Annotated in this window: 95 protein-coding genes and 9 pseudogenes (1 of these 104 running past the window's edge); 51 read left to right on the top strand and 53 right to left on the bottom strand. The window is 72.5% G+C overall.

Annotated features, from left to right (window positions below):
• The 6 genes from ACIGYR_RS06535 to ACIGYR_RS06510 all read left to right on the top strand — a co-directional run.
• Nucleotides 1-1,067, top strand: the 3' portion of a protein-coding gene (locus tag ACIGYR_RS06535) for a polyprenyl synthetase family protein (RefSeq protein WP_399601889.1). Its footprint begins 262 nt before the window's first position; only the last 1,067 of its 1,329 coding nucleotides appear in the window; the start codon falls outside the window, past its left edge; its stop codon occupies nucleotides 1,065-1,067.
• Nucleotides 1,064-2,605, top strand: a complete 1,542-nt coding sequence (gene crtI, locus ACIGYR_RS06530) for a phytoene desaturase family protein (RefSeq protein ID WP_399601886.1) — start codon at nucleotides 1,064-1,066, stop codon at nucleotides 2,603-2,605. The genes ACIGYR_RS06535 and crtI overlap by 4 nt, the downstream gene beginning before the upstream one ends.
• Nucleotides 2,602-3,627: a phytoene/squalene synthase family protein gene (locus ACIGYR_RS06525; RefSeq protein ID WP_399601884.1), complete on the top strand. Its 1,026-nt coding sequence runs from the start codon at nucleotides 2,602-2,604 to the stop codon at nucleotides 3,625-3,627. Before crtI ends, ACIGYR_RS06525 begins: the two co-directional genes overlap by 4 nt.
• Nucleotides 3,624-4,637, top strand: coding sequence for a DUF5914 domain-containing protein (locus ACIGYR_RS06520; RefSeq protein WP_399601881.1), 1,014 nt, complete (start codon nucleotides 3,624-3,626; stop codon nucleotides 4,635-4,637). The genes ACIGYR_RS06525 and ACIGYR_RS06520 overlap by 4 nt, the downstream gene beginning before the upstream one ends.
• 245 nt (nucleotides 4,638-4,882) lie before the next feature.
• A complete protein-coding gene (locus ACIGYR_RS06515; RefSeq protein ID WP_399601878.1) occupies nucleotides 4,883-5,755 on the top strand; it encodes a hypothetical protein in 873 nt (290 codons plus the stop codon).
• 53 nt (nucleotides 5,756-5,808) lie between these two features.
• Nucleotides 5,809-6,438, top strand: coding sequence for a hypothetical protein (locus tag ACIGYR_RS06510; protein ID WP_399601876.1), 630 nt, complete (start codon nucleotides 5,809-5,811; stop codon nucleotides 6,436-6,438).
• On the opposite strand, the gene ykgO is transcribed toward ACIGYR_RS06510, so the two are convergent.
• The 3 genes from ykgO to rpmG are packed head-to-tail and all read right to left on the bottom strand — an operon-like array spanning nucleotide 6,419 to nucleotide 7,047.
• A complete protein-coding gene (ykgO, locus tag ACIGYR_RS06505; protein ID WP_391837185.1) occupies nucleotides 6,419-6,541 on the bottom strand; it encodes a type B 50S ribosomal protein L36 in 123 nt (40 codons plus the stop codon). The two genes, ACIGYR_RS06510 and ykgO, sit on opposite strands and share 20 nt — an antisense overlap.
• A gap of 33 nt (nucleotides 6,542-6,574) precedes the next feature.
• Nucleotides 6,575-6,835: a type B 50S ribosomal protein L31 gene (locus ACIGYR_RS06500; protein WP_399601872.1), complete on the bottom strand. Its 261-nt coding sequence runs from the start codon at nucleotides 6,833-6,835 to the stop codon at nucleotides 6,575-6,577.
• Nucleotides 6,836-6,882: 47 nt separating this feature from the next.
• Nucleotides 6,883-7,047, bottom strand: coding sequence for a 50S ribosomal protein L33 (gene rpmG / locus ACIGYR_RS06495; RefSeq protein WP_399601869.1), 165 nt, complete (start codon nucleotides 7,045-7,047; stop codon nucleotides 6,883-6,885).
• 435 nt (nucleotides 7,048-7,482) lie between these two features.
• Here rpmG and ACIGYR_RS06490 point away from each other — a divergent pair, with 435 nt between their 5' ends.
• Both ACIGYR_RS06490 and ACIGYR_RS06485 read left to right on the top strand, forming a co-directional pair.
• Nucleotides 7,483-7,842 carry an STAS domain-containing protein gene (locus ACIGYR_RS06490; protein ID WP_399601866.1) on the top strand — a complete coding sequence of 120 codons (360 nt, stop codon included), beginning with the start codon at nucleotides 7,483-7,485 and terminating at the stop codon, nucleotides 7,840-7,842.
• Between the two features lie 68 nt (nucleotides 7,843-7,910).
• Nucleotides 7,911-8,171, top strand: a complete 261-nt coding sequence (locus tag ACIGYR_RS06485) for a GlsB/YeaQ/YmgE family stress response membrane protein (protein WP_391837191.1) — start codon at nucleotides 7,911-7,913, stop codon at nucleotides 8,169-8,171.
• 119 nt (nucleotides 8,172-8,290) lie between these two features.
• On the opposite strand, the gene ACIGYR_RS06480 is transcribed toward ACIGYR_RS06485, so the two are convergent.
• Together ACIGYR_RS06480 and ACIGYR_RS06475 are read right to left on the bottom strand one after the other, a co-directional pair.
• The gene (locus tag ACIGYR_RS06480; protein WP_399602352.1) at nucleotides 8,291-8,773 is read right to left on the bottom strand and encodes an ATP-binding protein; all 483 of its coding nucleotides are present in this window, start codon (nucleotides 8,771-8,773) and stop codon (nucleotides 8,291-8,293) included.
• 450 nt (nucleotides 8,774-9,223) lie between these two features.
• Complete coding sequence (locus tag ACIGYR_RS06475; RefSeq protein WP_391838235.1) at nucleotides 9,224-9,658, bottom strand: MarR family transcriptional regulator; 435 nt, start codon at nucleotides 9,656-9,658, stop codon at nucleotides 9,224-9,226.
• A gap of 183 nt (nucleotides 9,659-9,841) precedes the next feature.
• Here ACIGYR_RS06475 and ACIGYR_RS06470 point away from each other — a divergent pair, with 183 nt between their 5' ends.
• A complete protein-coding gene (locus ACIGYR_RS06470) occupies nucleotides 9,842-11,002 on the top strand; it encodes a PP2C family protein-serine/threonine phosphatase (RefSeq protein ID WP_399601863.1) in 1,161 nt (386 codons plus the stop codon).
• 44 nt (nucleotides 11,003-11,046) lie between these two features.
• Here the strand turns inward: ACIGYR_RS06470 and ACIGYR_RS06465 are convergent, their stop codons facing one another.
• On the bottom strand, nucleotides 11,047-11,541 hold the full coding sequence (locus tag ACIGYR_RS06465; protein ID WP_399601860.1) for a MarR family winged helix-turn-helix transcriptional regulator: 495 nt from the start codon (nucleotides 11,539-11,541) through the stop codon (nucleotides 11,047-11,049).
• A 165-nt stretch (nucleotides 11,542-11,706) separates the two neighbouring features.
• Here ACIGYR_RS06465 and ACIGYR_RS06460 point away from each other — a divergent pair, with 165 nt between their 5' ends.
• On the top strand, nucleotides 11,707-11,880 hold the full coding sequence (locus ACIGYR_RS06460; protein WP_399601858.1) for a hypothetical protein: 174 nt from the start codon (nucleotides 11,707-11,709) through the stop codon (nucleotides 11,878-11,880).
• A 100-nt stretch (nucleotides 11,881-11,980) separates the two neighbouring features.
• On the opposite strand, the gene ACIGYR_RS06455 is transcribed toward ACIGYR_RS06460, so the two are convergent.
• On the bottom strand, nucleotides 11,981-12,580 hold the full coding sequence (locus tag ACIGYR_RS06455; protein WP_399601856.1) for a transglycosylase SLT domain-containing protein: 600 nt from the start codon (nucleotides 12,578-12,580) through the stop codon (nucleotides 11,981-11,983).
• A gap of 372 nt (nucleotides 12,581-12,952) precedes the next feature.
• On the bottom strand, nucleotides 12,953-15,010 hold the full coding sequence (locus tag ACIGYR_RS06450) for an NAD-binding lipoprotein (RefSeq protein WP_399601854.1): 2,058 nt from the start codon (nucleotides 15,008-15,010) through the stop codon (nucleotides 12,953-12,955).
• Between the two features lie 295 nt (nucleotides 15,011-15,305).
• Here ACIGYR_RS06450 and ACIGYR_RS06445 point away from each other — a divergent pair, with 295 nt between their 5' ends.
• The 5 genes from ACIGYR_RS06445 to ACIGYR_RS06425 all read left to right on the top strand — a co-directional run bounded on the left by ACIGYR_RS06445 (nucleotide 15,306) and on the right by ACIGYR_RS06425 (nucleotide 19,977).
• The gene (locus ACIGYR_RS06445; protein ID WP_399601851.1) at nucleotides 15,306-15,560 is read left to right on the top strand and encodes a hypothetical protein; all 255 of its coding nucleotides are present in this window, start codon (nucleotides 15,306-15,308) and stop codon (nucleotides 15,558-15,560) included.
• A 103-nt stretch (nucleotides 15,561-15,663) separates the two neighbouring features.
• Nucleotides 15,664-15,939 carry a hypothetical protein gene (locus tag ACIGYR_RS06440; protein WP_391837205.1) on the top strand — a complete coding sequence of 92 codons (276 nt, stop codon included), beginning with the start codon at nucleotides 15,664-15,666 and terminating at the stop codon, nucleotides 15,937-15,939.
• The gene (locus tag ACIGYR_RS06435) at nucleotides 15,939-16,472 is read left to right on the top strand and encodes a hypothetical protein (protein WP_399601847.1); all 534 of its coding nucleotides are present in this window, start codon (nucleotides 15,939-15,941) and stop codon (nucleotides 16,470-16,472) included. Before ACIGYR_RS06440 ends, ACIGYR_RS06435 begins: the two co-directional genes overlap by 1 nt.
• A 273-nt stretch (nucleotides 16,473-16,745) precedes the next feature.
• Nucleotides 16,746-16,946: a DUF6229 family protein gene (locus ACIGYR_RS06430; protein WP_391837208.1), complete on the top strand. Its 201-nt coding sequence runs from the start codon at nucleotides 16,746-16,748 to the stop codon at nucleotides 16,944-16,946.
• A 196-nt stretch (nucleotides 16,947-17,142) separates the two neighbouring features.
• Nucleotides 17,143-19,977: a type 2 lanthipeptide synthetase LanM family protein gene (locus ACIGYR_RS06425; protein ID WP_399601845.1), complete on the top strand. Its 2,835-nt coding sequence runs from the start codon at nucleotides 17,143-17,145 to the stop codon at nucleotides 19,975-19,977.
• Nucleotides 19,978-20,012: 35 nt separating this feature from the next.
• On the opposite strand, the gene ACIGYR_RS06420 is transcribed toward ACIGYR_RS06425, so the two are convergent.
• Nucleotides 20,013-21,815: a protein kinase gene (locus ACIGYR_RS06420; RefSeq protein ID WP_399601842.1), complete on the bottom strand. Its 1,803-nt coding sequence runs from the start codon at nucleotides 21,813-21,815 to the stop codon at nucleotides 20,013-20,015.
• 236 nt (nucleotides 21,816-22,051) lie between these two features.
• Here ACIGYR_RS06420 and ACIGYR_RS06415 point away from each other — a divergent pair, with 236 nt between their 5' ends.
• On the top strand, nucleotides 22,052-25,804 hold the full coding sequence (locus ACIGYR_RS06415; protein ID WP_399601839.1) for a family 78 glycoside hydrolase catalytic domain: 3,753 nt from the start codon (nucleotides 22,052-22,054) through the stop codon (nucleotides 25,802-25,804).
• Nucleotides 25,805-26,008: 204 nt separating this feature from the next.
• Here the strand turns inward: ACIGYR_RS06415 and ACIGYR_RS06410 are convergent, their stop codons facing one another.
• Nucleotides 26,009-27,625 carry an FAD-binding oxidoreductase gene (locus ACIGYR_RS06410; RefSeq protein WP_399601836.1) on the bottom strand — a complete coding sequence of 539 codons (1,617 nt, stop codon included), beginning with the start codon at nucleotides 27,623-27,625 and terminating at the stop codon, nucleotides 26,009-26,011.
• A gap of 72 nt (nucleotides 27,626-27,697) precedes the next feature.
• Between ACIGYR_RS06410 and ACIGYR_RS06405 the strand changes: the two genes are divergently transcribed.
• From ACIGYR_RS06405 to ACIGYR_RS06395, 3 genes are all read left to right on the top strand, one after another.
• Nucleotides 27,698-28,294, top strand: coding sequence for a TetR/AcrR family transcriptional regulator (locus tag ACIGYR_RS06405; protein ID WP_399601833.1), 597 nt, complete (start codon nucleotides 27,698-27,700; stop codon nucleotides 28,292-28,294).
• A gap of 144 nt (nucleotides 28,295-28,438) precedes the next feature.
• Nucleotides 28,439-29,254 (top strand): class I SAM-dependent methyltransferase, encoded by an 816-nt coding sequence (locus ACIGYR_RS06400; RefSeq protein ID WP_399601830.1) that lies wholly within the window; start codon nucleotides 28,439-28,441, stop codon nucleotides 29,252-29,254.
• A 79-nt stretch (nucleotides 29,255-29,333) separates the two neighbouring features.
• The gene (locus tag ACIGYR_RS06395) at nucleotides 29,334-31,322 is read left to right on the top strand and encodes a glycoside hydrolase (RefSeq protein WP_399601829.1); all 1,989 of its coding nucleotides are present in this window, start codon (nucleotides 29,334-29,336) and stop codon (nucleotides 31,320-31,322) included.
• Here ACIGYR_RS06395 and ACIGYR_RS06390 read toward each other — a convergent pair.
• Together ACIGYR_RS06390 and ACIGYR_RS06385 are read right to left on the bottom strand one after the other, a co-directional pair.
• Nucleotides 31,279-32,301: a LysR family transcriptional regulator gene (locus ACIGYR_RS06390; RefSeq protein WP_399601827.1), complete on the bottom strand. Its 1,023-nt coding sequence runs from the start codon at nucleotides 32,299-32,301 to the stop codon at nucleotides 31,279-31,281. The genes ACIGYR_RS06395 and ACIGYR_RS06390 overlap by 44 nt on opposite strands.
• Before the next feature lie 120 nt (nucleotides 32,302-32,421).
• Nucleotides 32,422-32,871: a hypothetical protein gene (locus ACIGYR_RS06385; RefSeq protein ID WP_391837224.1), complete on the bottom strand. Its 450-nt coding sequence runs from the start codon at nucleotides 32,869-32,871 to the stop codon at nucleotides 32,422-32,424.
• A 148-nt stretch (nucleotides 32,872-33,019) separates the two neighbouring features.
• On the opposite strand from ACIGYR_RS06385, the gene ACIGYR_RS06380 reads away from it, so the two are divergent.
• Nucleotides 33,020-35,737, top strand: coding sequence for an NB-ARC domain-containing protein (locus tag ACIGYR_RS06380; RefSeq protein ID WP_399601823.1), 2,718 nt, complete (start codon nucleotides 33,020-33,022; stop codon nucleotides 35,735-35,737).
• Between the two features lie 198 nt (nucleotides 35,738-35,935).
• On the opposite strand, the gene ACIGYR_RS06375 is transcribed toward ACIGYR_RS06380, so the two are convergent.
• Nucleotides 35,936-36,739, bottom strand: coding sequence for an SDR family NAD(P)-dependent oxidoreductase (locus ACIGYR_RS06375; protein ID WP_399601821.1), 804 nt, complete (start codon nucleotides 36,737-36,739; stop codon nucleotides 35,936-35,938).
• A 145-nt stretch (nucleotides 36,740-36,884) separates the two neighbouring features.
• The gene (locus tag ACIGYR_RS06370; RefSeq protein WP_399601819.1) at nucleotides 36,885-37,556 is read right to left on the bottom strand and encodes a PepSY domain-containing protein; all 672 of its coding nucleotides are present in this window, start codon (nucleotides 37,554-37,556) and stop codon (nucleotides 36,885-36,887) included.
• A 433-nt stretch (nucleotides 37,557-37,989) separates the two neighbouring features.
• Between ACIGYR_RS06370 and ACIGYR_RS06365 the strand changes: the two are divergent.
• Nucleotides 37,990-39,506: pseudogene (locus ACIGYR_RS06365) on the top strand (MFS transporter).
• A 1,055-nt stretch (nucleotides 39,507-40,561) separates the two neighbouring features.
• Here the strand turns inward: ACIGYR_RS06365 and ACIGYR_RS06360 are convergent.
• The 6 genes and pseudogenes from ACIGYR_RS06360 to ACIGYR_RS06335 all read right to left on the bottom strand — a co-directional run.
• A pseudogene (locus ACIGYR_RS06360) lies at nucleotides 40,562-41,107 on the bottom strand (IS5 family transposase); the annotation flags it as partial.
• Nucleotides 41,108-41,213: 106 nt separating this feature from the next.
• The gene (locus ACIGYR_RS06355) at nucleotides 41,214-41,669 is read right to left on the bottom strand and encodes a MarR family transcriptional regulator (RefSeq protein ID WP_399601817.1); all 456 of its coding nucleotides are present in this window, start codon (nucleotides 41,667-41,669) and stop codon (nucleotides 41,214-41,216) included.
• Entirely contained in the window at nucleotides 41,666-42,160 is a 495-nt protein-coding gene (locus ACIGYR_RS06350; protein WP_399601814.1) for a MarR family winged helix-turn-helix transcriptional regulator, read from the bottom strand. The genes ACIGYR_RS06355 and ACIGYR_RS06350 overlap by 4 nt, the downstream gene beginning before the upstream one ends.
• Before the next feature lie 127 nt (nucleotides 42,161-42,287).
• Nucleotides 42,288-42,578 (bottom strand): annotated as a pseudogene (locus ACIGYR_RS06345) (Tn3 family transposase); the annotation flags it as partial.
• Nucleotides 42,579-42,710: 132 nt separating this feature from the next.
• Nucleotides 42,711-43,196 carry a hypothetical protein gene (locus ACIGYR_RS06340; protein ID WP_399601811.1) on the bottom strand — a complete coding sequence of 162 codons (486 nt, stop codon included), beginning with the start codon at nucleotides 43,194-43,196 and terminating at the stop codon, nucleotides 42,711-42,713.
• A 22-nt stretch (nucleotides 43,197-43,218) separates the two neighbouring features.
• On the bottom strand, nucleotides 43,219-43,584 hold the full coding sequence (locus ACIGYR_RS06335) for a hypothetical protein (RefSeq protein WP_399602373.1): 366 nt from the start codon (nucleotides 43,582-43,584) through the stop codon (nucleotides 43,219-43,221).
• Nucleotides 43,585-43,874: 290 nt separating this feature from the next.
• Here ACIGYR_RS06335 and ACIGYR_RS06330 point away from each other — a divergent pair, with 290 nt between their 5' ends.
• Together ACIGYR_RS06330 and ACIGYR_RS06325 are read left to right on the top strand one after the other, a co-directional pair.
• On the top strand, nucleotides 43,875-44,090 hold the full coding sequence (locus tag ACIGYR_RS06330) for a hypothetical protein (RefSeq protein ID WP_391837247.1): 216 nt from the start codon (nucleotides 43,875-43,877) through the stop codon (nucleotides 44,088-44,090).
• A 33-nt stretch (nucleotides 44,091-44,123) separates the two neighbouring features.
• Complete coding sequence (locus ACIGYR_RS06325; RefSeq protein WP_399601808.1) at nucleotides 44,124-44,549, top strand: pyridoxamine 5'-phosphate oxidase family protein; 426 nt, start codon at nucleotides 44,124-44,126, stop codon at nucleotides 44,547-44,549.
• 32 nt (nucleotides 44,550-44,581) lie between these two features.
• Here the strand turns inward: ACIGYR_RS06325 and ACIGYR_RS06320 are convergent.
• Nucleotides 44,582-44,677, bottom strand: a pseudogene (locus tag ACIGYR_RS06320) (glycosyltransferase); the annotation flags it as partial.
• Between the two features lie 63 nt (nucleotides 44,678-44,740).
• On the opposite strand from ACIGYR_RS06320, the gene ACIGYR_RS06315 reads away from it, so the two are divergent.
• From ACIGYR_RS06315 to ACIGYR_RS06305, 3 genes are all read left to right on the top strand, one after another.
• Complete coding sequence (locus ACIGYR_RS06315) at nucleotides 44,741-45,460, top strand: response regulator transcription factor (protein WP_399601806.1); 720 nt, start codon at nucleotides 44,741-44,743, stop codon at nucleotides 45,458-45,460.
• A 64-nt stretch (nucleotides 45,461-45,524) separates the two neighbouring features.
• Nucleotides 45,525-46,853, top strand: coding sequence for an ATP-binding protein (locus ACIGYR_RS06310; protein ID WP_399601803.1), 1,329 nt, complete (start codon nucleotides 45,525-45,527; stop codon nucleotides 46,851-46,853).
• Nucleotides 46,850-47,212, top strand: a complete 363-nt coding sequence (locus tag ACIGYR_RS06305) for a hypothetical protein (protein WP_399602370.1) — start codon at nucleotides 46,850-46,852, stop codon at nucleotides 47,210-47,212. The genes ACIGYR_RS06310 and ACIGYR_RS06305 overlap by 4 nt, the downstream gene beginning before the upstream one ends.
• Nucleotides 47,213-47,259: 47 nt before the next feature.
• Here the strand turns inward: ACIGYR_RS06305 and ACIGYR_RS06300 are convergent.
• Nucleotides 47,260-47,445: pseudogene (locus tag ACIGYR_RS06300) on the bottom strand (carbonyl reductase); the annotation flags it as partial.
• 135 nt (nucleotides 47,446-47,580) lie between these two features.
• Entirely contained in the window at nucleotides 47,581-49,491 is a 1,911-nt protein-coding gene (gene htpG / locus ACIGYR_RS06295) for a molecular chaperone HtpG (protein ID WP_399601800.1), read from the bottom strand.
• Between the two features lie 258 nt (nucleotides 49,492-49,749).
• Between htpG and ACIGYR_RS06290 the strand changes: the two genes are divergently transcribed.
• Nucleotides 49,750-50,226: an SRPBCC family protein gene (locus ACIGYR_RS06290; RefSeq protein WP_391837259.1), complete on the top strand. Its 477-nt coding sequence runs from the start codon at nucleotides 49,750-49,752 to the stop codon at nucleotides 50,224-50,226.
• Between the two features lie 267 nt (nucleotides 50,227-50,493).
• On the opposite strand, the gene ACIGYR_RS06285 is transcribed toward ACIGYR_RS06290, so the two are convergent.
• The gene (locus ACIGYR_RS06285) at nucleotides 50,494-51,717 is read right to left on the bottom strand and encodes an alginate lyase family protein (RefSeq protein ID WP_399601796.1); all 1,224 of its coding nucleotides are present in this window, start codon (nucleotides 51,715-51,717) and stop codon (nucleotides 50,494-50,496) included.
• Nucleotides 51,718-52,061: 344 nt separating this feature from the next.
• On the opposite strand from ACIGYR_RS06285, the gene ACIGYR_RS06280 reads away from it, so the two are divergent.
• Nucleotides 52,062-54,029 carry a glycoside hydrolase family 5 protein gene (locus tag ACIGYR_RS06280; protein WP_399601795.1) on the top strand — a complete coding sequence of 656 codons (1,968 nt, stop codon included), beginning with the start codon at nucleotides 52,062-52,064 and terminating at the stop codon, nucleotides 54,027-54,029.
• A gap of 64 nt (nucleotides 54,030-54,093) precedes the next feature.
• On the opposite strand, the gene ACIGYR_RS06275 is transcribed toward ACIGYR_RS06280, so the two are convergent.
• From ACIGYR_RS06275 to ACIGYR_RS06260, 4 genes and pseudogenes are all read right to left on the bottom strand, one after another.
• On the bottom strand, nucleotides 54,094-55,239 hold the full coding sequence (locus tag ACIGYR_RS06275) for a MalY/PatB family protein (RefSeq protein ID WP_399602349.1): 1,146 nt from the start codon (nucleotides 55,237-55,239) through the stop codon (nucleotides 54,094-54,096).
• Nucleotides 55,240-55,532: 293 nt separating this feature from the next.
• Nucleotides 55,533-56,459, bottom strand: a pseudogene (locus tag ACIGYR_RS06270) (MFS transporter); the annotation flags it as partial.
• A 4-nt stretch (nucleotides 56,460-56,463) separates the two neighbouring features.
• A pseudogene (locus tag ACIGYR_RS06265) lies at nucleotides 56,464-57,072 on the bottom strand (pyridoxal-phosphate dependent enzyme); the annotation flags it as partial.
• 111 nt (nucleotides 57,073-57,183) lie between these two features.
• The gene (locus ACIGYR_RS06260) at nucleotides 57,184-57,615 is read right to left on the bottom strand and encodes a hypothetical protein (RefSeq protein WP_399601793.1); all 432 of its coding nucleotides are present in this window, start codon (nucleotides 57,613-57,615) and stop codon (nucleotides 57,184-57,186) included.
• A gap of 351 nt (nucleotides 57,616-57,966) precedes the next feature.
• On the opposite strand from ACIGYR_RS06260, the gene ACIGYR_RS06255 reads away from it, so the two are divergent.
• Genes ACIGYR_RS06255 through ACIGYR_RS06245 form a run of 3 tightly spaced genes read left to right on the top strand, consistent with a single transcriptional unit; the run spans nucleotide 57,967 to nucleotide 59,469 of the window.
• Nucleotides 57,967-58,209: a hypothetical protein gene (locus ACIGYR_RS06255; protein ID WP_399601790.1), complete on the top strand. Its 243-nt coding sequence runs from the start codon at nucleotides 57,967-57,969 to the stop codon at nucleotides 58,207-58,209.
• Nucleotides 58,210-58,243: 34 nt separating this feature from the next.
• Nucleotides 58,244-58,771, top strand: coding sequence for an RNA polymerase sigma factor (locus ACIGYR_RS06250; RefSeq protein WP_399601788.1), 528 nt, complete (start codon nucleotides 58,244-58,246; stop codon nucleotides 58,769-58,771).
• Nucleotides 58,768-59,469 (top strand): hypothetical protein, encoded by a 702-nt coding sequence (locus ACIGYR_RS06245; protein ID WP_399601785.1) that lies wholly within the window; start codon nucleotides 58,768-58,770, stop codon nucleotides 59,467-59,469. Before ACIGYR_RS06250 ends, ACIGYR_RS06245 begins: the two co-directional genes overlap by 4 nt.
• Before the next feature lie 212 nt (nucleotides 59,470-59,681).
• Here the strand turns inward: ACIGYR_RS06245 and ACIGYR_RS06240 are convergent, their stop codons facing one another.
• The 6 genes from ACIGYR_RS06240 to ACIGYR_RS06215 all read right to left on the bottom strand — a co-directional run bounded on the left by ACIGYR_RS06240 (nucleotide 59,682) and on the right by ACIGYR_RS06215 (nucleotide 64,001).
• Nucleotides 59,682-60,401, bottom strand: coding sequence for an alpha/beta fold hydrolase (locus ACIGYR_RS06240; RefSeq protein ID WP_399601782.1), 720 nt, complete (start codon nucleotides 60,399-60,401; stop codon nucleotides 59,682-59,684).
• Between the two features lie 20 nt (nucleotides 60,402-60,421).
• Nucleotides 60,422-61,393: an alpha/beta hydrolase gene (locus tag ACIGYR_RS06235; RefSeq protein WP_399601781.1), complete on the bottom strand. Its 972-nt coding sequence runs from the start codon at nucleotides 61,391-61,393 to the stop codon at nucleotides 60,422-60,424.
• 383 nt (nucleotides 61,394-61,776) lie between these two features.
• Nucleotides 61,777-62,115 (bottom strand): GNAT family N-acetyltransferase, encoded by a 339-nt coding sequence (locus tag ACIGYR_RS06230; RefSeq protein WP_399601779.1) that lies wholly within the window; start codon nucleotides 62,113-62,115, stop codon nucleotides 61,777-61,779.
• Between the two features lie 22 nt (nucleotides 62,116-62,137).
• Nucleotides 62,138-63,127 (bottom strand): pirin family protein, encoded by a 990-nt coding sequence (locus ACIGYR_RS06225; protein WP_399601776.1) that lies wholly within the window; start codon nucleotides 63,125-63,127, stop codon nucleotides 62,138-62,140.
• Between the two features lie 372 nt (nucleotides 63,128-63,499).
• Nucleotides 63,500-63,757 (bottom strand): hypothetical protein, encoded by a 258-nt coding sequence (locus ACIGYR_RS06220; protein WP_399602346.1) that lies wholly within the window; start codon nucleotides 63,755-63,757, stop codon nucleotides 63,500-63,502.
• Nucleotides 63,744-64,001, bottom strand: a complete 258-nt coding sequence (locus ACIGYR_RS06215) for a DUF6400 family protein (RefSeq protein WP_399601774.1) — start codon at nucleotides 63,999-64,001, stop codon at nucleotides 63,744-63,746. Before ACIGYR_RS06215 ends, ACIGYR_RS06220 begins: the two co-directional genes overlap by 14 nt.
• 409 nt (nucleotides 64,002-64,410) lie before the next feature.
• On the opposite strand from ACIGYR_RS06215, the gene ACIGYR_RS06210 reads away from it, so the two are divergent.
• From ACIGYR_RS06210 to ACIGYR_RS06195, 4 genes are all read left to right on the top strand, one after another.
• Nucleotides 64,411-65,640, top strand: a complete 1,230-nt coding sequence (locus ACIGYR_RS06210; protein ID WP_399601772.1) for a helix-turn-helix domain-containing protein — start codon at nucleotides 64,411-64,413, stop codon at nucleotides 65,638-65,640.
• Nucleotides 65,641-65,677: 37 nt separating this feature from the next.
• A complete protein-coding gene (locus ACIGYR_RS06205) occupies nucleotides 65,678-68,482 on the top strand; it encodes a helix-turn-helix transcriptional regulator (protein WP_399601771.1) in 2,805 nt (934 codons plus the stop codon).
• Nucleotides 68,479-68,904 (top strand): alpha/beta fold hydrolase, encoded by a 426-nt coding sequence (locus ACIGYR_RS06200; protein ID WP_399601768.1) that lies wholly within the window; start codon nucleotides 68,479-68,481, stop codon nucleotides 68,902-68,904. Before ACIGYR_RS06205 ends, ACIGYR_RS06200 begins: the two co-directional genes overlap by 4 nt.
• A 122-nt stretch (nucleotides 68,905-69,026) precedes the next feature.
• Nucleotides 69,027-70,277, top strand: a complete 1,251-nt coding sequence (locus ACIGYR_RS06195; protein WP_399601765.1) for an ABC transporter substrate-binding protein — start codon at nucleotides 69,027-69,029, stop codon at nucleotides 70,275-70,277.
• Between the two features lie 265 nt (nucleotides 70,278-70,542).
• On the opposite strand, the gene ACIGYR_RS06190 is transcribed toward ACIGYR_RS06195, so the two are convergent.
• Complete coding sequence (locus ACIGYR_RS06190) at nucleotides 70,543-71,412, bottom strand: MBL fold metallo-hydrolase (RefSeq protein WP_391837289.1); 870 nt, start codon at nucleotides 71,410-71,412, stop codon at nucleotides 70,543-70,545.
• Between the two features lie 371 nt (nucleotides 71,413-71,783).
• Here ACIGYR_RS06190 and ACIGYR_RS06185 point away from each other — a divergent pair, with 371 nt between their 5' ends.
• On the top strand, nucleotides 71,784-72,356 hold the full coding sequence (locus ACIGYR_RS06185) for a dihydrofolate reductase family protein (protein WP_399601761.1): 573 nt from the start codon (nucleotides 71,784-71,786) through the stop codon (nucleotides 72,354-72,356).
• A gap of 105 nt (nucleotides 72,357-72,461) precedes the next feature.
• Here the strand turns inward: ACIGYR_RS06185 and ACIGYR_RS06180 are convergent, their stop codons facing one another.
• The 3 genes from ACIGYR_RS06180 to ACIGYR_RS06170 all read right to left on the bottom strand — a co-directional run bounded on the left by ACIGYR_RS06180 (nucleotide 72,462) and on the right by ACIGYR_RS06170 (nucleotide 76,270).
• Entirely contained in the window at nucleotides 72,462-73,895 is a 1,434-nt protein-coding gene (locus ACIGYR_RS06180; RefSeq protein WP_399601758.1) for an MFS transporter, read from the bottom strand.
• Nucleotides 73,896-74,011: 116 nt separating this feature from the next.
• Nucleotides 74,012-74,734 (bottom strand): FAD binding domain-containing protein, encoded by a 723-nt coding sequence (locus ACIGYR_RS06175; protein ID WP_399601756.1) that lies wholly within the window; start codon nucleotides 74,732-74,734, stop codon nucleotides 74,012-74,014.
• Nucleotides 74,735-75,049: 315 nt separating this feature from the next.
• The gene (locus tag ACIGYR_RS06170; protein ID WP_399601753.1) at nucleotides 75,050-76,270 is read right to left on the bottom strand and encodes a serine hydrolase domain-containing protein; all 1,221 of its coding nucleotides are present in this window, start codon (nucleotides 76,268-76,270) and stop codon (nucleotides 75,050-75,052) included.
• 125 nt (nucleotides 76,271-76,395) lie between these two features.
• On the opposite strand from ACIGYR_RS06170, the pseudogene ACIGYR_RS06165 reads away from it, so the two are divergent.
• Nucleotides 76,396-76,698: pseudogene (locus ACIGYR_RS06165) on the top strand (3-beta hydroxysteroid dehydrogenase); the annotation flags it as partial.
• Between the two features lie 104 nt (nucleotides 76,699-76,802).
• Here ACIGYR_RS06165 and ACIGYR_RS06160 read toward each other — a convergent pair.
• On the bottom strand, nucleotides 76,803-78,995 hold the full coding sequence (locus tag ACIGYR_RS06160) for an MMPL family transporter (RefSeq protein ID WP_399601750.1): 2,193 nt from the start codon (nucleotides 78,993-78,995) through the stop codon (nucleotides 76,803-76,805).
• A gap of 297 nt (nucleotides 78,996-79,292) precedes the next feature.
• Nucleotides 79,293-79,955, bottom strand: coding sequence for a ScbR family autoregulator-binding transcription factor (locus tag ACIGYR_RS06155; protein ID WP_399601747.1), 663 nt, complete (start codon nucleotides 79,953-79,955; stop codon nucleotides 79,293-79,295).
• A 239-nt stretch (nucleotides 79,956-80,194) separates the two neighbouring features.
• On the opposite strand from ACIGYR_RS06155, the pseudogene ACIGYR_RS06150 reads away from it, so the two are divergent.
• Nucleotides 80,195-80,542, top strand: a pseudogene (locus tag ACIGYR_RS06150) (MFS transporter); the annotation flags it as partial.
• Between the two features lie 362 nt (nucleotides 80,543-80,904).
• Entirely contained in the window at nucleotides 80,905-81,684 is a 780-nt protein-coding gene (locus ACIGYR_RS06145; protein ID WP_399601744.1) for a DUF1206 domain-containing protein, read from the top strand.
• Nucleotides 81,685-81,935: 251 nt separating this feature from the next.
• Here ACIGYR_RS06145 and ACIGYR_RS06140 read toward each other — a convergent pair whose 3' ends face one another.
• Nucleotides 81,936-83,648 (bottom strand): LCP family protein, encoded by a 1,713-nt coding sequence (locus tag ACIGYR_RS06140; protein ID WP_399601741.1) that lies wholly within the window; start codon nucleotides 83,646-83,648, stop codon nucleotides 81,936-81,938.
• 249 nt (nucleotides 83,649-83,897) lie between these two features.
• Entirely contained in the window at nucleotides 83,898-84,917 is a 1,020-nt protein-coding gene (locus tag ACIGYR_RS06135; RefSeq protein ID WP_399601738.1) for an urea transporter, read from the bottom strand.
• Between the two features lie 321 nt (nucleotides 84,918-85,238).
• Between ACIGYR_RS06135 and ACIGYR_RS06130 the strand changes: the two genes are divergently transcribed.
• A complete protein-coding gene (locus tag ACIGYR_RS06130; protein WP_399601735.1) occupies nucleotides 85,239-85,625 on the top strand; it encodes an STAS domain-containing protein in 387 nt (128 codons plus the stop codon).
• A gap of 288 nt (nucleotides 85,626-85,913) precedes the next feature.
• A complete protein-coding gene (locus tag ACIGYR_RS06125; protein WP_391837311.1) occupies nucleotides 85,914-86,390 on the top strand; it encodes a GreA/GreB family elongation factor in 477 nt (158 codons plus the stop codon).
• A gap of 183 nt (nucleotides 86,391-86,573) precedes the next feature.
• Here ACIGYR_RS06125 and ACIGYR_RS06120 read toward each other — a convergent pair whose 3' ends face one another.
• The 4 genes from ACIGYR_RS06120 to ACIGYR_RS06105 form a co-directional block, all read right to left on the bottom strand.
• Complete coding sequence (locus ACIGYR_RS06120) at nucleotides 86,574-89,144, bottom strand: ATP-dependent Clp protease ATP-binding subunit (RefSeq protein WP_399601732.1); 2,571 nt, start codon at nucleotides 89,142-89,144, stop codon at nucleotides 86,574-86,576.
• 178 nt (nucleotides 89,145-89,322) lie between these two features.
• Nucleotides 89,323-90,285, bottom strand: coding sequence for a Dyp-type peroxidase (locus ACIGYR_RS06115; protein ID WP_399602343.1), 963 nt, complete (start codon nucleotides 90,283-90,285; stop codon nucleotides 89,323-89,325).
• 310 nt (nucleotides 90,286-90,595) lie between these two features.
• Nucleotides 90,596-91,477, bottom strand: a complete 882-nt coding sequence (locus ACIGYR_RS06110) for a diacylglycerol kinase family protein (RefSeq protein ID WP_391837315.1) — start codon at nucleotides 91,475-91,477, stop codon at nucleotides 90,596-90,598.
• Between the two features lie 37 nt (nucleotides 91,478-91,514).
• On the bottom strand, nucleotides 91,515-93,107 hold the full coding sequence (locus tag ACIGYR_RS06105) for an FAD-binding oxidoreductase (RefSeq protein ID WP_399601729.1): 1,593 nt from the start codon (nucleotides 93,105-93,107) through the stop codon (nucleotides 91,515-91,517).
• A 106-nt stretch (nucleotides 93,108-93,213) separates the two neighbouring features.
• On the opposite strand from ACIGYR_RS06105, the gene ACIGYR_RS06100 reads away from it, so the two are divergent.
• Together ACIGYR_RS06100 and ACIGYR_RS06095 are read left to right on the top strand one after the other, a co-directional pair.
• Nucleotides 93,214-93,813 carry a TetR/AcrR family transcriptional regulator gene (locus ACIGYR_RS06100; protein ID WP_391837319.1) on the top strand — a complete coding sequence of 200 codons (600 nt, stop codon included), beginning with the start codon at nucleotides 93,214-93,216 and terminating at the stop codon, nucleotides 93,811-93,813.
• A complete protein-coding gene (locus ACIGYR_RS06095) occupies nucleotides 93,810-95,393 on the top strand; it encodes a glycerol-3-phosphate dehydrogenase/oxidase (protein WP_399601726.1) in 1,584 nt (527 codons plus the stop codon). The genes ACIGYR_RS06100 and ACIGYR_RS06095 overlap by 4 nt, the downstream gene beginning before the upstream one ends.
• A gap of 320 nt (nucleotides 95,394-95,713) precedes the next feature.
• On the opposite strand, the gene ACIGYR_RS06090 is transcribed toward ACIGYR_RS06095, so the two are convergent.
• On the bottom strand, nucleotides 95,714-97,165 hold the full coding sequence (locus tag ACIGYR_RS06090; protein ID WP_399601724.1) for a WGR domain-containing protein: 1,452 nt from the start codon (nucleotides 97,163-97,165) through the stop codon (nucleotides 95,714-95,716).
• 104 nt (nucleotides 97,166-97,269) lie between these two features.
• The gene (locus ACIGYR_RS06085; protein ID WP_391837324.1) at nucleotides 97,270-97,920 is read right to left on the bottom strand and encodes a TetR family transcriptional regulator; all 651 of its coding nucleotides are present in this window, start codon (nucleotides 97,918-97,920) and stop codon (nucleotides 97,270-97,272) included.
• 157 nt (nucleotides 97,921-98,077) lie between these two features.
• Between ACIGYR_RS06085 and ACIGYR_RS06080 the strand changes: the two genes are divergently transcribed.
• Nucleotides 98,078-98,863, top strand: a complete 786-nt coding sequence (locus ACIGYR_RS06080; protein ID WP_399601721.1) for an SDR family NAD(P)-dependent oxidoreductase — start codon at nucleotides 98,078-98,080, stop codon at nucleotides 98,861-98,863.
• Nucleotides 98,864-98,984: 121 nt separating this feature from the next.
• On the opposite strand, the gene ACIGYR_RS06075 is transcribed toward ACIGYR_RS06080, so the two are convergent.
• Nucleotides 98,985-99,689 carry an SDR family oxidoreductase gene (locus tag ACIGYR_RS06075; protein ID WP_391837327.1) on the bottom strand — a complete coding sequence of 235 codons (705 nt, stop codon included), beginning with the start codon at nucleotides 99,687-99,689 and terminating at the stop codon, nucleotides 98,985-98,987.
• Between the two features lie 798 nt (nucleotides 99,690-100,487).
• On the opposite strand from ACIGYR_RS06075, the gene ACIGYR_RS06070 reads away from it, so the two are divergent.
• From ACIGYR_RS06070 to ACIGYR_RS06055, 4 genes are all read left to right on the top strand, one after another.
• Nucleotides 100,488-101,285, top strand: coding sequence for an SAM-dependent methyltransferase (locus ACIGYR_RS06070; RefSeq protein WP_399601719.1), 798 nt, complete (start codon nucleotides 100,488-100,490; stop codon nucleotides 101,283-101,285).
• 180 nt (nucleotides 101,286-101,465) lie between these two features.
• Nucleotides 101,466-102,881 (top strand): uracil-xanthine permease family protein, encoded by a 1,416-nt coding sequence (locus tag ACIGYR_RS06065; RefSeq protein ID WP_399601716.1) that lies wholly within the window; start codon nucleotides 101,466-101,468, stop codon nucleotides 102,879-102,881.
• A gap of 53 nt (nucleotides 102,882-102,934) precedes the next feature.
• Nucleotides 102,935-104,788 (top strand): amidohydrolase family protein, encoded by a 1,854-nt coding sequence (locus tag ACIGYR_RS06060; protein WP_399601713.1) that lies wholly within the window; start codon nucleotides 102,935-102,937, stop codon nucleotides 104,786-104,788.
• Nucleotides 104,785-105,495 (top strand): sulfite exporter TauE/SafE family protein, encoded by a 711-nt coding sequence (locus ACIGYR_RS06055; RefSeq protein WP_399601710.1) that lies wholly within the window; start codon nucleotides 104,785-104,787, stop codon nucleotides 105,493-105,495. Before ACIGYR_RS06060 ends, ACIGYR_RS06055 begins: the two co-directional genes overlap by 4 nt.
• Before the next feature lie 137 nt (nucleotides 105,496-105,632).
• Here the strand turns inward: ACIGYR_RS06055 and ACIGYR_RS06050 are convergent, their stop codons facing one another.
• A complete protein-coding gene (locus tag ACIGYR_RS06050; RefSeq protein WP_399601708.1) occupies nucleotides 105,633-106,727 on the bottom strand; it encodes a LacI family DNA-binding transcriptional regulator in 1,095 nt (364 codons plus the stop codon).
• A gap of 542 nt (nucleotides 106,728-107,269) precedes the next feature.
• On the opposite strand from ACIGYR_RS06050, the gene ACIGYR_RS06045 reads away from it, so the two are divergent.
• A complete protein-coding gene (locus tag ACIGYR_RS06045; RefSeq protein WP_399601705.1) occupies nucleotides 107,270-108,748 on the top strand; it encodes a glutamate--cysteine ligase in 1,479 nt (492 codons plus the stop codon).
• On the opposite strand, the gene ACIGYR_RS06040 is transcribed toward ACIGYR_RS06045, so the two are convergent.
• Nucleotides 108,703-110,223, bottom strand: a complete 1,521-nt coding sequence (locus tag ACIGYR_RS06040; protein ID WP_399601703.1) for a S41 family peptidase — start codon at nucleotides 110,221-110,223, stop codon at nucleotides 108,703-108,705. The genes ACIGYR_RS06045 and ACIGYR_RS06040 overlap by 46 nt on opposite strands.
• 130 nt (nucleotides 110,224-110,353) lie before the next feature.
• On the bottom strand, nucleotides 110,354-110,734 hold the full coding sequence (locus ACIGYR_RS06035; protein WP_399601700.1) for a winged helix-turn-helix transcriptional regulator: 381 nt from the start codon (nucleotides 110,732-110,734) through the stop codon (nucleotides 110,354-110,356).
• A 146-nt stretch (nucleotides 110,735-110,880) separates the two neighbouring features.
• Here ACIGYR_RS06035 and ACIGYR_RS06030 point away from each other — a divergent pair, with 146 nt between their 5' ends.
• Both ACIGYR_RS06030 and ACIGYR_RS06025 read left to right on the top strand, forming a co-directional pair.
• Nucleotides 110,881-111,531 carry an FMN-dependent NADH-azoreductase gene (locus ACIGYR_RS06030; protein WP_399601697.1) on the top strand — a complete coding sequence of 217 codons (651 nt, stop codon included), beginning with the start codon at nucleotides 110,881-110,883 and terminating at the stop codon, nucleotides 111,529-111,531.
• 304 nt (nucleotides 111,532-111,835) lie between these two features.
• Nucleotides 111,836-112,117, top strand: coding sequence for a hypothetical protein (locus ACIGYR_RS06025; protein WP_391838241.1), 282 nt, complete (start codon nucleotides 111,836-111,838; stop codon nucleotides 112,115-112,117).
• Between the two features lie 45 nt (nucleotides 112,118-112,162).
• Here the strand turns inward: ACIGYR_RS06025 and ACIGYR_RS06020 are convergent, their stop codons facing one another.
• The gene (locus tag ACIGYR_RS06020) at nucleotides 112,163-112,399 is read right to left on the bottom strand and encodes a hypothetical protein (RefSeq protein WP_399601695.1); all 237 of its coding nucleotides are present in this window, start codon (nucleotides 112,397-112,399) and stop codon (nucleotides 112,163-112,165) included.
• Between the last annotated feature and the right edge of the window lie 201 nt (nucleotides 112,400-112,600).

Genomic DNA, 112,600 nt, shown 5'->3' with positions numbered 1-112,600 from the left:
CCGGGCCGGTCGCGCGGTTCACCCGGGCGGGCGGCAAACGCATCCGCTCACAGCTGCTGTGGTGGGCGTTGCGCGCCTGCGGCGGCCCCGACGAGCCGCCGGTCGCATCCGCCCTGCGGATCGGCGCCGCGCTCGAACTGCTGCAGACCTGCGCCCTCGTGCACGACGACGTGATGGACGGTTCGGCACTGCGACGTGGTCGCCCCGCGCTGCACGCCGATCTGCGTGCCCGTTACGCCGACTCGGCCACCCCCGAGCGGGTCGGCCGGTTCGCCGAGGCGGGCGGGCTCCTGGCCGGCGATCTGGCGCTCGCCTGGTCGGACGACATGGTGGCCGAGACGCCTCTCGCCTTCCCGGCGGAGGCCGTCGTGCGGCGCCTGTGGAGCGACCTGCGCACGGAGATGGTGGCCGGTCAGTACCTGGACGTGCAGGGCCAGATCACCGGGTCGTACTCGCTGCCCCGGGCGCTGCGAGCGGCCTGTCTCAAGAGCGGCAGGTACTCCGTCGAGCGGCCCCTGGCGCTGGGCGCGGCCCTGGCGGGTGCCGCCGAGGCCACGGCGCGCGCGTTGTCGTCCGCCGGCCTCGCCATCGGCACGGCCTTCCAGCTGCGTGACGACCTGGACGACGTCTTCGCCCCGTCCGGGCGGACCGGCAAGCCTTCCGGCGGTGACATCCGCGAGGGCAAGCCGACCTGTCTCGTCGCCCTCGCGCACGTCCGGGCCGAGGCCAAGGGCGACCGCCTCGCCCTGGCCGTCCTGCGCCGTTCGCTCGGCGACGCCCGGCTCACCGAGGCGGGTCTCGACCGGGTCCGGTCCGTGCTGACCAGGACGGGGGCCCGTGCCGCGGTCGAGAACAGGATCGGCCGGCTGGTGGCCCAGGGACTGCGCAGTCTCGACGGTGTCGTGCCCGAGCACGGGGCCGGAGACCGGCTCCGCCGGCTGCTCGCCTCCGCCGCCGACGGGGCCGCGTCCGACGGCGGCGGACCCCTCTCCGAGGAGGCCGGGGAACCGGACCCGGCCGCGTCCGGCTCCGTGGCCTCCTCGGGGGCGCAGGAGCCCGGCCGATGAGGCGCACGCTGCCCGGCCGCACCGACCACGTCGTGGTCGTGGGGGCCGGCCTCGCCGGGCTGTCGGCCGCCCTGCACCTGCTGGGCGCCGGACGCCGCGTCACCGTGGTCGAGCGGGACGTGGGACCCGGCGGACGGGCCGGTCGCCTCGACGTGGGTGGCTACCGGATCGACACCGGCCCCACCGTGCTGACCATGCCCGACATCGCCGACGAGGCATTCGCGGCGGTCGGCGACAGCCTGCGCGGACGGGTCGGACTGACCGCGCTGCGGCCGGCCTACCGGGCGCGCTTCGCGGACGGCAGCGCGCTCGACGTGCACACCGACGCCGAGGCGATGGCGGCGGAGGTGGAGCGGTTCGCCGGGCCCGGCGAGGCGGCCGGATACCTGCGGTTGCGCGACTGGCTGGAGAAGCTCCACCGGGCTCAGATGCGGCGCTTCATCGACACCAACTTCGACTCCCCGCTGAATCTGCTGAACACCGACCTGGCCCGGCTGGCCGTGCTCGGGGGCTTCGGCCGGCTGGACGCGCGCATCGGACGGTTCCTCAGGGACGACCGGCTGCGCCGGGTCTTCACCTTCCAGTCGCTGTACGCGGGTGTGCCGCCCGCCCGCGCCCTGGCCGCGTACGCCGTCATCGCCTACATGGACACCGTCGCCGGCGTGTACTTCCCCCGCGGTGGCATGCACGCGCTGCCTCGGGCCATGGCGGACGCGGCCGCCGACGCGGGCGCAGACCTGCGGTACGGGCAGCAGGTGACCCGTCTGGAACGCTCGGGCAGCCGCGTCACCGCCGTCGTCACGGACCGGGACCGCATCCCGTGCGACGCCGTGGTGCTCACTCCGGACCTCCCCGTCGCCTACCGGCTCCTCGGCCGCCGGCCCCGTCGTCCGCTGCGCTTGCGGCACGCACCGTCCGCCGTGGTGCTGCACGCGGGAACGAACCGCACCTGGCCGCAGCTGGCGCACCACACCATCAGCTTCGGCGCGGCCTGGCACAGCACGTTCACCGAACTGACGCGGTCCGGGCGGTTGATGAGCGATCCCTCCCTGCTCATCACCCGGCCCACGGCCACCGACCCCGGGCTGGCTCCGCCGGGCCGCCATCTGCACTACGTCCTCGCGCCCTGCCCCAACACCGACATCGGTCCGGACGCCACCGCATGGCGCGAACTCGGCCCCCGCTACCGGCAGACACTGCTCGACGAGCTGGAGCGCCGCGGGCTCGACGGCTTCGAGGCCGCCGTCGAAGAGGAGTGCCTCGTCACCCCGGCCGCCTGGCAGGCCCAGGGCCACGCCGCGGGGACGCCCTTCTCGGCCGCCCACACCTTCGGCCAGACCGGACCGTTCCGGCCGCGCAATCTGGTGCGGGGCACCGAGAACGCCGTCCTCGCCGGCTGCGGCACCACACCGGGCGTCGGCGTGCCGACCGTACTGCTGTCCGGCAAGCTCGCCGCCGCGCGGATCACCGGTCTGCCGGGTCCCGCACCGGCCCGGTCGCACACCTCGCCGGCCCCCGAGAAGGAGACCACCGCATGACGGACCGTGAACTGGAGGCGGCGGGGGTCCGCGACCCGGCGCTGCGCGCGGCGTACCGCCACTGCCGCGCCCTGAACGCGCGGCACGGCAAGACGTACTTCCTCGCCACGCGGCTGCTGCCGATCGAGCGCCGGCCCGCCGTGCACGCTCTGTACGGCTTCGCACGCTGGGCCGACGACATCGTCGACGACGCTCCTGGCGCGGGCCCGGACACCGCGCGGCGCGCCACCGTCCTGGCGGCACTTCGGCGGTGCCTGGACCAGGGATTGCGGGAGGGAGCCAGCCGGGAGCCGGTGGTCCTGGCGCTCGCCGACACCGCACGCCGGTACGGCATCGAGCACGCGCTGTTCAGTGACTTCATGGCCGCGATGCGCGCGGACCTGACCGTGACCGACTACGCCACCTATGCCGACCTGCGCGGCTACATGCACGGCTCGGCCGCGGTGATCGGACTCCAGATGCTGCCCGTACTGGGCACGGTCGCGCCGCGGGAGGAGGCCGCGCCGTACGCGGCGGCGCTGGGCGTCGCCTTCCAGCTCAGCAACTTCCTCCGGGACGTGGGCGAGGATCTGGACCGCGGACGCGTCTATCTGCCCGCGGATCTGCTGGCGGCCCACGGGGTCGACCGGGATCTGCTGCGGTGGAGCCGGGACACCGGCCGGCACGAGCCGCGCATCACCGCCGCGCTGCGCGAGTTCGAGGCGCTGACGCGCGGTGTCTACCGGCAGGCGGCGCCCGGCCTCGGCATGCTGCACCCGGTGTCCCGCCCCTGCATCCGTACCGCGTTCGTGCTGTACGGCGGCATCCTGGACGCGGTCGCGCGGGACGGTTACTCGGTGCTGCACCGCCGCGCGGTGGTGCGGCGCCGGCGCCGGGCGGCGGTGGCCGCCGACGGTGCGGTGCGGGCGGTGACCGCGCGGCTCCGCGCGCGGCATCCCTCCCGGCGCCTCGCCGTGCCGCGTCCTCTGCCCGCTCCGGCGCACGGCACGGTGTGCGCACCGCCCGCGAAGGAGGCCGTGTGAGCCCCGTCCCGGCCGAGCGCCGCCGCCTTCCGCTCTCGCTGCGCAGGCGCCCGGTGCCGTGGGAGCGCCAGCGGCCCACGTGGCCCGACGCCAGACCCGCGGTGATCGCACAGGCGCTGAAGCGGGCCCAGGGCCGCCCGTCGGGCAACTGGTACGTCGTCGGCGCCTCGTCCGGCCTGCGCGACGACCGCCCGCTCGCCCGGACCGTGGCGGGGCAGGAGGTGGTCGTCTGGCGCGGCGCCGACGGCCGGCCGGTGGGCGGTCCCGGCATCTGCCCTCATCTCGGTGCTCCGTTGCAGGACAGTCCCGTGCGCCGCGGCACCCTGGTGTGCCACTGGCACGGCCTCGCCCTGGACGGCACACCGTGCGCGGGCTGGGCTCCGCTGCCGGTGCACGACGACGGCGTCCTGCTGTGGGTGCGGCTGGACGAGGTGGGCGGTGAGGCGCCGCTGGCCGGGCCGGTCGTCGCGCGGCGGCCGGAGCGGGCGCGGGCGCTGACGGCCGTTCACGTCGGCGCGGGGATGTGTGAGGTGGAGGACATCATGGCCAATCGCCTGGACCCGTGGCACGGTGCGTGGTTCCACCCGTACTCGTTCGTCGACCTCAGGGTGGTCGGATCGCCCGACGGCTCCGGAAGCGACCGGGACGACGCCTTCACCGTCGATGTCTCCTTCAAGGTGGCGGGGCGTCTGGTCGTTCCCGTCCGCGCCGTGTTCACCGCCCCCGAACCGCGCACGGTGGTCATGCACATCACGGAAGGGGAGGGAGCGGGTTCCGTCGTCGAGACCCACGCCACGCCTCTCGGGCCGGACGAGCTGGGCCGGCCGCGCACCGCGGTGATCGAAGCGGTGATGGCCGCCTCCGACCGGCCGGGCTTCGCCGTCGCCCGCCGGGCGGCACCGCTGCTGCGTCCGCTCGTGCGGAGCGCCGCGGGACGCCTGTGGCGGGACGATCTCGCCTATGCCGAACGGCGTTGGCGGCTTCGCTCCACGGGCCGGTTCCCCGGCTGACGAGACCGCCTCCGGGCTCCCACGAGCCCGAAGGTCTCCGTGGGCCGGACTCCCCCCCGCCGGCCGACACGGTCCCGAACATCTCCGTGGGCCGGACTCCCTCGCCGGGCGACACGGTCCCGAACGTCTCCACGGGACGGACTCCACCCCCCATTCCACGAACCGGCGGTGACGGGCACCGGCATCACTCGTTTGACCTACGGAACGATCAGCCATCTTGTCCCGTCACCCGTAAGAGCCACATGATGCCGAAGCGTCGGACGCCGGTCGCCGACCACCACTCCCGTCCGATCGATGCCGAGCACGCGGAGGCCGCACTCCTGGAGCACTACGTCCGGCTGTCGGGGCTCGCCCACGCCGGCCGGGCGGGCGTCATGAACGGCGGCGAACCGGAGGACCGCCCGCCGGGCCCCGTGCCGTCGCCGGCGCCGGACCCCTGCCTGCCGCATGTCCGCCCCACGGATCTGCTGCGTGTCCGCCCCACGGACCTGCTGCGCCGCGGGCACCGGCTGCGGGCCGTGGCGGCGGTCCTGGCACTGGCCGCCGCCACGGGCGCGGCCCTTCTGACGCTCCCGTCCGACGCCGGACGCCGCGGCGCGGCCCCGCGCCCGGCGGCCGGAGCCGGGGCGCAGCATGTGGGACAGGCCGCCGCCGACGCGTGGACGCACACCGCGCGCCTCGATTTCGCCGTCTGGCCGGCACGTGGCCGGCGCACCGGTGACACGGCTCTGCTCGCCCGTGCGCTGCGGGCCTGGACCGACCCGGCGGGGCGGGGCCGCCGCTCGGTGGAGCCGGGAGACACCGTCGGCGGGCCCGGGACCCGGCTGCTGTTCGCGGACGACGTGGACGGCCGCGCAGTGGTCCTCCTGCAGGACGGGATCCACACGGTGCGGTACAGCGAGCCCCCGCACGGCGGCAAGGCGGAGCTGGCCGTCGCCCTCACCCAGGACGCGGACGTGACGACCGCCGCCGTCGTCGTGTCGCGTTCCCCCCGGTCCGTGCGGCTGCTGCTGGCCCGTGGATCGCCACCGCGGCCGTCCGTGACCTGCGGGCGCCCTCCGTCGGCACGCATGCGGTCACGCGTGACCGCAACGGCGTCACCGAGCCGGTCGCGGTGACAGCGGCCGGCTCGGTGACAGCGGCCGACGGGCCGTGCCGCGGCGTGCCGGTCGTGCAGTTGCGTTCCTCGCCCCGGATCGCCGAGGAGCACGCCTTCCTCCTCGCCGACCTGGGCGGACTGGTGCCGGCCCATCTGACGTACATGCCCGCCCCGCGGCCGGGGACCCTGCCGCGACCGCCGCGGGAGGCGACGGGCGAGGCGGGGCTGCGCGGCTGGGCGGCCTCCGCCTGTCGCCTGGCCGGGCTGCACGGGCAGGGCGTACGCAGCGTCGACCACTGGGTGTTCGCCACGCAGCCGCTGCCCGAGCGGTCCGGACATGCCACCTGGGTCTGTGCCCGTGCTGACACCTGGCGCGGCACGGGCGACGTGGAGTACCTCTTCCTCGCCCCGGGCGGCACACCCGCGCGTGTGGTGAGCCGTGGCCGCGACACGGCGCAGTGCAGCCGTTTCGGCCAGCACGTGCTGGCGCACACCGAGTGGCGTGCTCCCTCGGGAACCATGTACCTGCTGGTCGCGGGCAGCCGCGCCGTGACGCGTCTGGACGTGACCGCACCGGTCCGGAGCACCGCCGACGGCCGGTGGCTGGCGGTCAGGGCGCCCGGCGGCCGGCCCGTCGAGGTGACGGGACGGCTGCCCGACGGGACGAGGATCGGCTCTCCGCTCAGCCCTGACGGGCCTTGAAGCGGGGTTCCTTCCTGTTGATCACGTAGGTCACCCCTCGTCGGCGCACCACCTGGGCGCCGGGGCGGCCCTTGAGTGCGCGCAGGGACTTACGCACCTTCATGTCTGTCTCCTTGCCTCCGGGGTCCCGGCCTGCTCAGCTGTGGGCGGACGCGGTCCGGCCGTAGCGCCGTTCGAAGCGCTCGACGCGGCCCTCGGTGTCCAGCACGCGGGAGGTGCCGGTGTGGAACGGGTGACTCGCCGAGGAGATCTCGACGTCGATCACCGGGTAGGTGGCGCCGTCCTCCCACTCGATCGTCCGGTCCGAGCCGGCGGTGGAGCGGGTCAGGAACGCGACGCCCGCGGCACGGTCGCGGAAGACGACCGGGCGGGAAACGGGATGGATGCCGGGCCTCATGGGGTTGTCCTTCCTGTCGGCTGTCCTGGGAAACGGCGCGGTCGCGGTCAGCGCTCCTCGCGGAAGAGGACGTGCTGCCCGGCCACCGGGTCGTACTTGCGCAGGACCAGCCGGTCGGGGTCGTTGAGTCGGTTCTTGCGCGTCACGTAGGTGACGCCCGTCCCGGCCGTCGACTTCAGCCGGACGACGGGACGCACGGTGCTGCGTGCCATGGGGCTCTCCTTTCCCGTGGACCGACACCACCTTATTGATCAGTGCATGTCAGTCACATGGGCCACAACGCCTCCGGCACCCACGGCATTCCCGGCCCGGCATCCCCCTTTCGTGGCATGACCACCCGGTTGCCCGGCAGCCACCGGGCGGGCGGCAGGCCCTTCGGACCGGACGGCCGCTACGCGCCTCCTACCTCGGAGCGGCATCCTCGACCGCTTCGGCCGGCCGGGCCGGGACAAGGACGCCACCGGTGCGAACGCCATCCGGCCTGTGGCCAAAACCGTCCGGCACGTGGTGGCCGCGGCGTGCGCATGGCCTGGCGTCAGGAATACTTGTCCGGAGGCAACTTATGGCCCGGACGGGGTAGGAGAACCGCGCAGGGCGAGGCGGCGCCGCGCCGCGCGGCCATGGACCGAGGGCACGAGGACGACGCAATGCAGTGGGAAAGCAGGGCTACCGTGAAGGTGACCTGCCATGACCGAGTTTTCGAGATCACCGTGCGCGGCGAGGTCGACTACGAGGAGAACGACCTGCTGCAGGCCGCCTGGGCCGAGGTGGAGGAGGCCGCGCTTCCCGTGACGGTGGTGGACCTCTCCCAGGTGACGTTCGCCGACAGCGGACTGCTCAACGCCCTCCTGGACGCCTGGCGCCGCCACCGGGCCGCCGGCCGCGAACTGATCCTGCTCGGCCCCTTCCACCCGACGGTCGAGCGGCTCTTCTCCCTCACCGGCACCCTGGAGCACTTCACCGTCACCCACTCCAGAGCCCGGGCCATGCGCGCGGACGACACCTGAGGCGTACGACGGGGAAGTGAGGGCATCCGCGAGATGCACGAACGTTCGGTGAAAGGAAAGGTGAGGTCGTGTCGTTCCTCTGGGCCATCATCGCGGGACTCGTCATCGGCCTGTTGGCCAAGCTCGTCATCCCCGGACGTCAGCCCATACCTCTGTGGCTGACGATCCTTCTCGGCATTCTCGGCGGCCTCGCGGGCAACGGGCTCGCCAGCGCCTTCGGCGTACGGGACACCGGAGGCATCGACTGGATCCGCCACGTCTTCCAGATCGGCGTGGCGGCGGTCCTGATCGCCCTCGTCAGCCCGATGTGGGCCCGGCGGCACGCCTGACCCCGCGTGATCCCGTGTAACCGGTCCCCTCGGCGTGAGCCGGGGGGACCGAACCATGCACGGCGGACGCTCCAGGGCACCGCGGTGGCGCCGGCTGCCCGCGACGAGTCGCGCCCCGGCTAGCCGAGGTGGTGGCCCGCGATGGACCCGTCCGGGTCGTCGGCCAGGGCGATGCGCGCGGTGATGCGCTTGCCCACCGGTTCCCTGCGCACCTCGAAGCCCTGGACGACCGCCATCACGATCTCCAGTCCGTGCTGCCCGACGCGGCCCGGATCGGCGGCCCGTGCCACCGGTAGCTCCGGATCGCTGTCCCACACGGCAACCTCGACCAGACCACCCACGACCCGCAGCTCCATCAGCACCGGACCCGGCGCGTACTTGCGGGCGTTGGTGACCAGCTCGCTGACGACCAGCCGGGTCAGATCCATCGCCCGCGCCGACACCGGCAGCCCGTACTCCCGCTGGACTCGGGCGAGGAAGCCGGCCGCATGGTGCCGGGCTTCGGCGATGCACGGGCCCTGTCCGTCGAGTGGAACGATCTCCTGGATCGGCTCCGTGCCGGTCACACCCTCACCGCCAGATCCTGACGTCACCGGCTCCATTCGCGTGCCCCCGTTCATGTGCCCACGCTTACCCGCCGACGGGCGACACATGCCCTCTGCCGCTCAGGTGTTTCCAGGTCCCGTCAGCGTGGCGGGCCCCCGACTCGGCGCGGCCGGCCCCTCCGGGGTCAGGCCGATGCCGGATTCCACCGGGCCGCGCACGGCCGGTGAACACGCCCGAACGCCACGCACACGGCACCGTCACAAACAGTGTTCGCGGTCGAGGGGTACCCGAGGTCCGCGGGGCAGCCACAATCTCGGGGTGTTGGAAGGCCAGAGGCAACAAACCGGCAGGCAGTTGCCGTTTGACAACTACAGTCGTGAGACAACAAAGTAACCGTCGGACAGACATGGGGAAGGACTTGTGATGTTCCGGTGTACGCAGTCCGCTGCGTGTTCCGGCCACTCGCGCCGAAGGGTGCCGACGGGCCGGGCGCCGCGCTCTGCGCATCAGGCCGTACGGCTGCCGGAACTCTCGGTGTCGTCGTGTATCTGCGTGGCCGCGGCGGCGCAGAACGCCTCCAGGCCCTCCAGCAACGCGGCCCGTTTGGTGGCCGGCATCAGCGTCAGGACTTCCTGCAGTTCCCTCTCCCTGCGCGCCCGCAGGTCGTCGAGGAAGGCACGCCCCCGGCCGCTCAGGTACAGCCGCACCTCGCGCCGGTCCGTGGGGCCGACCACGCGGTCGACGAATCCGGCGGCCTGCAGCCGGTCGCACAGCCGGCTGGTGGACGGCGGGGTGGAGGCGAGGGAGTCGGCGAGGGTGCGCAGGTTGATGCCCTCGTGGTGCTCGAGGATGAGCAGCACGCGCAGCTGGGACGCGGACGCGGGCGCGGTGGAGGCGCGGCCCCAGAGCACTTCCAGTAGCTCACCGGCCGTAGAGGTCACACGGGCGACCTCGTCGGGCTGTGGCAGGTGTCGGAAGGCAGTCACAGTCACACTCTCGCAGGCTCTGGGACGGTTGCCAGCCTACTAGGGACGCGAGCCGATGACAGATGTCCTGCACGACCGGCGCGGACCGATCGAGCGCCGCCATGCGAGATCCGACAAAGGATTGGTGTTTCTTCCATCGTGAACAGATTCGTGACCGCCGAACGCGCCCTGCGCACGGCGGCACCGCACGAGTTGCCCGATGCCGTTCGACGCGTGCTCGCCGAGCACTACGCGGCCCGGTCCGCCGAGCTGTTCATGGCCGACTACGGCCTGACCGTACTGCAGCCGGTCTCAGCACTGCCGCACTCACCCCAGCCGCTGCCGGTCCACGGCAGCACCGCCGGCCGTGCCTTCGGCGCACAGGAGCCGTTCGTCGAGCCGGAGCGGGACGGACTGGTCCGCGTGCATCTGCCCGTCAGCGTGCGCGGCGACCGGCTCGGTGTGCTGTCGGTGACCCTGCCGGAGGAGGAGACCGCCCGGGACGGGCTGACGGAGCTCGCCGAGATCGCCGAGGTGCTCGGCCACGAGGTGGTCGTCGCCGAGCGCGACACCGACCTGTATGTCCAGGCGCGCCGCAAGGATCGGCTCACCCTGGCCGCCGAGATGCAGTGGCAGCTGCTGCCCGGCTGCTCGTGCACCCGCCCGGAATACGAACTGGGCGCCCAGCTCGAACCCGCCTACGCGATCTTCGGTGACAACTTCGACTGGTCCTCGACCGGGGACCACCTGATGCTGTACGTCACCAACGGGATGGGCGAGGGTATAGAAGCCGCCCTGCTGACCAATCTGGCGATCAACGCCCTGCGCAACGCCCGCCGGGCGGGCCTTGCTCTCGCGGACCAGGCGGCCCTGGCCGATCAGGCGGTCTACGCCCATTACCGGGGCGACTGCTATCTCTCCGTGCTGATGTTCGACTTCGACCTGGCCACGGGCCGCGTGCGGGCGGTGGACGCCGGGTCCCCGCAGATGCTGCGGCTGCGCGGCGGGACGGTGGAGCGGATCGCCTTCGACGCCCAGCTGCCGCTCGGCATGTTCGAGGAGACCGACTACGTGGTCCAGGAGTTCCGGGTGGAGCCGGGCGACAGGCTGGTCTTCGTCAGCGACGGTGTGTACGCCGTCGCCGACCCGAAGGGCGAGGCGTACGGTGACTCCGCGCTCGCCCGGGCGATCCAGTCGACCCGGCTGCTGCCTGCCGCCGGGGTTCCGCGCGCCATCCTGCGGGAACTGTCGGGGCACCGCGGCCGGCCCGTCCCCGACGACGACGCCTTGGTGGTGTGCCTGGACTGGCACGGACGCTGACGCGGTCACCGCCCGGCGGCACAGGCGGCCGGGCGCCGGCCACGTCACTGCGCGTCGGGGCCCGGCGGCCCTTCGTCCAGCGCGACCAGGAAGGCCAGCAGGCCCTGGCTCAACGCGGCACGGTCCGCCGGTTTCATCCCCTCCAGCACCACCGCGAGCGCCAGCGACCTGCGCCTGGCCACGTCCCCGAGGACGCGCCGCGCGTGCCTCGTGAGGTTCAACTGCACCTCGCGCCGCTTGTGCGGGTGCAGCACACGCTCCAGGAGACCGGCCGCCTCCAGCCGGTCACACAGCCGACTCGCCGTGGGCAGCCCGATGTCCAGCCGCTCCGCCAAGGCGGTGAGGTTCAGGCCCGGCGCCGCCTCCAGCGTTCGCAGCGCCCGCAACTGATGCAGCGACAGCCGCAGCGTCGCGTCCTGTGCCGCCAACGACCAAAGAGTCGCCAGACTCTCCACGGCGTCGGTGATCTCCAGTGCGGCGGCCCGCGCGCTCTCACCCACACTCGCCCGGTCGTCACCGGGGCCGCCGAGATGGGTCACGAAAACATCACTTTCAGTCAGCCCCGGGCCGCAATGACGCCCCTCTCACTGCCGCTGGTACCCGATCGGCTCCGTCGCAAGCCCGACTCGCGGCCTCAACCGTCAGCCGCCGAGGCGAAAGGCCGGGCTTGCGCGTCCGGGAGGAGTATGTGATCAGATCTACCGATGCGTACCCCCCACATACCGACGCATCAAGCCGTCCAGTCCGACGCGCCTACCCCGAAACCGGTTCCCCCCACCCCCAGCGCGTACGACGAACTGGCCTCACCGGCGGACGATCCGCTGGAGGACTTCCTCACCGAGGACAGCTCACCGGGCCCGCGAGTCTGCGGCGCGTGACGGTAGGGGAGGACGGCATCCACGCCGACGTCCGTGGCGCCGGCCTGCTCCTGGGACGCTGAGGACGCCGTACCGCCGCTCCGGGGCGCCCTGACCGTACTCATCCATCGACGACGCGGTGGCGGCCGTCGGCCGCCGCCAGTGCCTCGGCCGCCCGGTGCCGGTTGGCACGCAGACGACGGAGGTAGGACCGGGCCATGGGGCCCGGGGGAACGCCCCGGGCGAAGGCCCGCATGTTGCGCTCGCCCGCGTTGTAGCCCAGGGCGAGGAGTTCGTCCCGGGTGCAGCGGCGCGTGTGCCGCGTCGGCAGACCGCGGTCGAGGTCCTTCAGGTGCAGGGCCGCCGCGTGGATGGCCAGCGTCGGGTCGTCGCGCAGCTCCTCCCACCGGTATGCCAGGCCGTGCGCACGTCGTACCCGCTCGAACGTCGCCCGGTGCATGTTGGCGACGCCGAAGGACGCCTCCGGCTTCCACCACTGCCACAGCCGCTCCAGCAGCGGATGGTGCGGCTTGTACGCCTCGTTGTGCAGGACGGACATCAACAGCACCGGTGACACGCCCGCCTCCTCGGCGCTGCGCACCACGGAGGCGGCGTAGTCGGCCGGATCGTAGGCGCCCGGCCGCAGCGGCGGGGTCGGGGCGCTGCCGCGGCCGACCGGTGCCGGTCCCTGTTCCCTCGTCACGGTCGCTTCCTCGGTCATGCTCCGCCCGCTCTCCCCGGTGATGTGCCGGCGGCGCGGTGAACTCACCCGCGCCCGCCTCCGTGAGCTGCTCGTGCCCGCACGCGGAAGCGTCAATCCGCCGTCCTGGCCCGGACCCCCGGCTTCCCACCCGCCCCGGGCGCGTCGCCCGCTCCCGCGCCCACGTCCACGATGTCTGCCCGCCCGTGCCCCCTCTCGCGAGCGCGTCACCACGGCCGCACCGGTCCGCTCGGACGCCGGCGCCTGGGTGTCCGCCCACAAGCGCGCACAGACCGCCCTGCCCCACCCGGGCAGGGCACCGTCCCTGGCGCCGCCCGCCGGCCGCCGGGCCGTCCGTCCCGGACCGTCGGACGGACGGCCCGGCCACGCGTCTCACTGTCCTTCCGGGGGGTCTCCGGCGGGGGTGTCGCTCGTCTCCGTCTGCCGTCGCATCCGGGGCAGTTCCTGCCGCGCGTCGGCTCCCCCACCGTGCTCCCCCGGGGGCGCCGACACGACCACGATCTCGTCCTCGGCCGCCCACACGCGTCGTTCGGACTTGCCGGGGCACAGCCGGACGCCGTCGTCGCCGCGCCCGGCGTGCGAGGCGTACGCGGTCTGCGCGGTCTGCGCGGTCTGCGCGGTCTGCGCGGTCTGCGCGGTCTGCGCGGTCTGCGCGGTCTGCGCGGTCTGCGTGGTGTACGGGGTTTGCGAGGCGTGCGCGCGATAGCCGATCGCGCATTCGCCGCGCCGTAGCGCGGCGGCCACCACCGTCGCGAAGGATGCCGCCCGGCCGGGCAGCACGTACTGCCCGGCCGGGCGAAGGCCAAGGGCGCCGCCCCGGGTGGCGAACAGCTCCTCGAACACGGGCGCGAGCGCGGGGTTCTGAGAGAGCTGGGCCATCAGCAAGGCGGTCAGTTCCCCTCGGACGACCGCGTCGGCGGCCCTGCCCAGCGGGGCCAGGGCCCGGCTGCGGTGATCGCACAGCTCGGCCACGACCGGCAGGGCACGCCCCGACTCCTCCTCCTGTGACCGCAGGATCAGCAGGGTGAGCAGGGTCCGGTCGTCGGGCCGCCGCACACCGGTCCCGCAGTCCGGTCCCAGCACGATGACGCTGTCGTAGCCGACCGCGTCGAAGGTGCGCAGGGTCTCGGGGCGGGCGAGGTCCCCGACGTGACAGGTGATGTCGAGTCGTCCGGAGTCCTCGGGGCGTTCGGGCGGTGTCCGTACCGCACCGTCGTCCGGCTCGGTGACCACGTCGAGGACGGAGCCCGGGCGGGCGGTCCGGCGCAAGAGGTCCACGATCAGCGGTGCCCGGCGGTTCCAGCCCAGCAACAGCACGCGTGAGGGGCCCTCGGCGCCGGGCCCCGGCGGGGCGAAGGCGGTCGCGTCGACGAGTTCACCGCGGCCGGCCGGCGATTCGGCCGTGTCGTCGTGGGCCACGACGACCAGTCGGTCTCCGGCCCCGAGCACGGTCCCCCGACCGGGGGTGAGCAGGGCATGGCCGTCGGCGCGCAGCACACCCACCACACATGCGGACTCGAAGCGCAACGCGATCTCGCCGAAGGACAGCCCCGCCGCATCCCGGGCCTCGAAGATGTGGAACTCGGCCCCGGCGACGTCTAGGAGGTCCCGCAGGACGGCCGAGAGCCCCGGGCGGCGTGCCGACTGCACGAGCAGTCGCGCCGTCGTCAGGTCCGTCTCCAGCACCACGCCCCGTGAGCCGGCCGCCAGGCGCGCCGCGGGCAGATAGCGGCGGTCCCGCACGGCGGCCACCACAGGCGGTCCGGTTCCCGTACCGACCAGGGGCCGCAGTGCCAGCAGGGTCCGGACCACCTCCAGGTCGGCGTCGGGTCCCTCGGCCGGCAGCACGAGTACCGAACCCGCCGAACCCGGCGCGACCAGGGCCAGGGCCGCGGGGTCCGTCAGCGATCCCGTTCGGCAGACCAGCCGGTTCCGCAGCTCACCCAGCGTGGCGGCGAACGCCTCCTCCATCTCGGGCGTGTCCCGCTCGGCGAGCACCGCCACGACCCCGCGTCCCCGGCCGGCCCGCGCCGCGGCCAGCTCGGCGACGACCGTGAAGATCTGCTCCGACCAGCCGAGCACCACCGCGTGCCCGCGCTCCAGCACGGTGGAACGGCCCCGCCGCAGCTCCGCCAGCCGATCACCGAGGCCCGTGGTGATCACCCCCACCAGGGTCGACACGCACAGCAGGGCGATCAGGCCGAGCAGCACGGAGAGCAGCATCCGCGGCGGTGCGCCGGTCGCGACGCCCAGGCGCAGGGTCTCCGCACTGGTGCGCCACACCGCCGTGAGCCGGCCGGACAGCGAGCGCGGCGCGTGCGGGTCCATCCACACGAGCAGGGCACTGACCGGCACGACGATCATGAGACAGCCCAGGGCCAGCCAGCTCAGCAGCGTCCCCGTACTGCGGGCCAGCCGTCTGTCGAACACGTAGCGCGCCCGGTCCCCTAACGAAGTCTGCCGCCGTCCCACCCCATCAGCCCCCTGACGTCCGCTCACGGTCTTCCGTGTCCCAGCGTGTTGTCCGGTCGCTCCCGACACGCCGTGCCACCGGGGTATTCATCCGTTCGGGAGGGCCCGGCGCGACCGTCGGCGCGGGGAGCGCGCGCCCGCGATGCCGGGCATTCGTTCCCCCGCGGGCCCGAGGCGCCACGAGCAGGTGCGGTGGAATCGCCGGACGCGGGTACCGGCAGGGCGATGTGACAGGGCTCCGGGGAGGGTGACGATGGGTTCGGTAAGCCAGTTGCGACGGCTGAGGGCGGTGTACGTCTGCGGTGTGGTGGCCTGGACATGCTGTCTGCTGCTGGGCCTGATACGGGGTGACGGCTCGGCCCGGCAGACGGTGGTGCTGCTGGGCCTGCTCGCCGTCTTCCTCGTCCTGCTGCTGTGGTCGACCTGGTGCCTCTGGGAGGCCGGAGCGCGCCCCTGCGCCGACCGGGCGGCGGAGGGAGGGGTGGGCGCGGGCGTCGACGGGGTCTAGCGGACCGCGCGAACCGACGGGGCCCTTCCGGCCGGGCGGCGGCGTGCACGCAACCGCGGGGGGGTATCCGCATTTCTCAGCCAGCGGTGAAAGGAGAAGACTCGTGCACCCACGGAAAGACGCGCCCGCCCCGGAGATCGGACCGCTCGCCCCCGGCACCGGACAACGCGACCAGTTACGCAGTCGCGTCTCGGACATCGCGTGGACCTGCCTGTGCGTGGTGCTGGCGGTCTGGGCGGTGCTGGAGTCCGTCGGCTCCGCGCTCGGTTCCGCGCGATGGGCCTACGGCGGTGTGGCCTGGGTCCTGCTGGCCGCGGCACTCGGGGTGCGGGTGGCGGCCGCCCGCCGCCGGGCGCGGTCCGTCCCCGGGGGCCGGTGATGCGGGGCCTGCGGCTCCTCCTCGCCCGGCATCTGTGGTTGCAGCTGGTCCTCTCCGTTCTCGTCGCCAGTGCCCTCATCATGCTGCTGTTCCCGGGGCGTTCCGTCCTGTCCGTTCTGGTGCGCACCGCGGTCATGTCCGTGGGAGCGGTCGCCGTGGTGCTCAACCGGCGGCGCAACGAGAAACGGGCCGCCGGCGGCTCGACGGACGATGTCGTGGCGCTGGACGACAAGTTGCGGCGCAGTGAGGTTCCTTCGGCCCCGGAGGAACGCAGGGCCATGGGCGACCTCGTGGCACAGCGCCTCCACCGTATGCGCCACCGGGTGGCGGCCCTGGTCGGCCTCGCGGTGCTCTTCACCGCCGTCACCGTGCTGATGGTGCTGACCGGCACGGTTCGTCAGGCCATCGGCTTCGCGGTGCTCACCGTCGTCTTCATCGGCTGGAACATCCACCGCAGCAATCTCCAGCACCGACGCCTGTGCGCCATGGAGGGCGCGTTGCGCGGCCGGAGCCCCGCGCCCGCACCCCGGTAGCGACGACACGTGGCTGCCCGTTCCACCCGGGCAGCCACGTCTTCGACGTGTGCTCAGCGAGCCGTCCCCGCACCACCTCTTCGCCGTCGCGGGAGGTGTTCACCTGGACCGCACTCTTCTGAGACACGTGAGGGGATGTCCGTGCCGCCGCGTCCGCCGAGCGGTCGGACTTCCGTGCGGCTGTGGCCAGATTAGCCATCTGACAGGTCGTCGAACGCCGCGATACTCGGGCTGGGCGATTCGCCCTCCCCTTCACCACTTCGGAGGCCACCGATGTCTCAGACCAGTGTGCACACCGCCGCAGTGCTCGAAGCCTGGCTGTCGGGCGCGGAGAGCGCGTACGGCCAGCTCAACCCTGCCGGGCCGCTGTACGTCGGCGGGGCCGCCGCCGAGGCCGCGCTCACCGATCCGAGCGACTCCCTGTACGGCTTCTGCTCCAGCCCGAGCGGGTCGCGCGGCAGCTGGTGCTGCTGACCTCTCGCCCGCCCACCGGTGACGGCGCGCGTCCGCCGCACCGGTAGCTCGTCCCGCGGGGAACCGCGCGCCTTGCCCATCCCGTCCGCTCCGCGCACCGGAGCGGCCGCACCGGGCTGTTCGCGCTGTTCCCCGCGTTGTCTTCGCTACGCGCCGGAACAGGCGCGTACCACGTCTGGAGCAGGGAGGGTGGAAGGTGAGCGAGTCGGCACCGGACAGAGCAGAGCAGGCGGAATGGTTCGCCGGGCCCGTACGCGGCATCGCCCGGCCGTGGCGCGAGGGCCTGGCCCGGCGTCTCGCGGCCGTGCACGCCCTGGACCGGGCGGAGCGGGACGTACTGCTGGAGGCGGGCCACACCGCACTGCTCAACTCGCTGCACGCCAAGCTCACCCGTCTGTTCCTCATGGAGCTGCACGCGTTCCGTATGGCGCAGGGCGTCGATCCTCGAGCCGGGTCCGGTGCGGCAGAAGCGGACACGGGCGTGTGGGCCGCGTTCATCGAACAGGCCGGTGCGGAGGGGTACCTCGACAAGCTGGCCGGCCGCTACCCCGCTGTCGGCCCGCGGATCAGCAGGGTGGCACGGATGTCCGTCGCGGCCACGGCCGGATTCGCCGAGCGGCTCGCCGCCGACCGTGCGTCGCTGGCGCCGTTGCTCGGTGGCGGGTCCCCGGGCCGGATCCGTGCCGTGACGTTCGGGGCGGGTGACAGTCATCAGGGCGGTCTGACCGTCACCCGGGTCGACCTCGCCGGCGGTACAGTCATGTACAAGCCACGTCCGTCCGAGGCGGACGTCGCTCTCGGCGGACTGCTGGAGGAACTGTTCGCGGATCTCCCCGGGGCCCCGGCACCGCACGAACGGATCCGGGTGCCATGTACGCTTCCGCGCGAAGGCTACGGCTGGGCCGAGTTCGTCCGCCACCGCTACTGCGCCGATGACACGGAACTCGCCGTCTTCTACCGGAACATGGGGCACTGGCTGGCCGTCCTCCGGTTCACCGGCGGCACCGACATGCACGCCGAGAACATGATCGCGGACGGCCCGGTACCGGTGATCGTGGACGCCGAGACGCTCTTCGACGCCCCCGCGCCCTTCCCGCCCAGCGGCCGGGGTGACGCGGTGGACGTGGCGGCAGCGGCCATCCGGCGCACAGTGCTGCGCACCGGTCTGCTGCCCGTGCGCGGCACCGGATTCGCGCTGGGCGGCGTGGACATCTCCGGTGTGGGGGCGCTGCCCGGCCAGCAGCCACTGATCCCCAACCCGGTGGTCGCGGACGGCGGCACCGCGGCGGCCCGCTTCCAGGTGGACATGGTGGCGATGCCGACCGCGGGCAACCACCCCAGCCCCGCGCCCGTGCTGAGCGCCTACTGGGACCGGATCCTGGCCGGCTTCCGCGAGATGACCGCGCACCTGCGCCGGCCCGCCGTGGACCCCGTCCGGTTGCTCCGTCGTTTCGAGGGGACCCGGGCCCGGCGGATCCTGCGGCCGACCCAGGCGTACGTCGACATCGGCCGGATGCTGTGGCACCCGGCGTCGCTGCACGACGAGGACGCGGCCGTGGAGCGGGCCCGGGACATACTGCGGCGCAATGCGCAGGTGCTGCCGGGCGCGCCGACGGACCGGGAGGCCATCGACGGCGAGATCGCCGGCCTGCTGGTGGGTGACGTGCCGATGTCGGGCTTCACGGTGGACCTGACGGCCGTACGGCGGACGGCCGAGGACTGGCACACCGCCGACTTCGCGCTGGAGGAGTCGGTGATCCAGGACGCCCTGGTGGGCGCGTACCTGAACGAGCGTTCGCTGCCCGCGCGGGTACGGACCGCCGCCGTGGAGCCGCACGCCCGTGACCGGGAGCGGCGCCGGCGGCGGCTGGCCGCGCGGATGGTGCGCCGGCTGTGCGACGGGGCGGTACGCGGCGCGGACGGCACGGTCACCTGGATCAGCCCGGTGTTCACGCCGGCGGGCTGGTCCATCAGGGTGCTGCCCGCCGACCTGTACACGGGGCAGGGCGGGGTGGCCCTGGTGCTCGCGGAGTACCTCCGCGAGGTCCGGGCCGGCCGGGCGGACGAGGTGGCAGGTGCCGCCGAGACCTTCGACGGCGCGCTGCGCGTGCTGATCAGCACCGAGGAGCGGACGCCCACCCCCTCCGCGGGGGCGTTCAGCGGCGCCGCGTCGCAGGTGTGGACGTGGCTGGCGCTGCACCGGGTGCTCGGGGAGGAGTGGCCGCTCGACCGGGCCGCCGGACGGGCCGCGCTGCTCGAAGGGCGCCTCGTCGACGACGACGTCGAGGTGGACCTTCTCAACGGCGCGGCCGGTGGCATCGTCCCGCTGCTCGGCCTTGCCGCGGCGACCGGACGCGACCGCTGGCTGGCCGCCGCCGCGCACATCGGCCGCCGGCTGGCCCAGCGGGTCACCGTCGACGCACAGGGGGCCCGCTGGACGACCCGCCTCAACCCGGAAGGAATCGGCGGCTTCGCGCACGGCGCCACCGGCATCGGCTGGGCGCTGGCCCGGCTGGCGCTGAGCGAGGCGGGTTCGACGGCGGACCGGCGTGCCTGGCACCGCCTCGCCGAACGGGCCTTCGCTTTCCAGGAGTCCCTGTGGCAGCCCGGCCAGGGCAACTGGCTCGACGTCCGCGTCGGCGCCGAGGAGGACTTCTTCACCAGCTGGTGCCACGGCAGCGCCGGCATCGGTATCGGCATGCTCGACCTCCATCGCCGCGCGGGCGATCCCGCCCACCTCGACATCGCTCACCGGGCCGCCCGCGCCTGCGCCGCGGAGGGGTTCGGCTGGAGCCACACGCTGTGCCACGGCGACCTCGGCCTCTGGCAGTTCCTCACGACGCTGGGGTTCGGTGACCCGGACGGCCTCGACGGCGAGATCCTCACCGGTCTGGAACAACGCGGTCCGGTCGGCGGTCTGGCCCGCGAGGCGTTCTCTCCCAGCCTGATGTCGGGGCTCTCGGGAGTCGTGCACAGCCTTCTGCGCATGCACCGGGAGGCGTCCCTGCCCGATCCCCTGCTCCTCGACTGACCGGCCCCGGCCGGCGGCGCCCCCGGGCGGGCCCCTCAGTCGTCGACGGGCACGACCCTCAGCACCTTCCCCTGGGGATCCGCCTGGAGGTAGCCGCTCTGCTGGTAGGCGTTGGACAGGTACACGGACATCCCGGCGGGAGTACCGAAGTCCTTGTCCGGCAGGTTCAGGAGCAGGTAGCGCGAGGTCGCCCTGCCGACGTTCAGCTTCTTCCCGGCCTCGCGCAGCAGGACCGGCACGGCGTCCCAGTCGAACCCGTCGAGGGTGACGGGCGTGGAACCACTGGTCAGCGCACCGCTGATGATCCCCTTCGTCACGCCCTGCCCGGGGCGGTAGGTGTAGGTGTCGTACCGGGTGTCGCTGCCCTTCACCATCAACTCGGCGTCGACGTACTGCGGATACACCGTGAGGTCTCCGAAACGGTCGCGGCCGGTCTCCTTCGTGAGCGCCGCGACGGCGGTGCGGATGCCGGCCGGGGTCAGCAGGTCCGTCTCGTCCGCCTCCGCCTTCCCGGCGGGCGAGGCGGACTTCCCGGCCGGCGAGGCGGAGACCGGGGCCGGTGCGCCCGATCGGGCCGTCCCGGTGGAGGCATCCGCGGAATGCGACGGTCCGGACGCATCGGTGTCCTGGGTGCCCCCGTCCGGCCGCAGCGTCCATATGAGGGTGCCGGCCAGCGCCACTCCCGCGACCGGCAGGCTCACCAGCGTCCGGCGCCGGCGGGGGCTGCGGCGTACGGCCACGGTCGTGCCCGGTGGACGCACGTCCTCGGGTCCCGGTGCGACCGTGTGCGCGGGGTGGGCGTCGTACCGCTCCGCGGGCATCGCCGGTGCCGGACCGAAGCCCTGCGTCACCGGCCCCGAGCCCGGGGCCGGCACGGCGGGCGCCGCCGTGCGGTCGCCGACGACCGGTCCGAAGGCCGTCGTCGTCCGGTTGCCGGCCGCCGGCACCGCGGGGGGTGGCGGCAACGGGCAGGAGGTGGGTGTCCCGGCCGCGCGGGCCGCGGCTTCCAGCATCCGCTCCAGCTCCGGGGCGTCGGGCCGGGCCTCGGGATCGCGGACGAGGACGCGCAGCAGCACCTCCGTCAGCGCGCCGGCCCGGGCCGGTGGCGGGATGTCGTCGCTCAGGACGGCGGCGAGCGTCGCCAGCGTGGTGCCCCGGCGCAGTGGGTGACGGCCCTCCACCGCCGTGTACAGCATCATCCCCAGCGACCACAGGTCCGAGGCCGGGCCGCCGTCGTGGCCGGAGACGCGTTCCGGAGCCATGTAGTCGGGCGTGCCGATCACCGAGCCGGTGGCGGTGAGGGCGGTCGACTCCCGCACCGCCGCGATGCCGAAGTCGGTGAGCACCGGACGGCCGTCGGGACGCAGCAGGACGTTGGCCGGCTTCACGTCGCGGTGCTGGATGCCGGCCTCGTGCGCCGCCCGCAGTGCGGCGAGCACCTCGCGCCCGGTCAGCGCCGCCTCCCGGGGGTCCATCGGCCCGCGGGCGAGGCGGTCGGCCAGGGAGCCGCCGGTGACGAGCTCCATGACGAGCCAGGGGTAGGTTCCCGGGCCGCCGTCCACGATGTGATGGATGGTCACCACGTTGGGGTGGTCGACCCGGGCCAGGGCACGCGCCTCCCGCAGGACCCGCTCCCGCAGCATGCGCGCGGCCTCCGGGTCGTACTCGGCGAGGCCCGGGTCGGGCGGCCGGACCTCCTTGACGGCCACGCTCCGGTGCAGCACCAGATCCCGGGCCAGCCAGACCGTGCCCATGCCGCCGCCCCCGAGCCGTCTCTCCAGCTGGAACCGCCCGTCGACAACCCGTCTGCCGCTGGTGTCGCTGCCCGCTTCGCTCATGCGCGGGAGCTTAGTTGCCGCCTCGGACAGCGGACGCACGGGCTTCCCGGCCGCACGGGCCCGGCGGTCGTGGCCCGGCCGGACCGGCGGTGAAGGGGGCGTCCCGATCCCTTGACTGCCCCCGGCAACTCTCGTACGTTGCGACCGCATTATCCGATTGAATCGTTTCAATACGCTTCCTCCGTCGCCCAGCCGAGCCGTCCCGCTTCACCCGACCCGTGTGAAGGAGTTCTCCGTTGGCCCGTCAGACCCCTCCCCCCGCCCCCGGCTCGCCCACCCCCCACGACCGTCCCGCGGTCAGCCGGCGCCACTTCCTCGGCACGGGCTCGGCCCTCACCGCGGGCGCCCTCACCGCCGGAGTCACGGGCACGCTCACCGGCCGCGCCCAGGCGGCCGCCGGCACCCTCCGAGCGGATCCCGTCAGCCTGTCCCCGGCCCGCTGGATCTGGTACCCGGAAGGGGATCCGGCCGCTGACGCACCCGTGGGACACCGCTACTTCCGCACGACGTTCACCGCCGCCGAAGGCGACGTGTCCGACGCTCAGCTCGTCGTCACCGGCGACGACACGGTCGACGTGTGGCTCAACGGGGAGTTCCTGGCGGCCTCCCCCAGAGTGGCGCACTCCTGGCGCAACGCCCTGTACGTGGACCTGCGGCCCGCTGTGCGGCCGGGCACCAACACCATCGCGCTGGCGTGCCGCAACCAGGGCGGACCGGCCGGCGTCATCGGACGGGTGCGCGTCCTGACCTCCGGCGGCACCACCGATGTCGTCACCGACGCCCGCTGGTCGGCGGGCAGAGAGGTACCCGAAGGCTGGGAGCAGCCCGACTCCGGCGACGGCGGCTGGCCGGCCGCCCGGGACCTCGGCGCCTACGGGAGCGCTCCCTGGTACACCGCGGTCGCCGCTCCCGACCTCGCGACGGCGTCGCCGCTGAGCGTGGCCGCCTGCACCGTGGAGCACCGTGCCGACCCGCTGGGCGTCGACGCCGCACGGCCCCGGTTCGGCTGGAAGCTGGACTCGACGGCACCGCAGCAGCGGCAGGGCGGCTACCAGATCCAGGTCTCGTCCACCGCCGAGGGCACCGGCGACCTGTGGGACAGCGGCCGTGTCCCCTCCGGCCGGCAGCTCGACATCCCCTACGCGGGCCAGGGCCTGGCGAGCCTGACCCGTTACTTCTGGCGCGTACGCGTGTGGGACGCCCAAGGCCGCGTGGGCTCCTGGAGTGCGCCCCGGTGGTTCGAGACCGGACTGCTGTCGGGGACGGACGAGTGGCGGGCCGCGTTCATCGGCCGGGCCCCGGGGCCGGACCTGTCGGGGGCCGGATGGATCTGGTACCCCGAGGGCGATCCCGCGGGTGGCCGGCCCGCCGAGACCCGTTACTTCCGGCGCACCTTCACGCTGACCGGCGCGCCGGCCGCCGCGACCCTGGTCGTCACGGGGGACGACACCGCGGACGTCTGGGTCAACGGAGCCCTGGTGAGCGCCTCGCCGCGGGCCACCGACTCGTGGAAGAGCGCCGCGGCGGTGGATGTCACCGCCCACCTCACCAGCGGCGCCAACACGGTGGCCATCGCGAGCCGGAACACCAGCCAGTCCCCCGCCGGGGTCATCGCCAGGCTCACGGTGCCGGGCGGCCCGACCCTGGTCACCGACGCGACGTGGAAGTCGTACCAGGACGCGCCCAGCGGCTGGCAGCGTTCCGGATTCGACGACGGGGCCTGGCCGGCCGCGCGCGTGGTCGCGTCGTACGGCGGTGGCCCGTGGGGCTCCGGCGTGCACGTCGTCAGGCCCGCGCCGCTGCTGCGCAAGAGCTTCACCGTGCGCGGCCCGGTGGCCTCGGCCAGGCTGCTGACGACCGCGCTCGGCCTCCACGAGACCCGGCTCAACGGCGCGAAGGTCGGCGACCAGGTGCTGGCTCCGGGCTGGACCGATTACACCAAACGCCTTCAGTACCAGGTCTTCGACGTCACCACCCGGATCCGGCAGGGCACGAACGCCCTCGGCGCCTGGCTGGGCAACGGCTGGTACTCGGGCAGCCTGGGCTTCGCCGGCAGCCAGCGGTACGGCACACAGCCGTGGTACGCCGCGCAGCTGCTCATCACCTTCGCCGACGGCACCACCCAGCAGGTGCGGACCGACGGCAGCTGGAGAACCAGCACCGGCGCGATCACGGCGGACGACCTGTACAACGGCGAGAGCTACGACGCGCGGCTGCACATCGCCGGCTGGGACGCCGCCGACTTCGACGACAACGACTGGCCGGCCGTGGCGGTCCGGGACGGGGCCGTCCCCCGCATGGTCGCCCAGGTCGACGACGGAGTGACCGTCCAGCAGGAGTTCCACCCGGTGAAGATCACCCAGCCCAAACCGGGGGTGTGGATCCTCGACCTCGGGCAGAACTTCACCGGCTGGAACCGCGTGGCGCTTCGCGGCGGGGAAGGCACCACGGTGACCGTCCGCCACGGGGAGGTACTCAACCCCGACGGCACCCTCTACACCGCCAATCTGCGCGCCGCCCAGGCCACGGACCGGTTCACCCTCGCCGGCACCGGGGACATCGAGACGTACGAGCCACGTTTCACGGTCCACGGCTACCGGTACGCCGAACTCACCGGTCTGCCGGACGGCTTCACCCCCGACGAGGACACCGTCACCGGTCGCGCGGTGTGGACCGGCGCCGCGCGGCCGGGCACCTTCCGGACCTCCGACTCGCTGATCAACCAGCTCCAGCACAACATCGTGTGGGGCGAACGCGGCAACATGCTCTCCATCCCGACCGACTGCCCCCAGCGGGACGAGCGCCTGGGCTGGACCGGGGACATCGCCGCCTTCTGCGCGACGTCCACCTTCAACCTGGACACCCACGCCTTCCTCGCCAAGTTCACCGACGACCTGACGGACGCCCAGCAGGCCGACGGCGCCTTCACCGATGTCGCTCCCACGGTGATCAGCGGTGCCGGCACGGCGGGCTGGGGCGACGCGGGAACGATCATCCCGTACACGCTGTGGCAGCGATTCGGCGACCTCGGCGTCGTCGACCGGCACTTCCCGGCGATGGCGAAGTGGGTGGACTATCTGCGCGCCACCGCCGGCAGTGACCTGTTACGCGACCGGCAGACCTTCGGCGACTGGCTCAACGTCAACGACAACACGGCACAGGACCTCATCTGCACGGCCTACTTCGCCTGGTCGGCGCGGCTGGTCGCCCGCATGGCCGCGGCCACGGACCGGCCGGCCGAAGCCGTGTCGTACGGGCGCCTAGCCGACCGGGTGGCCGCGGCCTTCACCACGCGATTCGTCGCGGGCGACGGCACCGTGCGCGGCAACACCCAGACCGGTTACGTCCTGGCCCTGGCGTTCGGGCTGCTCCCGGCGTCCCTGGTGCAGCCGGCCGCGGACAAGCTGGCCGCCGAAGTCGCCGCGGCCGACGGGCACCTCAGCGTGGGCTTCCTCGGCGTCGAGAACCTGCTGCCCGTGCTGGCCGAGCACGGCCATGCCGACACCGCGTACCGCGTGCTGCTGCAACGCGGCTTCCCCGGCTGGGGGTACATGATCGCGCACGGTGCCACGACGATCTGGGAGCGCTGGGACGGCATACGCGCCGACGGCTCGTTCAACGACCCGGGCATGAACTCGTTCAACCACTACGGTCTCGGCTCGGTCGGCGACTTCCTCTACCGCCACGTCGGCGGACTCGGCCCGGCGCGCCCCGGGTACGCGGCCCTGCGCATAGCGCCCCGGCCCGGCGGTGGGCTGACCTCCGCCGAGAGCACCTACGACACGCCGTACGGCGGCGCGGCGAGCAGCTGGTCCGTCGCCGGGACGCAGCTGACGCTGCGTGTGACGGTGCCCGTCAACACCGTCGCCACGGTCACGGTCCCCACCTCACGGCCGCAGTCGGTCGCGGCCCCCGCACAGGCCGTGCCGGCGGGTGCGGCGAGCTACCACCTGCCCGCGGGCAGCCACACCTTCACCGCACCGGTCTGACCTGGCCCGGCCGAGCGGCGCGTCCGCGGCGTCTCCGCTGCCCACGACGCGCCGACAACCGCTGCGGCGGTGCCGCCTGCACCGTGAGCCAGGCCGCGTGGTCGGGCGCCGGCCGGCCGTCGTCGAGGGGGCCGCTCGACAGCAGGACCGAGGTGTGGGCGGGCAGCCGGTATGCGCCGAGAAGGGGACCGAGGAAGCCAGCCGTCAGGACGCCGGCAGGAGAACACCGGGATTGAGGATGCCGGCCGGGTCCAGGGCCTTCTTGGCGGCCGACAGCGCGGCGGCGAAGGGGCCGGGACGCTGTCGGTCGTACCAGGGACGGTGGTCGCGGCCGACCGCGTGATGGTGGGTGATCGTGCCCCCGGACGTCTCGATCGCCTCCGACACGGCGGCCTTGATGTGGTCCCACTGCGCCACCATGCTGCCCCAGCGGCCGGGTGCGTAGACGCCGAAGTACGGCGCGGGCCCGTCCGGGTAGACGTGGGTGAACCGGCAGGTGACCACCCCTGTCCCGGTGGTCTCGCGGATGGCCTGTCGCGCGGCCTCGGTGACCGCGCGGTGGAGCGTGTCGAAGGTGTCCCAGGTGCAGGCCGTCTCGAAGGTCTCGGCGATGACCGCATGACGGGCCAGCGCGTCCCGCTGGTAGGGCATCCGCAGGAACGACGAGCGCCACGTCTCGGCGACGGATCCACCGGCCGCACCCTCGCTCGGCGCGGTGCCCGAAGTCCCGCCGGATGCCGCGCGGGTGTCGGCGGACGGCTCTCCGCCGTGGTCGCGGCACAGTTCCAGGGCCCGTTCCATACTGCGCTCCACCGGATGGTCGGCGGACTCGAAGCCGAGGACGAGTGTCCCGCCGCCCACGCTCACGCCCGCGTTGATCAGCGACTCGGCCGCGTCCAGGAGTCGGCAGTTCGCCGGGTTCAGGCCGCTCTGCGCGATCGCCCGGGTGGCGGCCACCGCCGCCCTGTGGTCACCGAACCGCACCGAGGCCCTGGCGCGCCACCGGGGGCGTTCCTGAAGGCGCATCCACGCCTCGGTGATGACGCCCAGCGTTCCCTCGCTGCCCAGGAAGAGCCGGTCCGGTGACGGCCCCGCGCCGGATCCCGGCAGCCGTCGCGACGCGCTGACCCCGCTCGGTGTGACCACCCGCATCGACTCGACGAGGTCGTCGATGTGCGTGTACAGCGTCGCGTAGTGGCCGCCCGCACGCGTGGCGAGCCAGCCACCGAGCGTGGAGAACTCGAACGACTGCGGAAAATGACGCAGGGTCAGGCCGTGCGGCCTGAGCTGGTTCTCCAGGTGCGGGCCGAACACGCCGGACTGGATCCGCGCGGCCCGGCTCGTCCCGTCGACCTCCAGGACCCGGTCCATGCTCTCCAGATCCATGGTGACGACGGCGCGGTGGTCCGCGCACCGCGGCTCCACGCCGCCGACCACCGAACTGCCGCCCCCGAACGGGATCACGGCGACGCCCTCACGGCCGCACCAGTCGAGGAGGTCGGTCACGTCGCGCTCGTCGCGGGGCCGCGCGACCAGGTCCGGTACATGGCGCAGGTCCCCTTGCAGGTTGCGCACCACGTCCCGGAACGCCTTGCCGTGCGCGTGCGCGGCACGGTCGGCCGGTTCGGCGGAGCACAGGGCGGCGAGCGAGGCGGGTGCGGTCACCCGGGGAGCGGGGAGGCCGAGCGAGGCGATGCCCGGCGGCTCGTGATCGGTCGGTTCGCCCGGCACCAGCATCCGCACGCGGTCCAGCAGCGCCCGCAGTTCGGCTCCGCCCACCGCGTCCTCGACGTTCCCCCAGCCCCACCACGACCGCGCCATGACGCCGCACCCCTCTGAATTGACCATTGGGTAAATTACCAATAGGTCATATGGTGGGGTACGCTGGCCCTCATGGGCAAGGCCGGAACGAAGGGTGTCTCCCGCGCGGACCGGGAGCGGCAGATCATCGACATGGCCGTGGAGGAGTTCGGCACACACGGCTACGCCGGGGTGTCGGTCGTCGCCGTCGCGCGGCGCGCGGGCATCTCCAAACCCCTGGTCTACAGCTACTTCGACTCCAAGGACGGCCTGTACCTCGCCTGCGTCCATCGGGTCGGCGCCCTGCTGGTGGACGCCGTGGCCGCCGCCCGGTCCCGCAGCGGGTCGGCGGACCACGCGCTGGACACCCTCCACGCGATCTTCACCACGGTCGAGCAGCACCGGCATGCCTGGTCCGTCCTCTACGATCCCGCCCTGCCGCCGATCCGTGAGCTGCGTGACGCCGCGTGCCTCTACCGTGGGCGCCTCGCCGCCATGGGCGCCGCGGGTGCCGCCCAGCTCCTCACCCGTGCCGGACACGACGACCCGCTCGACCATCAACTCCTCAACGACGTCTGGCAGTACGCCGTGACCGCCGTCATGCGCTGGTGGTCGGACCGGCCGGAGCAGAGTGCGGCCGAGATGACGGCCCGCTGCGCACGCCTCCTCAGCGCACTGGGCGCGGGCTGACCGTTGCTCGTGTCTCCTCACCGCGCCGGGCGTCGGCCGGCCTCCGCGCTCGCCTGCTCGATACACCGTCCGCCGACCGACCCGTTCTGTACCGTTATGCGCGGGTCGTGACGCGCACGGCAGCAAGGGCAGGAGGTCCGGTTCATGACGAGTTCGCCCACCGGCGGGTCGGCGCCCGAGGAGGGCCGCTACGGCGAGGACCTGTTCGCGCCGGAACACCCGCGGGAAGCCGAGCGGATCGACGCCGCCGCACTGGTCTTCGATCCGGTGACCACGCGCCGGCTACGGGCCCTGGGCGCCGGGCCGGGCAGCCGCTGCCTGGAGGTCGGCGCCGGTACCGGCACGGTGGCACGGTGGCTGCTGGACGAGGCAGGCGTCGACGAGGTGGTCGCCCTGGACCGGGACACCGCCCGACTGAACGCCCTCGCGGGGCCGCGGCTGCGGGTGATCACCGCCGATCTCACCGACGAGGCCCTGCGACCCGGCGGCTTCGACCTCATCCACGCACGGTTCGTCCTCATGCACCTCCCCCAGCGCCGCCGGATCGTCACACGGCTCGCGAAGTGGCTCAACCCGGGGGGCTGGCTGGTGCTCGGCGATGCCCTGGAGGTGCCGGACCCCACGGACTCCACTTCCGCGTACCGGCGCACCATGGACGCCATGTGGCAGGCGCTGCGGTCGACGATCGGCACCGACATCTCCTCCGTCCCGGCATACCCGCACTTCCTGCGAGAGGAGGGCCTGCGCGACGTCGCCGCGGAACTGGTCGGCCCGCCGCTCGTGGCCGGCAGCCCCCTGGCCCTCTTCTGGGCCGAGACATGGCGCCGGATGCGCCCCGCTCTGGAGGAGACCGGCCTGGTGGACGCCGTGGTCATCGACGAGGCACTCGCGTACCTGGCCTCGCCCCGGCTCGCCGAACTCGGTCCCGGCATGGCGATGGCCTGGGGACGGCGCGGCTGACGCCACGACACGGCGGGCGTCAGCCGCGCACGGCACTTTCTTAGAAGTCTCTTATCCCGCGTCACCACAGTGGCCGGCCATGAGGACGAGGAAGATCAGGAAGACCAGGAAGAAGATCATCGCGCTGAGCGGTGCGCTCACGGTGGTCGGTGTGGTCGGCACTGCCACCGCCTTCGGCACCGGCACGGACGCCCGTCGGCAGGTCGAAGCGCACGGGGACCAGGTCACCGTGCCCCTCGCCGGAGGACGAGCGGTGGTCGACGCGGCGACCCTGGCCGTACACGCCCGCGCCGACGACGGCCGCACCTGGCAGCTCTCCGCGCCCGCGGCCGGCGGACTCGGCGCCGCCGGGAAGGTGTCGGTACGCGACGGCAAGGCGACCTGGCAGTACGCGGCGAAGGGATTCACGGTCACCGCGTCCGCGCGTGACGGACGGCTGGCCGTGTCCGTGCACTCGGCCCGGCAGTCCACCCTGACCTGGCCGGTGACCGGCGCCGACCCGGCCACCAGAGACGTGCAGTTTCCGCGCGGTGAGGGACTGTCGGTGCCGGTCGCCGACCGGTGGTGGAACTCGCCGGGTGCGGGACTCGCGGGCTCGGAGGCGGGCATGGCCGACGGCCTCACCATGCCGTTCTGGGGCACGAGCCTGTCGGGCGGGCACGGCGCGAGCTACATCGCCGAGTCCGACATCGGGACCACGCTGAAGTTCGTCTCCGCCGGTGGCCGGCTGCACACCGAGACCGAGCACGCCTTCTCGCCGCAGGAGGGCACCACGGACTACAAGATCACGTTCGCCCTCACCGACGGCTCACCGGTGGCCGCGGCCCGCGACTACCGCGCCTGGCTGGCCGCCCACGGCGGCATCACCACCCTGCGGGAGAAGATCGCGCGCAATCCCGAGGCCGGCAAGCTGGTGGGTGCCTTCCACGCGTACACCTGGGGCCAGGCGCGGACCGCCGAGGGCGTACGCCGGCTGCGGCAGCTCGGCATCGACCGCATGTGGCTCGGCTACGACGCCGACGGCTCCCCCATGCACACCGAGGCGACGAGCGCGGCCGAGCGGTCCGGCTACCTCGTGGGACCCTACGACTCCTGGGCCAACGCCCAGGATCCCCGGTCCGCCGACACCTCGGTGTCGAAGTGGCCCGCCCCGGTGTGGCCGGACGCCTGCGTACACGGAGCCGACGGCAAGCCGGTCACCGGCTTCGGCGGCCGCGGCTGCTACGTCAGTTCCGAGGCGCTGCGGCGGGCCGAGCCCTCCCGGCACCATCTCGCCGACCGCACCCGGGAGATGACCGCGAACGGCGCCGACAGCTACTTCCTCGACGTCGACGCCGCCGGTGAGCTGTTCACCGACCACACCCCGGCGCATCCGATGACCAAAACCCAGGACCGCCGCAACCGGCTGGAGCGCATGGCCCGGCTGTCCGGCGACCGCGAGCTGGTGCTCGGTTCGGAGAACGCCGGATCGTGGGCGAACGGCGTGCTGTCCTTCAGCCACGGCTCCGGCACTCCGGTCACCGACCGGTTGTGGGCGCTGGAGAGGGACCGTACGACGTGGGGCGGTTACACGCCCGCCGGAGCCCCCGGGATCTTCTTCAAGCCGGTGCGCCTGCCCGACGACGTCGCCAAGGCGATGTACGACCCGAGGTACCGGGTGCCGCTCTACCAGACGGTGCTGCACGACTCCGTGATCAGCACCGAGCGCTGGGAGCTGCCGTGGTCGAAGCTGCCGGACCAGAGCCGCACCCGCGCGCTGTTGGCGATGCTCTACAACGTGCCCCTCAACCTCGTGCTCGACCAGAGCGAACTCGACCGTCACGGTGAGCGGATCGCGCGGCTCCAGAAGTACTTCGCGCCTCTGCACAAGGCGGCGGCGACCGAGCCGATGACCGGCTTCCGTCCGCTGACGCCGGACCGCCGGGTGCAGCGGACCACCTTCGGCGACGGCGTGCTGACCGTGACCGCCAATTTCTCCGCCGTCTCCCACGACGGCCTGCCCGGCGGGTGCGTCTCGGCGGTGGTCAGGGGCGGCAGGGCCCAGCGGCTGTGTCCGGCCGCCCTGTGACGAGCCGGTACACCGGACCGCGGGTGCCCCACGGCTCGGGTTCCTCGGGGGGCCGCGCACGCGCCAGCCATTGCCGGTACGCCGGAGCCTCGCGGGCCACCGCCCAGTAAGCCTCCTCCAACTCGGGGTAGACGTCGTCCAGTTCCGCCTCCGTACGGGCGGCCAGCAGCAGCCGTACCCCTATCGGATCGCCTTTCAGGGGGCGGATCGCGCAATCGGGCCGGGGATGGGCCGTCGGCTGGCTGACCGTGACCACCTCGCCGATGGCGGCCAGCGAGTACGCGGTGAGGTAGTCGCCGTGCAGGATCTCGGGATCCAGGCCCGCCGCGCGGAGCACCCGGCACAGGGCGGCCCACTCGCCGTCGACCGTGGAGTCGACCATCCAGCGGTCGTCGGCGAGGTCCGTCAGGCTCACCTCCCGCCGCGACGCCGCCGGATGGTCCGCGGCGAGCGTGACGAACTGCGGTTCGCGCTCGACGAGTACGCGCAGACTGAGGCCCGGCGGAATGCGCAGCGGACTGCCCTCGACCTCGTGCACGAAGGCCATGTCGAGCCGGCCCGCGGCCACCATGCCCAGCAGCGCGTTGCCGGACACGCCCATGTGCAGCGCCGGCTCGATCCGCGGTACCCGCGCCCTCAGCAGCCGGAGCCAGCCCGGGATGGCCCGGCTCGCCGTGGCACCGATGCGCAGCTGAAACCCGCCGGCGGCACGGGCCGCGGCGGCCCTGGTCTCGGTCACGATCGCCGCGAACTCCGCCACCAGCGGCCTGGCCCGGCACAGCACGGCCAGCCCCATCGGGGTCGGTCGGCAGCCGGTCCGGGCGCGCACGAAGAGCTGGGCCCCGAGCGCGCGCTCGATCCGCCGCAGCTGCGTGCTCAACGACGGCTGTGCCAGGCCGAGTTCCCGCGCCGCTTTGTGCAGGCTGCCGGTGTCGGCGATGGCGCAGAGAACGCGCAGGTGCCTCACCTCCAACTCCATGGAGGGAGCGTAGGACGGCGCGGGACACCACACCAGATGTTCAAGTTGCAACGAAAGCGGACGAAGTCGGTCGTTGCCGCGCCCGATCGTCCCCGTGACCGGCGCCGGCCCGCCGACCCGTCAGATGCGGCCCTGGGTCCAGCGCGTGAGAGGCCCGTGCGTCTGGCGCTCGGCCCGGCGGCCCCACGCGTACGACGCCGCGCTCAGCGCGGTGAGGCCCGCGCCCACACCGGCGGCGAGCACCTTGCGTTGGGCGACCACCGCCGCGGCCGTCCTGGCCGTGGCGGCGGCCGTCTTGGCCGTGGCCGCCACCTGACCCGATGCCGTGATGAGCGCCTGGCGCCCCGATTCGACACCCCGAGCCGCCGTGCGGGCGGCCGCGCCGGTCGCCTCGGCCGCTCGTTCGGTCCCCGACTTCGCGGCGGACACCGCGTCGTCCGAGGTCGCCACCGCCTTCTTCGCCGCGCGGCCGGCCGGTGCCGTCGCCTTCTCCGCCGTCCGCCGGGCCTTCTCGGCGGTCTCCTGCTCCGACACGGCCTGCTTGCCCGTCTCCCTGCTCGATTCAGTCATGGGCTTCGCGTTGCCCGTGCCTCCCACGGCAAACCTGCCGGTTCCCCCGCACCCCGCCGGAACGCGCTCCAGGACACCGCCCGTCGCCGACCCGGCGTGTCGATCAACGCGCTTCCGTAACCTGGTTCAGGTACGGCAGGCTGTGACCGTGAGCGCGCCCTTACAGCAACCGCCGGCCGGAGTCGGCGGGGATCACGTCGACTTCCACGACAGCGTCTTCACCGGTCCCGTCGTGGGCAAGCAGCACATCCATCACCACCCACCCCGCCCTCCTGCCTCATGGCCGCACCAGGTCGGGACGCTACCGGCGGCAGCGGGCTTCTTCCAGGAGCGGGGCGAGGCCGGCCGGCTCCGCGATGCGCTGACGGTCGGTGGCGAGGCGGTGCTGGTGGGGCAGGGCACCGCGCACGGTCAGGTGTTGGCCGGGATGGGCGGGGTCGGCAAGACCCAGCTTGCCGCCGACTACGCCCGCACGCTCTGGCAGACCGGCCGGCTTGACGTGCTGGTCTGGATCACCGCGGACACCAGCACCGCGGTCGTGACCGGGTACGCGCAGGCCGCCGCGGAGTTGCTCGGCACCGATCCGGCCGACCCGGTCGGCGCCGCCCGCGCGTTCCTGGCCTGGCTGGAACCCAAGGCCCAGGGAGTGTCCTGCCGGTGGCTGATCGTGCTCGACGACATCACCGATCCCGCGGACATGCGGGGGTGGTGGCCGCCGGCCAGCCCCCACGGCCGTACCCTGGTCACCACCCGACGCCAGGACGCCGCCCTCACCAGTCACGGGCGCCGCATGATCCCGGTCGGGCTGTTCACGCGGACCGAATCCCTGGCCTACCTCACCGCCGCACTGGACGCCCAGGACCGCCACGAAGACACCGGGCAACTCCTGGGCCTGGCAGAGGACTTGGGGCACCTGCCACTCGCCCTGTCGCAGGCTGCCGCCTACCTCATCGACACGGGCCTCGCCGTGAGCACCTACCGGTCCCTGCTGGCCGACCGCACCCGGACCCTCGCCGACGCCGCACCCGAGGCCCTGCCCGACGACCAGTCCCACCCCCTGGACGCCGCCTGGTCCCTGTCCATCGACCGCGCCAACGCCCTTCGCCCCGTCGGCCTGGCCCGCCCCCTGCTCCAGATCGCCGCCTTCCTCGACCCCAACGGCATCCCCGAAACCGTTCTGACCAGCCGGCGTGTCCTCGACCATCTCACCGCCGGCACCGGCACCGACCCGCGACCGGCCTCCGTCAGCGCCGAACAGGCGCAGCAAGCTCTGGGCGCGCTGCGCCGGCTCAGCCTCGTCGACCGCACCACTCGCGACACCGGGCACTCGGTAGTCCGGATCCACCAGCTCATTCAGCACGCGGTCCGCGACACGCTCACCACGAGCCAGTACGACCGGACCGCCCGCACCGCGGCCGACGCCCTCCTGGCCGTCTGGCCCGACATCGAACGCGACACCGCCCTCGCCCAGACTCTGCGTTCCAACACCGCCGCCCTCACCAGGTACGCGCAGCGCGCGCTGTACCGACCTGACGCCCACGGGGTGCTGTACCGGGCGGGACGCAGTCTTGGAGAGGCCGGGCAGGTCACCGCCGCCCGCGACTATTTCCAGCGGTTCACCGACACCGCCACCGCCTATCTGGGCGCGGACCATCCGGACACCCTGACCGTCCGCGGTTACCTCGCCCGGTGGAGGGGAGAAGCAGGGGAGGCGGCCGGCGCCGCCACAGCGTTCACCGGGCTGCTGGTCGACCTGACGCGCGTACTGGGGCCGGACCACCCCGACACCCTCACCGTGCGCAGCTACCTCGCCCAATGGCGCGGGAAAGCAGGGGACGCGGCCGGCGCGGCAGCGGCGTTCGCCGAGCTCCTGGAGGACATGACGCGGGTACGTCACGCCGACGACCCGGACGTCCACACCGTCCGCAGCTATCTTGCCCGATGGAGGGGGGAGGCGGGGGACGCGGCCGGCGCCGCCACCGCGTTCGCCGAACTCCTGGACGACCTGGTGCGGGTACGCCACGCCGACGACCCGGCCGTCCTCATCGCCCGCGGTCACCTCGCTCAGTGGCGGGCGGAGGCGGGGGACGCGGCCGGCGCCGCCACCGCCACAGTCGAACTGCTGGACAACCTGGAGCGTGTGCTGGGACCCGACCACCCGGACACCCTGACCGCCCGCGAACATCTCGCTCTGTGGCGTGGGGAAGCCGGGGACCCGGTCGGCGCCGTCACCGCACTCACCGAACTCCTGGACGACATGACGCGGGTTCTGGGCCCCGACCACCCGCACACCCTGACCGCCCGCGGGAACCTCGCTCTGTGGCGAGGGACGGCAGGCGACCCGGTCGGCGCCGCCACCGCACTCGCCGAACTCCTGGACGACATGAGGCGGATCCTGCGCCCCGACCACCCGGACATCCTCATCGCTCGTGGAAACCTCGCCCGGTGGCAGGCTCATGCGGGGGACCCGGCCGGCGCCGCCACAGCGCTCACCGAGCTCCTGAACGACCTGGTGCGCATCCTGGGACCGGACCACCCCAATACCCTCGCCGCCCGTACCAACCTCGCCGATGCACAGGGGCGAGCAGGAGACGCGGCCGGCGCCGCCACCACACTCGCCGAGCTCCTCGACGACCTGATACGGGTACGAGGACGCCATCATCCCAGCATCCTCGCCACCCGCAGCTCGCTCGCCCACTGGCGAGGCGAAGCAGGGGACGCGGCCGGCGCCGCCGCGGCGATCGCCGAGCTTCTGGAGGAGCGGAGACGCGTGTTCGGACCCGACCACCTCCGCACGCTGATCGCCCGCAACAATCTCGCCTACTGGCAGCAGATGGCGCGAAAAGGCGATCGCGCCGGTGGTTAGCCGGGGGACTTGGGGATCGGTCTGCCGTGGCGAGGGGCGTCTTTCCGCGTCCTCCGCCGTCCCCGGCTCAGCCACCGAGCGGTGCACGGCGACCCTGGCACTCGATCTGCCACGCTAGGGACGCCCGCCGACGTCCTCCGCCGTCCCCGGCTCAGCCACCGACCGGTGCACGGCGACCCTGGCACTCGATCTGCCAGGTTAGGGACGCCCGCCGGCGTCCTCGGCCGTCCCCGGCTCAGCCATCGACCGGTGCACGGCGGCCTTGGCGCTGTCCGGCAGGACCTTGTTCGCCAGCCCCTGGGCCTTGGTCTTCAGCGAGCCGGTGACCTTCTTCTCGCGTCCGTGCGTGATCGCGTCGAACGCCTGGCGGGCCACGTCGTCCGGGTCGTCCTTGTCCGTGGTGCCGACCTTGGTGTCACCCATGCCGGCCCGGCGGAAGAAGTCGGTGTCCGTCGGCCCGGGCATGAACGCGGTGACCGTGACGTCCGTGTCCTCGACCTCGTTCTGCAGTGCCTCGGCGAAGGACTGCACGAACGACTTCGAGGCGTTGTAGACCGGTTGGAAGGGCCCGGGCATGGTCGCGGCGATGGAGGACGTGAACGCCAGTCGGCCCGAGCCGCGGCGGAGCATGTCGCGCAGCAGCGGCTTGGCGAGCCGCACCGTGGAGGTCACGTTCAGATCGATCACGGAGAGGTCGTCGGCCAGGTCGGTGTCCACGAAGGCTCCGCCCTGACCCACCCCGGCGTTGAGCACGACGATGTCGACCTCCAGGCCGATGGTGGCCGCGACCAGCCGGTCCACGCCCGCCGCCTCGCGGAGATCGGCCCGTACGGCGCGGACCCCCGCGCCGGTCTCACGCAGCCGCAGCGCGGCGTGCTCCAGGCGGTCGTCCTCGGCGTTGATCAGCAGGTCGTAGCCATGCTCGGCGAACTGTCTGGCCAGTGCGTATCCGATTCCGCTGGAGGCCCCGGTCACCAGGGCCAGCGGCTTGTCATCGTCCATGTGGTCCGGAGTAACCACCGTCGCCTGCGCCCAACCGTGCGGGGCGCGGAAGTCTTGCTCGGCCACACGGGGCCGCCCCGTACCGCCTCGGAGCCGGAGCCGGCGCCGGCCAGGCTGATCCTCGATGCCCGCGACGGGCGCGCCGTCAGTCCCGGTCGATGTGCTCCTGCAGGATCTTGCGGTTGGTCGCGTCGATGTCGTAAGTCGTCTTGTTCCAGTCGTCGGTCGTGACGACGTCGACGGACCACGTCGGGGTGCCCCCGTCGGAGTCGTCGAGTTCGACGGCGGTGACGGTGCCCTTGGTCTTGTCGGTGGCGGTCTGCGCCGCCTGTTGCGCGGTCACGGTGGCCTTCTTCAGCCAGTCGGCCAGCTCGCGCTTGTCGTCGTCGTCCTGGTCCGTCTCGGTCCGCGCCTTGCCGGCCTTGCCGGTGAGCGCGTCGACGCGGACGGTACTGGCGGCGCCGTCGGCCGTGGCAACCTCCGTCTTCCACCGGGGCCGGTCGGGCGTGCCCTTGAGTTTGATCGAGACCGGCTCGGACTTCGGTACCGCCGCGACCGCGGCGCGCAACGCCTGCTCGTAGCCGGTCTTGACCTTGGGGATGAGCTCCTTCCGCTCCGTCTGGTCCTCGGTGAGGCTGCTCGCGCTCGCCGAGGGCGAGGAGGACGTCGCGGCTATCCGGGCGGCCTCGGCGGCACCGGTCCGCGCGGCATCGCCGGCGTCGTTGCCGCATCCCGTGAGCAGGGCGCCGGCCGCGGCCGCCGCGGAAAGGAGAGCCGTGCCACGCGGGACCGACAGCTCCTTACCCTTCGCAGTCAACTCGTCACATTTAGTTGCCATATGGGCAGCCTAAGCGAGATGTCCGTCCGGTGCTTGGCGGAGGCCGGCACGGCCACGGAGGCCGGCGACGCCTCATGTGGACACGCGAGACCTCTCCGGGGCCGCAACCGGTGAGCCGGCCCCCAGTGCCAGGGGAAAGTCCGCGGGGAGTCGACGGGGGACGAGGACACGGCCGAGTGCCGGTAGGCGGTGCCCACGGCGGTCACGCCCACCGCTTCGCCGGTCGCGATCGTGGTCGGCCGGTCGTCCGCAGCAGGGGCCTCGACCAACGGTTCCGGCGCTGTGCCGATGACCGACTCCGCACCCCTCGGGCAGCCGCCCGGACGGGTTCCGTGGCAAGCCGGGGGATGTGTGCCCGTTCGGGGCGAGGGAACTTGTCCGGCCCGGGTGCGGCCCGGTGAGAGGAGGCGAGGTGACAGCGTCGACGTCAGCCGCGGACGGCAGGGAGCCGGCCGCCGGGGAGGACGGGTACGAACCGGATCCCAACCGGTGGCATGCCCTGTGGGTCACGCTGGTGGCCGGCTTCATGAGCCTGCTCGACGTCACGATCGTGGCGGTCGCCCTGCCCACCATCCAGCGCGACCTGCACGCCTCCCCCGCGCAGGTGCAGTGGGTGGTCTCCGGCTACGCCCTGGCCTTCGCCCTCGCCCTCGTCACCGCCGGCGTCTCGGCGACGCCCTGAACCGGCGCCGTATCTTCCTGCTGGCCCTCAGCGGCTTCGTGATCTTCAGCGCGGCGTGCGGGGCGGCCCCGGACATCACGCTGCTGGTGGTGGCCCGCCTCGCCCAGGGCCTCGCGGCCGGTTTCATGGCGCCCCAGAACTCCGCGCTCATCCAGCAGATGTTCCGGGGCGCCGAGCGCGGTCGCGCCTTCGGCTTCTTCGGCGCCACCGTCGGTGTCTCCTCCGCCGCCGGCCCGATCACCGGCGGCGCCATCCTCGCGCTCGCCTCCGGCGCCCAGGGCTGGCGGTGGATCTTCTACGTCAACGTCCCCATCGGCATCCTCGCCGTCCTGCTGGGCCGCCGCCTGCTCCCTCGCGTCCGTCGGTCCGGGCGGGGTCGAGTGGACGTGCCCGGCGTGCTGCTCCTCGGTCTGGGCGTCCTCGCACTCATGTATCCGCTGGTGCAAGCCGAATCCGGCGGCCTGAGCCGCCTGTGGTGGCTGTTCCTCGTCGGCGCCGCGCTCCTCGTCGCCTTCACCCGGTGGCAGCGGCGCCTCGTCAACCGGGGTGCCCAGCCGCTCCTCGACCCGCGTCTGTTCACCACCGTGCGCGGCTACGCCGTCGGGGCCGGCATCGGCACGCTGTACTTCATCGGCTTCAGCGGTGTCTGGCTGGTCTTCGCCCTCTTCTACCAGCGCGGCCTCGACTTCTCCCCGCTGCGGTCCGGGCTCGCCGTGACCCCCTTCGCCCTCGGCTCGGCGAGCGCGGCCGTGCTCTCGGGCCGACTGGTGGAGCGGTACGGCCGCCTGCTCACCGTGTGCGGGCTCGCGGGCGTGATCGCCGGCCTGGGCGGCACCGCGCTGCTGCTCCGCTTCGCGTCCCTCCACATGGCTCCCTGGGTCGCCGCCCCCGTGCTCTTCCTCGGCGGCATCGGCAGCGGCTTCGTGGTCTCCCCCAACATCACCATGACCCTCCGGGACGTGCCGGTGCGCATGGCGGGCGCGGCGGGCGGTGCCCTGCAGACGGGGCAGCGGCTGGGCGCCGCGCTGGGGACCGCCGCCCTGCCCGGCCTCTTCTACCTGGTGCTCGGCAGGAGCCACGACTATCGCGGCGCACTCGTCACCGCGCTGGGCGCCGGTCTCGTCGGCATGGCGGCGTCCCTGGCTCTCGCGACGTTGGACTGGCAGCGCGACCGGCGGACGCACAAGCGGCACCGGAAATGCCCCGACGAGGTGGCCAACGACCCCGTGCACGCCAGGCAGGGCTGACCGACCCTCACCCCGCCGGGTCCCGACCCCGCGGAGCCGCCCTGATCCGGCCCGGCGGCCTCGCGGAGCCGCCCGGATCCGGCCCGCCCGCCGGGCACCGGTCACGAGTCAACAGTCACGGCCCGGACCGGGCCACAGGTGACCCGCCGGCCGTTCCCGCCCCAGAGCACGCCACAGAGCCGGCCTCGGGGAACATCGGTACAGCGGTTGGCGCTGAGAACGATCATGGTCAGGGCGCGAGTGTGCTGACCCGGTTTTCGTGGCGACCGCGTCGCCGTCATGCACGGAGTCGTCGAAGTACTCGGTGGTGTCGGCGTCCCGTCCTGGGCCGGGCGGCAGCCCGCGGCCCCGTCGGCCTGACGAGGATGCTGTAGACAGTGGCGGGCGACCGATGGCCGCTTCCCGTGATTCTTGGCCGAAAGGCCAGGCACGGAAGGAGCTGAGCACCTCGAAGGCTGGTGATACCGCCAGCCTTCGAGGTCTTGAAGGCTCAGTATCTCCACTGTTTACCAGGGAATTCCGCCCCATGAGCGGGGCGAGGCCAGGTGTGAGTTGTAGGTAGTGCAGTATGCGTACGAGGTGGTGCCAGATGCCGCGGCTGCACCCTGGGCGGTGCGTCCGTTCGCACACTTGGCCCAACCTACGAAGGTGCTGCCCGTGCACTTGATGCCCGCAGTGTTGCCGTCATCGAATACCTTGGTGCACGGCAGCGCGGACGGGCCTTGAGGAGCCGCCGACACGGATGACGCGGAGGTCGCTACGCTCGCCCCAACCAGGGCGAGCGTAGCGAACGCACTTGCCAACACACGCTTCATTGGAACACCTTTCCGACTCGCGATTGTGGGGCTCATCGCCCCGCGCAAAAGGCATCCTCATGTCGGTCCGGGCGAATAGCCAGATATACGTGGAATGCTTGACCGGAAGTCAGGCATAACTGACTATTGAGGCCCCCTTGACGCGCCGAAGCCCGAGCTGAAGGGTGGACGCGCCGCGATCGCCGAGGCGTACCCGCACCCACCCTTTCCGGCCCCGCCTAGGGCTGTATCTGGTTGTGATCAGAGGGTGGTTCGCGTGAGGCTGTCGATCCAGATCATGGACGCGCGGAGATGCAGGCCGGCGAGGTAGCTCTGCGGGGTCTTGTCGTAGCGGGTGGCAATGCCGCGCCAGGCTTTCAGTTTGTTGATCAGGCGCTCGACGGTGTTCCTCTCCTTGTAGAGGCCGGTGTCGTGGCCGACGGGCCGACCGCCTCGGCTGCCCTTCTTCTTCCGGTTGGCGGCCTGGTCCTTCTTCTCCGGGATGACCGTCTTGATCTGACGTCGTCGCAGGTAGGTGCGGTTGCCGCGGGACGAGTACGCCTTGTCCCCGGCGACGGGGTCGGGCCGGGTGCGGGGACGCCCGACTGGTTGGCGGACCCGCACCTTCTTGAGGACCGGGATGAACTGCGGGCTGTCGGCGGCCTGCCCGGCGGTCAGAATGAGGGCGAGCGGGCGGCACTTGCGGTCGGCGGCGATGTGGATCTTGCTGGTCTGGCCGCCGCGCGAGCGCCCGAGCAGGGCGGCCTTCAGCCGGAGTCGGCGTCGACGCCACAGGCGGCGCCGCTCCTCACGGACAGGATCGGTGTCACTGGAGTGCCCGGCCAGATCGCGGCACAGGGTGCAGACGGCCTCAGATATTGGTCACAACCGGACGAAGGCCCCATCGGCTCGGTCAGTCGGCCAGCGCCGCGAACTCCGCGTTGGCACGCTCGGTGACCAGGGCGAGGACGCGACCGGCGGCGGCCAGGTCCTCGGCGGATATCCCGCCCCAGACGCGGGCGGTGACGGGGGCGGTCGACGCGCCGACGGCGGCGATCAGCTCGCGCCCCGACTCCGTGGCACGAAGGTGAGCGCCGTCCACGGCGAGCAGTTGGTCGGCCAGCAGCTCGTCGAGGGTGGTGCGGATGTCGGCCGGGTCCGCCTTGAGGGAGGACCGGACCTGGGCGACGAGGTCGTCCGGCGTCCGCGGGGCGTCGGCGGTGACGGCCGCGCGCAGGGTGACCTGCTGCTGGAACGTGATGCCGTGCCGGGCCAGGACGTGCTCCAGGAGGCTGCGGGCGGCGTAGTGGGCCAGACCCAGGGCGCGGGCGTCCGCGACGGGTGCGGTGGTGGATGCGGTGGTGGTCATGATGTTGCCCCCTGAGTGCTCTCGTTGTTCGGTAGAGATGGAGTGAGAGGCGTGTCGAGCAGGGCCGTCAGCTCGTCGGTGAAGGCGCGCGTCCGTGGGGCGTCGAGCCCGCCGAGCGGCTCCAGCAACTGCTGGTGCAGTTCCTGCACCACGTCGATGGCCTGCCGCGTGACGGCCTGCCCCTGCCCGGTGAGGGCGAGCTGTACGGCGCGCGGATCGCGGGGATCGCGGGTGCGCTCGATCAGCTCGGCCGACTCCAGGGCGCGCGCCAGCTTCGAGACGTACAGCGCCTCCAGGCCGGTATGGTCAGCGAGTTGCCGCTGACTGGGCCGCTCACCGGCCTGCTGCATGCCGTACAGCGACGCCACCAGCGAGTACTGCGCATGCGTGAGCCCCAGCGGAGCCACCGCCCGATCGACGGCGACGCGCCACTTGTTGGCGAGCCGCCACACCAGGAAGCCGGGCGTGGGGCCCGGTGAAACCTTGCTCATGCCAAATAGAGTACATGGCTACTATCTCCATGGCTACTATTTTCTTGCGGCTGTGACGGCGCACCCGACTCGGCACCGCGACGGGCTGAGGGAACCTCCGGCGAGACCGCTTCCGTCCGTCACATGATCAGGACTGAAGACAGGCCCTAGTCCTGCCCGCTCCCGTCGTCGTCCTCGTCCAGCTCCGGTCCGTCCGGGTCGCGCAACGGGCGCGGGCGCCGGCGGCCGGGACACTGGCGGTGAAGCTGTAACGGCCGAGCAGGTTCAGGTTGCGGTGCTTGAGCGGCGAGAGCCGGGCGATGTCCTCTTCCCGGATCTCATAGCCCTCGGCCTGCAGTTGGGTGACGGCGGCGTCGATGTAGCGCGTGGTCCGGAGCACGATGGCGTTGAGGACCAGGCCGAGCGCGCCGAGCTGGTCTTATCCGAACTAGCCCAGCTCGGCGGCAGGTGCGCCTGCGAGCCGTCGTTCACCACGGAAAGTTAGTCGTGAAGAAGTTGGGTGGACGGGTTCCGTCGGGCGTGTCGTGCACGTCGTCCGCGCTTTGCAGTCTTACTGGGAGAGCGCGTAGGTCCGGACGGGGTCGAGGTGCAGTTCGAAGGGCCCGAAACAGTCGGCCGCGAGGGTCGCGACCGGAGCGCCGCAGGGGCAGGCCCGGTTGAGTCCCTCGTCGCCTGTCGGTCCGCAGCACCCACTGCTGTTCTCCCAGTTGGGCAGTGGCTGAAGGCCGGCGGCGTCATCAGGGTGCACCAGCACCGTGTGTCGGCTGCCGACCGAGATGACGAAGCCTTCTTCACGGCAGACCAGAGGTCCGCGCGACTGAGCCGGCTTCGGGTCCTCCTGATCGTCCTGCACGACGTAGGGAGGCCCCCAGGGCTCGGGATCGATCGCGTAGTGGCCCCGCGGAACAGTGGCAGGTGCCCGGCGTGTCTCCTTGTCCCGGTCGCGCTCGTCGTCGGAGACCTCAGGGACGGCGGCAAGCTCGGCCAGCTCGGGCGTGATCGCGGAGCCGCACTTGGAACAGAGGAAGACGGTCATCCCCTCGTTGTAGTGCTCAGGACTACCCCTTCGCACCCTCGTTTCGCTGCTCGGAGCCGATGCGCGCGACGACGCCACGGAGATCAGGCATGCCCAGGTGGACGGTGGTGTGCCGGGCCGCGAGGTCACGCATGGCGGCGAGCTTCTGCTCGGCGGCGGCGAGGCTGGCCTCGATCGCGGCGACCTCGCCGAGCCATCCCTGTTCCTTGGCCTCCTGAAGCCGGTGGAGCAGGTTCGCGTGGATCTCCTCCAAGCGGGGCATCTGCTCGGGATCGGGCCGCAGGACAGGGCAGCGGATGCAGGCGTGTTCGTGGACGCAGGGGGTGCCGAAGTCGCTCGGGACGGGTCGGCTCCTCGGCGAACTTCCCGTACGCCTCGGCCTGCTCATCAGTCAAAAACTCCACCGGCACGAGCGGACCGTAGCCAGCCCGGGAACCCGCCCGGCGATCTTTCCGCGAACCCCAGCGGAGCCTCCAGCCAGTGTGCTAGCCGACCATGATCGATCTCAGCGCCAACCGCTGTACCGATGTTCCCCGAGGCCGAGAGCCCGTCATCCCCGCGTGAGGCCGCGCGGCAGGGCCATCAGGGTGGACCAGAGCCGTGTCGGGCTGGTGACGTGTGTGCGGTTGGCCATGCTGGGCCGGGAGCGGCCCCCCTCTCGGCGACAAGGAGCACGGCATGCCGGCGGATTCCCTCGAACGATTCCTCGCGGCACTGGACCCCGATCACCGGGAAGCCGTGGCCGCGAAGCCGCGCGAGGAGCAGGACCAGCTCGCGGCGGCCTGGGAGCGGGAACTGGAGTCGGACGACGAGCTGGACACCCTCGACGAGTTGTCCCCGCCGGCCGCGGAGGCCGAGGCGGCGCGCCGCGTGATGGAACGCGGAGCCGGCTAGAGCGCCGCCGCTCCGGCCCGTAGGGTCGACCGCGTGACACTCTCCACAGAAGAACGAGAGCAGTTTCTGGCGGAGCCGCATATCGGGGCGCTGTCGGTGGTCGAGGGGCCGGACCGCGCCCCGTTGACCGTTCCCATCTGGTACCAGTACACGCCGGGCGGCGAACTGTGGGTGCGAACGGGGCCCGATTCCCGCAAGGCGCGGGCGATTCGCTCCGCAGGCCGTTTCAGCCTCATGGTGCAGCGCACGGAACCGACCGTGCGCTACGTGTCGGTGGAGGGGCCGGTCGTCAGGACCGCACCCGACAGCCATGAACTGTCCTGGGCGATGGCCGCGCGGTACCTCCCGCAGGACAAGGTCGCCGCCTTCGTGGAATACGACCGGACCCGGCTCGGCGAGCACTTCGTCATCTACATGCGCCCCGAACACTGGGTCGCCGCCGACCTCGGAGCCTTCTGAGAACAGGCACCGGACTGTTCGCGAACCCGACCCACCCTGCGGCGCAGTGCGTCGGCGAGGGCGAGCCCCGGATAGATGTGGCCGCCGGTGCCACCGGCACCGATCACGACGGAGAGCGGAGTTTCCATGCCCGGCACGGTCCCGGGCCGTCCTAAGAGGCTTCTAAGAGGGCTCTTTGGCAGGCTGGGTCCATGAACACCGCAGCTCAGGACCCCGCTCGCGCCGTCGCCGCACGTGTGCTCGTCGTCGACGACGACCCGGAGGTACGCGCCGCCCTGGAGGACGGACTGACCTTGGAGGGCTTCACCGTCCACGGCGCGGCCGACGGACATGCCGCTCTGGCAGCCGTGGCGGACTGGGAGCCGGACGCCTTGGTGCTGGACGTGATGATGCCGGTGGTGGACGGGCTGGCCGTGTGCCGGCGGCTGCGGGCGCTCGGCGACCGTACACCGATCCTCGTGCTGACCGCGCTCGACGCGGTCAGCGACCGGGTGGACGGCCTGGACGCGGGCGCCGACGACTACCTGGTGAAACCGTTCTCGCTGGACGAGCTGGCGGCGCGGCTGCGCGCTCTGCTGCGCCGCGCCGGACCCGGCGAACCGCCCGAGCCGAGCGGCCTGCGCTTCTGCGACCTGGTCGTCGACCCCGAGAGCCGTACGGCGGTGCGGGCGGGGCGCCGACTGGAGTTCACCCGCACCGAATGGGCCCTGCTGGACCTGTTGCTGCGCCACCCCGGCCAGGTCCTGGAACGGGAGACGATCATGCGCTGGGTGTGGGGCCGGGACCTCGGCCCCGACTCCAACTCGCTGGCCGTCTACGTCGGATACCTGCGCCGCAAGCTGGAGGCCGAAGGCGCCTCCCGCCTCGTCCACACGGTGCACGGCATCGGTTACGTGCTGGACGAGCGATGACGCGGCCCCGACGGACCGCCGCCCGCCGCTGCGCCGCCGACTGGCCATCACGGCGTCGGCCGCGGTGGCGGGCGTGGCGCTGGCCGTGTGCGCGGGCGCCTACGCCGTCACCGTCTACACCCTGCACCGCCAGTTCGACCTACAGCTGACGCAGGCGGCGACCCTGGCGATCCTGCAGTACCGGCAGGAGGGGCCCGGGGTGCAGGCGGGCGAGTGCCGTTACCTGGCCGCACCCGCCTGCGCCCAGCTCGTGCCCGCTTCGGCGGCGGACGACCCGCGCCACGGCTATCTGCTGCCCGTCACCGACGCGGTGCGCCAGGTGGCCGGCCGGCAGCGGGCGCCCTACCACAGCACTGCCTCGGTGGCCGGTCATCCGGTACGGGTGCTCACCACTCCGGCACGCGAGGGGCTGGCGATGCAGGTGGCGCTGCGCTCCGACGGGGTGCGCCGGGCCGAGCGCCAGTCAGCGGCGCTGCTGACCGCGATCGGCGGCGCCGGTGTGCCGGTGGCCGCGCTGCTGGGTTACTGGGTGTCCCGTTCGGGGCTGGCTCCCGTGACCCGGCTGACCTCGACGGCGGAGCGGATCACCGCCACCCGTGATGCCGGGTTGCGCATCGAGCTGCCGGCCGCGGAGCGCGGCCGCGAGGACGAGATCACCCGGCTCGCGGTCAGCTTCAACACCATGCTCGACGCCCTGGAGGAGTCCCTCGCCGCGCAGCGGCGGCTGGTCGCCGACGCCTCGCACGAACTGCGCACCCCGCTGACGGCGCTGCGCGCCAACGCGGAGATCCTGCTGCGGTCGGAACAGCTGACCACGCGTCAGCGGGAGCGGGCGACGGGCGCGCTCACCCGCCAGCTGCGGGAGGTGACCACCCTGGTCAACGATCTGATCGACCTGGCCCGTGACGAGGAGCCCCACCAGGCCCTCGAGCCGGTGCGGCCGGCCGCGCTCCTGGAGCACACCGTGGCCGCCGCCCGCGACCACTGGCCGCACGTCGCCTTCACGCTGGACACCGACCCGTCGGCCGCGTCCGCCATGGCCGCCGCCGTTCCGAGCCGCATGACGAGGCTGTTCTCCAATCTCCTGGACAACGCGGCCAAGTTCTCCCCGCCGGGCGGCCAGGTCGAGGTCGCCGCGCTCCGGTCGGCCGACGGCAGGCGACTGGAGATCACCGTCCGCGACCACGGCCCGGGTATCGACCCCGCCGACCTCCCCCATGTCTTCGACCGCTTCTACCGGGCCCGGACCGCTCGCGCCCTCCCCGGCTCCGGCCTGGGCCTGGCCATGGCCCGCCAGATCGCGCACACCCACCGGGCCGAACTGACGGCTCATCAGGCTCCGGGAGGAGGCGCGCTGTTCCGCATCGCGCTGCCGGTCGAAGCACGCCGGTGAGCCGACCTCACCACCGGGGCGATGCCACGGGCGGGGTTCCGCGCCGTGGGCGCGGAAACGGTCTGCTCGCCTTCTGGTCGCTGATCCACGTCCCCGATGCCGCCGTCCCCGGGGTTCTCGGTCACTTCCGGCGGGTGCTGCGTCCCGGCGGGCCGCTGTTGCTCGGCTTCCACGTCGGCGAGGAGACGCGGCTGAAGGCGGAGGGCTACGGCGGCCACCCGATGAACGTCCACGTCCACCTCCGCCGGCCCGACCGGGTGGCGTCCTGGCTGGGCACCGCCGGGTTCACGGTCGAGGCCCAGCTGATGCTCGACCTCGACGAGCGCGTTCCCGGGGCGGTCCTCTTCGCACGCCGGTAGGCGTGTGCCGCCGGCCTGTGCGAGCAGGCCCTGCGACAGCGTCCACCGACGATCAGCCGGCCGCCGGGGCGGAGGACGGGGCCGAAGGAGCCCAGGATCGCGTGCGTGGCGGTGTGGGAGACGTCGATGAACTCGTCGGCCCGCTCCGCCTGCGACTCCTCGGGCAGCAGGCGGGCGACCGCGTCGGAGAGGACGATGTCGACGCCTCCGTACCGTGCCCGCAGGTCCTCGGCGATTCCCCCGGCCGGGGGCCGGCGCGTGACGCTGTCCGCGTCCCTCGACACGCTCGGTCCCCGACCGCCGGGCGGCCTGCCCGTCTTTACCGAGGGGACCCCCTGGGCAGGCCGCCGGTGCCCGGTGGGGCCGGGTTACAGCGCGCGTTCCAGACGGTCCGCCATCAGCTGGACGAACCTGGCCGGCTCCTTGGGCTGACCGCCCTCGGCGAGCACCGCCAGACCGTGCAGGAGCTCGGCGGTCTCGGCCAGCTCCGTGCGGTCCTCGCGCTCCCGGTACGCCTGGTTGAGGCCCTTCACCAGCTGGTGGTCCGGGTTGAGCTCCAGGATCCGCTTGGCGCGGGGCACCTCCTGGCCCATCGCCCGGTACATGTTCTCCAGGGCCGGGGTCAGGTCGTTCGCGTCGGAGACGACGCAGGCCGCGGAGACGGTGAGGCGGGAGGACAGGCGGACTTCCTTGATGTCCTCGTCCAGCTGTTCCGTCATCCAGCCGAGCAGACCGGCGTACTCCTCGCTCTGCTTCTCCCGCTCGCCGTCGGAAGTGTCCTCGCCCTCGGCGTCGAGGTCGATCTGCCCCTTGGCGACGGACCGCAGCTTCTTGCCCTCGTACTCGCCGACGGCGTCGGCCCACACCTCGTCGACGGCGTCGGTGAGCAGCAGCACCTCGATACCGCGTTCCCGGAACGCCTCCATGTGGGGGGAGTTCTCGATGCTCTGCCGCGACTCGCCGGTCAGGTAGTAGATGTCCTCCTGACCGTCCTTCATCCGCTCCACGTACTGCTTGAGCGTGGTCGGCTCGGTGTCGTCGTGCGTGCTGGCGAACGACGCGACGGCGAGGATGGCGTCGCGGTTCTCCGAGTCGGTGATCAGCCCTTCCTTCAGGACCGTGCCGAACTCCCGCCAGAACGTGGCGTACCGGTCCCGGTCCTTGGCCATCATGTCCTTGACCGTGGACAGGACCTTCTTCGTCAGCCGTCGCCGCATCATCTCGATGTGGCGGTCCTGCTGGAGGATTTCGCGGGAGACGTTCAGCGAGAGGTCGGCCGCGTCGACCACGCCCTTGACGAAGCGGAGGTACGGCGGCAGCAGCGCCTCACAGTCGTCCATGATGAACACGCGCTTGACGTACAGCTGTACGCCACGTTTGGCGTCGCGCGTGAACAGGTCGTGCGGGGCGTGCGCGGGCAGGAACAGCAGGGCCTGGTACTCGAAGGTGCCCTCCGCCTGGAGCCGGATCGTCTCCAGCGGATCCCGCCAGTCGTGGCCGATGTGCTTGTACAGCTCGTGGTACTCGTCGTCGGACACCTCGTCCCGGGACCGTGCCCACAGCGCCTTCATGGAGTTGAGCGTCTCGGGTGCGGGCGCCTCGCCGCTCTCGTCGCCGGTGCCGGAAGCCTCGGGCACCATCCGGATGGGCCAGGTGATGAAGTCCGAGTACCGCTTGATGATCTCCCTGATCTTCCAGGGGGAGGTGTAGTCGTGGAGCTGGTTCTCGGGGTCGGCGGGCTTGAGGTGGAGTACGACCGACGTGCCCTGCGGCGCGTCGTCGACCGTCTCCAGCGTGTACGTGCCCGCGCCCCGTGACGTCCACCGGGTGCCCTGGCTCTCGCCGGCGCGCCGGGTCAGCAGGGTGACCTCGTCCGCCACCATGAAGCCGGAGTAGAACCCGACGCCGAACTGGCCGATGAGCCCTTCCTCCCCGGCCGCGTCCTTGGCCTCCCGCAGTTCCTGGAGGAACTTCGCGGTGCCCGAGTTGGCGATCGTGCCGATGAGCTGCCCGACCTCGTCGTACGACATCCCGATGCCGTTGTCCCGCACGGTGAGCGTACGGGCGTCCTTGTCGATGTCGATCTCGATGTGCGGGTCGGACACGTCGGCGTCGAGCGAGTCGTCCCACAGCTTCTCCAGACGCAGCTTGTCCAGCGCGTCGGAGGCGTTGGAGACGAGCTCCCGCAAGAAGACATCCTTGTTCGAGTAGACCGAGTGGATCATCAGCTGGAGCAGCTGACGGGCCTCTACCTGAAACTCAAACGTCTCGGTCGGCATGTTCGCGATTACCTCACAGATCCTGTCGCCGGAACTGGCGGCAGCCACTGTAAAACACCACGTCAAGGCAGTGGCCGGATTACGGGGACAGTGGCTGGATCCATACCGTCCGTCCCGGGACCCGGGCCCCGGGACCGGCCCGGGACACTCCCGCGGTCATGACCGTCGGCTCCCTGGGTACCCGGCAGGTCCCGACCGGGTCAGCTGCGCAGGCCCGCGGGGCTTCGGACAGTCAAGCAAGTGAACGGAGGCGCAGAGATGAGCAAGGTCAAGGAAGCCGTGGAAGTCGACGTCCCGCTCCACACCGCCTACAACCAGTGGACCCAGTTCGAGGACTTCCCGAACTTCATGGAAGGCGTCGAGGAGGTCACACAGCTGGACGAACGGCACAATCACTGGACCATGAAGATCGGCGGGGTGCGCCGGGAGTTCGACACCGAGATCGTGGACCAGCTGCCCGACGAGCGCATCACGTGGCGCACCATCAGCGGCGACACCAACCAGAGGGGCTCGGTCCGCTTCCAGCGCCTGGACGACACCCACACCAAGGTCGAGCTGGTCATGGACATCGAGCCCAGCGGAGCCACGGAGAAGGCCGCGGACCTGCTCGGGACGATCGACCGGCGCGTCAAGGGTGACATGGAGCGGTTCAAGAGCTTCATCGAGGACCGCGGCGGGGAGTCCGGCGGGTGGCGCGGCCGGATCCGGCCCGGGGGTGCCGACCCGGTCCTCTGATCGCCGGTCCCCGGACGCGGCAGGGCCGGCCGGCCCGGTGCCGGCCATGATGTGGTCGACGGTCTCCCGAGGAGAACCGTCGGCGCCGACCACCACCTCGTAGCTGCCGGGCAGCAGGTCGAGAGGGCGGAACCGGTCACGCAACTCGCCTCGCCCTACTCGCCCGCCTGTGACGTGGTCGCAGGCGGGCGAGGGTCCGCACGGGCCCTGCGGCGGTTTCGCCCCGTTGCCGGAACAGGGCCGGTGGGGCCCGGTCACCGGTGCGGCTCAGTTCGGGTTGTCCCCGTGCGTCAGGGTCTCCCACGCGATGAAGAGGTTGTTGCTGCCCGCCGGGCGGTTCTGTCCGGTCAGGGTCTGGGTGTTGGTCATGGCGACGCCCAGGCGGTTGTGCAGGGCGTTGTATCCGACCTCGGTGACCGGGCCCAGCCCCCGCTTCACCGTGCCACCGCACAGCCAGCTCGGGGCGGTGGTGCCCAGTTCGTACGTGGACTGGAAGCCGAGCGCCTGCCGCAGCCGCTCGCCGACGTCGGTGCCGTACAGGTCCTGCCCCTGGATCCGGCTCGTCTCGGCGACGTGCGAGATGGCGGAGATGCCGTATCCGGTGTGGGTGAAGTCGCGGCAGGTCTCCTGGGTGAGTCCGGTGACGAACGTGGACTGGCCCTGCCAGTAGGAGACGATCTTGTCGCGGGTGTTCAGGTTCTGGCTCGGGACGGTCTTCGGCAGCTCGCCGTCGGAGGCGAGGTACACGTAGGCGGCCGTGCGCGTACGGAACTTCGTCATGGCGGTGTCGTACGACGCCTTGTCCTCCAGGAAGACGGAGATGCCGACGGCCGCCTCCATCATCGACAGCTCCCAGTTGCCGTTGGAGTTGGAGCCGTTGATGATCTCAGGGAGATAGACGTCGCGGAGCAGGGTCGCGAACCGGCCGGACTCGGCCCATGTGCCGGTGTACGTGTACTTGATGATCTCGGCGGCCTTCGGCCAGGAAGAGCCCGCCCACCCCGTCTGCAGCGGGGCGTTGCTGTTGGTGTGGTCCTTGAGCACGGCGGACCAGGCGTCCATCAGCTCGATCGCCTTCTTGGCGTAGCGCTCGTCCCGGGTGATGTACCAGGCGAGCGCGTCCGTGTACGCCGCGATGGCGTCCTCACGTTCGTCCGTGCAGCCGTAGTTGGGATTGGAGTACGAACCGCACTCGACGACGGCGCGGGGCTTGGGCGTGCGGCTGAGGCTCGCGTACCCGCTCGCCATCATCTGGTCGTACGCGCCCTTCCAGGGCTGGGCGCCTGCCTGCACCTTGCCGCGCACGAAGTCGAGTTGGGCGCGTGAGACGGTGACGCCGGGGTGTGCGAACACGGCGGGAGCGGCCTGCGCCCGCTGGGTGCCCGGCAGGGCGAGGAGCCCGGTGGTGAGCACGGTGGCCGCCGCCGTGAGGGCGAGAGCGGAACGCGGGGACTGACGACGGCGCCGGGCGGGTATGTCCTTGTCCTGCATCTGATCCGTCCTCATATGTGAACAGCGTGCGGCTTCTTGAACGCTCGGGTTGACGAGACCATAGGTACGGACCATGCACCCGTCAAGTAGGCGGGAAGAGGCCGGCTGTCGCAGGGGACCGCGACCAGCGCGGCCCGGACACGCCCGGGGAGCGTGCCCAGTGGCCGCCCGTACGGGAAGTCCGGGGTGTCCAACTGACCCGAGGTTCCAGGGCAGATCGCCCTGGGCACGGCCCACCTGACTCTTCCCCCCGGCGGCGCGGTGGTGGAGACTCCGCCCAGCCGGGCGGTGCCGTCGACCGGTCGTCCCACTCCCCCGCCTCCGACCCCCAAAGGGCTGCCCCCATGCCGATATCACCAGCCGTGCCACGGCTCGCCGTCGCCGCCCTGGGCCTCCTGCTCACAGTCACCACGACCACCGCGGCCTCGGCCGCCACACCGCCGCGCCCGGTCCCCGCCGGGATCGTCACCGCGGTGCCGTACCCGGCGCCGCGCTCCACGCCCGCCCGGACCGCCGTCGACGCGACGGACCAGGCCGCCTGGTACGCGCCCTTGTCCACCCGGGGCCGCTACGTCGTCGACGCCCACGGCGACCGGTTCCGCCTCAAGGGCGCCAACTGGGACGGGGCGCAAGGCTCGTGGACCGGCAGCGGCAGCGCCGACGACCCCGCCGACCACCACGCCGGGCAGGACTCCCACGGCATACCGCTCGGCCTGGACCGCGCACCACTGTCCCGACTGCTCGCCGACTTCCGCGCGCTGGGCGTCAACACCATCCGGCTGCCGTTCTCCAACGAGATGATCCACAGCACGGTGCCCGTGCCGGACAGCGCCGTGACGGCCAATCCCCCGCTCCGCGGCAGGACACCGCTGGAGATCTACGACGCCGTCGTCGAGGCGCTCAGCGAGAGCGGTTTCGCCGTCATCCTCAACAACCACACCAACACGTCCCGGTGGTGCTGCGGCATCGACGGCAACGAGCGCTGGAACAGCGGGCAGTCCACCGACCAGTGGGCGGACGACTGGGTGTTCATGGCCCGCCGCTACGCCTCCGTCCCCCGCGTGGTCGGCGCCGACCTGTACAACGAGGTCCGGCGGGACGTGCTGGACGACCCCAACTGGGGGCTGGGGGACGGCCACGACTGGTACCGCGCCGCCCAGATCGCCGCCGACCGCGTCCTCACCGAGGCGAACCCACGTCTCCTCGTCGTGATCGAGGGCATCAACTGGACCGGTGTGCCCGTGGACGGCCTGCCGCACGGCCGGCCCGTGCTCACCCCCGCCCGCACCCTCTCGCACACCCTCGTGGACTCCCACAAGCTGGTCTACTCCGCCCACTTCTACGGCTACACCGGGCCGCACCACAGCGGCGCCACAGGCATCGGCGAGACCCATGACGCCCGCTACCAGGACCTCTCCCGCACCGAGTTGTCCGCGGCCCTCGACGACGAGGCGTTCTTCGCGGAGGAGACCGGACGGCACTACACCGCACCCGTCTGGGTGAGTGAGTTCGGTATCGGTTCGAGCGAGAAGAACGCGGCGGCCCGCACCTGGTTCGACAACGTCACCGACTACTTCACCGACCACGACGCCGACTTCGCGTTCTGGCCCCTGGTCGGCTTCGAGGGCCACGACGACTGGGCACTGCTGCGCTACGACAGCGCCGGTCAGCGCTCCGGCATCCTCGACGGCGGCGACTGGCGCGCCACCGCGTGGCAGCGTCTGATGACCACGCCCGGCAAGACCGGAGCCGTGGCCTCCGTCCCCCTCTGGCACATGCTCAGCACCGATCACGGGGACGCGGTGGCGTCCCTGCGGGTGCGCGCCACGGGGGACTGGGACGCGGGGGCCCACAAGGCCGCCTGCCCCGACGGTTCGCGACTGGCCGGGCTGAGCCACACCGGTGGGCGCGGCCTGTGCACCGACGTGGGCACGGGAGATCTGCGCGGCGCCGAGGCCCGGCAGACGGTCGTCACCGACGAGCGCCACGTACCGGCCGGTGGCGACTGGGCGTCCGGTTACACCAAGTACCAGTGCCCTGCCGGGGAGTTCCTCATCGGCTACAGCCTGCGCGGTGAACGCCTGTCGGCCGCGCTGTGCGCCCCGGCACGGACCGCCCTGTCGGGCGCCGGGCGTACGGTGTGGTTCGACCGGTCCGACAACCGTCCCGCCGACGCGGCCGGCGCAGACTTCGCGTACGGCCGCTACAAGGGGCAGTGCGCGGCCGACGAGTACGCCGCCGGGATCGCCTTCACCACCCGGGCGGGCAGTCCTCCCGGCCCCGCGGCCCTGCTGTGCCGCACCCTCCCCTGACGCGGCCCGCCCAGGCGCCCCGGTCGGGGCGGGGACACCGTGTCCGGCGCGACACCCGGCGCCCTCAGGCCAGGGACTCCCGGATCCGGCGCAGCATGTCCTCCAGGATGCCCTTGGAGGTCGCGAAGTTGAGCCGTACGAAGCCGTCGCCCCCCGGACCGAAGGTGCGGCCGTCGTTGAGCCGGACCCGGGCCCGGTCCAGGAAGAAGGTGTACGGGTCGGTGTCCAGCTCCAGGCCGCGGCAGTCCAGCCAGGCGAGGAACGTGGCCTCCGGGATCCGGTACCCCACGGCCGAAGGGAGCCGCTCACGCACCAGCGCGGCGTTGCGCGCCAGGACCGCCATCAGCTGCGACAGCCAGGCTTCCCCTTCCCGCCAGGCGGCCAGTGTGGCCGCGACACCGAAGGTGTTCGGCTCGCCGTACAGATGGCCGGGGTGCGCCAGGGCCTCACGCACCTCGGCCGCGCCGACATGGGCGACGGCGCAGCGCACCCCCGGCACGTTGAACGCCTTCGTCGCCGAGGTCAGGGTCACCGTGCGCGCAGCCACCTCGGCCGAGAGCGAGGCGAACGGGATGTGCCGGCGGGGGGCGTACGCGAGATCGGCGTGGATCTCGTCCGCGACGACCAGCAGACCGTGGCGCAGCGCGAGCCGCGCCAGCGCCTCCAGCTCTTGCCGGCGCAGCACATGCCCCGTCGGGTTGTGCGGGTTGACCAGCAGCAGCACCCGCGAGGACCCCTCCGCCAACTCCCGGTCCAGCCGGTCGGTGTCGAAAGCCCAGCCGTCGCCGTCCGGCGCGTACGGCACCGGGTGCAGGCGCCGCCCCATGCTGTCGATGGTCTCCAGGAACGGCGGGTAGGTGGGTGTGTGCACCACGACACCGTCCCCCGGCCGCGTGGCGACGTTCAGCACGGCCTGGAGTCCCTGGTTGATGTCGGTGAACTCCCTGACGTGGCCGGGATCGAGCACCCAGCCGTGGCGTGCCCGCATGCGCTCGGCGAAAGCGGCGCGCAGCGGGTTCCCGGCGGACCGTTCGTCCCAGGAGGGATAGCCGAGGTCGTCCTCCACGCAGCGCAGCAGGGCCTCACGTACGCCGGGGGCGGGCGGGAAGTCCATCTCCGCGATCCACGCCGGAAGCACGTCCGGCTCGACCTGGCTCCACTTGGCTCCCGGGCGACGGTACAGCGCGCGGACGTCGAGGTCATCGAACATGAAGTGCCTTTCTGCTGCCGTCCGTCCTTCGTCTCTGCGACTCGTCACGGCCGGACCGGGCCAGGGCCAGGCCGGTGAGCGGGGCCGGCACGGCACGTCCCGGTACGGCGGTGCCGCCGTACCGGTCAGCCCCTCCGACCGGAACGGCGGACGACCAGAAGGGTTCCCCGCCGCGCCCCGGCCGACGCGGCCGCACCCCACGCCACACCCGGCAGGGCGTACGCGGTGGTGCCGGACAGCGCCCCACGGCGTTCGCCGCCCCGGTCGCCGTACAGCCGCTGTCCGGCGCCGAGTCACAAGGGGACCGGAACCGGCCTCGCCGCCAGGTGTCCGGACCGGTGCAGGCCCGCGACCAGACCGGCGCACCCGAGCCCGGTCGCGGCAAGCGCCGCCCACGGCAGCCACCTCACCCCCGTGTCGAACAGCGCACCGACGGCCAGGTTTCCCGACGAGACGGCGATGCCGGACGCGGTGTTGTAGGCGCCGTAGTACGTGGCGACGAGCCGGTCCCCGGACAGCCGTACCACCGTGTCCATCTCGAAGGGATAGAGCAGCGCCCCGCCCCAGGCCAGCAGGACCGCGCACACCGTCAGGGCGGCCACCCCCGCCAGGGCGCCGTGCGCCCGCGGCAGCAGGGGCAGGAAGGCGGCACCCATGACCGCCAGCCCGTACGAGACGGCCCGCGGCGCGGACAGCGTGCGCTGCGCCCACGCGGTCAGCTTCAGCTGTCCCGCCAGCGCGGCGAGCGCCGAGGCGGCGAAGACCGCGCCGGTGACCGGTCCGGTCCGCGGGCCGAAGAGTTCGCGGGCGTGCAGCGGCAGGGCCAGATAGACCTGGAACGCCAGGACGTAGGAGCCGCTCATGGCAGCCGCGAAGAGGAGGAAGGGCCGGTTGGCGGCGATGGCGCGCCAGTCGGCGGCGACCGCCCGCCAGGCGGGTTCGGCGCCGCGGCCGGCCGGGGGGCGGGCGGGCAGCGCACGGGACTGCAGCACGGCCAGGGTGCCGAAGATGAGCGCCGCGACCGTACACACGGCGCTGAAGTCCCAGGCCAGCAGGGCCAGTCCGGCGAGCGGGCCGACCAGGATGCCCGCCTGGTAGAAGACGTTGAAGGCGGCGAACGCGGCCACCCGCCGCTCCTCCCCCGCATCCGCCGCGAGATACGCTCGTACGGCCGGGTTGAACAGCGCGCCCGCCAGACCGGTCAGGGCCGAAGCCGCCACTGGCGGAGACGCCGCCGGAGTGCCCGCCGGTGCCGACCGCCGCCACCAGCACGTCGACCCGGCCCAGTTGCGTGATCAGCTCGGCCGCGAGGGGCCGGTAGGCGGCGGCGTTGTCGGGGTTGCGGTACTGGTCCGGGCAGTAGGCGCCGGGGGTGCCCGCCAGCAGGTCGGCGACGCGCTCGCGGCGCGCCTCCTGCCAGCCGCCCTCGGGATGCGGCGCACCGACCTCGACGACCCGTGCGCCCAGGGCGGTGAGCAGGCGCGCCACGGAGGGTTCCATGCCGGGGTCGGCGACGACGGTGACCGGGTGGCCATAGGTCAGCCCGGCCAGCGCCAGGCCGAGACCGAGAGTGCCGCTGGACGACTCGACGATCGGCGCGCCCGGCGCCAGGTCGCCACGCCGACGGGCCTCGTGGACCATGTGCAGGGCGGGCCGGTCTTTCAGACCACCCGGGTTGGCGCCTTCCAGCTTGGCGTGGAAGCCGCGGCCGGGTGGCGCGAACGGCTCGTCCACCCACAGGACCGGGGTGTTGCCGACGAGATGGGCGGCGCGTCGGGCGGCCAGCGGACTGGGCGCACGCGCCCCGGACGGTTCGGGCAGGGAGAGGTGCATGGGGTACGGCTCCTTCGCGCCCGGCGGCAGTGCGGCGGACGCTGTGCGAGTGGGGCAGGGCGGGCAGGCACACCCCACCCCGCGGACGGGCCCGGGGCGGCGGGTGCCGGCCTACTGCCGCAGCACGCGGACGAGCGCGGGCGAGGAGCCGTTCCCGCAGGGGCGTGGGACACCGGGCCGCCCGCACCACCCGGGGTGTGCGGACCGCCCGCGCGACACGGCGGGAAGAACCGGCTGGGGCACCTCGCTCCCGAGTCCGGTGTCGTCCAGAGCGGCGCGCGGCCGGTCCGCCGTGTGGCCGACGTGGCCGTCCGCCGCGTGCCGGGGTCCGGGAGGGGGCGCGGTCGGACGCGTGCCGTCGGCTCCGTCCGCCGCGTGCGGAACGTCCCACGCCACCACGGCACTCGGGTACGCGCCGGCGAAGGGGCAGGCGTGCACCGCGCCGGTGAGGTGGGCGGCGAGCACCAGGACCAGTCCGACCAGCAGGGCGGCACGACGGGAGCGCCCCACGCTCCCGTCGCAGCCGACCCATGACCCGATCACATGCGCAGCGTAATCATCAAGTGACGTGGTGTCATGACGTGCGCACCACGGCGCGTCCCGGGAGACCCGGCGGCCCGACAGGCGAAGCGAGACGGCCCCCGGCCTCGGTACGGCCGCCGGCGGTCACCGGGCCCTGACCGCGACGAGCGCCTGGGAACTTTCGGACACCGGTACGGGCAAGCACCGGCAAGGACCGATCACATCGACCGTCTCGCGGACAACGGTGTGACGCCGCGCACACTTTGAGGTTACGGCCCGGTAAGGCGTCACGGTCGGCAGCCTGGTTCGCACTACTTCTCGTCATAACCCGCCAGCACCCCGCGAGTCGGGGTTCGAGCGAAGGGGTCGGCCATGAACGCCATACCCGTGACGTCCTTGATCGCAGGCTTGATCGCCTGCGGTGGACGCACGCTGTATGTGTGGTTGCGCGGACGGACCGCGGTCCGGATCGCACAACTCAACGACCGCGGTCTCACCCGCCGCGTGCAGTCGCTTCCTCCGGGCAGCCGCCTGGTCGAACACCGGGCGGACCGCAGCAAGGTGGTCGTCGAGGTGGGCCGCCCCATCGGTGCGTGTGGCGGTGGTGATGACTGACTCCAACCTACCGGGACGCGCACAGCAGGATCGGTTGATCAGTACCCTGCACCGCCCGCATCCCCCGGCCGACTCGGCCACCCGGACGGAGTTCGCCGGCTTCTATGCCAGGGCGATGCCCGGGCTGGTGGTCTTCGTCCTGCGGCATGGTGCCGACTTCCATGAAGCGACCGAGGCGGCGCAGGCGGCGTTCGTCCAGGCGTGGGAGAAGTGGGAGACCATCGACCACCCTCACGCCTGGCTGCGGACGGTGGCCTACCGGCACCTCCTGCGGACACGGGACCTCCCTGAAGGCCCCATGCGGGATCTGGGAGAGCCGCCCGGCGGAGTGTGTCCGGTCGAACGGATCGAACTGGGTGCCCAGGAAACGCTCGTCTTGAGTGTGCTGGCCACGCTGCCCATGCAGCAGCGACGAGTCTTCGCCTGGATCTACGACGGGTTCTCCACGCAAGAGACCGCCGAAATCCTGCGCACGACCCCCGAGGCCGTCAGGCAGAACCTGGCGCGAGCCCGCAAGAGCCTCAAACGGGCATGGGAAACGACGAAGGAGGCCCACCGGTGAGCGAGGTGGCCCCGCGCCCGGAGACCCACGCCGGCGACGAAGCTGCGTTCGACACCTGGCTCGCCGCCGCGGACACCGCCCTGCACGAGAAGACGGCAGCCGCTCTCGATCTCGACACCGGCCGCGCCCGCATCTTCGCGGCGTCTCTCACGGCGGAGACCGCGTCGGCAGTGGAGGCGGCGGAACCGGAAGAGGCGGAGCAGTGGGCACACCTGGAAGCCGTGCTGCGCGAAGCAGCCGACAGCATCTCCCACTGGCTCGCCCTGGCGGCCCCGCACACCCTGTCCCAGCAGCTCGGCAAGGCCCTGTCCACCACACGGACCATGGCCGTCGTGGGCAGAGCACTGTTGCCGGACAGCCTGTGCACCCCCTGGGGGCTGGCCGCGGACTTCCTGACGGAAAGCCACCTGTACCTCACCCAGCTCAAGGGCGGAATTCTGCATCGCGCCCTGGACCGGCCGGAGGCGCTCGGTCTGCACGCCGGCGCTCGCAGCGGTATCGCGACCTTCCAGGCGGCACTCGAACACACCCTGCGAACCGTCGCACCCGGCACCAAGGAACACATGGTCATGTCCCGCCTGCTGTCCACAGCCGAGATGCTCCTGCTCCTGCTGCGGTGGACCCACGACAGCATCGAACGCCTCTACGACGACAGCGAACAGCACCCGCAGGTCCCCTCGGCCAACCAGCGCCAGTGACACCCGGCGGGACATGCGCACCCGCCCGGGCTCTTTCCTGACGGCGTAGGGGTTCGCCCCCGCGTACGGTCACGGCGTAGGGGGTTCGCCCCCGCGTACGGTCCTGACGGCGTACGGGGCTCCCGCTGTCGGTCCCGAACCGGACGCAGAACCGCGGGACCGCGCGGACGCGGTACGGGGGAGGCGTCCGCGCGGCCGTTCGTGGTGCCGGGTCAGCTCGTCGCGCGTACCGCTTCGCGGATCAGGTCGGCGACCGCCTTCGGCTGGGAGAGGGCGACCGCGTGCGACGCGCCCTCGACCTCGACGACGGTCGCCCCGGCCCGCTTCGCGCCGAAGCGCTCCACCTCCGGGTTGATCGCGTTGTCCGCACCCGCGACCAGGGCCCAGGACGGCTTGGTCTTCCATGCTGCGGCGGAGGCCGGCTCCTCGAAGGCGGCGGCGGCGAGCGGGCGCTGGGTCGCCGCGAGGACCTTGGTGACCTCGGCGGGCACGTCGGCGGCGAAGACCGACGGGTAGGCGTCCTCGGCGATGGTGACCTCGACGGCGGGATCGCCCGCCGCGACGGGGTACGTCCACTGCTTGAGGTTGCCCACCAGCGGCGAGAGCGGGTAGCGGCCCTGCAGTTCGCCGAGGCTCTCGCCCTCTTCCAGGGCGTAGGCGGCGACGTAGACGAGGCCGACGACGTTGTCGGTGGTGCCGGCCACGGTGATGAGCGCACCGCCGTAGGAGTGGCCGACCAGTACGACGGGACCGTCGACCTGGGCGGCGACGGAGGCGACGTACGCGGCGTCGGCCGCCAGGCCGCGGAGCGGGTTCGGCGGCGCGATCACGGCGATGCCGTGGCTCTGCAGTTCCTTGATGACCCCGGACCAGCCGGCGGCGTCGGCGAAGGCGCCGTGGACAAGGACGACGGTGGGCGTGGAGGTGCTCATGGCTGTGCTGTCTCCCGGAGTCAGGCGGTGTGCAGGGCGGTGTGCAGGGTGCGGACGGCCAGGTCGATGGCGGCCTGGGCCGCCTGGGTGCCGCGCAGGGCGTTGAGCATCACGAAGTCGTGGATGATGCCCTGGAAGCGCACCGCGGTGACGGGCACGCCCGCTTCCCGGAGCTTGTTGGCGTACGCCTCGCCCTCGTCGCGCAGCACATCGGCCTCACCGGTGATGACCAGCGCCGGGGGCAGGCCCGTCAGCTGCTCGGTGGTGGCGCGCAGCGGGGAGGCGGTGATGTGGGCGCGCTCGGTCTCGTCGGTGGTGTACTGGTCCCAGAACCACTGCATGCCGTCGCGGCGCAGGAAGTATCCGGTGGCGAACTGGTGGTAGGACGGCGTGTCGAAGTTCGCGTCCGTGACCGGGTAGAACAGCACCTGCTGCACCAGCGAGGGTCCCCCGCGCTCCTTGGCCATCAGGGTGAGGGCGGCGGTCATGTTGCCGCCGACGGAGTCACCGGCCACGGCCAGCCGCGAGCCGTCCAGATCCTTGGCCGCGCCCTGCTCCACCACCCACTGCGCGACCGCGTAGTTCTGCTCGATGGCGACCGGGTAGCGGGCCTCGGGCGACAGGTCGTACTCGGGGAAGACGACCGCGGCCTGGGCGCCGACGGCGAGTTCGCGCACCAGGCGGTCGTGGGTGTGGGCGTTGCCGAAGACCCAGCCCGCGCCGTGGATGTAGACGATGACCGGGAGGGTGCCGGTGGCACCGGCGGGCTTGACGATCCGTGCTCGGACGCTGCCCGTCGGGCCGCCCGAGACGGTGATCCACTCCTCGTCGACGGCCGGCTTCTCGACGTCGCCGGACTGCACCTCGTCCACCGCCTTGCGGCCCTCCGCCGGCGGCAGGTCGAACAGGTACGGCGGAGCGGCCGTCGCCTCGGCGAACTCGGCCGCGGCGGTCTCCAGCACCGGGTTCACCGGCGCGGGGGCATCAGACATGCGAATCTCCTGAAATGGCATGAAGGCGCCGGCCGTTCCGGCACACGATCCGGACCGTCGTGCTGAGCACTCCGGCGCCGCTGATCCGCACGTTAGGTCCACCGAATGCGCGGTGGTTGCCCGTCAGCGCACCTCTGCCGTCCTGACAGCGCACGGGAAAGGCCCCCGGCGTTTGCGTGGACACGACGGGCCTTCCGCCCCGCGTCCCAGCGTGCGTCCGGTGCGCCGGGAGGAACGCTGCGCTGCGCGGACGGGACACCCGAACCCCGCCTGTCCGACGCCCTCTGGACCCCGCCGCCGGCCCGACACCCGGGCCGTGGGAGCGCAGCCCCCGCGGGACGCGGGGCTGCGCCGAGCCGTTGCGGCCGGACGGGTGTGCGTGGTCAGCCCAGTTGGGCGTCCAGCCACTGCAGGACGTCGGGCGTGACGGGGTCGACGAGGTCGGCGAATTCCCCGTTCCGCGTCAGGAACTTGGCGACGTACGGGCATACGGGCACGATCCGCTTGCCCGAGTTCCGTACGTCGGTGAGCGCCTCCTGGACCAGCCGGGAGGCCAGGCCCTGTCCGGCGAAGGCGTCGTCGATCTCGGTGTGGTGGAAGACGCGTTGTGCACCGCGGTCGCGGTAGGCGGTCAGCCCGGCGCGCTTGCCGTCGACAAGGATTTCGTAGCGATTTCTGTCGTCCCTGCGCTCGACGACCGGAATGGCGGAAGGCTGGCTCATCGGATGCCTTTCAAAAATGGGGTCAGTGACGCGGAGGATTCCCGCGCGGCCTGATGGTGGCGTTGGGCAGGACGGGGGCGGGAAGACGGCCTCCCGGATACCCTTCGACGGCGCCGAAGCGGTCGGAGGAACTCTGCCATTCCTCGCGGGCCTTGACGATGTCCTCGTGGTTCCGGCCGATGAAGTTCCACCACATGACGATGTCTTCTTCGAAGGGCGTTCCGCCGAGGAGTACCGCCCGTGCGGCGGTGTCCGACTCGTTCGTCAGGGTCAGTGTGCCGGGGCCGGGATGAACGTAGCCCAACTCGGCGGGGCCCAGGAGCACGTCCGCCAGGCGGACGGTTCCCTGGTCGATCAGGAGACCGTGCTCGAAGCCCGGGTCCACGGCGAGTGTGACGGTCGCCCGCGGCCCGAGCACGATCTCGGCGCCGAGCAGGGGCGTGAAGGTCGCGACCGGGGACACGGTCCCCGCGAGGGAGCCCAGGAAGACCCTGATCTCGGCGCCGTCCATCGTCACGGGCTCGGGAACGTGGTGCTGGAAGTCCCGTGCGGTGGCGCGGTGCGCCTCCGGCAGCGCGACCCACAGCTGGACGCCGTGCAGGACGGTCGTCCGCGGGGTGGAGACCTCCGAGTGGGCGATGCCGTATCCGCCGGTCATGAGGTTCAGTTCGCCGGGCCGCACGAAGGCATGGCTGCCCAGGCTGTCGCGGTGCTCGATCTCCCCACTGAAGAGCCAGCTCACCGTCTGCAGACCGGTGTGCGGGTGCGGGGCGACGTCCATGCCGCCGGTCTCGCCGACGTCGTCCGGGCCGTAGTGGTCGGCGAAGCACCAGGCGCCGATCAGGGTCCGGGCGCGCTGCGGCAGGGTGCGTCGCACGGTCATCGCCCGCGGGCCGCCCAGGGGAACGTCACGTGGGGTCAGAACGTCGATCCGGGCCGTGCCCACCGGTGACTCGGCCTCCACTGCCGTGCCGCATCGCACTTCCACGGGTTCCGCCTCGACATTGCTCATCGTGGATCACCTCTCAGCCCCCTACTTGTTTTACATTCAACCATCACCCGGCCGGACACCTCCAGCGGGCCACCGTGATTGCTCTTGGATCAAGATCCCATGCGCTGGTCGGCAGGTCCTGTCGGCCGACGCCCCGTGCGCTCACGGGCACCTGGCCGTGCGCTCCCTGGCGACGCGCCTCCCGCTTCCGCCCCTGACGTCGATCGCTTATCCGCTCCCGGACAAGCAGCTGCAGGCGGGGTTCCTCGCCGAACACCTGGTGGAAATCCCGCTGTCCGCTCCTGAACCGGCCCACGCGCACGGCGCACCGTCCCGGACGGGATCGGTGTGGATCGCGCCCGCCCGGTCACGCGAGCGGACCGGGCCACCTCTTCACGGGCGTTGCAGGCCGCTGGCCGTGCGGGTCCAGCGGGTGCGGGTGGCGCCGAAGCCCGTCTCGTGGTCCCAGATGTGGGTGCACGACGGGCACTGCAGGTGGAGGAGGCTGCCGGTGTTGGTGAGCAGGTAGCGCCAGTGTTCCGCGCACCTGCGGCCCTGCGCACACGTGGGGCATCCCAGGTGGTCCTGGCAGTTCGGGCAGGTCACCCAGGCGCGCCGTCCGATGTCCGCCTGGGGATCAAGCGGGAGCACTGCCGCCGCCGCGCTGCGGGAGGACACCGGCCGAGACGAGGGTGTCGTACAGCCGCTGCTGTTCCTCGTCGAGGCCGGAGTACAGCATGTCGTACGCCTCCTCCTCGCCGCGCATCGCCTCGACGGGGTCCCAGTCGGCGCCGAGTGCGGCCATGACGTGGGTTCGCCGGGTCATTTCGTGGCCGGTGAGATCGACGGAGAACTCGACCGGCTCGTCGGGAAGAGGGGCGTTCGGGGCGGACATATCACCGAACGTAGGTAAGCCTTTCCGCCACGACAAGAGCACGTGGGGGACATCACAGCAGGTCGGCGGGGTAGCCGCGGAAGACCGGCGCTCGACGCGTCGCTCCCGCACGGCGCCACCGCAGCCCCTCGACGCCGCCGCTGCCCCTCCCCGCGGTGCCCCCACCGCCCCTCCGCGCCCCACCGCCGCCACTCCGCCCCGTGCCGCCGCTGCCTCTCCCCGCGGTGCCGCCACTGACCTTCCGCGCGAGGCCGCCGCTGCCCCTCCGTGCCGTTGCCGTCGCCGACCCTCCCGCCGGCCGTCCGCCGCCGGACACGTCCGCCGATCTCACGGATTCACGTGATGTGACGGCCGAGCCGCGCTGGCACGGTGTGTCCGGAAACAGCACATGCGGAAGGGCGGAGATCACATGTCGCCGGATTCATCCATGCTCGCCCCCGGGTCCCAGGGCACCCTCTACACCACGGACGCGGTGCCCCCGCACCGAAGACGGACGTACTGGCGCGAGGCGCTGTCGCGCACGTTCGGCGCCGTGGACATGAGCGTTACCGACGAGGTCGGCTCCGCCACGATCCGTACGTCACCGCTGGGCCCGATGCAGGCCGTCACGGTGGAGGGTGATCCGATGCGCGTCCTGCGCACCCGCCGGCTGATCGCGGGGAGCGACAACGACGACTACGTGGTCGTGAAGCTGCTGAGCAGCGGGGCCGCCCGCATCGAGCAGGACAACCGGGACGCATGTGTGCGGCCCGGGCAGCTCTTCGTCTACGACATGGCCCGGCCCGTCCGGCTGACCTTCCCCGAACCGTTCCGGACGAAGTCCCTCGTCCTGCCTCGCGAGGTACTGGGCCTCAGCGAATCGGACCTGCGGCGGATCACCGCCTCCCCGTTCGGCTCCGAGTCGGCGCTGGGCGGACTGCTGACACCGTTCCTGTCCCGGCTCGTGGACACCGCGGCGGCCTATCCGCAGCGTACGGCCGAGCTGGTGGCCCGCAATGTCGTGGACCTGGTGCGGACGCTGGCCGAAGAGCGACTCGGCAGCAGCACCGCGGACACGCCGAGCGCCGCCCGGATGTCGTTGCTGCGGATCCGGGCGCACATCGACCGGCACCTCGCGGACCCGGACCTGACACCGGAGGCCATCGCCCGGGCCCACCACCTCTCCGTGCGCTATCTGCACAAGCTGTTCGAGCTCGAGGACATCACCGTCAGCCGGTGGATCCTGCAGCGCCGGCTGGAGCGGTGCCGGAGCGACCTGGCCCGTCGCGAGGTGGCCGGGCTGACGATCTCCGCGGTGGCTCACCGCTGGGGGTTCACCAGCGCCTCCCACTTCAGCCGGGTCTTCCGGGCCGCTTACGGCGTCTCCCCCGCGGAGTGGCGGAACTCCGCCGTCCGTGAAGCACGTACGTCTCCCGTCCGTGAGCCACGCACATCTCCGGTCCGTGAGGCTCGTACGTCTCCCCTGCCCGAGCGTCGTGCGTCTTCCCTGCCCGAGCGTCGTACGACTTCCCTGCGCGAGGGTCTTATGTCTCCCCTGCCCGAGCGCCTCGGGTCTCCCGTCCGTGCGGCTCGTATGTCTCCGGTGCCGCGCGGCCGGGCGGCCGGAGGCTCACCACCGCGGCTGCCGCATGTGCGCTGAGCTGCCGTTTTTGCCATAGTGGTCCTCCGGTGCGCCGATGTCGCGGGCGTGTGCGGACAGGGAGGGCCGGGTGGCGGGGGCGGAGAGTTCGCTGTCCCGGCGGGGTCTGCGTGGCCGGGAGGCCGAACTCGAAGAGCTGCGGACCCTGATCACCTCGGTGGCCGGCACAGGGAGCGGCGCGCTGGCCCTGATCCGCGGGGAACCGGGAATCGGCAAGACCACCCTTCTCACCGAAGCCGTCGTACGGGCCGGGGCAGCGGGTTTCTCCGTCGGCGTCGGCAAGGCCGACGAACTGCATCACCTCGTGCCGCTCTCGTCGCTGGCGGCCTGCGTCCTGGACGGCGAGCGCCCGCTGCTGTCCGGTGACGCGTTCGCCGATCTCGCGAGCCATCACGATCAGCGGATCTGGCTGGTCGAGCGGCTGGCGGAGGTGATCGAGGCCCGCGCCGGCAGCGTGCCGGTGCTGATCGCCCTGGACGATGTGCAGTGGGCCGACCCGCTGAGCCGGTTCGCTCTGCAGCAGCTGCCGAAGCGCCTGCGGACCTCGCCGGTGCTGTGGCTGCTGGCAGGGCGGCGGGGCGTCGACGGACCGGCGCAGGACATCCTCACCGCCGTGGGGCACGAACTCCCGGTCCGCACCCTGTCCCTGGGTCCGCTGTCCGGCGCGGCCATCGGCCAACTGGCCGGTGACACCCTGGGGGCCGCGGTCGACGAGCGGATGTCCGGCCTGCTCGAAGGGGCCGGCGGGAACCCGTTCCTGGCGGTCGAGATGCTCGCCGGACTACGGACCGCCGACGCCTCGGACGAACTCGTGCCCCCTCGGCTCGTGGTGGGCGTACGCGGCAGGCTCAGGTCGTTGCGCCCCGGCACGCTGCGCTTCCTTCAGATGGGAGCGGTGCTGGGGCGAGGTTTCGCCTTCCACGACGCCGCCGCGCTCTGCGGCACGCCGTCCGTCGCCTCGCTCGCGGCGCTCGAGGAGGCGGTCGGCGCGGGACTTCTGGACGACGACGGCGATCAGCTGGTCTTCCGGCACGATCTGCTGCGCCAGGCGGTGTACGTGGACATCCCGCCCTCGGCCCGGAAGGCTCTGCACCGGGAGGCCGCGACCCGGTTGGTCTCGGTGGGCCACCAGCCGATCGACGTGGTGTCGCACATCCTCATCGGCGCCCGGCCCGGAGACGAGGAGGCAGTCATGCTGCTCCGGCGTGCCGCCGACGACGTACTGCCGGTCACACCGGGCCTCGCGGCCGACCTTGTGACCCGCGCTCTGGAACTGGTGCCTACCGCGCGACCGTCGTGGTTCGCCGTGGGCGAGCAGGCGGTGGTCTGTCTGGCCCGGGCCGGCCGGAACCGGGAGGCGCTGGCGACCGGGGACCGGCTGCTGGCGTGCCGACCGCCCGTGGAGACGTTCGGCCGGTTGCAGGCAGCCCTCGGCGGAACGCTGTGGGACATGGACCTGGCCGAGGAGTTGCGCCGCCGGGCCGATACGGCCCTCGCGGTCGGGGGCGCCGCCCCGGAAGTGGGGGCGCGGCTGGCCGCGCTGCGTGCGCTGGCCCTGTCCCGGGGGCACGATCTCGTCCCGGCGCGTGCGGCGGGCGAGGAGGCGCTGCGTGCCGCCGTGGCCATCGGTGACCGGCAGGCCCACGTCCAGGCCCTGTCCGCGCTCGGTGAGATCGCGCTCAACGCGGGCGAGACCGCCGTCGCGCTGGAGCGTTTCACCGCGCTCAGCGCTGTCGACCCCGCCTTCTTCCCCGAGGAGATCGTCGCGCACCAGCACGTGGACGACTTCGAGACCAGCGAGCGGCTGCTCGCGAAGGCGGCCGAGGACGCCGGCGGGCTGCGTGCGGCGATGCTGCTGTGGGCGCAGGGGCAGCAGCATCTGGGGCTGGGCAGACTCGACGACGCCGACGCCGACTTCGTGACGATAGAGCGCCTGGAGGACGACGTGCAGGTGCCCGTGCAGCAGGTGAACGCCCGCGTGATCCGCTCCCGGATCGCGCTGCTGCGCGGCGACCGGGAGGCCGCGCGGCAGCACCTGGCGGCGGCGCGGGAGAGGCTGGCGGCGAAACCCAACCCGGGCAACAGGGCCGCGGTGCGCTTCCTGGAAGCGCTCCACGCGGACGCCGACGGGCAAGTCCGGCCGGCCGTCGACAGCATCCATCAGGTGCAGGAGCAGGGGCCCTTCCTGCGCTGGCGGCTGCTGCGCACCTGGGTCGACGCCGCGATCCGCATCGCCCTGCGCGGTGGGGACCACCGGCTCGCCGAGGACCTGGCCGCGCAGGCCGAGGCGCACGCCGGGCGCAATCCGGCGGTGCCCACGGCCGCGGGTGTCGCGGCGCAGGCCCGCGGGCTCGTGAGCAACGACGTCGTCCTGCTGGAACGTTCCGTCACCCTGCTCACGAAGAGTCCGCGCCCGCTGGTCCGGGCGACGGCACGCGCGGATCTGGGACGAGCGCTCCTGGCGGCGGGCCGCGGACCCGAGGCGGTGGACGCGCTGACCCGGGCCCATGCCGCGTTCACCGCGTCGGGCGCGCACGCCGCGGCGGCACGGGTGCGGCGTGAGCTGCCGGGGGGCGCCCGGGCGGTGCGGGGTGCCGGGGCGGCCGGCGACCGCCGGGCGGCGAGCGGCCGGCGACCCGTCCAGGGCTGGGCGGCCCTCACTGCCTCGGAGAGGAAGGTCGCGCGTCTCGTCGCCGAGGGCCACACGAACCGGGTGGCCGCGGAGCTGCTCGTCGTCTCCCCGCACACCGTCAACACGCACCTGACGTCCGCCTTCCGCAAGCTGGCGGTCAACTCCCGCGTCCAGCTCGCCAACCTGGTCAGGAGCCTGCCCGAGGAGTGAGCACACCTGGGTACGGACACGCGGTGCCGGGCGCCGGGGAAACCTTCACCGCCGCCGTGGCCACGCGGTCTTCCGCGGACCGGGACGGCAAGCTGTACATCCGCCGGGACCGCTTCCGCGAGGTGGATGCCGCCGGCCTGTCACCCCGCGTATCGCATGTGCTGTCCGTGACGCAACGGCCGCACGCCCGAGGTGCGCCGGCCGCCGGTTCGGGCCCGCCGGCGACCTGGGCCGCGAAACCGTCCTGGTACGGCATCGCCACCGCCGACCCGGGATGCTCAACCCCATCCGCCCAGCGCTTCATGGCCCAGCGGATGGCGGCTCACGAGTACGTACCGGAGGGCTCGCACGCCGTGCTCCTGTCACGGCCCGACGCCGTGGCGGCGATGACCGGGCGAGGGGACAGGGCGGTGAGCAGCTGATCATCTAAACAGTTGAATGCGGTAACATCCGGCTCGGACCGGAACATGCCGGTATGGACCGTCTCAGCCTCTCTCCCGGGACCGGCGCTCCGGCATCAGACCTCGCGGGGGAAGGCGTCACCATGCTCTCAGCGGCCGTACGGCCGGCGCGGCGGATCAGCGCGCTCTTCGCAGCGCTCGCCCTGGTACTGGCCGCCACCGCGTGCGGTGGCGGAACCGGCTCCGGGTCCGCCACCAGCAACGCGACCTCCATCACCGCACTCGACTACTACACCGACGCGTCCGAGCACGCCCAGTGGAGCGAGCGGCTCACCACCTGCGGCAGGACCGCCGGCGTTTCCGTCGAGCACAGGAGCGTTCCGGGTGCGTCCCTCGTCCCGAAGGTGCTGCTGCAGGCGTCCTCGCGGACCCTGCCCGACCTGTTGATGCTGGACAACCCCGACCTGCAACGGATCGCGCAGACCGGCGCGCTGACCCCGCTGGACCGGTACGGCGTCGACTCCCGCGGCTTCGCCAAGGGCATCGTGTCGGCGGGCTCCTACCAGGGGAAGCTGTACGGTCTGGCGCCGACGGTGAGCACGGTGGCCCTCTTCTACAACAAGGACATGCTCTCCGAGGCCGGTGTCGCCGTGCCCCGGACCTGGGACGAGCTGAGGACGGCCGCCGCCGAGCTGACCCGGCCGGGGCGCTACGGCATGGCGGTGGACGCCAATGCCACGTTCGAGGGCACCTGGCAGTTCCTGCCCTTCCTGTGGTCCAACGGCGGGGACGAGAGGCGGCTGGACACCCCGCAGGCCGCGCAGGCGCTCCAGCTCTGGGTCGACCTGGTGAAGAGCGGGTCCATGTCGAAGTCGGTGCTCACCTGGACGCAGGCCGACGTCCACGACCAGTTCGTCGCCGGCAGGGCGGCCATGATGGTCAACGGCCCCTGGCGGACAGCAGAGATGAACAAGGCCCGGAACCTGCACTGGGGTGTGGCCCCCCTGCCCGTGCGCCGGCCGGGACAGTCCCTCGTCACACCGCTCGGCGGTGAGGTGTGGACGGTCCCGCGGACCTCCTCGGAGGACCGGCAGGCGAAGGCCGCCCGGGTCCTCGCCTGCCTGAACGATTCCTCGACCATGCTCACCACGGCCCGGCAGTACTTCACCGTGCCCTCCCGCTCCGCGGTGGCGTCCCGCTATGCCCGGCAGGTCCCCTCGATGGCCGCCTTCGTGCGGAGCGTCGGGCGTTCCCGGCCCCGCACCGGCCGACTCGGTGCCAGGTGGCCCCAGGCGGCGACCGGGATCTACACCGCCGTCCAGGCCGCGCTGACGGGCGAGCGGACACCGGAGGAAGCACTCAGGGATGCGCAGCGGACCGCGACCGATTCCTGACCGGTCAGCGCAATTACGCGAAGGTCCTGTCCTCGGACCTGTTCTGGCAGGTCTTGCCGACCACGGTGCTGTTCACCGCCGGTTCGGTGTGCGGTTCACAGGCACTCGTGTCGGTGACCCCGGTCAACATCCGGGTGGGGGTCCCCTGCAACACGGCGATCGTGTACGGCGGTCTCCAGGACATCCCGGCGCATCTGTACGAGGCGGCGAAGCTGGACGGAGCCGGCCGGCCGGCCTCGTTCCGCCGCACCACTCCGGCGCGGCGTCACCAGCGGACGCCCGCGAAGTCGATCGGGCGCGGACGCAGCAGGCGTGTGCGTTCCGTGAGGCCGCCCAGCCGTCGGGACATCTCGTCGGCCGGCAGGCGGCGCCGGTCGCCGTGACCCGGCAGGACCCACTCGAAGCGCAGCCGCCCCGCTGTCCTGGCCAGCGAGTTGGCCAGTTCCTCGATGGAGTACCAGGTGACGCTCTCGGCGACCTCCAGATCGCCGGTCGTCCGCGACCAGTAGAAGCTGTCGCCGCTGAAGCAGTAGCGGTCGTCGGCCAGGTACAGGACGCTGCCTCGGGTATGTCCCGGCAGGGGGTGGACGGTGACACCCTCCGCGATCTCCAGCGGGTCGAGTCCGCGGATCACCTGGTCCGCGTCCGGTGCGGCGTCGAGGTCGCCCTCGTGGATCCACAGCCGGGCGCCGAAGTGGTCGGCGTAGCGGCGGCCGTGTGCGGCGTGGTCGCGATGGGTGAGCAGCACATCGGTGACGGGACCCGACGCGGTGCAGCGTTCGGCCAGTTCACGGCTCCACCGGGGGGTGTCGATCATCATGCGGGTGCCGGACGGCCGCAGCAGCAGGTAGGAGTTGGCGCCCGCGGTGTGCGTCGAGTTGTGCCCGCAGATCAGCACCCCGTCGTCCAGGGCCAGCGGGAACGGGTCGAGCGCCTGGTCCGCGCGCCCGGTCACGGGCCGGATCGAACGCGTCGGGCAGGCGAAGACCGCGGCGTGTAAGCGCCGGTTCTCCGCCTCGTCGGCCGGCAGGCGCAGGATCCGCGACCTTCCGTCCACCTCGGCGATCAGCTCGGGCGCGAACTGCCGTGCCACATCGCAGTTCGTGCAGCGGTCGTCCACATACCATCCGTCCACGGCTGGGCTCCTTCCACAGGGAAGCGGCCTGGCGAAGGCCGCCCTTCCAGGGGTATCCCGCGGGCCGTCGAATGGATAGACCGTGCCGACCTTGTGTTTTCGGTGGCGGGGCGCTCTCGGCGAAGCCTCGGTCGCTGCCCTCGCGCCCGATGTCGCGCCGGCGCCAGGCCGTTTCGCCTGGATCACCGCGCTCGACTCCATGAACATGCCGTGCCACCGGTCGGGCAAGTCGGCCGAGCGACGACCGATGAGTTTCTGCTCGGTCCACGGTCAGAGATCATGGCTGGTGCGCGGCGGCCGCGAGTGTGGGCTAACGGTGCACCGACCGTGAAATCCTCTGACAACCGGACACAAGACACCGAGGACCTTAGATGCGTACCCTGATCAGCACCGCCTTCGTCTCGCTCGACGGCGTCGTGGAGGCCCCGGGCGGCGAGCCCGGTTACCGGAACGCCGGGTGGACCTTCAAGGACATCGAGTTCCTTCCCGAGGCATTCGACATCAAGGGCCGGGAGCAGAAGGAAGCCACCGCGATGCTGATGGGCCGGACCAGCTACGAGGCGTTCAGCCCGGTGTGGCCGGACATGGCGGACTTCGCCGACTACAAGCTGATGCCGAAGTACGTCGTCTCCACCACCCTGACCGAGGACAACCTGGTGCCGAACTGGGGCGAGACGAGGATCCTGCGCTCCCTCGACGACGTCGCCGCGCTGAAGGAGACCCAGGGCGGCCCGATCATCATCCACGGCAGCGCCTCCCTGAATCAGGCCCTTTCGGACGCCGGCCTGATCGACCGTTACCACCTGCTCGTCTTCCCGCTCCTGCTCGGCGCGGGCAAGCGGCTCTTCAGCACCACGGACAAGGACGCCCAGAAGCTGAAGCTCGTCGAGCACGACGTCTACAGCAACGGCCTGCAGAAGAACGTCTTCGACGTCGTCCGCTGACGAGGCTTCCGGCGAGTGGCATGTCCGGCGATGCGACGGCACGGCGGAGGGCCGTCCCGCCACCCCGCCGCGTGTCTCCGGCAGCGAGCAGGGCTCCTCAGCGGTTCAGCGCGCCCGTGCCGCCGCGGCCGTGCCGGACACCTCGTGTCGCACCCGCGCCTCGGGCCGCGCCGCACAGGCCACGAGGAGGACGGCGAGTCCGCAGGCGGCGATCAGGAACCAGCCCGGACGGGAGGCATGGGCGAGCCCCGCCGGGCCGGTGCCGTCCACCAGGCCGCCGGCGAGGGCGATGCCGAGGGCGGCGCCGACCTGGCGTGCGGTGGATGTGATCGCGCCCGCCACACCGGCCCGGGCCGAGGGCAGCCCGCTGACCGCCGCGTTCGTGATCGGGGCGTTGGCGAAGCCGAAGCCGACGCCGATGAGCAGGTAGGCGAACAGCAGCAGGGACAGGCTCGTGTGCCGGTCGAGCCCGACCAGGCAGAGCCCGCCGGCGGTGAGGAAGCCGCCCGCCAGGAACAGCGGCAGCCGCGGCCCCACGCGTCCCACCAGGCGGCCGGACCACGGTGCGCAGACGGTCGCCCCGACCGCCATGGGAAGGGTCGCCGTCCCGGCTGCGAGCGGAGTGAAGCCCCGGGCATGCTGCAGGTAGAGGGTGTTGAGCAGCAGCGCCGCGTTCAGGGCGACGAACACCGCCACGGCGCCCAGGACCGCACCGCTGAACACGGGGCCCCGGAAGAGCCGGGGGTCCATCAGCGGCTCCTCCCGCCGGAGCTCCACCCACACGAATCCCGCCGTCGCCGCGACGGCGACGGCGTAGGCGGTCAGCGCGGCCGGCGACGTCCAGCCGATGCGTGGCCCCTCGATGAGGACGCCGACCCAGACCGCGATCGTCACGGTCAGCAGGAGCTGCCCCGGAACGTCGAGCCGCCGTGCCTTCGGCGCCCGGGACTCCGGCACGAACACCGCACTGAGCACAAGGGCGGCCACGATCACCGGAGCGTTGATCCAGAACAGCGACCGCCAGCCGAGCCCCGCGACGAGGGCACCGCCGGTGACCGGGCCCGCCGCCATGCTCAGGCCGAACACCGAGGCCCAGACACCGATGGCCTGGGCACGCTCCCGTGGATCGGGCATCGCGTTCACCACGATCGCGAGAGCCACGGGACTGAGCATGGAGGCGCCTATCCCCTGCACCGCACGGGCCGCGACCAGCGCGCCCACCGAGGGCGCCAGCGCGCAGGCCAGCGAGGCCACGCCGAACGCCACCAGCCCCCACTGGAACACCCGTCGGCGCCCGAACCGGTCCGCCAGCGCGCCGGAAGAGATCAGCAGGCCGGCGAGGACGACGGTGTACGCGTCCACGGTCCACTCCAGGCTGCGTGTCCCCACGTCCAGGCCGCGCCCGATGGCGGGCAGACCGACATTGACGACGGTGGTGTCCAGGCCGACCAGAAACATGCTCAGACAGCAGACGGCCAGCACCGTCCAGCGTCTGCGCCTGCTCAGCACAGGGGGCTGAGCAGGGGAAATCGTCGTCACGGTCATCGTCCGCCTCTCCGGTACGCAGGTCGTACCGGCTCAGGCTCGGGCAGCAGTACCCCGGCTGAACAGCTTCTTTGCGGAGACCGCAAAAGACCGGAGGGTCAACCGCCTCCTCAGGCCGGGCCGCGGCCCTCCAACAGGCCGACGACTTGCGGGCGGACGACGTCCCAGGCACCGGCCGGCAGGTCGCCGAGGGCCGTGCCGCGCAGCGCGCCGAGGGTCTCCTCGGCGTCGGTGCCGCAGGGCGTGGTGCCGCTGAGCACGTCATAGCCGTCCCGCACGGCGACGCGCAGGCGGTCCCGCGTCCCGTCCCCGGCGTGCAGGGCGGAGGCCACGACGAACGGCGGCGCCCCGCCGGCCTCACCGGGCAGCTTGCGGTACGCCGAGGCGATCGGCGTGCGCCAGCGCAGGCCGAGCAGCAGGGGACGCTTGGCGACCACCTCGGCCAGGTCCGCCTCGCGGACGCCGTCCGACTCCAGGACCGTCGCCCGGGCGTCCAGGACGAGGGCGGGGGGCAGCAGGCAGCGCAGCGTACTGCCGACGAGGTTGCCGCCGACCGTCGCCGTCCGCCGCACGGCGCCGGTGCCTACCGTGGCGGCGGCCAGCCGCAGGACGTCCGGCACCTGTTCGTCGATCCGGTGCAGGACCACGGCGCTGCCGACGGTCTCCCTGCCTATGACGTTGGCCTCCGGCAACTCGCGGAGGGACACGGCGAACTGGGGGAAGCCGTCCCGTTGCCAGGTCGCCCAGACGAGCGTCGCCCCGCCTATGGGCACGGCCCCCTGGGCCAGGCATTCCTGGGCTTCCGGCACGGACGTGGGCAGACGCAACAGCACAGCGGCCGACCTGCCTTCCTGGGGCTCGGGACGATGGGCGGGCGGCGCCCGGCCACCTGCCCGCCGACAGCGCAGTCTTGTCGTGTGAAAGGGGGCGCGTCCAGGGCTCACACGAGCATGCGGCGCGCGCTCGCCGGCTACGGCACCGAACGCGTATCGGCACGCCGGCCGTCATCAGCTCCCGCCCCTGGTCCCTGCCCCCCCCGGCCCCGCCTCCGGCCCCCGAACGACCATCCACCCCTGGCGCCGATCGGACCGCGGGCCCGCAGCCGGCGGCTCGGCGCCCGCGGGTGGCAGGGCCGGCCGGCGGCCGGCCTACCGGCCGAGTCGGTGGGGATCTGCCTGAATCGGGGAGGTGAGGGCGGTGACGACTCTGGTGATCATGTCCTCCGGGGCGTTCAGGGGCGTCGGTGTGTAGGACAGCACGAAGCGGGTGGTGAGGTCGCGGGTGGCGAACATGCGGGTGCGGTATCCGTATGCCTCTCCGGACTTGCCCCAGAAGGTCGTGCCGTTCACGGTGGCCGCCTGCAGGCCCATGCTGTAGCGGGCGGGGCTGCCGTCCAGCATGCGCACGGTGGGCGGCGGCAGGGTGAACATCTTCTCCAGGGCCCGCGGCGGCAGGAGGGCACCGCTGAACAGGGCGTGCTGGAAGCGGAAGAGGTCGTCGGCCGTGGCGACCAGTTCGCCCTCGCCCAGGGAGGCGGACTGCTCGTACACCGTGGCGTCCCGCAAAGTGCCGTCCGTCATGCGCAGGTAGCCGTGGATGTGCGGGCCGTGGAGGCGGGGATCGTCGCCGGGGATCAGTGTGCGGGTCAGTCCGAGAGGGCGCAGAACCCGGGTGGCGATGGCCTCGCCGTAACCGCATCCGGTCGTCCGCTCGATCAGCAGGGCGAGGAGCGTGTAGTTGATGCCCCGGTACTCCTGCTTGGTGCCGGGCCGGAACTTGAGGGGGGCATGCGTCACCGTGTCCACCAGGCGCTGGGGTGTCCAGTGGTCGAAACGGTGGCGCAGCACGGCTTCCGGGGTGCCGAGGTCCGGCAGGCCCTGGTGGTCGGGCAGCCCGCTGGTGTGGTTGAGGAGGTGCGCGACCCTGATGCGGCGGAATCCGGCGGGCAGTCCGAGACCGGGAAGCGCGTGGGTGAGAGGGGCGTCGAGGTCCACTCTCCCCTGCGACCAGAGCTGGAGAACGGCTGTGGCCACGAATGCCTTCGTCACGCTGCCCGCCCGGAACCGGTCGTCCACCCGCACGGGCCGCCCGTCGGCGACGTCCGCCGAGCCCGCCGTGCCGTACCACCGGCTGCCCTGCCGGTCCACCAGCAGCTGGGCGGCGGTCGCCTCGGGATGCGCGAGGTCACTGATCGCGGCACGTAAGGCGGTGGGGTCGGCCGCGCGGACCGTAGGCATCCGTGGCGTGGACGCACGCGCGGTGGCACCGCCGGTGGCGAGTGTCAGGACTCCCGCCACGCAGGCGCCCGTGAAAGCGCGCCGGGAGGGGAGGGCCATGGTCGTACGGGTCATGTGTGTCGTCCGGCTCATGTGAATCATGCTGCCGCCGCCGTGGAGGTCCCGGCATCGGGGTTGTCCCTGGCCTGACCCTGGTGTGCGCCCTGAGAAGGGATGGAGTCGCGGGTACGGCCCAGGCGTTGGGACAGGAGAGACACCTGTTCCGGCTGGCGGCCGAGAAGGCACCCGCCGGGTCGGTGCTGCACGGCGTCGCAGAGGAGGGTGTCACGATCCGGGACATCGCGGAGGTGATCGGCCGTCACCTCGACGTACCGGTGGCATCCGTGGCGCCGGAAGCCGCGGCCGAGCACTTCGCCTGGCCGGGCGGCTTCCTCGCGCTGGACGCCGCCGCGTCGAGCACGCTGACCCGCGAACTGCCGGACTGGGAACCGGTCCTGCCCGGCCTCCTCGCGGACCTCGACAAGGGCCACTACTTCCACAGCCCCACCGCCACCGGCTGAACGGACACCGGCCGCTGCCCGGCCCGCTGGAAGGGGGCCGGGACATGGAAAAGTCCTGCCGGGCCACAGGGCCCGGCAGGACTGGTCCGTCACACCGGCTGCCGCTAGCCGCGGCGCCCGGCGGGATCGTGGGCGGTGTCCCGGTCCTCGTCGCTGCGCAGCGGCCCGGAGCCGTCGGTCCGGGTGCCCGCGCCCGCGGCCGGCACCTCCGCCCGGTCCCCGTGGCCCGGCCACCAGGCGGCGTGGCCGATCAGGGCCGTGAGGCTCGGGGTGAAGAACATCGCCATGACGAACGCGGCCACGGCGATACCGAAGGAGACCGCGAAGCCCATTTCGGTGAGCAGCGCGTTGCCCGCCAGCATCATCGTGGCGAAGGTCGCCGCCAGGATGAAGCCCGCCGCTGCCACGGTCGGCCCGGCGTGCCGGAGCGCCATGCCGGCGGCCTCGCGCGGGTCCCGGCCCTGACGGGCCTCCTCCCGCAGCCGCGCGATCATGAGGATGTTGTAGTCGGTGCCGATCGCGACCACGAAGAGATACATGATCACCGGGAGCATGAACATCAGGCCCGAGTGTCCCTGGCCGTCCTGGAAGATCCACACGGTGGCACCGAGGGTGGCGCCGAAGCCGAGACCCACGGAGGCCATCAGGTACCAGGGTGCGATCACGCTGCGCAGCAGCAGGCCCAGGATGACCATGATCAGGAGGGCGGCGACCGGGAAGACCGTCTTGTAGTCGTGGTTGACCGCCGCGTTGATGTCCTTGAAGATCGAGGACATGCCGCCGACGACCGCCTCGGTGCCATCGGGTGCCGCCGAGTGCGCGACGTCACGGACACGGCCCACGGCGTCGATCGCCTTGTCAGTCGACGCCTCGTACTTGAGCGTGACGGTGAAGTCCGCGGTGGTGCCGTCCTTGTTCAGCTGGCTCATGCGGGCGCTCGCGACGCCGTCCACCGCGCCGAGCTTCTGCGCGTACGTGTCGAAGGCGGACTTGTCCAGTGCCTTGCCGTCGACGCTCGACAGGTAGACGTCGGTGGGTGCCGCGGCACCCGCCGAGTACGCCTTCTGCATCTCGTCCTGGACGACCATGGACTCCTTGGTCTTGGGCATGGAGCCCGACGCCAGGTCGAAGGTGGCCTTGTAGCCGAAGGTGCCGACCGACAGGGCGAGCAGGATGAGGCCGGAGGCCAGGGCGGTGAGCGCCGGGCGGCGCCGGACGCTCCGGCCGAGGGCGGCGAAGCGGGCGTTCTCCGGCTCCTTCTGCCAGGACTTCGAGGGCCAGAAGACCTTCGGCCCGATGAGCGAGACCACGGCCGGGATCAGGGTCAGACCCGCGATCAGGGTGGCGGCGACCGCGATGGCGAGCGCCGGTCCCATCTGTTTCAGGAAGCCCAGCGTGGACAGCACCAGGGCGAGGAACGCGATGATGACCGCTCCCGCCGCCGAGGCGATGGCCTCGCCGACCCGGTCGACCGCGTTGATCATGGCCTGCTTGGGCTCGTCTCCGGCACGCAGGCTTTCGCGATAGCGGAATATCAGGAACAGGAAGTAGTCGGTGCCGACACCGAAGAGGACGACGATCAGGATCGATGAGATGGAACTGTTGGCCTGGAGGTCGAACAGCTTGGTGGCGTAGGCGATCAGCCCGTTGGCGACGGCGGAGACCAGGCCGATCAGCAGCAGGGGCAGCACGGCGAGGATCGGCGCCCGGAAGATGATCAGCAACGTCACCAGGATGATGACGAAGGTACCGATACCGATCAACGCCTCGCCGCGTTTGGACGAGTCCTGCTGGTCGAGCGCCTGCGCCGCGGAACCGCCGAGCTTGACGTCGAGCCGTGTGCCCTTGGCCAGTTTCTTGGCCTCTTCACGCAACACCTTTGCCGCGTCGGCCTGTTTGGGCTGACCGGCGTTCTTGCTGTCCATCTGCACCAGGGTCATGGCATACCTGCCGTCCTTGGACGGCTGGCCGGGGACGACCTTCTGGACCTGGTCGATGTGCTTCTTGCCCAGTTCGGAGGTGATCCGGGCGACGTCCTTCTGGTCGGCGGCGGTCAGCTTGCCGCCGTCGGTGCGCTGGTAGAGCGCGATCGCGGACGGGGTGAAGGCGCTGGGGAACGCTTTCGCCTGGAGGTCCGCCGCTTTGATGGACTCGTAACTCTTGGGTAGGAAGCTGCTCTCGTCACTGTTCGAGGGCAGACTCGGAGCGGTGGCGACAATCGCCACCGCGGCAATCAGCCACGCCACAATCGTCCAAACGGGATGACGGACGACGGCGCTGCCTATTCGTCGGAACATGCGGAGGGTCCTCCTGGGAAGGAAGATCACCGCAGCCCGGGGAGCGGTCCCTGGCATCGGCGACCCCGACCGGCACACGTCGAACGGGCCGGTCGCTTGGTTGTCTTGACTGACATCTTAGTAACCACGCACGCACCAACGCTCATCAGTTATGACCGGCGTCGACAGCGTGGCCAAATCCCTTTGTTCCGCCCGGCGTTGACGCTGCACACAGACGAAACGGCGCACGGGCGGCTGAACCGCGGTCGCATGGCGCGGGGGTGAAGAGCGAGCGGTGTGCGGACCCGGTGGCCGGTGTCAGCCGGGGACGCCGGCGAGGGTCGCCGACCTGTGCCGGACCTCGGCGATCACGCGAGTGCCCCGGTCCGGCGCGGTGTCCAGCCGGAAGAGGACGGCCGGGGCCGCCACGGCGGGGAGGATGTGGTCGTAGAGCGCCGACATACGGTGGTCGAGGTCGGCCCACCCCGCCACGGCCTGCGAGACGAACTGCACCCCCATCCAGGCACCGAGGAAGACCTGGGCGGTCTCCTCGGGCACCACGTGCGGGAGCACCTCGCCGCGCTGCTTGGCCTCCGCCAGGATGCACGAGGTCAGCCGGCCCCAGGCCGGCCAGGCGCTGTCGAGCACGTCGTGGCCCTGAAGGTCGGCAGAGAGCCGGACCCCGGCGAGCAGCAGGGGCTCCTGCGGCAGACGCTTGGCCAGGGTCATGCCCGCGTCCACCCACTCCTGGAGCTTCAGTTCCCGGGGCGGGTGGTAGTCGGTCCGTAACTGTTCCTGGAGCACGCCCCGGGCGAGGGCCGCCTTGGATTCGAAGTGGAAGTACAGGGCACCCTTGGTCACGCCGGCCCGTTTGAGGATCTCGTTGATGGTGGCAGCCGCGTAGCCGCGTTCCGCGAAGACGGCCGCGGCGGCTTCCAGCACGGCGCGTCGGGTCCGGACAGCTCGCTCCTGCTGAGCCACGGACCCTCCCTCAAGCTGAAAATTAAACCAAACGGCTCGTACCATACCGTATCGAAACTCAACTGAGCGTTGCACCACGGCAGTTGGCGTGAGTTGGCACATGCGGCCGTCAAGGGACGCCCGGCTTGTTCCGTGGATGAATTCGGTTGCGGCACGACCGGTGCGCCCGGTGAGGTACATGCATGGGCGGTGCCACGGAGCAGGTGCGACGGGCCGGGTCGGAGCGGGTGCGCGGGATCATGACGCGACCGGCTCCCTGGCACAGGTGGGCCGTGCTCGTGGCCCTCATGCCGGCCGCCTTCACCTTCAACACCGTGGAGAACCTGCCGATCGGCCTCCTGGAGCTCGTCTCCGGAAGCCTTCGGGTGTCACTGCCGGCGGTCGGTCTCCTGGTCACCGGTTACGGCGTGACCGTCGCCGTAGCTTCGTTGCCGCTCGCGCACGTCGTGCGGGCGGTCCCCCGCCGTCATGTGCTCACCGGGCTCCTGACCGCGCTGGTCGTGTCCAGTGCGGTCGCGGCACTGGCCCCCTCGTACCGGCTGCTTCTCGCGGCACGGCTGCTGACCGCGCTCGCGCAGGCGCCGTTCGACCGGCGACCCAGGTGCCGGCCAGGACGGGCCGCCACGGACACGCCGCCGCGACAGACACCTGATCACAAGCGCCCTTCGGCTCCGCCCGCACCGGCTCCCTCCTCGCCGGTGACCTCGCCAGATGCCGCCCGGCTCGGCGCCCGACCGGCCTGCCCGACCGGCGGACCCGACCGGCGGACCCGACCGGCGGACCCGACCGGCGTGCCCGACCGGCGTACCCGACCGGCGTGCTCGACCCGCTTCGGTCCGGCGAGCAGGTGTTCAACCGGGTGGCGGGGGGCACTCGGCGCTATATGAATGCACGGTCATGGGCACTGCGCGGACGAGGCCGGGCGCGCCGGGCGGCGGACAGCCCGGCGATGGCCGTGGCCGCACGGTCCGGTTTCGCGGCGCGCGGGCTGATCTACGTACTCGTGGGTGTCATCGCCCTGCAGATCGCCTTCGGCGGTGCCGGCGGCGGTCACCAGGCCGATCGCGGCGGTGCCCTCGGCGAGCTGGCCGGTCGGCCGTTCGGGTCGGTGATGCTGTGGATCGTGGGCATCGCTCTGGCGGGGATGGCTCTGTGGCGGCTGTCGGAGGCCGTGGTCGGCGGGGCGGGCCCCGACGGGACGAAGCTGTCCCGGCGGGCGGCTGCCCTGTTCCGTTTCGTCTTCTACTGTTTCGTGTCCTACTCGGTGCTCTCGTACGCGGCCGGGGACCGGGGCAGCGGCAGCGGGGCGTCCGACCGGCAGACCGACGACGTCACCGCCCGGGTCCTGGACTGGCCCGGCGGCCAGTGGCTCGTCGGGGCCGCGGGCGTCGGCGTGGTGATCGCCGGGCTGTGGATCTCGGTCCGGGCCGTGCAGAAGAAGTTCCGCGAGGACCTGCGGAACGGTGCCATGTCGGCCAGGACCCGGCGGGTCGTCGACTTCGTCGGGGTCACGGGCGGTACGGCCCGTGGTGTCGTTTTCGCCACGGCCGGTGTGTTCGCCCTCGTCGCGGCCGTCCGGCACCAGCCGGGGCAAGCCAAGGGCATGGACGACACCCTGCGCTCGTTCCGTGACCTGCCGGCCGGACCCTGGCTGCTCGCCCTGGTCGCGCTCGGTCTGGCCGCGTTCGGTCTCTTCTCCTGGTGCGCCGCTCGCTGGCGCAAGGTCTGAGCCGCTGCGAGCCGGCCCGCGGGCCCGCGGCCCGCGGGCCCGCAGAGCGCCACCAGCCCGGCGACGCCCCCGCCGAGAACGTCCCCGTGAGCGGGCCGGCCCATGACGGGGACCGCTCACGTGGACCACGCGGCCGGCGGCGGCCCACGCGCCGACGACATCGGACCTGGTCCGGGCGCGCACGAGTTCCGAGGACGAAGCGCTGATGATCAGGACGGCGTCGGCGTCCCGTGCGCGAGGCCGGGGGGCCCTCAGGAGTCGGAGTCGGGCTTGTTCCGCGCCGCCGCGTACGCCTGCGCCGGTGTCATGGAGACGCCGTCGAGGGTCACCGTCTTGTAGGGGCTCACCTTCGCGCAGGTCTTGGCCTGGTCGGCGGTGGAGGCGTGGGCATCGGCCACGGCCGCCTTGGTGTCGGCGGGCGCCGGCGAGGCGGTGGACGTACCCCGATAGGCGCTTCCGCTGGGCCAGTCGCCGCCGACCACCAGGGTCAGGCCGCTGCCGGTGCCCTGCTTCAGGCGGGCGGCGGGAAGGCCGAGCGCCTTGGCGACCGTCTGTGCCGCGGCCCGCTGCCCGGCGCCGTAGGTGAGGGTGGTGGCCGCCGCCGCGCTGGGGGCGTTGGACGTGGTGACCGAGCCGAAGCCCTGGCCGGTGAGGGCGGTCGCGACGACGGAGGCGCGGCCGGTGATGCCGGTGCCGTTCTGCACCGTCACCGCGATCTCGGACGCGGGCACGGCGGAGGCGGTGGCGGTGGCCTTGCCGGTCGCGGAGGCCGCCGCCGACTTCTTGCCGGAACCGGTGGTCAGGGACTTGTCGTCCGCGATGGTGGCGAACAGGGACCTCGCGCCCGGCCCCACCACCACACGGTCGTCGTCGGCCGGGTCGGGCGCGGTCTGCATCGTCGCGAAGGTGATCCGGTCGGTGGGCACCTTGTTCACGTCGTCCGCCAGCGCCATCAGCTTCTTCACGCTGCCCAGACCGTCGTCCACGGTCAGCGCCTTGGTGGCGGCATCGGCGAGCTTGTACACCGCGGTGGGGTCGGTGAGCGTGCCCGCGCTCTTGAACTTGCGGATCATCGCGCTGAGGAAGATGTGCTGCGAGACCGTACGGCCCAGATCGCTGCCGTCGCCGAAGCCGTGCCGGGACCGTACGAACTCCAGGGCCGCGACGCCTTTGAGGGTGTGGGTGCCCCGGGACAGCTTCAGGTGCGAGTAGGTGTCGTAGACGTCGTCGCTGACGCACACGGAGACGCCGCCGACCGCGTCGGACATCTTGACGACGCCGGAGAAGTCGAGCTTGACGAAGTGGTCGATGGGGATGCCGGTGAGCCGGTGGACGGTGGCCACCTGACAGGCGGGCCCGTACTGGAGCGCGCTGTTGATCTGGCCGTAGTAGCCGGGCGTGGACTGGCCGGACTCACCGTCCTTGCAGGCCGGCACCTTGGTCATGGTGTCGCGGGGGATGCTCATCACGGTGGCGTCGGAGCGGTCGGCCGATATGTGCAGCACCATCTGCACGTCCGCGTTGCTGCCGGTCTGCACCCCGGTCGCCGAGCAGCCGCCGCCGAGCTTGCAGTCCGTCTCGTTGGTGCGGCCGTCCGAGCCCATGACCAGGATGTTGATGGGTGTGCGGCCGAAGGCGTCGGCCTTCTCCGTGCCGCCCTTGCCGTCCAGTGAGACGCTGTGGAGGTTGCCGTTCAGATGCCGGTAGAACCACCAGCCCGCGCCGGCGGTGACCACGACGGTCACGGACAGGCAGATCGCGGCGGCCCGCAGTACTCTCCTGCCGCGGCTCAGCGGAGGGGTCCGGCGGGACCGCGTGCCGCCGCGCCCCCGTGAGGCCGCCCCCGGCGCGGCCCGGCCGCCCGGCGGGCGCACCTCGTCCGGGTCTGTCGTGCGCTGCCCGGGCACCCGTGTGCCGCGGCTGCGCGTGACCTGGCCGGCCGGACCGTCCCACGGGTCGCTCATCTCTCACTCCCCTGAACGGTCGGACCTGCGCGAATCGATTGCGTAGTCGGGCAATCTAACAAACGCGTGACCCGGACAGCCCAGATCCATACCCGGCTCACAGGTGAGGCATCTCATCGCCGTGCCACACCCGGCAGCACAGCGCAGGGCGGCGGGAGTCCGCGTGCCCTCCCGAGTGCCCGGCGCTCGCGGCCGACCCGGCGCACCTGGGGTTCGCCGGGTGCCTGCCGGCGGGGGCGGCGCGGCGGCCTACGCGGCCGGTGCCGGGGCGCCGGACTGCTGCGGGGGCAGCCCCTCCGCGGCGGGGGTGCGGCCGGTGAGCCGGGGGAAGGAGCGGGCCGCGGTCAGGAAGCCGAGCGTCGTCAGGACGAACGGCCAGGTGAACGCGTGGCCGCCGGAGGGGGCGAGCAGATGGGCGACGGCCGGTGTCACGGCGGTCGCGGTCGCGGCGCCGAGCAGCGCGTACAGCAGCGTGACCGGCGCCGCCGCCAGGAAGACGCCGCACAGGGCGAGGGCGACGAGCACCGCGTTGCAGCCCAGCGTGCCGTCGGCGATCCGGGCCGTCGGCGCGCCGAGCGCCCAGGCGGTCAGGACGCCCGTGGCGCTGCCGGCACACGCCACCAGCCCCGCCAGCCGGCTCGCCAGGAACAGACCCGCGAGCAGCAGCGCTCCCACGTACCACTGGTCCAGGAAGAACACCTGGGAGATGTTGCGGAAGAACGCCCGCCACAGGTCGCCCGGGTGCGGCGCGGTCGGATCGGACGCTGGGCGGGGCAGCGCGGCGAGGCTGTCGCCGTGCGGCCACAGCCGCCGGAAGGCGGGGGCGGCGACCGTGACCGCGCTGGCCAGCAGGCAGTACGGCAGGGTCAGCGGCGGCAGGTGCCACACGCGCAGCAGCCGGACCACGGCCGCCGTGGCGATCGCGGCCACGACGCAGCCCGCGGCGGCGAGCAGCACCGTGGACAGCCGGCCCGCGTCCAGGAACACCGCGAAGCACAGGGCGAGCAGGCAGGAGTTGAAGCCCTCCAACCCCTGCTCCACCCGGTCGCGGGCCACGTGCAGCAGCCGGGCGGTGCCGCTGCCGAGGGTGGCACCGCCCAGGGCGTAGACGCCGTACCGCCAGTCAGCCGTGGCCAGCGCGCCACAGAAGACGGCGCCCGTCCGCGCGTCGGCCAGGAACATCACCTGGGCCGGGCCGCGCAGCAGCGGCCGCCCGAAGCCGCCACCGCGTCCCCGACACCCCCACCGGACACCGTCCGACCGTCGCACGTCCGCCCCCTCACCCGCCACAATCCCCCACACTGTTCCACAGTGCGACATATATTTTCCGGCATACGATACTTCCTGTCGAGGGCGCAGCCGGTGCGGCCGGTCGGGGTCGGGCCCTCGGGGAGGTGGACCGGCCGGCGGTAGCGCGACAGGCCGGGGGCTCACCGGCCGTGACACTGCTCTTGGTTTGCCGAGAAGACGCGGAGGAATCACAGCGAACCCACCGGGTGGGTCCGGGAGTGCGGCGGGACCGTCCCGCATCGTCCGCGTGATCCGGGGCAGCATCCGGGTGAGGAAGGCTCTGGGCAAGGATCGGCGAACGTGGACGAGGGACGCGTGGCGGACATCGTGGGCACGAACGAAGAGGCGGAACCGGAACGGCTGTCGGTCACCCGGTCCACCGTCGACGGGGTCACCGTCGTCGCGGTGACCGGCGAGGTCGACCACCACACCTCGGGCGTCCTCCGGGACGCCCTCGCCCCCGAGGAACAGATCCCCGGGGGGCGCACCGTCGCGGACCTCAGCGGCGTGCCGTTCATGGACTCCAGCGGCATCAACGTCCTCATCGCCGGCCATCAGGCCCACGGCCCGGCGGGCTGGCTGCGCCTGGCGGGCGTCCAGAGACCCGTCCTGCGCACCCTGGAGATCGTCGGCCTCACCCCCCTCATCGCCTGCTACCCCAGCGTCCGCGACGCCCTGGAGGGCTGAGGGGCTGCCGTCCGGTCAGGACTGCGGGCGTCGCCCGTGGTTGGCCGCGTGCTTGCGGCGCGACTTCTTCTTCCGGCGTCGCTTCGAGGACATGGACACCTCCCTGCACGGTCGCGGACGGAGCGTCGACACCGTCCACGCATGGGGAAATATGGACATATGCACACTATCCCCGCATCAACCTCCGTTCCACCGCAAGCCGCTAGTGCGACCAGTCCGCTTATGATGCGAAATGCCGGATCCGCTGCCCGGATCCGGTTACCCGTTCGCCGCGGAGGAGCAGACACCATGACCGGTGATCCGGAGCCGATCAGCGCGCAGGCCCGGCGTGCGCTGGAGCAGGAGCTGGCCGATCTGCGGGACGAGCGCCGGCTGGTCGCCGGAACGCTCCACGACTCCCCCTCGGTGGGCGACCAGGCCGACCAGGCCGACGAGTTGCAGCGCGCCGACCAGCTGGACCGTCTCGACCGTCGCATCGAGGACATCACCGCACGGCTGCGCCAGGCGCAGACGGCCGGCCCCGCCCCCACCGACCAGGTCGGCGTGGGCAGCACGGTCACCGTCCGCTTCCCGGACGGCTCGGTGGAGACGCTCCAGGTCGCAGAGGTCGCCGAAGCGCTGGACCAGACCCTGGTCACCGCCGACAGCCCCCTCGGCCGCGCGCTGCTCGGACACCGGCCCGGGGACACCGTCCACTACGGCACCCCGGACGGCCCGGCGACGGCGGCCGTGGTGTCGATCGGCGAGAACCCTGCCTCGTCGTAGCCTGGCCGCCCTGTCTCACCGTGACCGGGGCCCTGCGTCCGGTCCCTGCCTCACCGTGACCGGTGCCGCGTGCGTCCGGTCCCTGCCTCACCGTGACCGGGGCCCTGCGTCCTTGCGGCCAGAGCCCTGCCTCGTCGGAGCGGGTGGGCGTGCGCGTTCCGAGGTGTCGGAGACGGGCGGTGCTCAGCTGCCGGACGGTGTCGCGGCGTCGGACGGTCCGGGCGGTGTCCCGGCGTCGGACGGTGTCGCGCTGTCGGAGGGCGCGCCGGGGTCGTTCTTGCGTACCGAGCAGTGCAGCGTGTCGTTCTGTACGTCCGCCACGATGGTGTCGCCGGGCCCGGCCTCGCCGCTGAGCAGGAGGCTGGCGATGCGGTTGTCCAGTTCCGCCTGGATGGTGCGGCGCAGCGGACGGGCGCCGAACTCCGGCTGGTGGCCGTGGGCGATCAGCAGCTTCTTGGCGGCTTCGGTGACCTCCAGGCCCATGCCCTGGGCGTGCACCCTGCGTTTGCTCCGGTCCAGCAGATGATCCACGATCCGGCTCAGATCGTCCTCGGTCAGGCTGTGGAAGATGATGATGTCGTCGATCCGGTTGAGGAACTCCGGCAGGAACCGGGTACGCAGGTCGTCCATCAACTGGTCCTTGAGTTCGGACACATCGCCCTTGTGGTCGAGGATGCGGTGCGCGCCGATGTTGGACGTCATGATGATGACGCAGTGCCGGAAGTCGACGGTGCGGCCCTGGGCGTCGGTCAGCCGTCCGTCGTCCAGGATCTGCAGCAGCGTGTTGAAGACGTCGGGGTGGGCCTTCTCCATCTCGTCGAAGAGCACCACGCTGTAAGGATGGCGGCGGACCTTCTCGGTGAGCTGGCCCGCCTCCTCGTAGCCGACGTAGCCGGGAGGCGCCCCGACCAGCCGGGCGACGGTGTGCTTCTCCTGGAACTCGCTCATGTCGAAGCGGATCATGCGGTCCTCGTCGCCGAACAGCAGGGCGGCGAGGGTCTTGGCGAGTTCGGTCTTGCCGACGCCGGTCGGGCCGAGGAAGAGGAACGACCCCACGGGGCGGTTCGGGTCACCCATTCCGGCGCGGTTGCGGCGTACGGCCTGGGAGACCGCGGTGACGGCCTCCTCCTGCCCGACGATCCTCGCGTGCATCGCCTCTTCCAGCCGCAGGAGCTTCTCCTTCTCGCTCGCGGTGAGCTGGGAGACGGGGATGCCGGTGCGGCGGGAGACGACCTCGGCGATGTCGTCGGCCGTGACGGAGACGACGCCCTCGCGGCGCTCCTCGATGCCGGCGAGTTCGCCCTCGGCCTCCGCGATCTGCCGCTTCAGTTCCTGGGCCTTCTCGAAGTCCTCGGCGGCCACGGCCTGTTCGAGTTCCCGGCGCAGCTTGGCGATACGGTCCTCGCGGCTGACGATCTCGGTGGAGCGGCCCGCGCTGCGCAACCGCACCCGGGCGCCGGCCTGGTCCATCACGTCGATGGCCTTGTCGGGCAGGAAACGGTCGCTGATGTACCGGTCGGACAGTTCGGCCGCGGCTGCCAACGCGGCGTCGTCGAAGCGGACTTGGTGGTGCGCCTCGTAGGAGTCGCGCAGCCCTTCGAGGATCTGCACCGTCTCCTCGACGGTGGGCTCCGGGACCATCACCGGCTGGAAGCGGCGCTCCAGGGCGGCGTCCTTCTCGATGTACTTGCGGTACTCGTCGATGGTCGTGGCACCCACGACATGGAGTTCCCCGCGCGCGAGGGCGGGCTTGAGCATGTTCCCCGCGTCCATGGAGCCCTCGCCGGTGGCACCGGCGCCGACGACCGTGTGCAGTTCGTCGATGAAGAGGATGATGTCGCCGCCGGCCGTCTGGATGTCCTCGATGACCTTCTTCAGCCGTTCCTCGAACTGCCCCCGGTACTGGGCTCCCGCCACCATCGCCGACAGGTCCAGCGAGACGACCCGCTTGTCCTTCAGGGTGTCGGGAACCTCGCCGGCCACGATGCGCTGGGCGAGCCCCTCCACGATGGCGGTCTTGCCCACTCCGGGTTCGCCGATCAGCACGGGGTTGTTCTTCGTGCGCCGCGAGAGGATCTCGACGGTCTGCTCGATCTCCTCGCCCCGCCCGACCACCGGGTCGAGCTTGTCCGCCTTGGCCTCCTCGGTCAGGTCGCGGCCGAACTCGTCCAGCGTCGTGGCCGGCTTCTTCCGCTCGGCGGGGGCTTGCTCGGCGCGTGCCGCCGACTGTTCGGCGAGCCCGGCCAGGCGCTGGGTGTCCAGACCCTCGGCCCGCAGCATCCGGGCCGCACCCGTGTCGCTGTCGCCGATCAGGGCGCTGAGAATGTGCTCGGGACCGATGTAGGACACGCCGGCCGCCTGGGACCGGGCGTAGGCGGCGCCGAGCGTGCGCTTGGCCGCCGGGGTGAGGCCGGGTTGCGCGGAAGGCTCGCCGGACTCCCGGGGCAGCACCTTGGCCAGCTCGGCGGCGAGCGCGTCGGGGTCCATGCCGACCTGGGAGAGCAGCCGGCGCGACGGTTCCACCTGGGTGGCCGCCCAGAGCAGGTGTTCGGTGTCGAGGTCCGAGGTGCCGTCCTCGACGGCCCGCCGCGCGGCCAGATTGAGCAGGGTCTGCGACGACTCGGTGAGCAGCCGGCCGATGGGTACGCGCTGCACGGCCGGGGGCGAGGAGGCCGGCGACATACCGAAGAAACGATTCAGCAGCTCACTGAAGGGGTCCGACGAACCGAACGGTGCACCGAACGACATCGACATGACAGCTCCTGGCGCGCGAGGGGTCGGCGATCCGCGAAGGGCGTCCTCGAAGGACATTCGCGAGGGGGCGTCCGCAGGGAAGCGGCGGAACAGGACGTGGGTGACGCAGGTGGTGCTGACGGAACAGGCCGGCAGCGTGAAAGGGCGGCGGGGCCGGCGGCCCGCAGCGGCTCCCTCCTCACTCAACCCCGCTGCGGACGGCACCGCAAGCGGAGGGAGAGGGCGGGAGATCGTCGAGAAACGTCAGGGTCGGCACGTGGAAGAGGCAGCCCGTGACCGGGACCGAGAAGTCGAGAATCCGGTCGTGCTGTCCCGGCCGGCGCCCCAGGAACATGTTCCGCAGCATCTCCTCCGTCACGTCCGGGGTACGGGCGTAACCGATGAAATAGGTACCGAACTCGCCTTTCCCGATGCTGCCGAAGGGCATGTTCTCCCGGACGATCTTGCGCTCGTCCCCCTTGTCGTCCGTGACGGTGTTGAGCGCGACATGCGAATCCGCGGGTTTCGCCTCGTCGGGGAGTTCGATGTTCGCCAGCTTGGTACGTCCGATGACCCTTTCTTGCTCCTCGGTCGGCAGAGAGTCCCAGGCCGCCATGTCGTGCAGGTATTTCTGGACCGTCACGTAGCTGCCGCCGGCGAATTCCGGGTCCTCCTTGCCGACGAACACCGCGTCGGCCGCCGGCTGCCCCTCGGGGTTCTCGCTGCCGTCCACGAAGCCGAGCAGATCCCGTTCGTCGAAGAACTTGAAGCCATGTACTTCGTCGACCACCGTGACCGCGCCGTCAAGCCGTTCTCCCAGCCGCCGGGCCAGTTCGAAGCAGAGGTCCATGCGCTGGGAGCGGACATGGAAGAGGAGGTCGCCGGGCGTGCCAGGAGCCCGGTGACGGGGTCCCGCCAGCTCGACGAAGGGGTGCAGATCCCGGGGCCGGGGCCCGCTGAACAGCCGGTCCCAGGCCGCCGAGCCGATGCCGACGACACAGCTCAGCTCCTCGGCGGCCTCACGGAAGGCGACCGAGCGGCGCAGAGCGGAGACGTCCTCCAGCAGGTCCCGGACCCGGTCCTCACCCCCGGGTGCGATCGTGACCACGAGGAACACGGCGGCCCTGGCCGGCGGAACGACGACGGGCTGCGGATCGGGCACTGGCATCTGCCTCCTGAGATGTCCTCCGCACCAGCATCGCGCGCCTCCGCCCGCTCGGCAGGTCGTACGGCCGCGGTGGCGGCACGCTCGGCCGTCCTGTCCGTCGTACGCGGCCGGCTCGGGGTGCGCCTTTCTCGCGGGGGGAAGGCGGGATCGTGACGGGTCCGGCGGCCGCTGCGTTCACCGTGGACGGCCGAGCCGGTCGGACGTTCGCCGGTTCACACGGGTGTGTGCCCAGGGGCGGGCGGGTGATGCACCGTGAGACGGCGGCAGGCGTCGCCGCTTCGGGTGCGGGCCGGGGCACCCGGTGTCAGTACAGCACCGGCAGGTCGCCGGGACGTACCCGCAGGGTGACCGGGAGGGTGGCGTCCACCTCGCCGTCGGCGCCGTAGGGGACGGGCCGGTCGGCCTCGATGCGCAGTTCCCGGCCGCGCAGGACGCGCACTTCGGGGCGGCGGACGTGGGCACCGGTCTTCAGCTCGTTCATCAGGGTGAAGAACAGCCGGCGCGGGGCCTCGCGGATCATCACGATGTCCAGCAGCCCGTCGTCGACGCGGGCGCCGGGGGCGATGAGCCGGCCGGAGCCGTAGTAGGGGGAGTTGGCCGCGACGACGGTGTAACCGCGGTGGGTGTGTTCCTCGCCGTCGACGGTGACGCGGTAGTCGGCCGGCCGCCAGGTGGTGACGGCGCGCAGGCCGCCCGCGTAGTAGGAGGCGGCGCCGCGCAGCAGACGGGCGTTGTTGGCGTACCGGTTGGCCTCCGCGTCGACGCCCGCGTACACACTGCCCAGCACCACGGTGCGCGGGTGGACGGCCGACTCCACCTCGATGGTGTCGACCGGCCGGGGCTCGGCGTGCAGCAGGATGTCCGCGAGCGCGCCGGGGTCGTCCGGCAGGTCCAGCGCGCGGGCGAAGTCGTTGCCGCGCCCGGCCGGCACCAGACCGAGGACGGTGCCGGTGCCGCTCAGCGCGCCGCCGATGCCACCGGCGATGCCGTCGCCGCCCACGGCCAGGACGATCCGGCCGCGCTCGCCGGCCTTGCGGGCGATGTCCTGGGCGTGGGCGAGGCTGTGGCTGTACTCGGTCTCCAGCCCGGCGCCGCCCCCGCGGAGCAGCCGGGCCAGCTGGAGCAGGGTCGCCGCCCCGGTCGAGCCGCCCGCGGTGGGGTTGACGACGGCGGTGAAGTGGCGCATCGGTGTGCCTCCGAGGCAGGCGGTCGGATCGGTGGGGTCAGTCGGTGGGCAGCAGGACGCCGGGGTTGAGGAGCCCCTCGGGGTCCAGGCGGTGCTTGACGGCGCGCAGGGCCGAGATGCCCAGCGGTCCGGCCTCGCGCACGTACCAGTCGCGGTGGTCGGTGCCGACCCCGTGGTGGTGGGAGATGGTGCCGCCGGCGGCCAGCACGGCCTCGTTGGCCGCGTGCTTGGCGGGCGTCCAATGGGCCACCGGGTCCTCGCCCTGGGCGCTGACGACGGTGAAGTACAGCGAGGCACCGTTCTCGTACACATGGGAGATGTGGCACATGACCAGGGGCGGGGTGCCGGCCTGGGTGAGGGTGTCCGTCAGGGCGGTGCGGACGGCCGCGTACAGCTCGGGGATACGGGACCAGAAGGCCGCGGTCTCCAGCGTCTCGGCGAAGGCGCCCACGTCGAGCAGGGCGTCGCGCAGGTAAGGGGCGGAGTAGCGGCCGTGCGCCCAGCGTTCTCCGGGTTCCGCGCCGACCAGGGTGCCGCCGCAGTCCGTCAGGACGGCCGCCGCCAGCTCCCTGCGGTGGGCGGTGTCCTCGGCCGTGCCCTCGTATCCGGTGATCGCCATGCATCCGGCGCCGCCCTGTGCCAGGCCGGCCCCGATGGCGTCGGGTTGGGCGAGGCCGATGAGCGTCTCGGTCTCGTCGGACAGACGCAGCACGGTCGGGCGGGGGCCGTCCTGGGCGAGGCGGCGCAGTGCGGCGGCGCCCTCCTCGAAGGAGCCGAACCTCCAGCCCTCGTACACCCGGACCTCGGGCAGCGGGCGGATCCGTACGGTGACGGCGGTGATGACGCCGAAGGCGCCCTCCGAGCCGAGGATCAGCTGGCGCAGGTCGGGACCGGCGGCGGAGCGGGGGGCGCGGCCGGTCTCGAGGGTGCCCTCGGGGGTGGCGACGGTCAGGCCGAGCACCATCTCGTCGAAGCGGCCGTATCCGGCGGACGCCTGGCCGCTGGAGCGGGCGGCGGCGAAGCCGCCGATGGTGGCCCACTCGAAGGACTGCGGGAAGTGGCCGAGGGTGAAGCCCTGTTCGGCGAGGAGGGCTTCGGCCTCGGGGGCGCGCAGGCCGGGCTGGAGGACGGCGGTGCGGGAGACGGGGTCCAGGTCGAGCAGGCCGTTCATGCGCCGCAGGTCAAGGGCGACGAACGCGCTGCGCTGCGGGGCGAGTCCGCCCACCACCGAGGTGCCGCCGCCGAAGGGGACGACGGCCAGGCCGTGCGCGGCGCAGGCGCGCAGGACGGCGAGGACCTCGTCGTGGCCGGCGGGCAGGACGACGGCCTGGGGGACGTCGCTGAAGTCGGCGGCGCGGATGCGCAGCAGGTCGGGGGTGGACTTGCCGCGGGTGTGCCGGACGCGGCTCTCCGCGTCGGTGCGGACGTGCTCGTCACCGCCGACGGCTTCGGCGAGCGCCTTCAGTGCGGCGGGCTCGGCCGTGCTGTCGGGCAGGCGGATGTCCGCCAGGCCGAGCGCGGGCGTGGTGCGCGGCTTGACGCCGAGCAGGTCGCGCAGCAGACCGGTCACCGTGCCGGGCAGCGGTGCCGCCTTGGCCGGGTCGCCCCAGCCGTTCCACAGCATGTCCATTGAACGGTCGTCCTCACAGTTCGGTGTGCTCGGTTCGCGCGGCTCGGCTGCCGTCTTCGGGGCGGGACCGCTTCCGTCCCGGCCCCGGGGCGTTACACTGTGACACATGACGCCTATTCGTCACAACGGTTCGGACAGCGATTCCGTGCTCGACGCGGCACGCGACTGCGTGCTCGCCGTCGGGGTGCGGCGAACCACGCTCGCCGATGTCGCCCGCCGCGCCGGTGTCTCCCGGATGACGCTGTACCGGCGCTGGCCGGACCTGCAGACCCTGGTGGGCGATCTGATGACCCGGGAGTGGATCGGCGTGGCCACCCGGGCCATACCGGACCCCGCGCCGGGTGTCGGCACGCGCACCCGGATCGTGGACGGGCTGGTGGCCGGGGTCGAGGCGTTCCGGGCGCACCCGCTCTTCCGCAAGATCGTCGACGTCGACCCGGAACTGCTCCTGCCGTACGTGCTCGACCGGCGCGGCGCGAGCCAGGAGGCGCTGCTGGCACTGGTCGGCGACGCGCTGCGCGAGGGCCACGCGGACGGTTCCGTGCGGCCCGGTCACACCGAACGGCAGGCACGCGCCCTGCTGTTGACCGTGCAGTCCTTCACCCTGTCCCTGCGCACGATGACCGACGAGGACGATCCGGAGCTGGACTCCGCCGCGTTTCTCGGTGAGCTGCGTACCCTTCTGGAGAGGACCCTGACGCCATGAGCGACACCGAGGCCGCACCCGGCTCGTCCCTCAGCGCACACCGGCGCGGCCGGGAACTGGCCGAGGCCGCGGACGGCCGGGTGGCCGACGTCCTGGTCGTCGGGCTGGGCGCCACGGGCGCCGGAGCCGCGCTGGACGCGGCGGCCCGCGGACTGGACGTCATCGCGGTGGACGCCCACGACCTGGCCTTCGGCACCTCCCGCTGGAGCTCGAAGCTGATCCACGGCGGGCTGCGCTATCTCGCCTCCGCGCAGTTCGACGTCGCCCATGAGAGCGCGGTCGAACGCGGGGTGCTGATGACCCGTACGGCGCCGCACCTGGTCGCCGCCCAGCCGTTCGTGCTGCCGCTGACCCCGCTGGTGTCCCGGTCCCAGGCTTCGCTGGCCTGGGCCGGGTTCCGGGCCGGGGACATGCTGCGACTTGCGGCACGCACCCCCCGACAGGTCCTGCCCGCCCCGCGCCGGCTGTCGGCGACGGAGGCCCGCCACCTCGCGCCCTCGGTCCGCGCCTCCGGGCTGCGCGGCGGATTGCTGTCCTGGGACGGCAAGGTGACCGACGACGCCCGCCTGGTGACCGCGCTGGCCCGGACTGCCGCCGCGCACGGCGCCCGGGTGCTGACCCGGGTACGGGCACTGGAGCTGACCGGTTCCGGCGCCCGGATCCGCGACGAACTCACCGGCGAGGAGGGCCAGATCAGGGCACGCGCCGTGATCAACGCCACCGGGGTGTGGGCGGGCGACCTCGCCGAGGGCATCCGGATCCGCCCGTCGCGCGGCACCCACCTGGTCCTGCGCTCGGAGCGGCTCGGCGCCCTGCCGGCCGGAATGCACGTGCCGATCCCCGGGGAGACCAACCGGTTCGTCCTGGTCCTGCCCCAAGGGGACGGCCGGGTCTACGTCGGGCTCACCGACGAGCCGGTCGACGGCGGGATCCCGGACGTGCCCGAGGTCCCCGAGACCGACATCGGCTTCCTGCTGGACGTGCTCGGCTCGATCCTGGACACCCCCGTGTCCCGCGACGAGGTGGTCGGTGCCTTCGCCGGGCTGCGCCCACTGCTGGACACCTCCGCGCCCGACGGCCGGGACCGCGGGCCGGCACGCACCTCGGACGTCTCGCGCCGGCACGCGGTGCTGACGTCGCCCGACGGTGTCACCACCGTGGTGGGCGGCAAGCTCACCACCTACCGGCGCATGGCGCAGGACGCCGTGGACGCCGCGGCCGGGGCCAGGGGTCTGCGCACCGGCCCCTCCCCCACCGCCGCGCTGCCGCTGGTCGGTGCCGCCGCCCCCGAACGGCTGCGCGCCCTGCCCGCGCCCCGCCGGCTGATCCGCCGCTACGGCACCGAGGCCGTGGCGGTGCACGCCCTCGCGGCCCAGGACCCCGCCCTGGCCGAGCCGGTGCTGGCCGGCCACCCCGTCACCCGGGCCGAACTCCTCTGGGCGGTGCGGCACGAGGGCGCGCTGGACGAGTCGGACCTCCTGGACCGCCGCACCCGGATCGGCCTGGTCCCCCAGGACCGCACCGAGGCGCTTCCCGTCGCACGGCTGATCCTGGAACGGACGGCGACCGTCCACCCCTGACAAGCACCGGGCCGCCGCCGGGGCGGACGGGCGACTGTTCACTTGCGGCCGGCCACTCACCCCGGAATCCGTCGGCTCCTCCTCTCCACCCGCCCGTGAAGGAGGGCGTGCTGGGCGCGGGAGGACGGCGTAGGTGCGCTGTTCTCGGGTGGGCGGTTCGAGGAGGCGGTGACCCGGCGGCCGGGGGCCCGGCTGTACCAGGCGGTACCGGACGGTATCGGGTGATACCGATCGGCACCGGGTGGTACCGGGCGGGCAGGGCGACGCCGACGAGCGGCCGATGCTCTGCCGCCCGCTCGGTGCGACGGCCTGAGGCGGCGTCAGAGCAGGCGCCGGATGTCGCCGCGGACCCGATAGAAGCCGCCCGCCGCCGGGTGCAGGGCGTCGACGACGTACCGGGCACCGGGCTCGCGTATCGCGCGCGGGAACTGGACTCTCCAGGAGGAGTCGTAGCCGTCGGACAGCACGTGCACCCGTAGCCGGCCGGCCTCCTGGACGCACTCCACCACCACCGCGCCGGCGGGCGCCCGGGTGACCGTGGCCACGGCGGCCACGGCCGTGGCCGGAGCGTACGTCGGCAGGGCGGCGGCGAGCTTGACGTCCCGCGCCACCGGTACCGTGCCCTGCTGGGCCGCGGAGACGGCCGCCTCGCTCGCGTCGACACACACCAGCGAACCGTCGGTGGTGACCAGGTAGAGCCGCTCGTCTCGGTACTGCATCGACAGGGCCGAGCCACTGCCCGTGCCCAGCTTCCACAGCCGCCTGCCGTCCCGGTCGAAGCAGTAGACGGAGGAGGCCGCGTCGCCGGCGAAGACGAACCGGCCGCCGGGTGAGGTGGCGCACGAGTACACCGCGTTGTCGCAGGCGTACGTCGCCTCGATGACGCCGGTGCCCTTCGACAGCCGCTGGACCACCCGGTGCGCGGTGCCCGCGTACACCGCGTCCCGCTCCTGCCAGCCGAACAGCACACCGCCCTTGGTGGGGGTGTGCCACAGCTCGCCGCCGCCGTCGGGCGCGTAGGCGGTGACGCCCCGCTGGTGACCGTGGTAGACGGCCCGGTCGTCGGCGCGGACCATCCAGGCGTGCTCTCCATGGCTGCGGCGGGACCACTGGTGTTCGTCCTCGTGGTCGATGACGGTGAGCCGGCCTTCGCGGTCCGAGACGTCCAGGACGCCCTCGTGGATGTCCAGCCAGAAGATGTCGACATCGGCGGCGATGTCATAGGCGGCGAAGGGGAGTTTGGAGGAGAGGTCGTAGACCTTGCCGTCGTCACAGCCGGCGTAGATCCAGAAGTCGTCCGCGACCAGGCACTTCACCCCGTCGGGCAGACCGAAGTGGGCCAGGACGGCGCCCTCGTGGTCCAGCGTGTAGACGTCACCGGCCTGGTTGCCCACCCAGCAGCGGTCGTCGTCCACGTGGATGCCGAACGCGGCGGAGCCGGTGCGGAACCGCCACAGCACCGGTGCCACGGCACGGGCGGTGGACGGCGCCGAGCTGACCTGCCGACGGGTCACCGCGCGGGGCGGACGCTGTCCCTGGACCGCCGGGGCGTACCCCTTGCGGACCTTCTCGCCCACCTTCTTCGCCGCGGCGGCCCGCGCCTTCTCCGCGGTCGGGAACGTCGTCGTCTGCGTCTGCCCGGCGGCCCCGATCCGGCCATAACGCACCGTCACCACCTGTCCGTCGACCGTCACTTCGTAGAACTTGTGGGCGCCGCCGCTCTCCTGCGACAGCTCCAGATACGTGGTCGACACCGCGGACGCCGTGGACATGGCAGACCCCTCCCCAGACAGACCCGCGGCCGTTTCAGCAGGTCCTCAACTGCTCCTCACCGTAGGGGCACCCACTGACAACGGCGGCTCGGGAAAGAGGAGCCCTACGCCTTGTCGTCACCCGCCGGTGGCAATGCGTCCATTCCGCCCAGGAGTTGCCGCAGGCACCGGAGCGCGAGCACGGCCGGGGAGCCCTCGCCGGTGACGTCGGCCTCCGTGCCGGCCCAGGTCTCCAGCGCGATGCGGATCGCGTCCGTGGCCGCGGCTGCGACCAGGCGCACCTGCAACGCTTCGAGTCGCCCGTCGGCGATCCGGGCGACGACCGGGACGAGCTGCTCCTCGGACTCCTGGTTCACCCGGTACCACACCGCCCGCAACGCGGGATCATCCGCTGCCGCCCGCAGCAGCCCCCGGGTCCGCCGCAGCGCCGCGGCCGCCTCCCCGTCCGGCGCCGCGAGCGACTGCTCCACCGCCGTCTCGAGCGCCCGGGACAGCACGGCGCCGGGCTCGGCCGCCTCCAGCAGTGCCCGCCACCGGTCGGCTCCGGCCGCGAGCAGCGGGCTCACCGCGTCCTGCTTGGAGCGGAAGTAGCGGTAGAAGGTCCGCAGCGCCACGCCCGACTGCCGGGCGATCTCCTCGGCGGTGGTCGCGTCCGGCCCCCGCTCGGCGAACAGGTCGGCCGCCGCGTGGGCGATGTCGAGCTGTGTCGCGGCCTTGCGGCGCTCGGTCAGGGAGGAGGACGGCTTGCTGCTCACCCGAGAAGGGTACGGCTCGGGGACAGGTGTTGGCACTTCGCGCCGAGATGGCAAAACGTGCCACGACGGCGTAACGTGAAGGACATCGGGCGCCGGACGGCAAGGAACCGGCGTCGCACAACCCCGCCGTGTCCCGGCGGGCCGGGCAGGAGAACACATGAACCGCTACGAGGGCCGCCGCGTGCTGATCACCGGAGGCGGGTCCGGCATCGGCCAGGCCACCGTGCTGCGCCTCCTCGCCGAGGGCGGCAGCGTGGTGGCCGCCGACGTGAGCGAACGAGGGCTGCGGGACACCACGGAGAAGGCCGCCGCGTACGCGGACCGCCTCACGACCCTCGTCGTGGACATCGCCGACGAGGACTCCGTTCGCGCGGGGGTCGCCGCCGCGACCGGCTCGCTCGGCGGCCTGGACGTGCTCGTCAACGCCGCCGGGATCCTGCGTTCCTCGCACACCCACCTGACGACCCTCGCCGAGTTCACGCGCATCCTGCAGGTGAACCTCGTCGGCACCTTCCTGGTGATCCGCGAGGCGATACCGGCCCTGCTGGCGGGCCAGGACGCGGCGGTCGTCAACTTCAGCTCCACCTCGGCGGCGTTCGCGCATCCCTACATGGCGGCGTACGCGGCGAGCAAGGGCGGCATCCAGTCGATGACGCACGCGCTCGCCGCCGAGTACGCCGGTCAGGGCATCCGCTTCACCGCCGTCCAGCCCGGCTCCATCTCCAGCGGAATGACCGACGGCAGCGGCGCCAGCGGGCAGAGCAGCGGGCCGGGACTGCCCGACGATGCCGACATGCGCCTGTTCGCGAAGCTCTCCCCCGCCCTCGGCCAGGGGTTCGCCGGCCCCGAGACCGTGGCGTCCGTGGTGGCGATGCTCGGTTCCCGGGACGGCGGGTTCATCACCGGAACCGAGATCCGCGTCGACGGCGGCACCCACTTCTGACGAACGCCCCCGGCCCTGATGGGCGACCCCACCCCCGGGCCTGACCGTGCAACGCCTATGCCGTGTTCCGGCGGCGCGGTGGTCGGGCGTGTCGTCCGACCACCGCCGTGGACGGCCCGGGTCAGGCCGCCAGCTGCGGATACAGCGCCGCCAGGTCTCCCGACAGCCCGGACTTCACCTGCCGGCTGATGTCGTCGGCCAGTACCTCGTACGCTCCCGCCTCGACGCCGTCGAGCGCGAGCGCGGCGACGCCCTGCGGGCTGGACTTGGGCGCGTCCACATCCGCGGCCATGTCGGTGTCGATGTAGCCGACGTGCAGTCCGGTCACCCCGATGCCCCGCGGACTCAGCTCCAGGCGGAGCGAGTTGGTCTGGGACCACAGGGCCGCCTTGGTGGCGCTGTAGGAGCCGGCGACGCCGATCCAGGAGAGCACGGAGTGGACGTTGAGGAGGTGCCCGCCGCCGTTGCGCTCGACGATCGGCACGAAGGCCCGGGTGACCAGCAGCGGGCCGAAGAAGTTCGTCTCGAACTCCCGGCGTACGTCGTCGACGGGGGCGTTCAGGAAAGAGCGTGCGCCGAGCGAGATGCCGGCGTTGTTCACCAGTACGGTGACGTCCCGCGCCTGAGCCGCGGCGGCCTCGACGGACCGGGGGTCGGTGACCTCCAGCGCGAGGGGTACGGCGTCGGGATGCGTGACGCTGCGCGGGTCCCGGGCGGTGGCGTACACCTTGGCGGCGCCACGCGTGTACAGCTCCTCCACCAGCGCCTTTCCCAGCCCCCGGCTGCCTCCGGTGACCAGCGCGACAGAGTTCTTGATCGACGTCATGAACGCCTCCAGGATTGGAAACCGATCGGTTTCCTCTCACCGTAAACCGATCGGTTTCCAACGGCAAGCGTGCCGCCGGGTCGCCTTCCGCCCGCCCGCCGGCCGACCCCGTCGCCGGGGGTTGCTGAAGGAACGCACCGCATGCGTACAGGCCATGGGAACGCCACCGGCTTCCCGACTTCCGTGCGCGGTGACCGGCCCGGAGAACACCTCGAGGCGGCGGAGCCTCGCCCTTTCGTCCCCGGCTACGGGTGCGCGCACCCGCCCGGCCGTCCTCGCGGCCCGCGAGGACGCCCCGGGCCGCACCCTGGCTCGGCCGACCCGCGCGACGAGTGAGCGCGCCACCGCGGCAGAAGCGGCGCGGACAGCGCCGGTGAGGCGGCGGCCGTACCGCCAGGCGCCGACAGTGCCGGCGAGGCGGCTGCCCGTACCGCCAGGCGCCGAGAGCGTCGGTGAGGCGGCTGACCGTGCGGCCGGCGTCCGACGGGGCGGGGAACGGACCGAGCGCATGGATTGACCGTTCCCCGTCCCTGCCGGTCGGCCCGCCGCTCGGGCAGCCGGGGCGGCGCGCCGGTCCGTGGGTGACGACCGGCGGACGTGCCCGGACCACCGATCTTGTTCAGACCCTCCGACGGCGGGCGCGAGCGCGCCATCCGGAGGGGGCCGGCCGGGTGAAGCGCCACGGGGCACCGGCCGACGACCTGCGAGAACTCCCTTGCCGGACAGGCAAGTTGATATGGGAAGCTGTGCCCGGCCGGTGCCGACCGAGGCCAGACCGGCCGTGGAGAGGAGCTCAGCGTGACAGAGGACGGCTTCGAGGCCGTGCACATCGACACGAGCAGACCGCATCCCGCGCGGGTCTACGACTACCTCCTGGGCGGCAAGGACCACTACGAGGTGGACCAGCGGGCGGGTGACGAACTCGCCGCCGCGGCACCCGAGGCACGCATCGGTGTACGGGCGAACCGCGCCTTCCTGCGGCGCGCCGTCCGGTACGTCGTGGGCAGCGGGGTCCGCCAGATCCTGGACATCGGCACCGGGCTGCCCACGTCACCGAACGTGCACGAGGTCGCCCAGACGGCGGCGCCGGACGTCCGCGTGGCCTACGTCGACAACGACCCGATCGTCGCCGCACACGGCAACGCCCTGCTCAGCCGCTCCGGCTCGACCCGCATCGTCCTCGGCGACCTGCGCGAACCGCGGTCCGTCCTGGACGACCCCGAGGTCCGCAGGCTCATCGACTTCGACCGGCCGATCGCCCTGCTCCTCGTCGCCATCCTGCACTTCCTCGCCGACGCGGACCGGCCCGCCGAGGTCGTCGGCACGCTCCGCGACGCGCTGCCCGCCGGCAGCTTCCTGGTGCTCTCTCATGCCACGGGCGACTTCGCCGACCGTACCGCCGCCCAGGCCGTCTACACCAAGGCGACCGCCTCCCTGAACCTGCGCGGCCACGTCGAGGTGGAACGGTTCTTCGACGGCTTCGAGCTCGTCGAACCGGGCCTGGTCCAGGTGCCGTTCTGGCGTCCGGACGCCCCGCCACCGCCACGGTCCGACGAGATCGGCTTCTACGGCGGCGTGGCCCGCAAGACCGCCTGACTCCGGCCGCCGGCCCGCCGCACCGCACGAGGCGCGGCGGGCCGCTTGCGTCCGCCCCCTTGACCGACACCCCCGCCACACCTCCATACTGACCGCCGAATCGATTGACCAAATCGATTTGGCCGCCGTCCACGGCCGGATCGTCGAAGCCTGAGCGAGCGAGCCGAACGGAGCCCGCGCGTGTCCAGTCCCGTACATCCCGTCGTCCCCGATCCCCCGCAGTCCGTCGCACCCCGTGCCGTGCACCCGGTCGACGAGTCCCGGCCCCTCGGCCGGATCCTCCTCTTCGGCGTCCAGCACGTCCTCGTCATGGCGGCGACACCGATCTCCGCGATCTTCCTGATGAGCGCCACCCTCCGGCTGAACCCGGGCGTCACCGTCGATCTGCTCTCGGCGGCCCTGCTGCTGTCCGGCGTCGGCTCGCTGATCCAGTCCCTGGGGCCGTGGAAGTTCGGCCCCCGGCTGCCGTTCGTGATGCTGCCCGGCGGCGCGCCGCTGATCCTCTTCATGTCCATCGCACAGCAGCACGGACTGCGCACCGCCACCGGCGCCGTGCTCCTCACCGCCGCGTTCACCTTCGTCGTCCTGCCGCTGTTCACACGCCTTCTGAGGTTCTTCCCGCCCCTGGTGATCGGCACGATGATCGTGATCGTCGGGGTCAACCTGGTGAAGGTCGGCGGTCTGCTCGTCACCGGGCAGCCCGGCACGCCCGGCTTCGCCGAGCCGGCCCGGCTGGGGCTCGCGTTCGCCACGATCGGCCTGATCGTGCTCTTCACCCGGCTGCTGCGCGGGGTGCTGCGCCAGCTCGCCGTGCTGCTCGGGCTGGTCGCGGGCACGGCCCTCGCCTGCCTCACCGGTCAGGTGCACGCGGGTGCTCTGTTCTCCGGGCAACTGGTGGGCGTACCCCACCCGTTGCCGTTCGGCCCGCCCGTCTTCGACCTCGTCGCCGCGCTGCCGCTGATGCTGTACAGCCTGGCGTCCATGGCGGAGGCGACCGGGCAGACCGTCATCAACGCCGAGGCGGTGGGCAGGGAGATCGACATCCGGTCGGACGTACCGCGCACCGTGCGCGGGGACGCCCTCACCTCGCTGTTCGGCGGCTTCTTCGGGCTGCCCTTGATGGTCACCAGTGGGGAGAACATCGGCATCGTGCGGGTCACCGGTGTGCGCAGCCGGTACGTCACGGCCGCCGCGGGCGTCGTCCTCGTGGTCCTCGGCTTCCTCACTCCCGTCGCCCGGGCCATCAGCGTCATGCCCCCGGCGGTGGTCGGCGGCGCGGCGATGGCCGTCTTCGCGGTGATCACCGTACTGGGCGTGCAGATGCTGGGCCGGGCCCGGCTGGAGGACCACACGGCCGCGCTCACGTGCGCGGTGGCGCTGGCGCTGGGGCTGCTGCCGATCCTGGTGCCCGGGGTGTACGCCGGTTTCCCGTCCGGCGTGCGGATCCTGCTGGAGAGCGGGGTCGCCGTGGGCGCCCTGACCGCCGCCGTCCTCAACGTGGTCTTCCACCACCTGGGCCGACGGACCGCCACCGCCACGGCCACCGTCTCGGCTGCCGTACCGGCCGAGGCGCCCGGTACGGCCGCCCGCGCGTGAGCCGCCGACCGCCCGAACGTCAGCCCGCCTGTCCGCTCGAACCCCGGAGAACCATGACCGACCTGACCTTGGACCGGCTGCGCCAGGACACGCTGCTGCTGGTCCCCGAAGTGACGCTGGCCCCCGACGGCCCGCTGGACCGGTACGCGGTGGTGGTGCGGGACGGCGTGTTCCGCGACGTCGGACCGGTCGAGCGGATCGTCCGTACGCATCCGTCGCTGGCACCCCTGCCCCTGCCCGGACATGTGCTGATGCCCGGCTTCGTCGACGCCCATCATCATCTGACGCAGAGTTTCGGCGGCGCCCTCGCCTTCGGGGAGCCCTCGGAGATCTTCCGCCGGGTGTGGGTGCCGCTGGAGCGGGCGCTGGACGAGGAGTCGGCGTACGTGGCCGCGAAACTGGCCGCCCTGGAGTCGCTGCGCGGCGGTTTCACCACGGTCGCCGAGTCCGGCACCCGCGCCCGGGTGGACGTGGACGTGCTCGCCTCGGCGGCGCGGGACGCGGGCATCCGCTGCGTACTGGGTCTGGTCTGCAACGACGCCGCGGACGGCACCGGCGAGGACGCCGATCCGCGAGCCGTGCTCGTCGCCGCCGAACGGCATCTGGCCCGCTTCGGCGACGACGAACTGGTCCACCCCTCGCTGGCCGTGTCCGTGCCGGAGGCGGCGACCGGGCCGACGCTGGCCGCCACGGCACGGCTGGCCGCCGCCGCGGGGGCCGTCGTCCAGATCCATGTGAACGAGCACCTCGTCGCCGTCGAACGCTCCCTCGTCCGGCACGGGATGCGGCCCCTCGAGTATCTGCACCAGGTGGGCGCGCTCGGCCCGCACCTGCTCGCCGCGCACGCGACGCTGCTCACCCCGGCCGAGCTCACGCTGCTCGCCGGCACCGGCACGGCGGTGAGCTACAACCCGGTCGCCAGCGCCTGGAAGGGCAACGCCGTCGCTCCCGCCACGGCCTTCGCCGAGCGTGGCATCAGGTTCGGCCTCGGCACGGACGGCACCCGTGGCGACGGCTTCCGGCTCGCGGACGCGGCGGAGTCCGCCCAGCGGCTCACCTACGGTCTGGCCGGCGGCGACTCGTCCTGCGGCGCCGGCTGGACCTGGCTGGAGCGGGCCGGTGCGGGCGGTGCGGACGCGGTCGGGCTCGGCCGGCTCACCGGGCGGGTCGCGGCGGGGCATGCCGCCGACTTCCTGCTCGTGGACGTCAGCGGGCCCGAGATGCAGCCGTCCTGGGATCTCCCCTGGGAGCTGGTCCGGCGCGGCAACCGGGACCAGCTCACCGCCGTGTTCGTCGCCGGCCGACTGCGGTTGTGGCACGGCTGGCCGCCGGACTGGGACGGCCCGGCCCTGGTCCACCGGGCCGCGGAACTGGCCCGGCGGGTGGTGGAACGCGCCGAGGTGACACGGGCTCACCCCACATCGGTACGGGCCTGGCGGGAGGCGGGATCCACCCGGCCACCAGTGACGACGGCACCCATGCCAGCGGAGGGAGGAGCGACAGCGGCGGCGGAACCAGCGACAGCGAAGACAGCGGCGACGAGGGCAACAGAGGCGCCGGCGACAGCGGAGAGGGGAGCGGCAGGGGCGGCAGCGGAGCCAGCGACAGCGGGGGCCGGGGCGCCGACGGCGCAGGACCGGACGGCACGAGCCACAGCGCAAACCCCAGCCACCCACCCGGCCAGCACCTCCACCACCCCGGCACCCGCACAGGACCGGACGGCACGAGCCACAGCGCAAACCCCAGCCACCCACCCGGCCAGCACCTCCACCACCCCGGCACCCGCGCAGGACCGGGCGACCGGCTCCGCGCCGCCCGCGTCCGCGCCGTCGGCAGCACGCCCCGCGCCGCGTTCGGCAGCGTCTCCGGCATCCGCTCCGGCCGGCTCCGTCGGAGGTCGGGTATGACGGGCGGGATGCTCGCCGTACTGGCGCTGACCGTGGCGGCGGCGGCGTTCGTGCAGGGCGCCAGCGGGCTGGGCTTCGCGCTGATCGTGGCACCGGTCGCGGGAATGCTCGATCCCGGACTGCTGCCCGTGTTCGTGCTGACCTCGATGATCCCGCTGAACCTGTACGTCGCCTGGCGGGAACGGCACAGCCTCGATCTGCGGGGCGCCGGCTGGATCACGGCCGCGCGGCTGACGGCGACCCCGGGGGGTCTCGCCCTGCTGTGGGTCGTGCCGCAGAGCGACCTGGGGACGGTGGTCGGCGTGGCGACGGTGCTGGCGGCCGTGGTCAGCCTCGTCGTGCCCGGCTTCGTGCCGGGGCCCGGCGCCTATGTGGGCGCGGGTGTCGTCACCGGGCTGACCGAGACGGCGACCGGTGTCGGCGGCCCGCCGCTCGCCCTCGTCTACCAGCACCGGCCGCCCGCCGAGCTGCGCGCGACGGTCGCCGTCTGCTTTCTGGTGGGCGAAGTCGCCTCCCTGGCCCTGCTGTTCGTCACCGGCCGGGGGCGAGCGGCGGACATGGGCTGGGCGGTGCTGCTCCTGCCGGCGCTCGCGGCGGGTGCCTGGTTGAGCCGTCTGGTGCACCAGCGCGTCGACGCGAGGAGGATGCGCGCCTTCGTGCTCGCGTTCGCCCTGGTGTCCGGGGTGGTCCTGATCGCGGGCAGCTGACCCGGACCGCGGAACGCCGGGCCTCGCCCTATCGGTGCCGCAGGGACGGAGCGCGGACGACGAGCCGCGGCTCGGGGGCCGACACCCCACGCCCGGCGCCTTCCGCTGACCCGGAGCGCGGAACGCCGGGCCTCGCCCTATCGGTGCCGCAGGGACGAAGCACGGACGACGAGCCGCGGCTCGGGGGCCGACACCCCACGCCCGGCGCCTTCCGCGCTGGCGGTGGTACCGGTGGTACCGGCAACTGTCGCCAACTCCTCGCCTCCAGCGGCCGATTGCTCGCCCAGCCGGCCGAGCAGCAGCTCCACCGCGTCCGCCGCGGCCCGGTCCAGGCGCAGGTCGACCGCGGTGAGCGGTGGTTCGCAGGTGCGGGCGCGCAGACCGTCGTACCGGGTGACGACCATGGTGTCGTCGGGGATACGGCGGCCCGCGTCCCGCAGGGCCCGTACCGCCCCGACGGCGAAGGCGTCGACGAGCACGCACAGCGCGTCGACGTCGGGATGCTCGGCGAGCAGCGCGGCGCACCGGTCGTACCCCGCCTGTTCGCCGCCGTCCTCCGGTGCGGTGGCGATGACCGGGGTCCAGCCGTGGGCCGCCGCCGCGTGTTCGTAGGCGGCGCGGGCGTCGACCGAGGAGTGGCGGGTGCCCGCGCCGACGACGAGCGCGGGGCGGCGGGCGCCCTGGGCGCGCAGGTGGTCCAGGAGCAGTTCGACGACCCGGCCGCCGTGCAGGTCGACGTAGGGTGCGTCATCGTCGGGCGCGGTGGGCCGGCCCAGCGTGACGTACGGCAGCCCGCGCTCGCGCAGTTGGGCCACGGCCGCGTCGTCCGCCGCGGGCTCGACCACGATGGCGCCGTCGATGTCGACGCTGTACAGCGCGGATCCGGACTGCACGGGCGGGATCAGCACCAGCGCGTACTCGTGGACGAGGGCCCGCTCGGCCGCCGCGGCGGCCACCTCCATGTAGAAACCCAGCCGGGACGGGCCGCCGGCCACAGCGAACGGCATCGAGGAGGCCAGCGCGATGGCCCTGGCCTCACCGCGGCGCAGCCGCTGGGCGCGCAGGTTGGGCCGGTAACCCAGCTCGGCGGCGATCTTCTTGATGCGCTCGCGGGTCCGCGGGTCCACCTTGCCGATGCCGTTGAGGGCGTGGGACACCGTCGTCCGGGACACCGAGGCGGCCTGGGCCACATCGGCGATGGTGGGCCGACGGGCGCCGCGCGAGATGGTCATGCGCCCATCTTCCCAACAGCCACGACCGGGGGACCACCGGGTGGCGGTCGCTTCCCGAAGGCCGGAGTCCGGTTCGGGAATCCGGTTCAGGGCTCCGGCCTTCGGCAATCCCGACTCGACAGCCCCCGACTCGACAGCCCCGATTCGGGAGCCCCGGCTCGACAGCCCCCGACTCAGCAGCCCCCGACTCGGCAGCCCGATTCAGCAGCCCCGGCTCGGCAGCCCCGATTCGGGAGCCCTGGCTCGGCAGTCCCGGTTGGAGAGTCGCGGCCGGTGAGTCGCGGGTCTGAAGTGTCCGTTCGGGAGTACCGGCGGTGGGGTACGGCCCCTGCCAGGAACGGCACCCACCGGTCGGCCTCGGGCTCCAGCGGGTGCGGCGGCTCGGGCGGGAGGCGCGCGAGGGGACGTCGTTGGGTGATCTTCGTGGCGCTCGCGACGGCGTCTTCGCAGGTGCGGGCCCCGCCGGGCATCCGCTTGGTGGGCTTCGCGCGATGATGCGACGCTGGGTGGAGAGGTGTCCGCCGAGGGGACCTGGAGGGCCGATGGGGCGTGACGTCCCGGCGCTCGTCTTCACCCGCGAGGACCGCCGCCGGTACCGGATCAAGATGCAGGAGTGCCTGGACGCGTTCGCGCAGATGCTGCGCGAGGCGCATTTCGAGTCGGAGCGGCCCCAGGTGGGCCTGGAGATAGAGCTGAACCTGGTGGACGAGGACGCCGAGCCGGCGATGCGCAACAGCGATGTGCTGGAGGCGATCTCCGACCCCGCGTGGTCCACCGAGCTGGGCCGGTTCAACCTGGAGATCAACGTGCCGCCGCGGCGGCTGATCGCGGGCGGCCCCGACGCCTGGGAGTCCGAGATCCGGGCCGCGCTGAACCACGCCGACGAGCGGGCGCGGTCGGTGGGCACCCGCCTGATCACGGTCGGGATCCTGCCCACGCTCCGGCAGGAGCAGATCGGTGAGGGGACGCTGTCGGAGAATTCCCGCTACCGGCTGCTCAACGACCAGGTCTTCGCGGCCCGCGGCGAGGACCTGCGCATCGAGATCGACGGAGCCGACCGGCTGCGGACCTGGGCGGACACGATCACCCCGGAGGCCGCGTGCACCAGCACGCAGTTCCATCTCCAGGTGTCGCCCGAGGAGTTCGCCGGCTACTGGAACGCGGCGCAGGCGATCGCCGGGGTCCAGGTCGCGCTGGCGGCCAACTCCCCCTTCCTGTTCGGCAAGGAGCTGTGGCACGAGACGCGGATCCCGCTGTTCGAGCAGGCCACCGACACCCGCCCGGAGGAGATCAAGGTGCAGGGTGTACGGCCGCGGGTGTGGTTCGGGGAGCGGTGGATCAACAGCGTCTTCGACCTGTTCGAGGAGAACCTGCGCTACTTCCCGGCCCTCCTTCCCCTGTGCGACGAGGAGGACCCGGTGGAGACGCTGGACCGCGGCGGCATCCCCGAACTGTCCGAACTCACCCTGCACAACGGCACGATCTACCGCTGGAACCGGCCGGTCTACGCCGTCGCCGACGGCCACCCGCACATCCGGGTGGAGAACCGGGTGCTGCCCGCCGGTCCGACCGTCGCCGACACCCTGGCCAACGGCGCCTTCTACTACGGGCTCACCCGGGCCCTGGTGGAGGAGGACCGGCCGGTGTGGTCGCGGATGTCATTCTCGGCCGCCGAGGACAATCTGCACGCCGCCGCCCGGAACGGTATCGAGGCGCTGCTGTACTGGCCCGGGATGGGCGAGGTCCCGGTGCCGGAGCTGGTGCTGCGGCGGCTGTTGCCGCTCGCGCACCGCGGTCTGGAACGCTCCGGCATGGACGCGGCGTGGCGCGAGCCGCTGCTCGGCGTCATCGAGCAGCGCTGTGTGACCGCGCGCAACGGAGCGGTGTGGCAGAAGGAGATGTTCCATCACATCGACGCCACCACGCACGCCGGTCCACAGGAGGCACTGCGCCGGATGACCCAGGTCTACATCGACTACATGCACCTCAACGCCCCGGTGCACACCTGGCCGGTCGACTGACGGGGATCAGCCGGGTCACGCAGGAAGGTGACCCGGGTCGACATCGACCACTCCATGCAGCTCAACGCCCCGACGCACACCTGGCCGGTCGACTGGCGGGGATCAGGCGGGTCACGCAGGAAGGTGACCGCGCGGTCGAACGCCGAGTCGCGGTTCTTCGCGAACTCCTCCTCGGTGAAGACCGGTTCGGTCAGGTGCGGCGGGATGCCGGTGCCGTCGAAGGTGCGGCCGGTGCGGGTCAGGTACTCCTCGTTCGGCAGGGTGAAGCGCATGCCGTCGGGGAGTCTTCGCGTCATCGTGTCCGAGAAGACGCCCTGGGTGGGCTGCCCGATCCGCACGGTGCGGCCGGGCCTGTCGAACAGGGCCTGGGTGAAGGTCTCGCCGGCGCTGACCGTCGATCCGCCGGTGAGGACGGCGACCGGGCCGGTGTACCGGGGCGTGTCGGCCGGGACGACGGGCACGGGTTCGGGCCGGGTGTGCCGGGTGGGGTCGGCCGGGTCGTTGCGGGCGCGTTTGGTGTAGGCGGTGTACGGGGTGTCGGTCAGCCGTTGCGCCACCCGGATGCCGAGGGCGTCGGAGCCGCCGTCGTTCACCCGCAGGTCGATGATCAGTCCCTTCAGGCGCCGGGTACGGCTCGGCGTCAGGACGGTGTCGAGCACCCGGTCGAGTTCCGCCCGGTCCGCGGAGGGGGGCGCGTCGTCGCCCGCGAAGTGCTCGAAGGCGGAGATCCGCAGGTAGCCGAGGTCGCCGCGCAGGTCGGCGTAGGTGATCAGCCCCGCGGCGAAGTCCTGCCGGTGCGTGGCGTCCCTGAGGTCTCGGGCCTCGATGAAATCCTTGGTCCGGGCGTCCAGTTCGTCGCTCGGCGCCTCGGTGCCGGGCCGTACCCCGGAGAAGTCGCGGTCGCCGTCCTCGACCGCGACGTGGATGTCGTACAGGGGTCGCAGCATGCGGCTGAAGATGCCGAAGAGTTCGGGCCCGGTGGTGTCGTGGTGCACCTGCGGCCGGTACCGGTCGCGGACGGCGTGCCAGTCGACGTCCTTCCGCGCGAAGAAGGGGTAGTTCTCCTCGAAGGTCTGCCAGAGCGCGTCGAAGCCGGCCCGGGGGTCCTCGGGTGCCGGACGGGTGCAGCCGGCGGGCAGCGCCGGTACCCGGGTGAGCTGCCGGTGCCCGACCGAGCTGTCCGCGGCGAGCCGGGCGTGGTCCTGGTCACGGTCGGTCCGTACGGTGAGGACGGTGCCGTCGTGCGTGGTGTAGGCGCCGGGGCCCGTCCGCCGTGCGGAGCCGCCCGCGAGGCAGCTGACGGACGTGGTCTGGTACTCGCGCAGGGTTTCCCGGCCGAGGACGAGCAAGGCGCCGTAGCCGTCCGTCCGCCACACTCCGTCGATGGCCGGCGGGCGCGGTGGCGCGACGGTCGCGACCGGCACGGCCAGGGCGGCTAAGGTCAGGGCGGCGACGGCGGCCGTGACGATGCGCACGATGGGGTCCTCCCGGTACGGGTCCGCACCCCACCACCGTGTCCGACGGCCGTGCCGTCCGCCATTCGGGCAACCGGTACGCCGACGGCCGGCGGCGGCCGCGCGTGCCCGCCGCTCGCCGGACCGGCGCCTAGGGCTGTCGTCCCAGGGCCGACTCGGGGCACGCCGCCGCGTCCGGCAGATGGGACTTCGCCCACTCGCCGAGTTCTCGAAGGGCGGGCTCCAGGGCCGCGCCGGCGTCGGTCAGCCGGTAGGAGACGCGCAGCGGGGGGCCTTCGTCGACCTCGCGCAGCACGAGGCCGGCCGCACCGAGTTCGGCGAGCCGGTCGGAGAGCATGCGTTCGCTGATGCCGGGGACGGCCCGCCGGAGGTCGGCGAAGTACGCGGGCTGTTCCACCAGGACGGCCACGATCGGGCCGCTCCAGCGCTTGCCGAGCAGTTGGAAGACCCGGGTGATGCCGTCGTCCACCCGCTTGCACGCCGCACTGTCGTGGTTCTGCTCCGCCGTCATCGCACCAGGGTACTACCCCACCGTAGGGGGCTGAAAAAAAGTAAGTCCATGTGTTAAAAGTAGTCCAGTACGAAAACTCAGCCGACGCCTCTCGGTGTGCGGCTGCACCCCCTGTTCCGCTCGCACCGCCCCCTATGGAGACGCTCATGGCGACCCTGCTGCACATCGACTCGTCCGTGTTCCCGACCGAGGCGTCGGCCTCCCGCGCCGTGACGGCGGCCTTCCGCAAGCACTGGGAGGAGCAGCACCCGCGGGGCACGGTCGTCTACCGCGACCTGGCGGCCGAGCCCGTTCCGCACATCAGCGCCGACGCGCACTTGGCCGGCTTCGTGCCCGAGTCCGCCCACACGCCCGAGCAGGCCGCCGCCTTCGCCGAGCGCGTCAAGCTGATCGAGGAGCTGGAGCAGGCCGACGCGATCCTGATCGGCGCCCCGATGTACAACTTCACGATCCCGTCCACCCTCAAGGCCTGGCTGGACAACGTGATCCTCATGGGCCGCACGGCGGGCGAGAGCCCGTCCGTCAAGGGCATCCCGGTCACCGTCGTCGCCAGCCGGGGCGGCTCCTACGCGCCGGGCACCCCGCGTGAGGGATACGAGTACGTGCAGAACTACCTCAAGGCCGTCCTCGCCGACGCCCTGGGCCTGGACCTGGAGTTCATCGTCCCGGAGCTGACCATGGCGTCGAAGAACCCGGCGATGGCCGAGCTGGTCCCGCTGGCCGAGGCATCCCGTGACCGCGCCCTGGAGGCCGCGGCCACCAGGGCCCGGCAGCTCGCGGAGCGCGTCGCGGCCTGACCTCCTCCCGCATGTCCCCCTGCTCGCCTCCCGACTGTCCGCCTCCCGCCGGGTACCGCCGGCCGGGCGGCACCCGGCGGAGCGTGGTGGCCCGGCCGGCGGTACGGCGGCCGGCTCGACGTCGGCGTGTCCGCCGCCGGCCTCCGGGCCCGGTGGCGGACCGGGTTGCCATGGTTCGGGGGCCGTCGGCGTCCGGCCGCACGCCCGACACGGCGACATGCGCGCACGACACCCGCGCGGTGCGGGGCACGCCGGTCAGGGTGATGGAAACCTGCGCCCCATGAGCAACCCTCCCAGCGTCAACATGGGCAACCCTCCCGGCGTCAACAGCTACGTCGACCGGGTCACCGCCGGGCCCGGCGGCGCGATGACCGACGAAGTCGGCGTGATCACCGGCGACCTCACCGTCGCGACCATCCTCCGTGCCGACGGCATCAGTGTGCGCGTCGCCATCCAGCACTCGGGGGGTGACACCTGGTACACCCTGTCCGGCAGCCCCGCCCCGGTACCGGCGGGCCGGCTCGCGGCCTACCACCGGGACCTGCTGGGCCGCATCCGGCGGGGCGGCGGAACACGCGCCACCTGAGCGGGGCGGGCGGCACGTGGAGCCGGACCGCGAGGAGTGGGCCCGTCACCGGGCCCCCCGGTGCTGCCGGCGCTCCCTCATGCGCTCCCCGGCCGCCCGCGCCCTGGCGTTCAACCGGTCCCGGCCGGCTGCCGCCAGAAGCGCCAACGGGGTCACGGCAAGGCCGATCAGGAGGGCGTGGGTCCAGCCCATCCCGTCACGGCGGTAGCGCAGCAGCAGGACGGACAGCGCGTAGGTCAGGGCGACGATCAGTACGCCTTTGAGCGGCTTCGGCAGGCTCATGCCCTTCGATTGCCCGCGGCGCACGCCGGTATGGGACCCCCTCCCGTCGGCGCCTCGCCGCTGTCGGTCCGTCAGAATCCTGCGCTGCCGGGCCCGTTCGGACCGTCAGAAGCGCGCCATGCGCGGGGAACCGCTGCGTGAGACGGCGACTCACGGGTAACCGGCGATGTCATGAACGCGTTGAGGAAATGGCCGCAGAAG

Source organism: Streptomyces sp. NPDC053076, assembly GCF_044546845.1.
GTDB lineage: Bacteria > Actinomycetota > Actinomycetes > Streptomycetales > Streptomycetaceae > Streptomyces.
Note: the sequence above shows the minus strand (reverse complement) of the source record. Positions and strands in the feature narration are given on the sequence as shown.

Bases quoted from the DNA above. Each gene is read 5' to 3' on its own strand.
- ACIGYR_RS06400 (WP_399601830.1), top strand. From the start codon at position 28,439: ATGACGAGTTCGCCCACCGGCGGGTCGGCGCCCGAGGAGGGCCGCTAC.
- ACIGYR_RS06160 (WP_399601750.1), bottom strand. From the start codon at position 78,995: ATGTTCCGACGAATAGGCAGCGCCGTCGTCCGTCATCCCGTTTGGACG.
- ACIGYR_RS06120 (WP_399601732.1), bottom strand. From the start codon at position 89,144: ATGTCGATGTCGTTCGGTGCACCGTTCGGTTCGTCGGACCCCTTCAGT.
- ACIGYR_RS06355 (WP_399601817.1), bottom strand. From the start codon at position 41,669: ATGACCACCACCGCATCCACCACCGCACCCGTCGCGGACGCCCGCGCC.
- rpmG (WP_399601869.1), bottom strand. From the start codon at position 7,047: ATGGCACGCAGCACCGTGCGTCCCGTCGTCCGGCTGAAGTCGACGGCC.
- ACIGYR_RS06140 (WP_399601741.1), bottom strand. From the start codon at position 83,648: ATGAGCGACCCGTGGGACGGTCCGGCCGGCCAGGTCACGCGCAGCCGC.
- ACIGYR_RS06480 (WP_399602352.1), bottom strand. From the start codon at position 8,773: ATGGAGCCGGTGACGTCAGGATCTGGCGGTGAGGGTGTGACCGGCACG.
- ACIGYR_RS06020 (WP_399601695.1), bottom strand. From the start codon at position 112,399: ATGAGCCTGCCGAAGCCGCTCAAAGGCGTACTGATCGTCGCCCTGACC.
- ACIGYR_RS06225 (WP_399601776.1), bottom strand. From the start codon at position 63,127: ATGAGCAATGTCGAGGCGGAACCCGTGGAAGTGCGATGCGGCACGGCA.
- ACIGYR_RS06195 (WP_399601765.1), top strand. From the start codon at position 69,027: ATGCTCTCAGCGGCCGTACGGCCGGCGCGGCGGATCAGCGCGCTCTTC.
- ACIGYR_RS06045 (WP_399601705.1), top strand. From the start codon at position 107,270: ATGGGGCGTGACGTCCCGGCGCTCGTCTTCACCCGCGAGGACCGCCGC.
- ACIGYR_RS06125 (WP_391837311.1), top strand. From the start codon at position 85,914: ATGACCGGTGATCCGGAGCCGATCAGCGCGCAGGCCCGGCGTGCGCTG.
- ACIGYR_RS06375 (WP_399601821.1), bottom strand. From the start codon at position 36,739: ATGGACGATGACAAGCCGCTGGCCCTGGTGACCGGGGCCTCCAGCGGA.
- ACIGYR_RS06060 (WP_399601713.1), top strand. From the start codon at position 102,935: ATGACCGACCTGACCTTGGACCGGCTGCGCCAGGACACGCTGCTGCTG.
- ACIGYR_RS06170 (WP_399601753.1), bottom strand. From the start codon at position 76,270: ATGAGCCGGACGACACACATGACCCGTACGACCATGGCCCTCCCCTCC.
- ACIGYR_RS06025 (WP_391838241.1), top strand. From the start codon at position 111,836: ATGGGCAACCCTCCCGGCGTCAACAGCTACGTCGACCGGGTCACCGCC.
- ACIGYR_RS06035 (WP_399601700.1), bottom strand. From the start codon at position 110,734: ATGACGGCGGAGCAGAACCACGACAGTGCGGCGTGCAAGCGGGTGGAC.
- ACIGYR_RS06335 (WP_399602373.1), bottom strand. From the start codon at position 43,584: ATGAGCAGGCCGAGGCGTACGGGAAGTTCGCCGAGGAGCCGACCCGTC.
- ACIGYR_RS06255 (WP_399601790.1), top strand. From the start codon at position 57,967: ATGAACGCCATACCCGTGACGTCCTTGATCGCAGGCTTGATCGCCTGC.
- ACIGYR_RS06330 (WP_391837247.1), top strand. From the start codon at position 43,875: ATGCCGGCGGATTCCCTCGAACGATTCCTCGCGGCACTGGACCCCGAT.
- ACIGYR_RS06315 (WP_399601806.1), top strand. From the start codon at position 44,741: ATGAACACCGCAGCTCAGGACCCCGCTCGCGCCGTCGCCGCACGTGTG.
- crtI (WP_399601886.1), top strand. From the start codon at position 1,064: ATGAGGCGCACGCTGCCCGGCCGCACCGACCACGTCGTGGTCGTGGGG.
- ACIGYR_RS06275 (WP_399602349.1), bottom strand. From the start codon at position 55,239: ATGTTCGATGACCTCGACGTCCGCGCGCTGTACCGTCGCCCGGGAGCC.
- ACIGYR_RS06230 (WP_399601779.1), bottom strand. From the start codon at position 62,115: ATGAGCCAGCCTTCCGCCATTCCGGTCGTCGAGCGCAGGGACGACAGA.
- ACIGYR_RS06515 (WP_399601878.1), top strand. From the start codon at position 4,883: ATGCCGAAGCGTCGGACGCCGGTCGCCGACCACCACTCCCGTCCGATC.
- ACIGYR_RS06030 (WP_399601697.1), top strand. From the start codon at position 110,881: ATGGCGACCCTGCTGCACATCGACTCGTCCGTGTTCCCGACCGAGGCG.
- ACIGYR_RS06050 (WP_399601708.1), bottom strand. From the start codon at position 106,727: ATGACCATCTCGCGCGGCGCCCGTCGGCCCACCATCGCCGATGTGGCC.
- ACIGYR_RS06145 (WP_399601744.1), top strand. From the start codon at position 80,905: ATGGCCGTGGCCGCACGGTCCGGTTTCGCGGCGCGCGGGCTGATCTAC.
- ACIGYR_RS06090 (WP_399601724.1), bottom strand. From the start codon at position 97,165: ATGTCCACGGCGTCCGCGGTGTCGACCACGTATCTGGAGCTGTCGCAG.
- ACIGYR_RS06390 (WP_399601827.1), bottom strand. From the start codon at position 32,301: ATGGAGTTGGAGGTGAGGCACCTGCGCGTTCTCTGCGCCATCGCCGAC.
- ACIGYR_RS06420 (WP_399601842.1), bottom strand. From the start codon at position 21,815: ATGAGCGAAGCGGGCAGCGACACCAGCGGCAGACGGGTTGTCGACGGG.
- ACIGYR_RS06350 (WP_399601814.1), bottom strand. From the start codon at position 42,160: ATGAGCAAGGTTTCACCGGGCCCCACGCCCGGCTTCCTGGTGTGGCGG.
- ACIGYR_RS06080 (WP_399601721.1), top strand. From the start codon at position 98,078: ATGAACCGCTACGAGGGCCGCCGCGTGCTGATCACCGGAGGCGGGTCC.
- ACIGYR_RS06455 (WP_399601856.1), bottom strand. From the start codon at position 12,580: ATGACCGAGGAAGCGACCGTGACGAGGGAACAGGGACCGGCACCGGTC.
- ACIGYR_RS06280 (WP_399601795.1), top strand. From the start codon at position 52,062: ATGCCGATATCACCAGCCGTGCCACGGCTCGCCGTCGCCGCCCTGGGC.
- ACIGYR_RS06055 (WP_399601710.1), top strand. From the start codon at position 104,785: ATGACGGGCGGGATGCTCGCCGTACTGGCGCTGACCGTGGCGGCGGCG.
- ACIGYR_RS06240 (WP_399601782.1), bottom strand. From the start codon at position 60,401: ATGAGCACCTCCACGCCCACCGTCGTCCTTGTCCACGGCGCCTTCGCC.
- ACIGYR_RS06215 (WP_399601774.1), bottom strand. From the start codon at position 64,001: ATGTCCGCCCCGAACGCCCCTCTTCCCGACGAGCCGGTCGAGTTCTCC.
- ACIGYR_RS06435 (WP_399601847.1), top strand. From the start codon at position 15,939: ATGCGGGGCCTGCGGCTCCTCCTCGCCCGGCATCTGTGGTTGCAGCTG.
- ACIGYR_RS06445 (WP_399601851.1), top strand. From the start codon at position 15,306: ATGGGTTCGGTAAGCCAGTTGCGACGGCTGAGGGCGGTGTACGTCTGC.
- ACIGYR_RS06185 (WP_399601761.1), top strand. From the start codon at position 71,784: ATGCGTACCCTGATCAGCACCGCCTTCGTCTCGCTCGACGGCGTCGTG.
- ACIGYR_RS06410 (WP_399601836.1), bottom strand. From the start codon at position 27,625: ATGGCGCGGTCGTGGTGGGGCTGGGGGAACGTCGAGGACGCGGTGGGC.
- ykgO (WP_391837185.1), bottom strand. From the start codon at position 6,541: ATGAAGGTGCGTAAGTCCCTGCGCGCACTCAAGGGCCGCCCCGGCGCC.
- ACIGYR_RS06290 (WP_391837259.1), top strand. From the start codon at position 49,750: ATGAGCAAGGTCAAGGAAGCCGTGGAAGTCGACGTCCCGCTCCACACC.
- ACIGYR_RS06490 (WP_399601866.1), top strand. From the start codon at position 7,483: ATGCAGTGGGAAAGCAGGGCTACCGTGAAGGTGACCTGCCATGACCGA.
- ACIGYR_RS06100 (WP_391837319.1), top strand. From the start codon at position 93,214: ATGACGCCTATTCGTCACAACGGTTCGGACAGCGATTCCGTGCTCGAC.
- ACIGYR_RS06205 (WP_399601771.1), top strand. From the start codon at position 65,678: ATGTCGCGGGCGTGTGCGGACAGGGAGGGCCGGGTGGCGGGGGCGGAG.
- ACIGYR_RS06105 (WP_399601729.1), bottom strand. From the start codon at position 93,107: ATGGACATGCTGTGGAACGGCTGGGGCGACCCGGCCAAGGCGGCACCG.
- ACIGYR_RS06285 (WP_399601796.1), bottom strand. From the start codon at position 51,717: ATGCAGGACAAGGACATACCCGCCCGGCGCCGTCGTCAGTCCCCGCGT.
- ACIGYR_RS06525 (WP_399601884.1), top strand. From the start codon at position 2,602: ATGACGGACCGTGAACTGGAGGCGGCGGGGGTCCGCGACCCGGCGCTG.
- ACIGYR_RS06110 (WP_391837315.1), bottom strand. From the start codon at position 91,477: ATGCGCCACTTCACCGCCGTCGTCAACCCCACCGCGGGCGGCTCGACC.
- ACIGYR_RS06460 (WP_399601858.1), top strand. From the start codon at position 11,707: ATGCGTACCCCCCACATACCGACGCATCAAGCCGTCCAGTCCGACGCG.
- ACIGYR_RS06075 (WP_391837327.1), bottom strand. From the start codon at position 99,689: ATGACGTCGATCAAGAACTCTGTCGCGCTGGTCACCGGAGGCAGCCGG.
- ACIGYR_RS06395 (WP_399601829.1), top strand. From the start codon at position 29,334: ATGAGGACGAGGAAGATCAGGAAGACCAGGAAGAAGATCATCGCGCTG.
- ACIGYR_RS06340 (WP_399601811.1), bottom strand. From the start codon at position 43,196: ATGACCGTCTTCCTCTGTTCCAAGTGCGGCTCCGCGATCACGCCCGAG.
- ACIGYR_RS06405 (WP_399601833.1), top strand. From the start codon at position 27,698: ATGGGCAAGGCCGGAACGAAGGGTGTCTCCCGCGCGGACCGGGAGCGG.
- ACIGYR_RS06095 (WP_399601726.1), top strand. From the start codon at position 93,810: ATGAGCGACACCGAGGCCGCACCCGGCTCGTCCCTCAGCGCACACCGG.
- ACIGYR_RS06500 (WP_399601872.1), bottom strand. From the start codon at position 6,835: ATGAGGCCCGGCATCCATCCCGTTTCCCGCCCGGTCGTCTTCCGCGAC.
- ACIGYR_RS06235 (WP_399601781.1), bottom strand. From the start codon at position 61,393: ATGTCTGATGCCCCCGCGCCGGTGAACCCGGTGCTGGAGACCGCCGCG.
- ACIGYR_RS06385 (WP_391837224.1), bottom strand. From the start codon at position 32,871: ATGACTGAATCGAGCAGGGAGACGGGCAAGCAGGCCGTGTCGGAGCAG.
- ACIGYR_RS06210 (WP_399601772.1), top strand. From the start codon at position 64,411: ATGTCGCCGGATTCATCCATGCTCGCCCCCGGGTCCCAGGGCACCCTC.
- ACIGYR_RS06430 (WP_391837208.1), top strand. From the start codon at position 16,746: ATGTCTCAGACCAGTGTGCACACCGCCGCAGTGCTCGAAGCCTGGCTG.
- htpG (WP_399601800.1), bottom strand. From the start codon at position 49,491: ATGCCGACCGAGACGTTTGAGTTTCAGGTAGAGGCCCGTCAGCTGCTC.